The organism is Rhizobium sp. Leaf453, assembly GCF_001425605.1.
In the GTDB taxonomy this organism is placed as follows: Bacteria; Pseudomonadota; Alphaproteobacteria; order Rhizobiales; family Rhizobiaceae; genus Pararhizobium.
This window is the reverse complement of record NZ_LMRG01000027.1, coordinates 180515-295857: the sequence shown is the minus strand read 5'-3', so window position 1 is coordinate 295857 and position 115343 is coordinate 180515. Positions and strand designations below refer to the sequence as shown.

Below are 115343 nucleotides of genomic sequence, written 5' to 3'. Positions count from 1 at the left end.
TTTGCCGTGAAGCATGCCCCGGCCGCAAAGGCCAGAGCAATTGATCAAACAATGAAAATCACAGCCGCTCGACACACATGGCAACGCCCATGCCGCCACCGATGCAAAGTGTCGCCAGGCCCTTGGACACGCCGCGACGCTTCATTTCGAACAGCAGCGTGTTGAGCACCCGGGCGCCGGAGGCGCCGATCGGATGGCCGATGGCGATGGCGCCGCCATTGACGTTGACGATCGACGTATCCCAGCCGAGATCCTTGTTGACGGCGCAGGCCTGCGCAGCAAAGGCTTCGTTGGCCTCGACGAGTTCGACATCCGCAACCGACCAGCCGGCCTTTTCCAGCGCCTTGCGCGATGCCGGGATCGGGCCGGTGCCCATGATCTGCGGATCGACGCCGGCCGTGGCCCAGGACACAATGCGCGCGAGCGGCTGAATGCCACGGCGACCGGCCTCGGCCTCACTCATCAAAAGGGTCGCAGCCGCACCGTCATTGAGACCGGAAGCGTTGCCGGCGGTGACCGTGCCTTCCTTGTCGAAGGCCGGACGCAGCTTGGTCATCTGGTCGAGGGTCGCGCCGTGACGGATGTATTCGTCCTGATCGACGGTGACGTCGCCCTTGCGGCCCTTGACGATGAAAGGGATGATTTCGTCAGCGAACCGGCCGGCCTTCTGCGCGGCCTCGGCCTTGTTCTGCGAACCGAGCGCGAACTGATCCTGGTCGTCACGCGACAGCTGCCATTTCTTGGCGATGTTTTCGGCCGTCGTTCCCATGTGATAGCCGTAGAAGGCGTCGGTCAGGCCATCCTTGATCATGGTATCGACCATCTTGAAGTCGCCCATCTTCACGCCACCGCGCAAGTGCGCGCAATGCGGGGCCATCGACATCGATTCCATGCCGCCGGCAACGATGATCTTCGCATCGCCGGTTGCAATCTGCTGCATGCCGAGTGCCACGGCGCGCAGGCCGGAACCGCAGAGCTGGTTCATGCCCCAGGCGGTGGCTTCCTGCGGAATGCCGGCCTTCATCGCAGCCTGGCGGGCCGGATTCTGGCCCTCACCGGCGGACAAAACCTGACCGAGGATAACCTCGTCCACTTCGGCCGGCTCGACGCCGGCACGATCCAGAACGCCCTTGATGACGGCGGCACCGAGTTCGTGCGCGGGTGTTGTGGCAAACGAGCCGTTGAACGAACCGACGGCGGTGCGGCCCGCGCTGGCGATGACGATGGAGGGGGTGCTCATCCGATGTTTCCTCGTTCTTTTCTTCGCAATTGCTAAAGACTGGCAAAGGTCATCGCGCAAGTCAAACGCGATAATGTGACACATCGCACCGCGTGGCTGTCACAACCTGGACAAGGGCGAAATCTCGCACCTGCGTCGCCGCATTGCACAAAGAGATTGTCAGAACCGGATTTTTACGGATACTCTGAAAAACACAATAAAGACGGGAGCATGGGGAGGAGACCCAGATGGCTAAACACGACGGTCAGATCGTAATCAAGAAATACGCCAACCGACGGCTCTACAATACCGGAACAAGCACATACGTTACCCTCGACGATCTCGCGGTCATGGTGAAAAAGGGAGAGGAATTCACCGTTCAGGACGCGAAATCAGGCGAGGACATCACCCATTCGGTGCTGACCCAGATCATTTTCGAGCAGGAATCCAAGACCGGCAACACGCTTCTGCCGATCTCCTTCCTGCGCCAGCTGATCTCGTTCTACGGTGACCAGATGCAGATGGTCGTGCCGAGCTATCTCGAGCATTCGATGCAGGCCTTCACCGACCAGCAGGTGACGATGCGCGAGCAGATCAACAAGGCCTTCGGGGATACGCCGCTCGGCAAGAACCTCGCCGTGCCGCTGCAACTGGTGGAGGAACAGGTCAAGCGCAACACCGAGATGTTCCATCAGGCGATGCAGATGTTCTCCCCCTTCATGGCCGCGACACCTGCTGCCAAGGAGCCGCGCAAGGCGGAAGCCAAGGACATCGACGAGTTGAAGGAACAGCTGCGTGCGCTGCAGACGAAGCTCGAAAATCTGGGGTGAAACGCGACCGCGAATAACGGAACGCCCTCTTCTCCCCAGCGGGGAGAAGTGCCGAACGAAGTGAGGCGATGAGGGGGCGACGGCGTAAGCCGGCGCGAGCGGCATATCCTGCAGGCGGCCTTCGGCCCCCTCATCCGGCGCTATGCGCCACCTTCTCCCCGCTGTGGAGAAGAGAAAAACGCTCAAAGCCCGATCGACACATCCCGTCCGGCCGTGCGCATCGACACGGAGAAGCCGGCGATAACGTCGATGAAGGAAATCGTCATCAGGATGAAGAAGACGTGGGTCGCGGCATTGGCGACCAGCAGGAATTCCACCAGGAAGACGATGAACAGCACCATCGACAGAAGGTGATCCATCAGCGCCTTGGAACTGATGCGGGTGGCTTTCAGGATCTCGACGAAAAGCAGGAGCAGAGCAATGACGATCATCAGATCGCCGACGCTCATCGTCCAGACGGCACCCGAGAGCATGGTCATCGACAGGATCGTGTTTTCGAAAACCGCGACCCCGCCGCTTCCCAGGATGCCGACCATTCCCAGATTGTAGAGAATGAACGGCAGGATCAGCAATGGAATGGCAGCAATCATCAGAACGGGCTCCCGATTTGCGCGCCGGCATTCGGCGGGCTTTGTCTCTGTCTACATTATCGTTCCGGTCAAGAAAATGACCGTGGGAACGACATAGGGCAGCGTTTGCGCAAGGCGACCGGAAGGTCGCACGTCATCAATAGCCCAGACAACAGAAAAGGGCCGGCGAAAGCCAGCCCTTCAAATATCAAGCCTAACGGCAACGCTGATTAAGCGGAAGCCTTCGGGGTCAGAACCTGGCGGCCGCGGTACATGCCGGTCTTTAGGTCGATGTGGTGCGGGCGACGCAGTTCGCCGGAGTTCTTGTCCTCGACATAGGTCGGGGTCTTCAGCGCGTCAGCGGAGCGGCGCATACCGCGCTTGGACGGGCTCGTTTTTCTTTTCGGTACAGCCATTTCATACTCCACTTATCGGGCAAAACTCTGTTTCTCGGCCAGACCGTTGGCCGGGACAAACAGATGTCAATCTCGGAATTTGCCGGGCTTATACATGCCCCACAGGCGTTTGACCAGTCCCTCCCGGCATTTTTTCGAGTCAGCCGGTCGCGAGAGGAATCAGGCCTCGTCCTCGGGCACCACCCACGTCTCGGCCAGGGCGGCCTCCTGCCATTTCTGGAAGGCCGGATGAGTCTTGATCGCATCCATATATTCGAGCGAGCCGGGATTGCGGGTGAGGTCGTAGACCTCGAAGCGATTGACCACGGGTGCGAACATGGCGTCGGCAGCGGTAAAGCGGCCGAACAGGAACGGGCCGCCGGAGCGGGCAACCGCCTCGCGCCAGATCGTTTCGATCCGCTCGACATTATCAGCGACAGCCTTCGATACCTCAATCCCGCGCTTTTCCCGGCGCATATTCATCGGGCAGGCATTGCGCAGGGTCTGGAAGCCGGACAGCATTTCCATGGAATAGCTGCGTGCCACCGCGCGCTCCGCCGGATCCTCGGGCCAGAGCCCGGCCTTGGGAAACAATTCGGCGGCATATTCGATGATCGCCAGCGATTCCCAGACGCGGACATCGCCGTGATGCAGGACCGGAACGCGGCCGGTCGGCGAGATATCCCTGAATTTCGGATTGCCGTTTTCGAAATCGAAGGGAATGACGACATCCTCGAACGGGATCCCGCAGGCTTCCAGCGCGATCCACGGCCGCAGCGACCAGGACGAATAATTCTTGTTACCGACATAGAGCGTGAGTTTTGTCACCAGTCTTCCTCCGTCCTTCGAGAAGCGAGGCCCTGCTATAGATGACACCGATCTCTTGCCGCCAATGAAAAGACCTGATCTCAATCATAAAGGCATTTGATATATTCGCCGGACCGGCCGGCGCGGCGCTCGATCAAGGATGCCAGACGCCTCAGGCCACGGCCGGGCTTGCCGGCATTGCGCTCGATCGGATTGGGCAGCGAGACCGCAAGAAGGGCGGCCTGCCGGCGCGTCAGCTTGGCGGCGGAGACGCCGAAATGATGCTGGGCGGCGGCCTCCGCGCCATAGATGCCCGGCCCCCACTCGGCGACATTGAGATAGAGTTCCATCATCCGGCGCTTGGTCCAGACGAAATCCGCGACGAGCGCCAGCGGCAGCTCCATTGCCTTCCTGAGGAACGAGCGGCCGTTCCATAAAAACAGGTTCTTGGCGGTCTGCATCGGAATGGTCGAGGCGCCGCGTGTCGATTCCCCCTCGAGCGCGTCGTTGACGACGCCGCGCATCTGCACCCAGTCTACCCCGGCATGCATGCAGAACTGGCCGTCTTCCGACATCATCACCGACTGGACGAGATTGGGCGATATCTGGTCAAAGGAGACCCATTGCCGGTCGTAACCGCGCAGCAGCACGAGATCCCGCAGCATCAGCGTCGAGATCGGATGGATGAAGCTTGGAAAATAGAGAAGGATGAGGACGTAAGGGAGAAGGACCAGGCCAATCACCCACAGGAGCAGCCTGCGCCAGCGCTGGCGGAGCGCCTGCATCCACCCGTTCAAACGGCTACCGCGCGAGCCGGTCGATGGCACGTCGTCCTCCCCACGCGTTTCCGGTACGATGTCCAAACTCTTAAAGCGCCCGCCTGAATGATCCCAGATTTCTCTTAGAGCAAGAACGGCTGGAATTGAACGTCTTTTCGCAAATTGTACCCGGTACTGGCGTTGAAGATGGGTGAACGCCATTCCAGAGGCAAAATCCAATTGCCAGAACGCGCGCTGTCATGCCAAAGAGCCCGGCATGAGCGATCAGTCCACATCCTTCGAAGCCCGCCTGAAGGCCCGCGCCAAAGCCGTGGAAACCTGTCTTTCCGGCATTCTCGGCGAAACCATCCAGCCCGACGAGATTGCCCGCCCCGCCCCGCTGCTTGCCGCCATGCGCCACGGCCTGCTCAACGGCGGAAAGCGGCTGCGCCCCTTTCTCGTGATGGAAAGTACGGCCCTTCTCGGCGGCGATCCAGAGGCAGCGCTTCGGATCGCGGCGGCGCTGGAATGCGTTCACAGCTATTCTCTGGTGCATGACGACCTGCCGGCCATGGACGACGACGATCTCAGGCGCGGCCAACCGACCGTGCATATTGCTCATGGCGAGGCGAACGCGATCCTCGCTGGCGACAGCCTGCTGACGCTTGCCTTCGATATCATCGCAGCACCGGAAACCAAGCTGCTGGACCGGCAGAAGACCGAACTGGTGCTGGCGCTGGCACGCGCTTCCGGCATCGGCGGCATGGCCGGCGGCCAGGCGCTGGATCTGGCGGCGGAAGGCTGCGTGCTGGACGAGGCCGAGATCACCACGCTGCAAGCGATGAAGACCGGTGCGCTGATCCGCTTTGCCTGCGAAGCCGGCGCGATCATCGCCGCTAGCAGCGTCGGCGAACGCCGCCTGATGCGCCAATACGGCGAAACCATCGGCCTCGCCTTCCAGCTCGCCGACGACCTGCTCGACCTGACGGCGGATGCCGAAACCATGGGCAAGGCCACCGGCAAGGACGCCGCCCGCGGCAAGGGCACCCTGGTTTCGCTGCGGGGGCAGGATTGGGCGGAGACACGGCTGGCGGCTCTGGTGGCCGATGCTGCGGCTCTGCTGGAGCCATTCGGCGAGCGCGCGAATATACTCACCGAAACGGCCGGCTTCATCGCCTATCGCAGCCATTGAAAGATGGTGGTATAAATTTCATTTCATTCAGCGTTGGCAGGTATGGGGTGTTAAAAACATTTTCCGAGCAAGACATGGAAAGCCTTCTCGCGGCGTATCTCAAGGAGCATCCCGATGCCCTTGAGCGGATGCATTTTGTCATGCTGCATCCCTTTCGAGATGATGATGATGAAATGTCACGCAGCGCGCGAGAAATTCACCATGTCGCAAAACGAATGAAATTCTTTCAGGACTACGTCGCCAGAAATCCCTATGATTCCACGATACTGATCAATAACCCCACGCCCAGATCCAAACTGTATTTAGACTTTGTTCATTACGTCGCGGCGCTGCTTGGGCCTATCGGAAGCTACGAGATATTCAAATAGACTTGGATGATATCCCAAACGCCAATCGGCTGAATATTGTCACCGCAACAAGAATTGGCGTTCTCTTTCCGCACAGCTTCATCATGATGGCACTCTGCCGCACATGATCATGTGCGCCTCGGAGACTTCTGCGCATGTCCACCCTCCTACCCTACCTGCCGCAACTGATGGTCGCCTGGGGTGCCTATATCATCGCCACGGCCTCGCCCGGGCCGGCGATCGTAGCAATCATCTCGACCTCGATCAGCCGGGGCCGCGCCGGCGGGCTGGCGCTGGCGGCGGGGGTGCTGACAGGATCCTATACCTGGGCGATGCTGGCTGCCGCCGGGCTTTCGGCCTTGATCCGCAGCTATGGCAATGCTCTGTTCGTGCTGAAGATCGCCGGCGGGCTCTACCTGCTCTGGCTGGCCTTCAAGGCGCTGAAGGCGGCGATGCGCAAGGAGATTGAAAACGACACGCCGCTTGACCGGCAGCCGCCGTCGCTGCGTCGCCTCTATCTCAAGGGGCTCGGCATCCACCTGACCAATCCGAAGGCGATCTTTTCCTGGCTGACGCTGGTTTCGCTCGGCACGCCGCAGGACGCGCCGCATGTCATGCCCATCCTGATCGGCGGATGCATGCTGCTCGGCATCGTCATCTTCATGGGCTTCGCGCTGCTGTTTTCGATCGAGCCGATCCATCGCGGCTATAAAAGAGCGCGACGCGGCATCGAGGCCGCCATGGCCGGCTTCTTCGCCTTTGCGGGTTTCAAGCTGCTGACGGCGCGGATTTAGCCTTATTCAGCCGCCACCTGGCCCTGGCCGAAGCGCTTCTCGATATATTCGCCCACCAGCGTCTCGAAATCACCGGCGATATTGGTGCCGCGCAGCGTCATCGTCTTCTTGCCATCGACATAGACGGGCGCGATCGGCAGCTCGCCCGTGCCCGGCAATGAAATGCCGATATCGGCATGCTTGCTTTCGCCGGGGCCATTGACGATACAGCCCATGACCGCAACCTTCAGGCCTTCGACACCCGGATACTTTTCGCGCCAGACCGGCATGTTGCGGCGGATATCGCCCTCGATCTTCTGCGCCAGTTCCTGGAACACGGTCGAGGTGGTCCGGCCGCAGCCCGGACAGGCCGCAACAACCGGAATGAACTGGCGGAAACCCATGACCTGCAGCAATTCCTGCGCCACCTGCACCTCGCGGGTGCGGTCGCCGCCGGGCTCCGGCGTCAGCGAGATGCGGATCGTATCGCCGATGCCCTGCTGCATCAGGATGCCGAGCGAAGCGGCGGAGGAGACGATGCCCTTGGAGCCCATGCCGGCCTCGGTGAGGCCGAGATGCAGCGCGTGGTTCGAGCGGGCCGACAGCATGGAATAGCAGGCGATCAGGTCTTGCACGTTCGACACCTTGGCCGACAGGATGATGCGATTGCGCGGCAGGCCGATTTCCTCGGCGAGTTCCGCTGAAATCAGCGCCGACTGGACGATGGTTTCGCGCATGACCTGCTGCGCCGTCAGCGGGAAGCCCTTCGCCTGGTTGTCGTCCATCAGCTTGGTCAAGAGTTCCTGATCGAGCGAGCCCCAGTTGACGCCGATGCGCACCGGCTTGTCGAACTGAATGGCGCGCTCGATGATCTCGGCGAACTGCTTGTCCTTCTTCGCCTTGAAGCCGACATTGCCGGGATTGATGCGGTATTTCGCCAGCGCCTCTGCGCAGGCCGGATGATCGGCGAGCAGCTTGTGGCCAATATAGTGGAAGTCGCCGATCAGCGGCACATCGAGGCCGAGACGCTCGAGCCGTTCCCGGATCTTCGGCACGGCGGCAGCGCTTTCGTCGCGATCAACGGTGATGCGCACCAGTTCTGAGCCGGCCCGATGGAGAGCCGCGACCTGCGCCACCGTCGCATCGACATCGGCCGTATCGGTATTGGTCATCGACTGGACGACAACCGGCGCCGATCCTCCGACGATCACGCCGCCGACATCGACGGCGACGGACGCCCGGCGTGGCTGGGGTTCGTAATCGAAGGACGAAGACATGGACGCCTCTTGGAAAGATGGTGCGGCAACTTGCTTTCAGGTGGATGACGAAAGCCGAGATGTCAACGGCAAGATCACGGCTTGACGGCGAATTGATGGCCTCCGGGAACCTTGGGCCGCGCGAGGCGGCCGGCCTGCGATCAATGGCCGCCCTTGTGGTCGGCGTGAACAGCGTGATGCGACAGGAGCAGCACGACGATGAACAGGATGGGGATGCAGGCGAAGATAATCGAAAAGCCGGTATGCTCACCGACAAAACCGATCAGCGACGGCGCAAACAGCATGCCGGAATAGCCCATAGTGGTCACGACAGAGAGACCGATACCCGGCGCCAGCCCAGGTATATTGCCGGCGGCCGAAAAGGCGATCGGCACCATGTTGGAAATACCTATGCCGGCAAGCGCGAAGCCAAGAATGGCCAGCGGCGCATTCGGCGCAAGTCCTGCGAGAACGAGGCCGACCAGCGCCGTCAGAGTGCAGATCCGCAGCGTCTTGACGCCGCCGAACCGGTCGCGAACGTGATCTCCGGCGAAACGCATGATCGCCATTGTCGCCGAGAAGGCGGCAAAGCCGAAGCCGGACAGTGCGACCGATGCACCAAGTTCGTTGCGCAGGTACAGCGCGCCCCAGTCCAGCACCGAACCCTCCGGCACCATCGAGAACAGGGCGACAAGACCGATCAGCCAGGGTAGCGGCGTCATCGGCAGGCGCAACTTTTCCTTCGCCGTATCCGGATGCGGCTGATCATGCAGCATCATCGGCCAGGCAATCGCGACCAGCGAGAAACAGACGGTCGTCACGAAAATCGCGTGCGGCAAAACACCGAAATTCGCCATGAGTACACCGCCGATGGCGGCGCCGAACAGCCCGCCGAGGCTCCAATAGGCATGGCAGGACGACATGATGGCGCGGCGCATTGTCTTTTCGACCTCGACCGCATTGGCATTCATCGCCACGTCCATGGCACCGACGAAACCACCGAGCAGGAACATGGCGGCGATGGCGACCCAGACATTGGGCACCAGCGTCAGAAGCAGGAGCAGCGGAGACAGGGCGACAGCCGTGACTTTGACCACCCTCTGCGATCCGAGCTTAGCAATAAAGCCGCCGGCAATCGGCATCAGCACCAGCGAACCGATGCCGAAGCAGAGGATCAAGAGGCCAAGCACGCTTTCACCGATCCCGAGCTTCTCCTTGAACTCGGGAATCTTCGGCGCCCAGCTGCCGGTGACGAAGCCATTCATCAGGAACATCAGCGAAACCGCGAGCCTCATCTTCGGCATGTAGCCTTGCGGCGCCTTTGCCCGCTGCGGCTGGGAAGTCTGGTGGTCCATAATCTGTTCCTGTTGCGATCCGGTGGCGGATCAAGCTTTGGTCTCAGTGAAGGTTCCGGCGGATCGGCGATCATCACCGATCTCCCACCGTGCGACGCGGACATCTTCGTCATGTGACGCCCGCTTCACGATCGACACCAATCCGGCCGGCCTCGAATCGAGGCTGTTAACAACAGTATTTCCGCCTGCATATTAGCTAATCGTGTATAACCAAGTATAAATCGGTATAAACACGCATAGCTGCCTTTTTCGGAATTTCAATCGATTTATACTCGCGGCACCAAAAATTGTGCTGAAAGAATTGGCATGACGCCTTGAATTTGGCCACGCTGTGCCAAATTTGCGTCGAATCGGGTCCGAAATGAGAAAAACCTTCCGCTCTTGCGCCGCACAAATGATGTTTTGTGCGCTGCCATCTGGCGGGCCATATGCGACTCTTCCCTCACGCCGGCAGACGGGCCGGATCAAAAAGATGGAAAAGAAAATGAAACTGCTTCCCACACTTCTCGCCGCTGCCGCTTTCGCCCAGCTGGTTTCTTTCAGTTCGGCCTTCGCGGGTGAAAACCTCGACGCCATCAAGGCCGCAGGCGCGCTGAAGATCGGCACGGAGGGCACCTACGCCCCGTTCACCTATCATGACGAGAGCGGCAAGCTTGTCGGCTTCGATGTCGAGATCGGCGAGGCCGTCGCCCAGAAGCTGGGTGTCAAGGCCGAGTTCCTCGAAGGCAAGTGGGACGGCCTGATCGCGGGCCTCGACGCCAACCGCTACGACACGGTGATCAACCAGGTCGGCATCACCGATGCCCGCAAGCAGAAGTACGACTTCTCGGAGCCTTACATCGCCTCGAAGGCGGTGCTGATCGTCAAGACAGACAATGCCGATATCAAGGACTTCCCGGACCTCAAGGGCAAGAAGGCCGCCCAGTCGCTGACGAGCAATTTCGGCAAGCTGGCGCAGGATTCCGGTGCTGAACTCGTCGGCACCGACGGTTTCGACCAGTCGATCCAGCTCGTCCTGACCGGTCGCGCCGACGCGACGATCAATGACAGCCTGTCCTTCCTCGACTTCAAGAAGAAGAAGGCCGACGCTCCGGTGAAGATCGCCGCCGAACAGGCCAATGCCGATTATTCCGGTATCATCATCCGCAAGGGCGAGCCGGAACTGCTGGAAGCGATCAACAAGGCGTTGGCCGATATCAAGGCGGACGGCACTTATGACGCTATTTCGCAGAAATATTTCGGCGCAGACGTTTCGAAGTAAGGGTAACCATCCCCATAGGCTTTCCCTGCCGGTCCACGGCGGGGAAAGCGAAATCATTGGCGGGCGCGAGAGACCGGATGACGGGAGCAACGGGCCGATCGCCCGTATCCACCTCGCCAGTATAATTTCCGCCCCGCCAAAAAACCTTCACCTTCGCGGCGGTCCCGTCCGCACAGATGGCAGTGCCGACGGTCGTTTTGCCGGGCAAACTCGCGCTGCAGCGGCTTCCGCCCGGCTTGGTAAATTCGAAAGTCGTGGCCTGCTGCGTCACAGTCAGCGAACCGGTGGTGTGAACGGTCTCGTCCCAACCGATGATGAGGTCGACGCTTTCATCGCGGCTGGATGGAGCTCTCGGTCGGGTTGTGCTGCAGGCGGCGAGCCCGACACCGAGAAGCAGAATGGTCATTGCTGAAAAAATACGCGTGATCGCCACGATCTCGTTACCCCGATTTGAACCGGCGCATCGAACGCGCTAGATCCCACGAAATCCCTTGTAAGAAGCCATCCGCTTCTCGACAATGGCCCCTACCTTCCAGCTGACCCAAGGAACGCCCGTGCCCCCCTGGCTTCAACTCATGCTCGATTCGCTCCAACCACTTCTCTGGGCCGGGCTGATCTTCACCATTCCACTGACGCTGCTCTCGTTTACGCTGGGACTGATGCTCGGACTTCTGACCGCGGTCGTCCGGCTGTTCGGACCAAGGCCGCTGGTCGCCGTGGCACGGTTCTATGTCTGGGTCATTCGCGGCACGCCGCTGCTCGTCCAGCTCTTCGTGATCTTCTACGGCCTGCCGAGCCTCGGCATCCTGCTCGATGCCTTCCCGGCGGCGCTGATCGGCTTCACGCTCAATATCGGCGCCTATACATCGGAAATCATCCGCGCCGTGATTTCCTCGGTTCCGCGCGGCCAGTGGGAGGCCGCCTATTCGATCGGCATGAGCTGGAGCCAGGCGATGCGCCGGACCATCCTGCCGCAGGCCGCGCGCGTCGCCGTTCCGCCGCTTTCCAACACATTCATCTCGCTGGTGAAGGATACGTCGCTTGCCGCCGCCATCACCGTGCCGGAACTGTTCCAAACCGCACAGCGCATCGTCGCCACAACCTATGAACCGCTGATCCTCTACATCGAGGCGGCCCTGCTTTATCTGGCGCTGAGTTCGGTGCTCTCGGCGCTTCAGGTGCGGCTGGAGAAACGTTTCGCCCGCTATGGCGGCTTCCTGGAGGCACGCACATGATCGAGCTTACCCATATCGTCAAGCAGTTCGGCGACAATGTCGTGCTGAAGGACATCAGCGTCGCCATCGCCGAGGGAACTGTCACCGCATTGGTTGGCCCCTCCGGCGGCGGCAAGAGCACGCTGCTGCGCTGTGTCAACCTGCTGGAAACGCCAACATCCGGCACGATCAAGCTGGGTGACGAACAGATCGTCTTTTCGCCGGGCAAGAAGACCGGCTGGGACGCGATCCAGCGGCTGCGCCGCCAGACCGGCATGGTGTTCCAGAATTTCCAGCTCTTCCCGCACCAGACGGCGATCGAGAACGTCATGGAAGGCCTCGTCACCGTGCTGAAATGGCCAAAGGACAAAGCCCGTGCGCGGGCGCAGGAACTGCTGCAGAAGGTCGGCATGGCCCACAAGGCAGACGCCTGGCCGGCCACACTCTCCGGCGGCCAGCAGCAGCGCGTCGCCATCGCCCGTGCCCTTGCCCCTTCGCCCCGCGTCCTGCTTTGCGACGAGCCGACCTCGGCGCTCGACCCGGAACTGGCCGAGGAAGTCGTCGAGGTCCTGAACCGTCTGGCGGCCGAGGGCACGACGATGATCATGGCGACCCACGACCTGCGGCTGGCATCCAAGGTCGCCGATCAGGTCCTGTTCCTCGACGGCGGGCTTATCGTCGAAAGCGGCGCGCCGAAAAGCATCTTCCAGACGCCGGAGCGGGAGCGCACGAAGAAGTTCATCTCCTCGCTCAGCGCCGGCAACAATTACGATATCTGAGCGGAATTCCGGTCAGCCGAGGTTCGGCCAGGTATCGGACAGCCGGTATCCCTGCTGCCAGGGATCGGCCGGATCGAGCATCAGCTGCGCCGTATGCGTCACCCAGGCCCGCCCCGAAATGACGGGGCGGATTGCTGGGGTGCCGGCCACCTCGGTGGTCGATTCGATGTGGCAGTGAAATTCAGAATCGATGATCGAGCGCCCGACGAACTTTTCGCCGATGCCGATCTGGCCGCGTGCATGCATGACGGCAAGCCGGGCCGAGCATGCGGTCCCCGTCGGCGAGCGATCGATCTTGCCGGGGCGGATGGCAACGGCATTGCGGCCGGTCAGCACGCCGTTTTCCCGCACGATCGGCGCGGCGAACTGGCAGAAGGAAATATGATCCCAATCGGGATTGGCGGGATGAACGAAGCCAAGCTGCGCATTTGCCGCCGCCGTGATCTTCATGCCCGTCGCGGCAAGATCGCGCGCTTCATCTGCGGCAAGAGAAAAACCGAGTTTGTGCGCATCGACCATGACAAAACTGTCGCCGCCATAGGCGGTATCGACGGTCAGCGTACCAAGTCCTTCCACTTCAAGCTTCGCGTCGAGCTTTGCAGCGAAAGAAGCGACGTTGCGGACATGAATGCGTTCCGCCTTGCCATTGGCGCAGTCGGCCCGGACCTCGATGACACCACCCGGCGCCTCCAGCACCATTTCCGTGACCGGCTCCAGCATCGGGATGATGCCGGTATCGAGCAACACGGTGGATACGCAGATCGAGTTGGAGCCGGACATGGGTGGCGTATCGGCAGGCTCCATGATGATGAAGCCCATCTGCGCACGCGGATCCTTGGGCGGCACCAGCAGGTTCACATGGCGAAAGACACCGCCGCGCGGTTCGTTGAGCACGAAATTGCGCAGTGTTTCATCCTGGGCGATGAAACGGGATTGCGCCCAGAGCGTGTCGCCCGGCGGCGGCAGGACACCGCCGACGATGACGTCACCTACCTCACCCTCGGCATGAACGCCAACCACATGAACGATCTTGCTGCTGCGCATTGCTGTTTCCTTACGATGGAATAGGCGCACCTTAGGCCGACGCTGCAAAAGGTGGAATCAAAAAGACCACCGGATGGGCATCATCCGGTGGTCTCTTATACCTTGAACGGAAATCGCTTACGCGCCGTAGACGATCAACAGGTCCTTGGCGTCGATCTGGTCACCGGTACGAACCAGGACTTCGGCGATCGTGCCGTCTTTTTCCGCGTGCAGCGCGGTTTCCATCTTCATGGCTTCGATCGACAGCAGGACGTCGCCGGACTTGACCGTTTGGCCGGCCGAGACCGCGACCGTGGAGATGACGCCCGGCATCGGCGCACCGAGATGGGCGGCATTGCCGAGATCGGCCTTGCGGCGAACGGCCGAGGAAGCCGCCCGGTTGCGATCGGGAACCTTGATCAGGCGCGGTTGGCCATTGAGTTCGAAGAACACCTTGACCATGGCCTGTTCGTCCGGCTCGCTCGTCGCCTGATGCAGGATGACCAGCGAGACGCCCTTTTCCAGCCCTGGCGACAGCTCTTCCCCGGCAGACAGGCCGTAGAAATAAGCGGGCGTCGGCAGGACCGAGACCGGGCCATAGGTATCGGCGGCCAGCGCGTAGTCGGTGAAGACCTTCGGGTACATCAGGTAGGAGGCGAACTCGAAGTCGGAAACCTCGCGCTCCAGCTTGGTCTCGATTGCCTTGCGCTCCGCATCGAGATCGGCCGGTGGCAGGAGGGAGCCGGGTACGGCGGTATAGGGCTTTTCGCCCTTCAAGGCCTTCGCCTGCAGCGCCTTCGGCCATCCGCCCGGAGGCTGACCGAGATCACCCTTCAGCATCGAGACGACCGATTCCGGGAAGGATACGTCCTTGGCCGGGTTCTCGACATCGGCCACCGTCAGGTCCTGGGAAACCATCATCAGCGCCATGTCGCCGACCACCTTGGAGGACGGCGTCACCTTGACGATATCGCCGAACATCTGGTTGGCATCGGCATAGGCCTGGGCCACCTGGTGCCAGCGGGTCTCAAGTCCCAGCGAACGGGCCTGCTCCTTGAGGTTGGTGAACTGGCCGCCCGGCATTTCGTGCAGGTAGACTTCGGATGCCGGTCCCTTGAGATCGCTTTCGAAGGCAGCGTATTGGTTGCGCACCGCTTCCCAGTAGAAGGAGATGCGGCGGATCCATTCGGGATCGAGACCCGGATCACGCTCGGAGCCCTTGAGCGCCTCGACGATCGAGCCGAGGCACGGCTGCGACGTGTTGCCGGAGAAGGCATCCATGGCTGCATCGACCACATCGACGCCGGCATCGACGGCCGCCAGCACCGTCGCCGCCGAAATGCCGGACGTGTCGTGCGTGTGGAAATGGATCGGCAGGTCCGTCGCCTCGCGCAGCGCCTTGAACAGCACCTTGGCGGCAGCGGGCTTCAACAAGCCGGCCATATCCTTGACAGCGATCATGTGGGCACCGGCCTTTTCCAGGTCGGCGGCCAGCGCAGTGTAGTATTTCAGGTCATATTTCGGGCGAGCCGAGTTGAGGATGTCACCGGTATAGCAGATCGTCGCTTCGCAGATCTTGTTTTCCTCAGCGACGGCATCCATCGACACGCGCATGTTGTCGACCCAGTTCAGGCAGTCGAACACGCGGAAGACGTCGATGCCGCCCTTGGCAGCTTGGCGGACGAAGTATTTCACGACATTGTCGGGATAGTTCTTGTAACCGACGCCGTTGGCGCCACGCAGCAGCATCTGCAAGAGCAGGTTCGGCGCGTCCTCGCGGATCCGTGCGAGGCGTTCCCACGGATCTTCCGTCAGGAAGCGCATGGAGACGTCGAAGGTCGCGCCACCCCAGCATTCCAGCGAGAAGAGGTTCGGCAGCGCCTTGGCATAGGTGCCGGCGACGCGGGCGATATCATAGGTGCGCACGCGCGTCGCCAGCAACGATTGGTGACCGTCGCGCATGGTCGTGTCCGTCATCAGGACTTGGCTTTGGGCGCGCACCCATTCGGCGAACTTCTTCGGGCCGAGTTCGTCGAGCTTCTGCTTGGTACCGGGCTTAATCGGCGCATCGATATACGGAACGATCGGCTTGGCCGCATCGACATTCGGCTTCGGACGGCCCTTGGCTTCCGGATGACCGTTGACCGTGACATCGGCAAGGTAGGTCAGGAGCTTGGTGGCACGATCCGCACGCTTGACCTGCTGGAACAGTTCCGGCGTCGTGTCGATGAAGCGGGTGGTGTAGCTGTTATCCTTGAACTTCGGATGGGCGATGATCGCCTCGAGGAAGGTCAGGTTGGTCGCCACACCGCGGATACGGAATTCGCGCAGCGCGCGGTCCATACGGGCAATGGTTTCCTGCGGGTTCGGCGACCAGGCGGTGACCTTCACCAGCAGCGGATCGTAATAGCGGGTGATGACCGCGCCTGGATAGGCCGTGCCGCCATCGAGACGGATGCCGAAGCCCGAGGCCGAGCGATAGCCGGTGATGCGGCCATAGTCGGGAATGAAGTTCTGCTCCGGATCTTCCGTGGTGATACGGCACTGCAGGGCATGACCGTTGAGGCGGATGTCCTCCTGCTTCGGAACACCCGATTCCGGCGTGCCGATGGCAGCACCTTCGAGGATGTGGATCTGCGCCTTGACGATGTCGATGCCGGTCACGACCTCGGTGACGGTGTGCTCGACCTGAATGCGCGGATTGACTTCGATGAAGTAGAATTTGCCACTGTCCATATCCATCAGATATTCGACCGTGCCGGCGCCGATATAGTTGGTCGCCTCGGCAATCCGGGTCGAATAGCCAGCCAGTTCCTGCCGCTGCGCCTCGGTGAGGTAAGGCGCCGGCGCACGTTCGACGACCTTCTGGTTGCGGCGCTGCACCGAGCAATCGCGCTCGAACAGGTGAACGACATTGCCATGGGTATCGCCAAGCACCTGGCTTTCGACGTGGCGGGCACGCTCAACCAGCTTTTCCAGATAGACTTCGTCCTTGCCGAAGGCGGCTTTCGCTTCACGCTTTGCTTCGGTGACTTCGCGGATCAGGTCCTTCGGATCGCGAATGGCGCGCATGCCGCGACCGCCGCCGCCCCAGGAGGCCTTGAGCATGACGGGATAGCCGATCTCGTCGGCGAGGCGGCGGATTTCAGCCTCGTCCTCGGGCAGCGGTTCGGTGGCCGGAACGACCGGGACGCCGATTTCGATCGCCAAGTTGCGGGCGGCGACCTTGTTGCCAAGGCGGCGCATTGTGTCGCCCTTAGGGCCGATGAAGATGATACCGGCCTCATGACAGGCGTCGACGAATTCCGGGCTTTCCGACAGAAGTCCGTAACCCGGATGGATCGCGTCGGCACCCGAGAGCTTGGCGACGCGGATCACTTCCTCGATCGACAGATAGCTTTCGATCGGGCCAAGATCACGAGCCAGATGCGGGCCGCGGCCGATCTGATAACTCTCGTCCGCCTTGAACCGGTGCAGCGCGAGCTTGTCCTCCTCCGCCCATATCGCAACCGTTTTGATCCCCAGTTCGTTTGCCGCGCGAAACACGCGAATGGCAATTTCGGACCGATTGGCGACAAGGATTTTGGAAATGGGCAAGTCGAACTCCTCAAGACTTGAAACGCGGAAATGCTGCACCGCGAAAAGCACTATTAGCGCGTCGTCACAAGAAGTTCAATTTCAGTTTAAGCCATAACGCAACCTTGTTGCGTCAGTTGATCAGACCCAGCCGGAACGACAGCGCAACGACGTGATGCCGGTTCTTGGCCTTCAGCTTTTCCTGGATGCCGTTCATGTACCAATCGACCGTATGATTGGAGATATCGAGGATCTTGCTGATCTCATTGGAAGTCATGCCATCGGCGAGATAATTCAGCGCCTCCATTTCGCGCCGTGTCATCTGCACATCGACGGTCGAGATCATTTCGGCGAGCACCGCCGGATCGGTCAGTTCCAAAAGACGCCAGAACAGCTTCTTGGCGATGCCGTCGAACAGGCTCATCTCGACTGGCGAGAGATCAACGACACGACCGCCGACCGTCATGTTGCCGAGCAGGCCGCGACGTCCGTGAACCGGGAAGATGTAGCCGTCATAAAGGCCGTGGTTGCGCGCCTCCACCATCATGCGCTCCATACGCTTGCGGTGCGGGTCGGAGCGGAAGGCGACCGCCGTGTCGCGCCAGCGGAAGCCACGCTGCGCATGGCCGAGATAGCGGATCGTCGGATCGATGATGACGTATTTCTTGCGGATGTAGATTTGCGGCCAGCCATCCGGCCACCGGCCTGCAAGCAAGAGGCTCAGCGGATTTTCATCGGGCTTGGGCTGACGAACGATGCCGTAGTAATCGAAGCCGTACCGGTCCAGCAACCGCTCGAATTCCTGGACGATCTCGTCCCTGCTCTTCATTTCGTCGATGAGAGCCAGAAACTGCACCAGCAGCGTGATATTCATAAAATCCCCTCGATAAAAATCGGCCCGCGAGCTCAAATAAAACTGCTGCGACGCAACATGAATGGCTTGTTCAGCACCCATTCATGTTGCAGTCGCGATAATCCCCACCGTCACTCATGAAACCACCTATCGCTGCATCGGCGCTGAACCGCAAGATGTAAAAAATAGCAGACTATGGATATGTGCCGGAGCGGCGGTTCGCTGCGCTGGGCAACTTACCACAGACAACCCCGCACGCTCGACATCAAAGTTCGATCGAAAGCATGCGGGGGTGGACCATGAAGACGCGAGACGAAGTGGAAACGGCAAGGGTTTTTTCTGGGGCAATCCAGATGCGGTCATGAAGGCCGGCTCAACGCAAAGACCGCTTCTTCTTGGAAATCATGCCGCGATGCGAATGCCTGTTGCTTTTCATTGCACCGCAAACCAGCTGCCCAAGAGGGATAAGACAGTGTCATTGTTCCAGATCTATGCAAGAGCGCTTCAGTATCTTGCCGTTCACAAGCTTCGCGTCTCCGCGATCGTCATTGCCAACATCGTTCTGGCCGTGATCACGATTGCAGAGCCAATCCTGTTCGGACGCATCATCGACGCGATCTCTTCCAAGCAAGGCGTCACGCCGATGCTTCTGATGTGGGCAGGCCTTGGCGCCTTCAATACCGTCGCTTTCGTTCTGGTTGCCCGTGAGGCTGACCGGCTGGCGCATACCCGCCGATCGACCCTGATCACCGAGGCTTTCGGCCGTATTATTTCCATGCCGCTGTCCTGGCACACCCAGCGCGGTACCTCGAACGCGCTGCATACGCTGCTGCGCGCCTGCGAAACACTGTTCGGCCTCTGGCTCGAATTCATGCGCCAGCATCTGGCGACCGCCGTCGCGCTGACGCTGCTGATTCCGACCGCGTTTGCCATGGATGTCCGTCTGTCGCTCGTTCTCGTCGTGCTCGGCGTGCTCTACGTTATCATCGGCAAGATCGTCATGACGCGCACCAAGGAAGGTCAGGCTTCGGTCGAGGATCACTATCACACCGTTTTCTCGCATGTGTCGGATTCCATCAGCAACGTTTCGGTCGTCCATAGCTACAACCGCATCGAAGCTGAGACCCGCGAGCTGAAGAACTTCACCCAGAAGCTGATCTCCGCCCAGCTGCCGGTCCTGGACTGGTGGGCGCTGGCCAGCGCGCTGAACCGCATGGCTTCGACCATCTCGATGATGGCTATCCTCGTCATCGGCACGTACCTCGTCCAGAAGGGCGAACTGGGCGTCGGCGACGTCATTGCCTTCATCGGCTTTGCCAACCTGCTGATCGGTCGTCTCGACCAGATGAAGGCCTTCGTCACGCAGATTTTCGAAGCCCGCGCCAAGCTGGAAGACTTCTTCGTGCTGGAAGACTCGGTCCGTGAACGCGAAGAGCCTGCCGATGCCGGCGAACTCAACCATGTCCGTGGCGAGGTCGAATTCCGCGACGTGTCCTTCAACTTTGCCAATTCGAACGAAGGCCTTCGCGATGTCAACTTCATCGCCAAGGCCGGCCAGACGATCGCCATCGTCGGCCCGACCGGCGCCGGCAAGACAACACTCGTCAACTTGCTGCAGCGCGTCCATGAGCCGGCCGGCGGCAAGATCCTGGTCGATGGCGTCGATATCTCGACGGTAACCCGCAAGTCGCTGCGTCGCTCAATCGCCACCGTGTTCCAGGATGCAGGCCTGCTCAACCGCTCGATCTGCGACAACATTCGCCTGGGTCGCGAGGATGCGTCGCTGGTCGAAGTCATGGCCGCCGCCGAAGCTGCCGCTGCCGCCGACTTCATCGAAGGGCGCCAGAGCGGTTACGACACGCGCGTCGGCGAACGGGGCAACCGTCTGTCCGGTGGCGAGCGTCAGCGTATCGCCATTGCCCGGGCGATCCTGAAGAACGCCCCGATCCTGGTGCTCGACGAAGCGACCAGCGCGCTGGACGTCGAGACGGAAAACCGGGTGAAGGTCGCGATCGATAACCTGCGCAAGGATCGCACCACCTTTATCATCGCCCACCGCCTTTCGACGGTGCGCGAGGCGGACCTGGTGATCTTCATGGATCAGGGCAAGATCGTCGAAATGGGCGGCTTTAACGAGCTCAGCCAGAGCAATGGCCGCTTCGCTGCCCTGCTGCGCGCCAGCGGCATCCTGACGGACGACGATGTCCGCAAGAGCCACGCTGCCGCCTGATCGGTCAGCTTATTCCCCTAACTTCACGATCCCCGCGGTTCTGCCGCGGGGATTTTTGTATTTGCCCGATGATGGTGCACACCGGGTTGCGGCGACCGGGGCAACCCGGCTTTCCATCAGATGCTGGCACGGCGATCACCTCGTCGCGGCCTGCGGCCAGCTGCAAAAAGACCAGCAGGCGGTCGGTATCAGGCTGCAGCAGCTTCCGGCCGTGACAATCCGCTGATCCAGTCGAGATAGCGGGCATAGGCGAAGTGCAGAGCGATCCCCAGAACGACGAACAGGGATCCCCAGACAGGATCGCGCCCCGTCACGAACAACAAGACTTGCCCAACCATGGCGAGGATCGTTCCGAAGATGAAGACGGGCAGGGAATGGCGGCCGATCATGACCAGCGGATGATCGATCCTGAGACGCGTCAAGCGGCTGAAGATCGGGAAGACGGCCAGGAGATAGGCGAGTGCCAGGACATGCAGCAACCGGGTCGATGACAGGAACGTCTTGTCGAAACCGGTCAGAACGGCGGGCAGCCCGTAGGAGAAATCGATGTTCCACCAGGACAGCACCACCCAGAAGAAGGACAATGTCACATAGCCGCCAGCGAGGAGAACGAGTACCGGATGACGCGGCAGGGAGTGGCCGGCGCGCGACCGCATCATGCAGATCACGCCGATGACGAACAGGAACTGCCATGACCAGGGATTGAGGAACCAATAGCCCTCGTCGAGGAAATTGATCGGCACGATCATGAAGATACCGGCAGCAAGCCAGAGTGCCGCCGACGCTATGAACAGCAGAAACGGACTGCGCGCATAGAGCCAGAGCACGGCCGGGAGGATCAGGAAGACCACCGCATACATCGACAGGATATTGTTGTAGCCGAGCTGGTGTCCGAGCAGGACCATGGCAACGATGCCCTGTTCGGTGTGATCGACCAGCGGCTTGATGTTGATCTCGCTGATCAGGTCCTGCCGTCCGAAATAAAGCGCGCCGCCGGCGAAGATCGCCAGCGTGACGATGCTCGTCATGATATGCGCGACATAGAGCGTGAAGGCCCTTCGCCAGATCTTCAGGCTGACGGCAAGGCGGCGGCCGATGACGAATTTCCGCCCATAGGCGAGACCGGCCGACAGCCCTGAAATCAGTACGAAGGCCTCGGCGGAATCGGAAAAGCCGAAATTCTTCGTCGTCAGGAATTCAAGATATTGTCCCGGCACATGATTGATGAAGATCGTGATGAGGCAAAGCGCGCGGTACACGTCGAGCCGTGTATCGCGTTCCGGGGGTATGGTTGAAGCGGTGGCCGCGCGCCCGTCAGCGGCAGGCGCGGGAAAGTCCAGTTTTTGCAGCATTCAGTCTTGTCTCGTCCGGGTTCAGTGCCCCTGCCCCCATCGACGCGATGTGTCCGCCTGCGGTCAAAACAAAACCGGCCTTGCGCCTTCTGGTGCAAAGCCGGTTTTCGCGTTCATGACGCGCCGGCAGCTACAACAAAACGCCTTCATGCGCGTTTTTTGTGACAGTATTATTGACGCTCACGACGGGCTCATCGCTTTCCGCATTTTTGCTCACGGAAATCGCATAGGCCTTGCCGTCAACGTTCAGCGTCGCCGAGAATCCGGTCCAGCTCTTCGGCAGGACGGGCCGGATAATCAGTCTGTCACCCTGACGGCGGATGCCGAGAATGCCTTCCACGGCAGCACGGTAAAGCCAGGCTGCGGAGCCAGTGTACCAGGTCCAGCCGCCACGTCCCGTCAGTTCGCCATGACCATAGACGTCGGCCGCCACGACATAGGGCTCGACCCGGTAATGATCGGCGCTGTCGCGATCGCTCGAGTGATTGACCGGGTTCAGCATCTGGAAGGCGCGCCAAGCGTCTTCGGTGCGGTTCTGGGCAGCAAGCGCCAGCACCACCCAAGTGGCCGCATGGGTGTACTGCCCGCCATTTTCGCGGACGCCGGGCGGATAGCCCTTGATATAACCCGGATCCTGCGCGGTGCCGGACAGCGGCGGCGTGAACAGCCGGATGATCTGGTGATCGCCGTCGGCAAGTTCGGACAGCACCGCATCCATGGCCTGCGCCGAGCGGGCGGGATCGCCTTCGCCGGACAGGACACTCCAGGACTGGGCAATCGAATCGATCCGGCATTCCGTGGCATCGGCGGTGCCAAGCGGCGTGCCGTTGTCATAGTAGCCGCGACGATAATGCGCGCCATCCCAGCCGGCCGTCTCCAGCGCCTGCTTGAGCACCGGAAGATGCGCTTCCCACGCCTCGACCCGCTTCGTATCGCCGCGTTCGCGGGCGATGACGAGGAAAGAGCGCAACGTGGTCGCAAGGAACCAGCCGAGCCAGACACTCGTACCCTTCCCTTCGATACCGACGCGGTTCATACCGTCGTTCCAGTCGCCGCCAAGGATCAGCGGCAGGCCGTTCTCGCCCTTGCGGGCAATGGCGAGGTCCAGCGCGATGGCGCAATGCTCGTAGAGGCTCGCGCGCCGTTCGGACACGGTTGGCTGGAAGAAGCTGTCATGCTGACCGTGTTCCAGCGGAGCGCCTTCGATGAAGGCGATTTGTTCGTCGAGAATGTCCTTCTTGCCGGTGACCGAGTAATAATATTGCACGGCATGGCCAAGCCAGACGACGTCGTCGGAAATCAGCGTGCGGACACCGGCGCCGGTGCCCGGCAACCACCAGTGAAGGACATCGCCTTCCGGGAACTGCCGCGCCGCTGCATTCAGGATTTGCGCCCGGGCAAGCTCCGGACGGTGGATAAGGAAGGCCAGCGTGTCCTGCAACTGGTCACGAAAGCCGAAGGCGCCACTGGCCTGATAGAAGGCCGAACGTGCCAGAATACGGCAACCGAGGCTCTGATAGGGCAGCCAGGCATTGACCATGTTGTTGAACGCCTTGTCGGGCGTATCGATCTGGAGAATGCCGGTGAAGTCCTGCCAATAGCTGCGGGAAGCCTCCAAGGCCGCGTCGAACGTCGTCTGACGTGCGGTTTCCAGATGTTCCAGCGCCTGGGCGGCATTGTCGGAATCGCCGATATAGAAGGTCAGGTCACGGCTCTCGCCGGCCTTGAGGTTCACATCGAGCACGACAGCGGCACAGGGGTCGCCATCGGCATCGAGCGAGCCCGACAGGGCGCCACCATCGATCACGGCCTGCGGCGCGTAGATGCTGCCGACCTTGCCAAGGAATTCACGTCGGCTGGAGGTGAAGCCATCAGGCTTTTCGCTCGCCGCCAGGAACGCGGTCCGTCCGGCATAATCGATGCTATAGGGATTGCTCGCCAGAACGGCACCGCTCGCCTCGTCATGATGCGAGAGAATGAACGGCGTGGTCTTGGCCCGGTTGTTGCCGAGCAGCCATTCGGCATAGCCATAAACCTTGAGGCTGCGCGCCTCGCCGGACGTGTTCTTCAGCCGAAGCTGCAGATATTTGACCGGCGCCTGGCGGTGAACCGTCTGGCTGACCTCGATCTCGATCTTGTCCTGCACGCTGCGGAAGACGGAATAGCCGAGCCCGTGGCGGGTTTCGAAGACGACCGACTTGCGGCGCGACAGAGCGGCATAGGGGGTAAGCACCGCCCCGCTGTCCATGTCGCGAACGAAGATCGCTTCGCCCGGACGATTGGTCACGGGATCGTTGGTCCAGGACGTCAGCTGATAGTCACGCGAGTTCTTGCCCCAGGTGAAGGCGGCACCCTCGGCGGCCACATGGAAGCCGAATGTCTCGTTGGAAATGACGTTGATCCACGGCTGCGGCGTTGCTTCGCCCCCGCGCAGGCGCGTCACATATTCGCGGCCATCCGGCGCAAAGCCGCCATAGCCGTTCCAGAACTCCAGCCCATCGCCGTTGATCTCGGCGGCGGCAACCGCGCTGTCCTCGCCGATCACGGCGAGCAGCGGCGCGACCTGCACATCCTCTTCCTTTTCCGGCTTGGTCAGCAGGTTTTCGGCGCGGGCGATCTGGTCGGAAATCTTGCCGTTGCGGGCATGGAAGACCGCGCGCGAGGCCGACAGCAGCGCCGCCCAGGTCTGCGGTTCCATGATATCCCGGCGAACCGCGAAAATGTGCTGGCGCGGACCATCCGCGAGACCACGCAGGCGGAGGTTTTCCGCCATGGCATCCAGCGTGTGCTGCATGTCCTGTGCGTAGGATGCGGCACGCTCGTTGACGATGACGAGATCGGCGGTGACGCCGCGCGAACGCAGATATTCCTGCGCCTTCAAGGCTTCACGGGCGATGCTGAGGTCGATGTCATCGTTGATGCGGACGGTGAAGATCGGGAAATCACCCGAAATCGCCAGCGGCCAGAGCGCCGATTGCGGCGCAAGGCCGGCCTGCACCGTCGACGAATCGGCACGCAATTGCATGTCCGGATAGACGAGATAGCGACCCAGCGTCTGGAAGTTTGCCGCTTCCTGCGAGGTGACGCCGACATGGCGCATCTGCACCTGCGAACGGGTCCATGCGTGGATCATTTCGTGGTTGAAGCTGTCCGGGTGACGATAGCGGTCGACCGCACGGTCGATGGCATCGCGATCGGGTGCCGCGATGGTCCAGAAGATCACATGAACCTTCTTGCCGGCCGGCACACGGACGACACGGCGCAGCGAAACGATCGGATCGAGCGTGTAGCCGTCGGAGCCCGAAAGCTTGGCGTCACTGTCGAAAGCCTGCGCCTCGGCGAGCGTACGGCCAACACCGATGAAGCGGCGGCGATCCGTCTCGGCCTCGGTGTGCCGGGTGCTGGCGGCATTATCGACGATCAGATGCGCGACCCGCATATCCGGATCGCTCGGGCTGCGCTTGTTGCGCGTGACGTGGATCACATCACCCTTCGCATCCACCTCCGTCTGCACGAACATCTTGGCGAACATCGGATGGGCACTGTCGGTATCGTCCGTTGTCAAAACCGGCTCGGCATAGGACGTGACTTCGATGAAGCGGTCTTCCGTGCCGGTGTTAAGCAGGATCACGCGGCGGCCTTCCGCATCATGCTCGGTGGCGACGATGCATTCGACTTCACTGGTGAGGTCGCCGACGGTCTTGATGAATTCGGCCTTGTCGTCGCCAAAGCGCGTCGTCGCCTTTTCACCGGCGGCGCGGCGTGGCTCGGCCGTTGCCGACCACCAGTCGCCGGTTGTCGTATCCCGCAGAAAGATGAAGGTGCCTGAGCGGTCCTCGGTCGCGTCTGCCTTCCAGCGGGCAACGGTCTGGCCGTTCCAGCGGGAATAGCCGGAGCCTGTCGCCGTCAGCATGATCGAGTAATGACCGTTCGACAGGAACACCGTCTCGCGATCCTTGGCGAGCGGATTGGTCAGCACGCGGACTTCGGGGCGCAGCAGGTCTTCCTGGCCCTTGCCGAGCGATTCCGGCTCCTTCTTGGTGTTGATGATCGGGATGTCGCGCGGCGCCTTTTCCTGCAGCAGCAGTTCGGCCGCTTCGATGACCGGATCGGCATGGAACCACTCGCGCAACCGTCCATTGAAGACGACGTTGGCGACGGCCGCGATCGACATGCCGTGATGGTGGGCATAGTAGTTGCGCACGACCGCGCAGGTCTTGCCTTCCGGCACGCGGGTCGGGGTGAAATCGACGGCATCGTGGAAGCCGTAGACACCGAGCGCACCGAGAGCGCGCAGGCGCTCCAGATTGGCGATCGCCGCCTTCGGATCGTACATGGAGGCAAGGATCGACGCATAGGGCGCGATGACGGCGTTCTGGCCGAGACCGCGCTTGAGGCCCAGCGTCGGAACCCCGAAATTGGTGTACTGGTAGGTCAGTTCGTGGTCGCGGGCATTGAAGGCCGCTTCCGAAATGCCCCATGGCGTGCCGAGACGGCGGCCGTGATTCATCTGTTCCTTGACGATCAGATTGTTGGTCTGGTTGAGAATACCGCCCTGACGCTCCTGCATGACCAGCGGCGGCATCAGATATTCGAACATCGAGCCAGACCACGAAATCAGCGCACCGCGCGCACCGATCGGCACGATCGGACGGCCAAGCTTGTACCAGTGCTCGGTCGGCAGGTCGCCCTTGGCGATGGCGAACAGGCTGGTGAGGCGGGCTTCGGATGCCAGAAGGTCGTAGCAGGCCTCGTCGAGTTCGTTGGTGTTGACGCGGTAACCGATCGACAGCAGGCGCCGTTCCGGACGGAACAGGAAGCTGAAATCCATCGTGAACGCGATATCGCGCGCCCGGTCACGCAGCACCACCAGACGCTGGCGCAACGCTTCGATGGCGCTGAGGTCAAAGACGCTGTCGGCGATATGGGACTCGCAGGTGTTGACGAGCATGGTCGCCCATTTCGTCACTTCGCCGCTCTGGGCGCTCTTGACCTCGTGATCGAGATTGAGCGTCAGCTTGTGAATGTCACGCGCCAACACTGCCAGGTTGATCACCCGGATGGAGGCAAATTCATGCTCGCGCTTGACGGCGGCCAGTGCGTTCTGGAAGCCGACGATCCGCTCTTCCATCAGGCGGCGCAGCGGCCGCACGGTCTTGCGGTCATCCGGCAGATCCGCCAGCACTTCCGACAGGATGGAGGCGACGTCGCCGATACCGTCGAGATTGCCCTGCACATGCGCGGAAGGTGCTTCGGCCCATTCGCGGCACATGGACGAGACAGCGATCAGATGGCCGGCGAGGTTGCCGCTGTCCACGGCGGAGACGTATTTCGGCTCCATCGTTTCCAGCGTGTCGGTCTTGTACCAATTGTAGAGATGACCGCGGAATTTCGGCATGCCGTCGATAGTTCCGATGGTTTCCTCCAGACGGCGAACCGCCTCTTCGAAACCGATCCAGCCGAAATCACGGGCCGACATCACCGAGAGCAGGTAAACGCCGATATTGGTCGGCGATGTCCGCTCGGCGAGAATCGGATGCGGAATTTCCTGGAAATTGTCCGGCGGCAGGAAGTGCTGCTTGGCGGTGACGAAATCGTCGAAATAGACCCATGTGCGGCGGGCGATCTTGCGCAGTTCATCCACGACATCGTCCGGCACGACCAACTGGTCTTCCGTCTCCGCCGACTGGCTGACGAACCAGGCAATGGCAGGCGACAGGGCCCAGAGCAGCGCGAAGGGGATGCCGATGAAGGGCAGACCGGTATCCGAAATCGCCGCAAGCGCCAGCGAAACCGCCGACAGGACCGGCACCATCCACATCGAACGGTAATAATCCCAGACAGTGCCGCCAGACGAACTGTGAACCTGAGCGGCCGTGCGCCACTCCAGCATCAGCTTGCCGGAAACGAAGGTGCGGTAGATGGAGCGGCAGATGGCATCCGCCATCATCGCGGCGGAATGGGCGATGAAGACGATCCGCAGGACGACTTGCGCGTTCGCCGCCTGAATTTCCGACAGCACGGCATGCAGATGGGCGCGCGCGACGATGTCGTTGCGGCGCGGCATGATGCCGGAGATCAGTGACATCGTCGGCGCGACGAACAGCGAGAAGATCAGCACGAACTGCCAGATCAGCGCCTGCGTCGGCTCCATGTAGTACCAGCCCATTACCGAGGCGATCAGCCAGGCAACCGGGATCAGCGAACGGCGCAGGTTATCGTACATTTTCCAGCGGCCGAGCATGCTGACGCCGTTGGAGAGGTTGAACAGGTACGGCAGCAGTTGCCAGTCGCCACGCGCCCAGCGATGCTGGCGCGACATTTCGACCTCGTAGCGGATCGGGAAATCCTCGACCAGTTCGACGTCGCTGACCAGTGCGCAATGGACCAGCGAACCTTCGAGAAGATCGTGACTGAGAACTGAGTTTTCTTCGATCCGGCCCTTCAAGGCCGCTTCGAAGGCATCGACGTGGTAGAGGCCCTTGCCGGTAAACGTGCCTTCGCCGGCGATGTCCTGGTAAACGTCGGAGACGGTGAAGACATAGGGGTCGATACCGCGGTTGACCGAGAAGATGCGCTGGAACATCGAGGCATCGCTGCCGGTCGTCAGCGACGGCGTGACGCGCGGCTGCAGGATGCCGTAACCGGCGGTGACCTTCTGGGTGGCGGGATCGACGACCGGGCGGTTGATCGGGTGATAGAGCTTGCCGACCAGCTTGGTCACGGCATCGCGCATCAGGCGGGTGTCGGAATCCAGCGTCATGACATACTGGACATTATCAGGCACGGTGTTGGCTCCGGCGAGGAAGCTCGTATCGCTGTCGCCACGCAGCAGCAGGTTCAGCTCATGCAGCTTGCCGCGCTTGCGTTCCCAGCCCATCCATGCGCCTTCGGCCTCGTTGTAGAGGCGGCGGCGATGCAGGAGGTAGAAGCGCGTGCGGCCGTCATGGGCATAACGCGCGCTCAAGGTCTCGATCTCGCGCTTGGCATATTCGAGCACGTCGAGGTCGGCAGCGGTCTGTTCTTCCCTTGAATCGGTCCAGTCGCTCAAAAGTGCGAAGTAGATCTCGCCCTTCGGATTGGCAAGATAATGGACCTCGAGATTGCGCACCAGTTCATCGACATGATCGCGCTTTGAAATCAGACAGGGTACGACGACGAGTGTGCGCGCATCCTGCGGAATGCCTTCGAGGAATTCGTAACCGACGAGCCGTGTCGGCGTGACGAACAGCGTGACCAGCGTGTTGAAGAAGCCCGCAGCACCCTCCGACGCCGGCAGGGCGAACAGGAGCAGCATGATCAGCTTGGCGCCCGTCGGAATTTCCATCGGGCTGACGAAAATATAGACCGCGATCATCGCCAGGATGGTGAGCACGATATTCGGGCCGGCAATGGCCAGCCAATCGAGCTTGCGGCCGACGCGAATGATGTTCTGCAGGAGCGAGGGGCGATAATCGAGCCTGGCTTCCAGCAGGCGGCGCTGCTTGCCGACGAGGAAACTGCCGACATTCGGCTCATGCGGCGCGGTTTCCGTGTCTGCAGGAGCGGTTGCCTGCTCCTTGACCATATCAAGCGCGATATGGGTAACCTGCAGTTCGGTATAGTCGGAACGCCGGGCGAGACGTTCGATCGTGTTGCGGTATTTGTTTCGCGAACCGAAATCAAGCGAGGAATAATCCGAACCCTCACGCAGCGCATCGTCGAGCTTGCTGACGCTTTCGAACCACACGGCCCAGTCATTGTCGTCGATTTCACGCAGGCTGCGGATGATGTTGCTCATCGTCGCATTGCCGGACGACAGACGGTTCTGTTCCGCGACCAACGCTTCCTCGACATGAGAACCGCGCTTTTCGAGCTGGTCTTCGAGCCATGTTATCACGAAGCTCGATGTCTGCGACCCGTCGCGCAGACGATAGAGCAACTGGGCGACGAAGGTATTGTCGGCACAGAGCGGCTGGGCTTCGGCGAGAACAGACTGAAACTTGTCCGGCTCGCCGAGGCGGACGATCTGGTCGGCCACGTCATTGGCCTTGTTGCGCATGTTGCGCGAACGATCGACGCGGATGGCAATGCGGCGAAGGTTTTCGATCAGGACGAAGCGAAGAATGGACGGCAGCGCCCAGAGTTCGCCGATCTTGAAGGTCTCGTGCCGCTGGAAGCCCTCGACCATCGCCGTCAGGCTTTCGCGCGAAACGGTGCTGTGGGTATGGGCGACATAGAGCCAGGCAAGCGCCATCGTCGTCGGGATCGTCGTGCCCTGGACCGAAAGCGTCGGCAGCTGGCGATAGAACTTGCGCGGGAAATCGCGCCGGACTTCCTGGATGGATTCCTCGACCAGATAGTGATTGTCCAGCAGCCATTCGGCGGCGGGCGTAATCGATGCGCCGGCCTCGACGTCGGTCGCCGTCACCTTGTAGACGCGAAAGATTTCGTGTTCGTTTTCACGATGCCGCGGACGGAATTCGAAGGGAAAGAAACCCGGAAGACTGGAAACGCCATCGCGGGCGAGAGCCGCACCGCATTCACGAAGCTCGTCGATGGTAAAATAGGTCGCGCGGATCGAATCGTTATAATCGATCGGCTTGGTCTCGGCTTCGCGCGCGGGCGTATTCGGCGTGTTCTGAAGGGGCATGGGTACGGGTTCTGAATCCAAGCGGTGTTGAGGGGTCCGGCCGTTGTCATCTGGCCGGATGGGCTGCTGCCCTGATGTCTGGCTCTGCGCCACCATTGCCCTAAAGGCCCGTCACTGCTTTGCCGGGGACCATCTGGGTTCCCGCACACGGGAAACCAACGGCATCGGCATTGCCCGAACGGGCGGTGGAAAGAATGAAGGCGGCAGTCGCTTCGGTGTCAGGGCTGCGTGATGCAGGAAATAGGCATTTTTTAGCCGTAGAGCCAACAGCTTGCAAGGAGCGCGATCTGCCATGGACGCGAAATCGCACGCGTTGCGCGAAAGAAAGACCGGGTGGAACCGATCTCTCCACGGCAGGCGTGGGGAGAATGTTCAAAACTGCTTCTTTTATGCTGCTCATCCGGCCGAAAACGCGTGGCGGCGCAAAAAGTTCCACCGATGATGGTAGCCAGCTTTTCCGGCGACAAGCTCAGCCGACCTGCTTGACGATCCAGGCCTGGAATGCCTGGCTCACAGGGTTTTCAAGTTTGCCTTCCGGCACGACGAGATAATAGCTGTTTTCCGTCTGCATCGGCCGGTCGAAGACGACGCGTAACTGGTCGCTCGACAGCTCCTGCTCGATCAGATAGCGCGGCAGGAGCGCAAAACCGAGACCGACGACGGCCGCCTCGATCACCATGGAAAACTGGTCGAAGCGGTTGCCGCGATAGGCCGACTTCATCTCGCCACCATTGCTCTCGAACCACTGTGCCCACATTTTCGGACGGGTGGCGAGATGCAGCAGCGGCTTGTGTTCGAGCTCGCCCGGTTCCGTCATCGGATTGAGGGCCAGAAGCTCGGGGCTCGCCACCGGCACGATAATCTCGCTGCAGAGATAGCTGCAGGTCGCATGCGCCCAGACCGGCTGGCCGTAATGGATGGCAAGATCGAAATTCTGCTCCTCGAAATCGAAGGGCTGTGAACGCGAGGCGATATTAATGACCGTGCCCGGATGATCCTTCAGGAAATCCGGAAGGCGCGGCGTCAGCCACCGGCTGCCGAAGGTCGGCAGGGAGGCGATCGACAGGGTCGATTCCGACCGGGCAGAAGCCATGGCCCGGACCATCAGCTCCTCTGACTGGGTAAGCAGGCGGCGCACCTCGGGCAGGAATTTCTGCCCTGCATCGGATAGGATGACCCTTTGGCGGACCCGCTCGAACAGGAGCACACCGATCTGGCCTTCAAGATCCTTGATCTGTCGGGAGACCGCACTCTGTGTCAGGTTCAGTTCGGCCGCCGCCTGGGTGAAACTGCCATGGCGCGCGGCGCATTCGAACGCCTGCAGCGTGGTGACGTCCGGGATCAGTCTTCTGCTCAACTTCATTCCCGCCTCGCATGATCATAGTCACAACGGTCGCAATCAATCCCCATTCGACCCCTATATGATACGAAATAAGAATGATCGACCCATCCATTCCATACTGCGAGGCACGCTGCCGTGAAAGAGAATAGTTTCGTTTCCACCGACGATATCCGGATTGCCTTCTCGGCAGCGATGTCGGCCATGTACCGGACCGAAGTGCCGGCCTACGGAACGCTGATGGAACTGGTCGGCAAGGTGAATGCCGAGACGCTGGCTGCCGATCCCGACCTGCAGGCCCGCCTGGAAGACACCGATACGCTGGAGCGCATTTCCGAGGAGCGTCACGGCGCAATCCGGCTCGGCACACCGACCGAACTGTCGATGATGCGCCGGGTCTTCGCCGTCATGGGCATGTTCCCAGTCGGCTATTACGACCTGTCAACCGCCGGCGTCCCTGTTCATTCGACAGCCTTCCGCCCGGTCGGCGATGCCGCCCTGAAGAAGAACCCGTTCCGCGTCTTCACTTCGCTGCTGCGTCTCGACCTGATCGCCGACGAGACCCTGCGCGATGAAGCGGAGAAAATTCTGTCTCAGCGCCGGATCTTCACCGAGGGCGCGGTCGCGTTGACCGAAAAGGCCGAAAAGCAGGGCGGCCTCGACAAGGCCGATGCCGAGCGTTTCGTCGCCGAGGCGCTGGAAACCTTCCGCTGGCATGACAAGGCCAATGTCAGCCCAGACATGTATCATCGCCTGCACGACGCGCACCGGCTGATCGCCGACGTCGTCTCGTTCAAGGGGCCACACATCAACCACCTGACGCCGCGCACGCTTGATATCGACGCCGTGCAGGCCCGCATGCCGGACTACGGCATTGCCCCGAAGGCAACCATCGAAGGCCCGCCGACGCGCAAATGTGCCATCCTGCTGCGCCAGACCTCGTTCAAGGCCTTGGAAGAGCCCGTCTCCTTCCAGGCGGAAGACGGCAGCTGGCAGGAAGGCTCGCACACCGCCCGCTTCGGCGAGATCGAACAGCGCGGCATCGCGCTGACCCCGAAGGGCCGCGCGCTCTATGACGATCTTCTGAACGCATCGCGCAAGATCGTTCGCCCGGCCGCTGACGGCTCGAATGCGGCGGAATATGAACAGGCGCTGTCCGACGCCTTCAAGCCATTCCCCGACACGTGGGCCGGCATCCGCGCCGAAGGTCTCGGCTATTTCGCCTATTCGCTGACCACCAAGGGCCGCAAGGCAAAGGCTAATGCCTCGGCCAGCCTCAACAGCCTGATCGCCGACGGCCTCGTCCAGTTCGATCCGATCGTCTACGAGGATTTCCTGCCCGTCAGCGCCGCCGGCATCTTCCAGTCCAATCTCGGCGACAATGCCGCACAGGACTTCGTGGCAAGCCCCAACCAGCAGCGCTTCGAGATCGACCTCGACGCGACGGTACTCAACGAGTTCGATCACTATGCCGGTATCGAGCAGGCTTCGATCGCCGATGTCAGGCAGATGCTTTCATCCGCTGAAGCGGCGGAGTAAAGCTTAAGGCAATGATCGACCAGAGTCAGATTGCAGCGCTGAGAGCCATTCTCGGAGACAAGGGTCTTGTCGCCGGGGACGCGGACATGGCTACCTATCAGACCGGTGCGCGCTATGACGAAGGCCGCGCCGCGATCGTGCTGCGCCCCCAGACGACGGAAGAAGTCTCGGCCGCCGTTGCCTGGTGCGTACGGAACGGAATCGCGCTCATCCCGCAGTCCGGCAATACCGGCCTCGTCTCTGGCTCGACGCCGGATGCGACGGCGACGCAGGCGGTGCTGAGCCTCGACCGGATGACGCAGCGCTTCGAACTCGATCTCGACAACCGGTCGCTCACCGTCGATGCCGGCTTCCGGCTTTCGGACGTGAACCAGAGACTCGAAAAACACGGACTGTTCTTTCCAATCGATCTCGGCGCCGATCCGCGTCTCGGCGGCATGCTGGCCACCAATACCGGCGGCTCGCGCTTCCTGAAATATGGTGACGTGCGCCGCAACACGCTGGGCATCAAGGTGGTTCTGGCCGACGAGGCCGGCACCGTGCTCGACCTGACGTCGGAGCTTCGCAAGAACAATACCGGCATCGACTGGAAGCATGCCTTCATCGGCACCTCCGGCGCCTTCGGCATCATCACCGAATGTGTGCTGAACCTTGAGGCCCTGCCGAAGCAGGTGGCGACCGCCTATCTGGTGCCGTCGAGCGGCGCCCATGTCATGCCGCTGCTAAGGGCCATGGAAGACCGCCTCGGCGCCTATCTTTCCGCTTTCGAGGGCATTTCCAGAAATTCGATTGTCGCCGCGCTCGATCATGTCCCGTCGCTGAAGAACCCTTTCCAAGGCGGCAATGTGCCTGACTATGTGATCCTCGCCGAAATCTCCCGCACCTGGGCGCCGCGCGAGGGCGAACAGTCGCTGGACGCCGTTCTGGAAACAGTGCTTGCCGAAATCTGGGAAACCGAGGACGCGCCGCTCGCCGACGCCTTTGTCGGTCCGGCTCATGAAATGTGGGCCTTGCGGCATGCGCTGTCGGAAGGTGTCAAGCATTCGGGAAAACTGATCGCGTTTGATCTTTCCTTCCGCAGAGGTGATATCATGGCCTTCTGCGACCGGATGAAGGCTGAAATGCCGGAAGTCTTTCCGGACGTGACGATCTGCGATTTCGGCCATATCGGCGATGGCGGCGTGCATTTCAATCTGGTGGTGCCGAAGGACAGCGCCTCGGCATCGGACAAGGCTTTCGAACAGCGCCTGCGCGACTGGGTATTCGCCATCGCGGTTCAGGATTTCAACGGCAGTTTCAGTGCCGAACATGCCATCGGCCGCAAGAACCAGGCCTATTACGACCTCTATACGCAACAGAAGATCAAGGACTTGGCCCAGGGCCTCAAAGCTATCACCTCGCCGGGAGCCCTCGGCACGGTGCGCTTCGGATAGTCCTTTCAGACAAGAAACGGGAGTTTGCTCAGATGAACATTGCAACGAAGACGGTGAATGTCGTTCAGGAAACCGCTGCCCTCTTGGAAAAGCTCGGCGTTTCCAAGGACCTTTACACGGGCGGCGACATGGCATCGTTTTCGCCGGTCACCGGCGAACAGATCGCCAGCCTGAAAACGGTTTCGGCTGCTGAAGCTGCCGCGAAGATCGAAAAGGCCGATGCGGCGTTCCGCGCCTGGCGTCTGGTTCCGGCGCCGAAGCGCGGCGAACTGATCCGCCTGCTCGGCGAGGAACTGCGCGCCCACAAGGCCGACCTCGGCCGCCTCGTCTCGATCGAAGCCGGCAAGATCCCGTCGGAAGGCCTCGGCGAAGTGCAGGAAATGATCGACATCTGCGATTTCGCGGTCGGCCTCTCCCGCCAGCTTTACGGCCTCACCATCGCCACCGAGCGCCCCGGCCACCGCATGATGGAAACCTGGCATCCGCTCGGCGTCATCGGCGTCATCTCCGCCTTCAACTTCCCGGTTGCCGTGTGGTCCTGGAACACCGCGCTGGCGCTCGTCTGCGGCAACGCCGTCGTCTGGAAGCCGTCCGAAAAGACCCCGCTCACCGCGCTTGCATCGCAGGCTATCCTTGAAAAGGCGCTCGCCCGCTTCGGCGATGCGCCGGAAGGCCTGACCGCCGTTCTGATCGGCGACCGCACCATCGGTGAAGTCATGGTCGACCATCCGAAGGTTCCACTCGTATCGGCGACCGGCTCGACCCGGATGGGCCGCGATGTCGGTCCGCGCCTTGCCAAGCGCTTTGCCCGCGCCATCCTCGAACTCGGCGGCAACAATGGCGGCATCGTCTGCCCGTCGGCCGATCTCGACATGGCACTGCGCGCAATTGCGTTTGGTGCTATGGGCACCGCCGGCCAGCGCTGCACGACGCTGCGCCGCCTGTTCGTCCATGACAGTGTCTACGATCAGCTGGTTCCGCGTCTGAAGAAGGCCTATCAGAGCGTTTCGGTCGGAAACCCGCTGGAATCCACTGCACTGGTCGGCCCGCTGGTCGACAAGCTCGCCTTCGACGCGATGCAGAAGGCATTGTCGGAAGCCAAGGCACATGGCGGCTCGATCACCGGTGGCGATCGCGTCGATCTCGGCCACGCCAACAGCTACTATGTGAAGCCCGCACTCGTCGAAATGCCGAAGCAGGACGGCCCGGTGACCGAAGAAACCTTCGCCCCGATCCTCTATGTCATGAAGTATTCGGACTTCGACGCCGCCGTTGCCGATCACAATGCGGTTGGCGCCGGCCTGTCGTCCTCGATCTTCACGCTCGACCTGCAGGAAGCCGAGCGCTTCCTCTCGCCGGATGGTTCGGACTGCGGCATCGCCAACGTCAACATCGGCACGTCAGGCGCTGAAATCGGCGGCGCGTTCGGCGGCGAGAAGGAAACCGGCGGCGGCCGCGAATCCGGTTCCGACGCCTGGAAGGCCTACATGCGCCGTGCCACCAACACGATCAACTATTCGAAGGCCCTGCCGCTGGCACAGGGCGTCTCGTTTGACATCGAATAAGATCGAAAGGCACCGGTCATGACTATCAGCACCAAGATCGAGGAGGCGGGCTTTGTGCCCGCCTCGCGGATTTCCACGATCGGCGTCTCGCAGATCCTGAAAATCGGCGCCAAGGCTCAAGCTATGAAGCGCGAGGGCAAGCCGGTGATCATTCTCGGCGCCGGCGAGCCGGATTTCGACACACCGGACCATATCAAGCAGGCCGCATGGGAAGCCATCCAGAAGGGCCAGACCAAATACACCGCTCTCGACGGCACGCCGGAACTCAAGGCCGCGATCCAGGCCAAGTTTTCCCGCGAAAACGGCGTTTCCTATGCGCTGGACGAGATCACGGTTGCGACCGGCGCCAAGCAGATCCTCTTCAACGCGCTGATGGCGACGCTGAACCGCGGCGATGAAGTGATCATTCCGACGCCCTACTGGACCTCCTATTCGGATATCGTTGAGATCGCCGAGGGCAAGCCGGTGCTGATCGAATGCGATGCTTCCGCCGGTTTCCGACTGAAGGCCAAACAGCTGGAAGCGGCGATCACGCCGAAAACCCGCTGGGTCATGCTGAATTCGCCGTCCAACCCCTCGGGCGCCGCCTACAGCGCAGAAGACTATCGCCCGCTGCTCGACGTACTTCTCCGGTATCCGCATGTCTGGCTGCTGGTCGACGACATGTACGAGCACATTGTCTACGCCGACTTCAAATTCGTCACCCCGGCAGCCCTGGAGCCGGCGCTGAAGAACCGGACGCTCACCGTGAACGGTGTGTCGAAAGCCTATGCCATGACCGGCTGGCGCATCGGCTATGCCGGTGGCCCGCGTGACCTGATCAAGGCCATGGCGGTGGTGCAGAGCCAGTCGACATCCTGCCCGTCCTCGGTCAGCCAGGCGGCCTCCGTCGCAGCGCTGAACGGTCCTCAGGAGTTCCTGAAGGAGCGCACCGCCAGCTTCCAGCGTCGCCGTGACCTAGTGGTCTCCGCCCTCAACGCCATTGAAGGTCTGGATTGCCGCGTGCCGGAAGGTGCGTTCTACACCTTCTCCGGCTGTGCCGGCATTCTCGGCAAGACGACACCCGGCGGCAAGCGCATCGAGACCGACAGCGACTTCTGCGCCTATCTGCTCGACGATGCCAATGTTGCCGTCGTCCCCGGTTCGGCTTTCGGCCTGTCGCCGTTCTTCCGCATCTCCTATGCGACCTCGGAAACCGAACTGCGCGACGCGCTGCAGCGGATCACCACAGCCTGCGCCGACTTGCGCTGATCATACACGTATTGCTGGTGCATTTATGCGACCCCGCCGTTTCAACGGCGGGGTTTTTCATGTCGAAAGCGTTTTGCACCGCCGGATTTTACTGCTATCCGATAGCCCGACACACGGCCTGCCGCGCGTTGCGCCTCGCCTGACGGAAATGAAGCATGTTTTTCAATCTGCGGCAGTCCACACAGATCGTTGAGAAGCTGAGGAAACAAAGCTTCGAGCCAGCGCATGCCGATTTCTACAAGGGAAAACCGGGCGCGTCGCTGCAACTGATGCTTCAGGCCCGCCATGACTTCCTGTCTGTGTGGCGCAAGAAAGATTATACCGACCGCGTCACGTCGATGAAGCTCCTGGGGCGGCAACTCGTCATCGTCAATTCTCCGGATGCGATCCGCTACGTGGTGGCCAAACGCCACGAGAATTTCGAGCGCAAGACGCCGCAGATGCGGCGTGCACTGGAATTCCTGCTGGGTGACGGCCTCTTCATTTCCGATGGCGAGACTTGGAAGCAGCGCCGCCCGCTGGTCAACGACATCGTTCACAAGAACCGTCTGCCGATGTTCGGCAAGATCATGGAAAACACCGCTACGGAACTGGCGGAGCGCTGGAGCGCCATGCCGGAAGGCGCCACGGTCAATGCACTCTACGAAATGGCCGGGTTGACGGCGGAGATCATTGCGCGCAGCGTTTTCGGCAACGATATCGGCGAAGAGGGCGCACAGGCTGTCACCGAGGGTTTCGAGAGTTATCAGTCGCTGATCGATTCCATCAACATCGGCTACTTCCTCGGTTTCGACGAGGGCCTGCCGGTTCTGCGCACACCAAAGCTGCGCCGTTCTGTGTCACGCATCCACGGCATTATCGACACGGTGGTCGAGGATCATCTCGCCGGGCGCGGCGATGACAATTCCATGGTCGAGCTCCTGGTTCGCCGCCAGCAGCGAAACCCGGAGCTGAAGCTCGACGTCGTGGCGCTGCGCAACGAGGCCGCGACCATCTTCATGGCCGGCCATGAGACGACGGCGGCCACGCTGACATGGACATGGTATCTCCTCTCGCGCGCCCAATGGGTTGAGGCGGCCATCCACGAAGAGATCGACCGTGTCTGCGGCAACCGTGTGCCGACCCTTGACGACATTCCCCAACTCGAATGGTGCCGCGCGGTAATCGAGGAAACTCTGCGGCTCTATCCGCCGGTGCCGATCCTGGCACGCCAGGCAAAGGAAACCGACCGGATTGGCGATATCGACGTGAAGCCGGCCTCCCTTATCCTGATCGTGCCCTGGCTCCTGCACCGGACGGAAGCGTTCTTTCAGGACGCCCACCTGTTCAAGCCGGAGCGCTTCATGAACGGTGGCAAGGCCATCCCCTACAGCTATATACCTTTTGCCAGCGGTCCCCGTGTCTGCCCGGGACTTCAGTTCGGTCTCAACGAGGCGATCCTCTGCCTCGCCATCCTGGCCCAGCGCTTCCGGGTCAGGGTCGCGGAAGGCGCCAAGGTCGAGCCGCAATGCCGCCTGACGCTCCGGCCGCGCGGCGGATTGCCGGTGACACTGCATCGGCGTGACAGGGCGTGAGCCGATGACGGAGCGCCCGAAGCAGACGGCGGCAATCAAGAGGCAGGCATGGGTCTACAGCCCGCCAGCCGCGCCACCGCTGACCGATCTGTTCGCCGGCCGCGACCGGCGGCAGAAGGCGTTCCGCTATCATGTCAGCGGCAATCTCGAGAACCTGTTCGATCTCACCGTCCATTTCGGCCTGAAGGCCATGCCGTCCGAATGGTGTTCGGCCGCCGGCGCCTGGCTCGGCACCTTCGCCATTCCGCGCTGGTACGGCAAGGGCGTCAAGAAGGCCCGCAACAACCTCAGGCACCTTCTGCCGGATGCAACAGAAGAACAGCGGGAAGACATCCTCAAGCGAAGCTGGCGCAACCAGGGCCGCATCATGACGGAGTTCTCCATCGTCCGGCGGCTGGCCGCATCGCCCGATCGCGTCACCTGGCATGGCATGGAAAACTTCGTCGAGGCCCACAAGCGTGGCCCGGTGATTGTTGCCTGCCTGCATCTCGGCAATTGGGAACTGCTGGCGCCCAAGCTCGTCTGGCTGGGCCTCGCACCCTCCGCCAATTACACGCCACCGGCCGGCCGCGCCCAGGCCTGGATTGCCCGACGCGTGCGGCTGAAGGTGGGGTACGGCCTGCTGCCGCCCGGCAAGGACGGCATACGCCCTGCGATCAACATCCTGAAGGACGGCGGCGTCATTTCGGTGTTCTGCGACGAAGGGTTTGCCGGAAAGATCCGCGGCCCCTTTTTCGGCCGCAAGCCGCATCTGGAGGGCAATCTCGCGGTCGTAGCGCGGCTGGCGCGACTGACCGGCGCCACCATCTGCCCCTGTTATGTGCTGCGCAAGGAAGGCGCCCGGTTCGAGGCCTTTGCCCTCCAACCCGTCACCCTGCCGGAGCGGGAGCCTGCGGCCGGCATTGTCGACGATGTCGTCCTGCTCAATTCCATCATCGAGCCGATCGTCCGCGCCAATCTCGACCAGTGGTACTTTCTCGACAACGCGCTGTGATGCGCGATGACGTTCAGCCCTGAACGGCTTCCGATGACATGCCCTGCAATCCGGCGACAAGGGTCGCGAACCGCATACCCGCCACGTCGAGCGGACCGCTATTGTCGATCGTGGTCACATCCGGTTCCTCGAAGATGTCCGGCACCTGCCGCTGCAGGCGGTTGAGGATATCCTGCTCGCTCTCGCGGCCACGCGCGACAAGCCGGCTTGCCAGAACCTGCGGCGAAGCGGTGATGTTGACCACCGCGACGCGCGGAAACACTTGCCGGAACTGCCCTAGCGCCGCGCGGCTGCCATTGGCGATCAGGATGCGCCCGGCGCGGACCCGATCCAGCGCCTGTCGTGGAATGCCGTATTTCAATCCATGCGCCTGCCAGGCGACGGCGAAATCTTCGGCGGCAAGACGCGTGTCGAAATCCTCACCCGAAACGCTCTCGTGATCCTCGCCTCCGGCATCCGATGGACGGGTGATGACCCGGCGAACGAAATCGATATCGTCGTGCCCCTCGAAATGTCGCGCTACGAAGCCGATGACGCTATCCTTGCCGGCACCGCTCGGGCCGACGACGACGACGATCGCGCCCGGCTGGTCCGTCGTCCGACCCAGCATCAGGCGACCCGCCGGCCTTCGCGCCAGACGGAGCGAACGACGGGAATGCCTTCCTCGCGCTGGACGCGGACGATATCGGCGCGCAGGCCAACCGCGATCCGGCCGCGATCATCGAGTCCGACCGTGCGGGCCGGCGTCGCGGTAACCATGGCAAGCGCCTGTGGCAGGCTGATGGCCTCCACATCGTCCGCCAGCAGGAAGGGAGCGTGAATCAGACTGAACGGCACGTAGTCGGAGGACAGAACGTCGAGCACGCCGCGCTTGGCGAGATCGCGGGCAGCGATGTTGCCGGAATGCGACTTGCCGCGAACGATATTCGGAGCCCCCATGAGCACGCTGAGACCGGCCGCATGCGAGGCTTCGGCCGCCTCGAAGCTGGTCGGGAATTCCGCAAGCTTGATACCGAAACCGACGGATTCCTCGACATGGGCAAGCGTCGCGTCGTCATGGCTGGCAATGGTGATGCCGCGCTCCGCGCAAGCCTTGGCGATCTCGGTGCGGTGCGGGCCGGCATATTTGGCCGACAGCGCCTGCTGGCGCTCGCAGAACGCGGCAAAGGCCTCATCGGAGAGCCCGCGCTTGGTCTTGTAGTAAAGCGTGTACTGCTCCATCGTCTGGAACTGGCGCTGGCCCGGCGCGTGGTCCATCAGCGAGACGAGACCGACCAGCGGATCGTCCTCGAACTCGACGAAATGGGCGAGAACGTTGTCGGTCGAGACCTCGCAACGCAGATGAATGCGGTGGTCAGCGCGCAGACGATTTTCCTTGGAGGCCAAGGCCAGCGCATCCGCCATTTCACGCATTTCGCCCTGCTCGAAGCCGCCATCCTCATCCGAGCCCATACGCAGGCAGTCGAAGACAGTGGTGATGCCGGAGGTGACCACCTGCGCATCATGCGCCTGGATCGCCGCCATCTTCAGCCAGCGCACGCCGGGGCGGGGCGAATAATGGGCCTCAAGATGGTCGGTATGCAGTTCGATCAGGCCCGGAATCAGGAAGTCACCTTCAAAATCCTCGCCGGTGACTGTGGCGCCTTCCGAAATGTCGGCAATCTTGCCGTCGCGGATCTGCACCGAACCGTGGAGGACCCTGTCCTCGAGCACGATACGGGCATTGGAAAGAACGGTTTCAGCGGTCATGTCAGGCGATCTTTCGTTTGGACGTGCCGCCAAGCGGCAAAAGCGAGTGGACAGTGAAGGGAGCGCCGCGCGCGGGCTCGACAAACAAGGCGAGTGTGGAGACATCCATCGGCTGGCCGATGAAGGGCGCGAATTCCTGCTCCAGAAGGGCTTTCATCGCGGCCTGCCGCTCGACAGGAACCTGGCCGGTCAGCGTCATGTGAAAGCGGAAGCTCTCGAAGACATAGGGGTAGCCCCAGTCGAACAGATTGCTGCGCATCTGCGTGCTCAACGTTTCCGGCTTGCGGCGCGCAATATCGGCCTCGGACAAAGGTGCCCGGAAGCGCGAGAAATGCCGCACAGTGGCATCCGCAAATGCCTGCAGATCGGGACAAGTCGTTGCGGGTACCAGCGCGAAGAACGGGCCTAGCTGCCCAAGAACCATCTCCGGAATGCGGAACGCAACAAAACTCTCGCTGAAGGCTTCGAACGCGTCGAGTAGTTCTGATTCGCTGACACCAGGGGCAAGTTCGAATGGCGCCTTCAGCGTTCCATGAAATCCGTAGCGGCGGGGATCGGCGGTGAGCGCGGTGAGTTCCGCGGCGCTGAAGTCACCCTGCGGCTCAAGGTCTCGGGTCTCTCCCGTGAACGGGTTTGCGCCCAGCCAGCGCTCTGCCGCGGCGGTCAGCGGCGAGTCCTGGTCGGGTGATATATAAAATGCGTAGCGCACTGGTCATTCCCTGCAGAGATGTCACGGGAGCGATGATCGGACGGTGCCGATGTGACGCCGTCGCTACCCCCTTTTCATGACATTATCGTGATGAATGGCGGAGATCCGCCCCCATTTTTCAATGTGTTTTCTGGCCCATGAGACGCGAACGCAGGGCGTTGGAAACACTGTCGAAGATGAACACGACGATGAGAATCAGGATAACCATGTAGGCGACGTTTTCCCAGTCGGAATTCGTCCGCATCGCTTCCCACAGCTTCAAACCGATACCGCCGGCGCCGACCGCGCCGATGATGGTGGCCGAGCGGGTGTTGGATTCCCAGAAATAGAGCGCCTGGCTGGCAAAGACCGGCAGGACCTGCGGCAGCACGCCGAAACGCTGTACGGCGAGCGGCGCGGCGCCGACCGACTTGACGCCTTCGCGCTGCTTGTCGTCGATATTCTCCAGCGCCTCGGCATAGAGCTTTCCGAGCGTGCCGGTATCGGTGAAAAAAATCGCCGACATGCCGGCGAGCGGTCCGGGGCCGAAGGCGCGCGTGAAGAACAGCGCCCAGATCAGCATGTCGACGGAGCGCAGGAAATCGAACAGCCGCTTCGTCACTTGGTTAAGAACGCCGTTGCGGGTGATGTTGCGGGCTGCCAGAAAGCAGAGCGGGAAGGCGATGACCGAAGCAAACAGCGTTCCGACGAAGGCCATGACGATGGTCTGCAAGAGCTTCGTCCAGACATCGAGATGCTGCCATTCGGAATTGTAGAGAATGTTATCCCAGGCGAGTGCCAGGTTGGACAGGGCAGGATCGATGCGGTCGCCCGTGGTGATCAGGCTCATGACCTCACCGAAGGACTTGTTGAAGAAGGGCGAGTTGGTATCGAAGATGAAATTGGCCCAGCCTGGGAAGCGGTTGTGAATGCTGACCTTCTCGACATCGACTTCGGCCCAGCCAGTCATGCCGAAAGCAAGCTGAATCTTTTCGCCAGGCCGCTTCTGCGTCGCCCATGCCGGCAGCGCACCTTCAGGCTCCACACCCTTGGCCGGATCGAGCCGCATCAGGAATGTCTGGCCGTCATAAACGGCTGTCACCTTGCCATCGACAACTTCGATGCTGGCCGCCCCGCCAAAGCGGACGGTCGCGCGGCTGACGACTTCCTCTGTGCGGGTCTCCGTTGCGGCGGCGGCCTCGGTGCCCGAACCGGCAACGGCGGCATTCGGCGCCATGAAGCTGAAGGCGGATTTCTTCGCCTGCGGCTGTTGCTGCGCGGCGGCCGGCGCATCGACAGAGCGCTCCATCATCTTGGTCTCGATCGTCACCCAGTCCGGCTTGGCATCGGGGCCGAGCGGTGAGAAACGCGGATAGACGACCTGCATCGCGCCGTCCTTGGCAATCCTGATATCGGGACGCACCTCGTAGGAGACCCAATCGGCGAGATAGCTGCCGGCAATGCCCCAATTGGCGTTGGTGAGGACCTGTCCGATCGAGAAGAACCACCAGCTGTAGATCATGTAGAGCGCGATGCCGGCGATGATCAGCACGGAACGGACGCGCTTGCTTGCGGAACCCTTCAGGAGCTGAGGGTGGCGAGCGGCGATGGCTTCCATCTCGGCGGCGCTCATCAGGGTGCTTGTGGTCATGATCGGCCCCTTACTGCGCGAGCTGGAAGGCTTGATCGCCGACGAGGCGACGGCGAAGCCATGCGGAAAACTGATCGACGGCGATGATCGTCGTGAACAGGAGAATGATGATGGCGAGCGTCTTTGCCTCATGGCCCTGACTGATCGACAGACGCAAGGGCTCACCGATACCGCCGCCGCCGACGGCACCGATGATCGTCGAAGCGCGCACGTTGATTTCGAGACGCAGCAGGAAATAACTCATGAAATTCGGCAGGACCTGCGGCACGATGCCGAACCAGACGCGCTCGATCCAGTTGCCACCGGCGGCCTTGAGGCCCTCATCCGGTCGCATATCGGCGTTCTCGACAACCTCGAAGAACAGCTTGCCGAGCGCGCCGACCGTGTGGATCGATACCGCAATCATGGCCGGGATCGGCCCAAGCGAGAGGATGGCCAAAAAGAAGCCGGCGATCACAACTTCCGGAAAGGCGCGCAGGATTTCCATGAAGCGCCTGGCGATGCCGCGCACCCAGGGGTTCGGCATCATGTTGCGCGCCGCGAAAAAGCAAAGGATGAAGCCGAAGAACATGCCGAAGATGGTGGAGAAGATTGCAATATTCAGCGTTTCCAACATCTTGTAGAAATATTCGGGCACGTAGATCGTGTCCGTCAGATAGACCCGGCCCTCGGGATAATTGTATTTCAGGCTGCCATCGTCGTAGGGTGACGGCAGGTCGAACAATGCGCGCCCGATTTCCGCACCGTCGCGCGGCACGAGGTCACCGACGAAATCGAAGAAATAGGGAAGCCGGTCGAAGAACTTGCCGGCATTGGTGGCATTGGCGAACCAGAGCGAGCCGGACAGTGCCACGGCAAGAAGCGCAAGGCCCAGAAACGTATACGTGCGGCGGCGGAGATTGAGCTCCTGCCAGTGGCGTTCGACCACTGCTCCATTGTCGCTCAGGGTCGGGGAAAGCGCTGAGATGGCCATGGAAGCTCCGGCACGGGGTGGCCTCGATGGACATCCTGTCCCGAGGCCCGTTCAGACGAGAAAACGCTGGCCAGGATCGCCGGCCAGCGCTTTTGATTCAGACGACATCAGCCGCCAATCGTTGCCTTGCGGGCGTCGATGATCGGCTTGTAGAAGTCGGCGTTGACTTCGACGAAGCCCTTGTAGTCGCCGCCTTCGACAGCTGCGAAGCAGGCTGCGTCGGTCTTCGGCAGGTCAAGCATGAACTGCTTGAACTTGGCCTTCACGTCAGCGCTGAGCGAGGAACGGACCACCGTCGGGCCGTTCGGGATCAGCGGCGAGCGCCACAGCTCGACCAGGTCGTTCATGTCGAGGATGCCCTTGTCGACCATCTTGCGCAGGTTGCCGGAGGTGTAGCCTTCCTTGAACTCGCCAATGCCCGAACCGAAGGTCGTGCCGGCATCGAACGTGCCCTTCAGGACTTCGAGAACGAGGTTTTCATGACCGCCGCCGAAACCGGTTTCAGCGAAGAATTCCTTGACCGGCATGCCGATCGTTTCCGGCAGGGTGACGCTCGGGATCAGGTAGCCCGAGGTCGAGTCCGGGTCGGCGAAACCGAGTTTCTTGCCCTTCAGGTCTTCGATCTTGGTGAAGCCCTTGTCCTTGCGGGCAACCATGATCGAGTAGTAGCCGGTCGAACCGTCGGTCTGCTCGGTCGTCAGGATCGGCTCGACGGCGTCGGCCTTGGCGAGATAGATCTTGGCATAGCCGGAAGCGCCGAGTTCGGCAAAATCGAGCGTGCCGCCGAGCAGGCCCTGGATGACGCCGTCATAGTCTGCGGCCGGGAAGAAGGAAACCTTCTCGACGTTCAGGGCGGTCTTCAGGTGATCGCCGAGGCACTGGAAGTTGCGCAGACGGTCGGCTTCGTTCTCGCCGCCGATGATGCCGACGCGGAATTCCTTGAGGTCTTCGGCCTGAACCTGGCCCATCAGGCCGAGGAGCGCAACGGCGCCCAAAAGTGCTTTCTTCAACATGGGTCTTCTCCTGTTATCCGGATTTAGCCGGCTCACATTCGGTTAAAACATCTGCCCTTGACGCGGGCTCTCGATCCCGGACGCCTTTTAAAGGCCGGCCAGTGCCAGCGGCTGAAGGCCGGCGGATTTCGTATTGTCCTGCGCGGCAGGAATATTGATGCTGGTGGAGGTCATCGACTCGTCGAGATCGGCGCCCGAACCATAGATTTCCGCGACGGCGGCGGCCGTCAGGTCCTGCGGCTGACCGTCGAAAACGACACGGCCATGCGCCATGCCGATGATGCGCTCGCAGTAATTGCGCGCCGTATCCAGCGTATGCAGGTTGGTGACGACGGTAATGCCATCGCGCTCGTTGATGTCGCGCAGCGCATCCATGACGATCTTGGCGTTCAGCGGGTCGAGCGAGGCGATCGGCTCATCGGCGAGCAGCATCTTCGGCTGCTGCATCAAGGCCCGCGCGATCGCAACGCGCTGCTGCTGGCCGCCCGAAAGCGTGCCGGCCGGCTGCAGCGCCGTCTGCTCGATACCGAGCCGCTCCAGCGCGCCGATTGCCATGATCCGCTCTTCGCGGGTGAACATGTTGAGGATGCTGAGAACCGTGGAGCGATGATTGAGACGTCCGAGCAGGACGTTGGTCAGCACGTCGAGGCGCGGCACCAGGTTGAATTGCTGGAAGATCATGGCGCAATCGCGCTGCCAGCTGCGCAGGGGCGCGCCGCGCAGTGACGAGACTTCGAGATCGCCGAAATGAATGGAGCCTGACGAGACGTCGTTGAGGCGGTTTATCATCCGCAGCAGCGTCGATTTGCCGGCGCCGGAACGACCGATAATGCCGACCATCTGGCCCTGCGGGATGTCGAAGGTAACGGAATCGACGGCAATCTTCTTGCCGAACTGACGCGTTACATTCTTCAGCTGAAACATGGGCAGTCGTCCTCTGGCAGCCGCACCGGTCATCGGTACGAGACATGCCTTAAAGCTGCTTGATGAAGGGGGAATGTCAGATTGGTGTCGTTTTTGTTACAGTCCACAATCCCCGCTGGCGCGGGGATTGCAGTGGCATTTCATCAGGCATTGTGACGCACGAGGAAGGCGTCCGCATCGAGCATTCGGAAGTCGTCGAGCGCATCGCGCAGCTTGGCGTGATCCCAGTCCCACCAGGCGAGCTTTTCAAAACGCGCAACAATATCGGCGCCGAAACGCTCGCGGATCAGCCTGGCGGGGACGCCGCCGACGATCGTGTAGGGCGCGACATCCTTCGAGACGACGGCACCCGCCCCGATCACCGCGCCATTGCCGACGGTGACCCCCGGCAAGACCGTCGCACCGTGACCGATCCAGACATCATGCCCAATGAAGACGCGATTTTTGCGACGCCAGGCGAAGAAGTCCTGCTCCATGTCCGCATCCGGCCAGTAATTGGAGGCTCGGTAGGTGAAGTGATGCAATGTCGCGCGCCAGGTCGGATGGTTGGTCGCGTTGATTCGAACCGAAGCGGCAAAGTTGGCGAATTTGCCGACCGTCGCGCACCAGATCGAGCCGTCACGCTCGATATAGGAATAATCACCGAACTCGACCTCATCGAGGCGGCAGCGATCGCCGATTTCCGTGTAACGGCCAAGCACCGACTGATTGACGGTCGCGGTCGGGTGGATCGTCGGTTCTTCCGTCAGTTTCTGGCTCATGCGGCAGCCTTTCGCGGCGAAAATGCGGAGACGTCGAGAATGCGGTCGGCCACGGCGTCGCGCACTTCCTCGTCGTGGAAGATGCCGAGCAGGGCGACGCCTTCGGCCTTCTTGGCGGCGATCATGCCGACCACGACACGGCGGTTCACTGCGTCGAGTGAAGCGGTGGGTTCATCGAGCAGAAGAATGGCGTGATCGGTGATGAAGCCGCGGGCAATGTTGACGCGCTGCTGCTCTCCGCCGGAAAAAGTGGCCGGCGGCAGCTGCCAGAGTTCGCGCGGCAGATTGAGCTTCGCCAGAAGATCGGACGCTCTTTCGCGGGCCTCAGCCTGCGCCACGCCGCGCGCCAGAAGCGGTTCGGCGACGACATCGAGGGCCGAGACGCGCGGTACGGCACGCAGGAACTGGCTGACATAACCCAATGTATCGCGCCGCACCTCCATCACCGCGCGCGGCGCCGCATGGGCGAGATCGACGAGGTGCCCCTGATGCTCGATCAGGATCTGGCCGCTGTCGACGGCGTAATTGCCGTAGAGCATCTTCAGGATCGAGCTTTTGCCGACGCCGGACGGGCCACCGAGCACGACGCATTCGCCCTTCTTTACGGAGAAAGAGACGCCGGAAACGACCGGCAAAGTGATGCCATCGCGCAGATGCATGGTGAAGCTCTTGAAGACTTCGGAAACGACGAGTGGCGTCGGCATAATCACACCTGCAAAATCGAGGACACGAGAAGCTGGGTATAGGGCTCGCGGGGATCGTCGAGCACCCGGTCGGTCAGGCCCTGCTCGATCACCAGACCGTCCTTCATCACCATCATCCGGTGCGACAGGAGACGCGCGACGGCGAGGTCGTGGGTGACGATAATGGCCGACAGCCCGAGGTCGTGCACGAGACCGCGCACCAGATCGAGAAGTCGCGCCTGGACCGAAACATCGAGGCCGCCGGTCGGCTCGTCCATGAAGACCAGACGCGGCGAGGTCACCAGATTGCGGGCGATCTGCAGACGCTGGCGCATGCCGCCGGAAAAGGCGCGCGGCTGGTCGTCGATCCGGTCTTCATCGATCTCGACACGGGCCAACCAGTCGGCTGCGGTGGCGCGAATATTACCGTAATGCCGGTCGCCGACCGCCATCAGCCGCTCGCCGACATTGGCACCGGCCGAGACCGTCATGCGCAATCCGTCCGCCGGATTCTGGTGGACGAAGCCCCAGTCCGTCCTCATCAGGAACCGCCGCTCGGCCTCGCCCATGCGGGCGAGATCCCGGTACTGGCCATCGCGCATATGATACTCGACGATCCCGGAACTCGGCATGAGCCGCGTGGACAGGCAGGACAGGAGCGTCGTCTTGCCCGACCCGGATTCTCCGACGATCGCCAGGACTTCACCGGGCCAGAGCTCGAACGAGACATTCCGGCAACCGATGCGGCTGCCATAGAATTTCGAGACATCGTTGACTTTGAGAAGGGGGGTGTCGGTCATGATGGATATCCCATGCTGAGCGGGAGGTGCTGTTCTGGGCGGATGGTTGCGGCACACTCCCTCTTCTCCCCAGCGGGGAGAAGTGCCGAGCGGATGCGAGGCGATGAGGTGGGCGTAGGCGAAGCCGGAGCCAGAGGAAGGTGGCCTTCGGCCCCCCTCATCCGGCGCTTCGCGCCACCTTCTCCCCGCTGGGGAGAAGAGGAGAACTGCGCCAGCCGCAATGCCGATTGATCTACCAAGCTCACTCCGCCGCCTCCTGCCGGGCCAGCATTTCGCCGGCATGGCCATGCTCGCGGCGGTCCTCGCAATGGTCGGTATCGGAGCAGACGAACATGCGACCGCCCTTGTCATCCAGAACCACCTCGTCGAGATAGACGTGCTCCGCACCGCAAAGCGCGCAGGGCTTGTCGAAATGCTGGATTTCGAACGGGTGATCCTCGAAATCGAGGCTGACGACGTCGGTGTAGGGCGGAACGGCATAGATGCGCTTTTCGCGGCCGGCACCGAACAGCTGCAGCGCTTCCGAGCGGTGCATTTTCGGATTGTCGAATTTCGGAGTCGGCGACGGGTCCATCACGTAGCGGCCCTCGACCTTGACTGGATAGGCATAGGTCGTGGCGATATGACCGTTGCGGGCGATATCCTCGTAAAGCTTCACATGCATAAGGCCGTATTCCTCCAGCGCATGCATCTTGCGGGTCTCGGTCTCGCGCGGCTCGAGGAATCGCAGCGGCTCGGGGATCGGCACCTGGTAGACCAGCGTCTGTCCGGCGCTCAGCGTTTCCTCGGGAATGCGGTGGCGGGTCTGGATGATCGTCGCCTCGCGCGTCTTCGTCGTCACCGCCACATTGGCGACCTTCTGGAAGAAGGCGCGGATGGACACGGCATTGGTCGTATCATCGGCACCCTGGTCGATGACCTTCAGCACGTCATTCGGGCCGAGGATCGCCGCCGTTACCTGCACGCCGCCGGTGCCCCAGCCATAGGGCATCGGCATTTCACGCGAGGCGAAAGGAACCTGATAGCCGGGTATCGAAATGGCTTTCAGGATGGCGCGGCGGATCATCCGCTTGGTCTGTTCGTCGAGATAGGCGAAGTTGTATGTGGCAAGATCGGCCATGATCGATTACCTTGTGAACCGGAAGACGGACATGGGAGAGGCGATATGGAGCCCGGTACCATCAGCTTTGGCGTCGTGATGTTGATGATCCTGGCGCCTGTTATGCTGACGCTGGCAGTCGCCGGCCATAATGCCGGCAAGAGGCGCAATGCCCGTTCCGCTGCATCTGGCGGCGGTGAAACCGGTGTGATCTTCGACGTCGGGGGCCATTGCGGCAGTGATTCCAGTGGTGGCGATTGCGGCGGCGGGGGTGACGGAGGTGGCGGCAGCGATTGATCCGCCCCACTGTGACGAAATCATCATTCTGCCGCCTCGTGCATTCGCGCATAGGCTTCCAGCCGCTCGTCCAGCGTACCGGAATGCAGCTCGAACAGATGATTGTCGGCGTCGTGGAAATAGATCGACCTACCCTCGCCCTCGATGCGCGGCCGTGGCGGCATGACATCGAGACCAAGGGAGACAATGCGCTCCAGGTAGATGTCGATATCCTCGTCGCGGATCTTGAAGGCGACGTGGTTGTAGGTGCGCTGGTTCAGGCTTTCCCCTTCCATGATGGCGATCCAGAGGTCGCCGATCATGAAGAATTTTTCCGGCGCATGTGAAAACGGCTTGTCACCGCTGTCATAGACTTCCCTGGCGCCGAAGACGGTTTCGAGAATTTCGCTCATCCGGTCGAGATCGCGGACGACGAAGGTCATGTGGGAGATGTCCTCGATCATTCCGCCGCCTCCCGCATCGTGCCCGTCTTCTCCGCCTCAGCGCGAGTCTCATATTCGGCGCGCATGCGGCGCACGAGATCGAGTTCCGCCTGAAAGTCGACATAGTGCGGCAGCTTCAGATGCTCGACGAAGCCGGTCGCCTGGACGTTGTCGGAATGGGAAATCACGAATTCCTCATCCTGCGCCGGCGCGACGATATCCTCGCCGAATTCCTTCGCCCGCAGGGCGCGATCGACCAGCGACATGGCCATGGCCTTGCGCTCGCTCTGGCCGAAGACGAGGCCGTAACCCCGTGTGAACTGCGGCGGCGTCTTGGTCGAGCCCTGGAACTGGTTGACCATCTGGCATTCGGTCACCTGGATACGGCCGAGCGAGACGGCAAAGCCGAGTTCGGGAATATCCATCTCGACCTCGACCGTGCCGATACGGACCTCGCCAACAAAGGGATGGGTGCGGGCATAGCCGCGCTGTGTCGAATAGGCGAGCGCCAGCAGGAAACCCTCGTCGCCCCGCGCCAAAGCCTGCAGGCGCAGGTCGCGGTTCAGCGGAAATTCAAGCGGCTCGCGCGTCAGATCGCCCGGCACGTGGTCCTGCGGCATCTGGCCATCGCCCTCGATCAGTCCTTCGCCCGACAGGATGTCGGAGACGCGCATCATCGAGCCCTCGTCGACCGGACGGCGCAGCGGTTCGGCGACGGGCTCATCCGTTAGCAGCGACGGGTCGAGCAGGCGATGGGTATAGTCGAACGTAGGCCCAAGCAACTGGCCGCCCGGCAGATCCTTGTAGGTCGCCGAGACGCGGCGTTCGATCTTCATGGCGGCGGTATCGACCGGCACGGACATGCCGAAGCGCGGCAGTGTCGTGCGATAGGCACGCAGGATGAAGATCGCCTCGATCATGTCGCCACGCGCCTGCCGCACGGCCAGCGCGGCCAGTTCGCGATCGTAGAGCGAGGCCTCGGCCATGACGCGATCGACCGCAAGTCCGAGCTGGGCGACGATCTGGTCGATCGAAATCGCCGGCAGCGACCGGTCGCCACGGCGGCGGTCGGCGAGAAGCTGGTGCGCATTGGCGATGGCGGCTTCGCCTCCCTTGACGGCAACATACATGGTCAGACCTCCCGACGGCGAAGTTTGGTGGTGCGCGGCAGGCACACGATATCGGTGCCCGCCACGAGGATCAGATCGACGCCGCGCGGGAAAATCGCCCGGTTTTCATCCCACAGCGTCAGGAAGATGTCGGGCAGGCCGACCGGGGCGATGGTGACCTCGTCACGAATGCCGGGGCCTGTCGCAGTAAAGGCCAGACCACCCTGCAGCGCGGCGATTTCCAGGACCAGTGTCGCCGAGCGATCCGGATATTCCTGGGTGCCGAGTGCGAACTGGTCGAAGCCGGGCACCAACCCACCTGCCTCGACGAAGACGAATCGCGCTTCCGGCCGGACATCCGTCAACGGCGCGCCGGTATGGAAGGACAGCCAGGCGGGAACGGTCGATGCAGCAAGCGCCGCGCTCAGCCAGACAGGTGTTCCATCGTCGCAGAGCGTCAGCGCGATCGCACCCGCACCCGCGCCGAGCGGAGCCGGAGGAGCCGCGGCCGCACCGAGCGACAGGATCGTGCCCGGCCGGGCCATGGCGTCCATCAGCGCCTTGAATACGGATTGGGACTGGAACACCGGATCGGCGAAAGCGCCGGCATAGATGCCGGTCGCGGCACGCTGTTGCTCGCTTTGGATAGCCATCAATTGTCTCCCCGCACCATGGTGAAGAAATCGACCCGCGTCGCCGCCGTTTGTTCGGCCTGCAGGCGATCTTCGACTTCGATCCGCCCCTCGATGGCCTCGACCATCCGCAGGACGGTCTGCCGATGCTCCGGCCGCTGCTGGAGTGCATCGAAGATGGCGGCAAGGCGTGCCTTTTCCCGATCGTTGCCAAGCAACTGCCCATGGCCGACTTCACCCGAAGCCAGGCGCACCGCGGCACGGCTGACGGTCGCTTCGCCCAGATTGAAGGCATCGCCGCCACCGCCGACGCGGCCGCGTACCATGATCAGCCCCGTTTCGGGACCACGCACGGGATGCACCTCCGGCTTCGGCTCGACGGCCTGCCAACCGGCCTGCAGCTCGGCAGCAGTGGCACGCGCCAGAAGGCCCATGGTCCGTTTGCGCTGATCCGCAGAGGCGTCTCGTTTTTCTCTGATCGCGTCCATTGCTTTCCGTCCGAAATGTCTATTAATATAGACAACCATACATCTGATAACCCACTTCTAGAACTTGAACATGACGGGCCTGTGACATGAATTCGAAAAAAGCCGTCGAGCGGCAGACCGGGGTTGCCCTCTGGCGGCAGATTGCCGACCTGATCCGGCTTGCGATCAGCAATGGCGAATACGACAAGACCGGCATGGTTCCGCCCGAGATGATGCTGGCAGGCCAGTTCGGCGTCAACCGCCATACGGTGAGGAGCGCGCTGGCGGCCTTGGCCGAGGAAGGTCTTGTCCAAGCCATCCAGGGGCGCGGCACCATGGTCCGGCGCAAGGAACGCCTGAGCTTTCCAATCTCCCGCCGCACCCGCTTTTCACAGGGTCTGAGCGACCAGACACGCGACCTCGAAGCGAGATTGCTGGCGCATGCCGTCGTGCCCGCGACCGGGGAAATCGCGACCGGGCTGGGCATTCCCCCCGGCATGCCATGCATAGAGGTGGAAGCGCTCAGCAGTGCCGATGGACGGCCGGTCTCCTGCTCCACCAGCTATTTTCCGCAGGCGCGGTTTCCGGGCATGGCCCAGCATTTTGCGCAACTGGGCTCGATCACCAAGGCCTTCGCGGCCGAGGGGCTCGCCGACTATGTGCGCGTATCGACGGAACTCGTCGCCCGGCATGCCGATGCCAACGAGCTGTCATTACTCAGGCTGTCGCCCGGCGCCATCGTTATCGAGGCGACGGCGATCAATGCCGATCCGGACGGCGTTCCGGTGCAATTTGCCCGCACCCGCTTTGCCGCCGATCGCGTCAAGCTGAAGATCGAGACCTAAGCGCAACAAAAAGGGCGCGATGCCGAAGCACGCGCCCTTCAGTGTGCTGACAAAGTCATCTTTCCGCGATTTCGGACGTTATTTGGGACGTCTGAAGCCACCATCCTCTCAGTCATTCCTGTGCTCGTCACAGGAATCCAGTCAGCCCAAGTCCTTGGCCTGAAAGAGTCTTTTGACCCGACAGACGTCGGGTCACTGGATCCCCGCCACGAGGGCGAGGATGAGGGATAGTGGGGTTGCCGCATTCTCAAACAATCGGCTTGTGAGTTTGTCAGCAGTCTGAAGGGCGCGATGCCGAAGCACGCGCCCTCGCATCGAGATCGCTTCAACGATCAGACGTCGGCGATGAAAGTCTGCTTCTGCGTGCCGAGGCCCTCGATGCCGAGTTCGACGACATCGCCGGCCTTTAGATATTGCGGCGGGTTGAAGCCCATGCCGACGCCGGGCGGCGTGCCGGTCGAGATGACATCACCGGGATGCAGCGTCATGAACTGGCTGAGATAGCTGACGACATGCGCGACACCGTAGACCATCGTCTTCGACGAGCCGTTCTGCTTGCTGACGCCATTGACCGTCAGCCACATCTTCAGGTTCTGCGGATCGGCGACTTCATCCTTCGTCACCAGCCAGGGGCCGGTCGGGCCAAACGTGTCGCAGGACTTGCCCTTGGTCCACTGGCCGGCGCGCTTCGTCTGGAAATCGCGCTCGGAGACGTCGTTGATGACGCAGTAGCCTGCGACATGATCGAGCGCATCGGCTTGCGACACATACTTGGCCTTCTTGCCGATGACGACGCCGAGTTCGACTTCCCAGTCGGTGGCTTCCGAACCGCGCGGGATCAGCACGTCGTCGTTCGGGCCGACGATGGCCGAAGTCGCCTTCATGAAGATGACGGGTTCCGGCGGAACGGTCGCGCCGGTTTCGGCGGCGTGGTCGGCATAGTTGAGGCCGATGCAGATGAACTTGCCGGTTCCGGCAACACATGCGCCAAGGCGCGGTGAACCTCCGACAACCGGCAGGCCGTCGATATCGAGACCATCCGCCCAGCCTATGTCGCTGATCGCCGCACCGCCGACATCGGCGATCACGCCGCTCAGATCCCGGATCTGGCCATCCGAGCCGAGAACGCCCGGCTTTTCCGAGCCGATCGGCCCATACCGCAGAAGTTTCATGTTTCTCTTCCCTCAAACGCAATGATGATGCGCACTGACAAATCAAAGGCAGGCGGCATTGTAAAGCGCTTTACCGGTCAAATCATATTCACAGGTGGATAAATCTTGCATGAGTGAACATATTTTGCCGCTTTCGTCGGATCGGAAGGCGGCTTCGCCCATTTGCAAGCGTCCCACAGGGGCAAGATGTGGCGGGGAACGAAACCCCCGCGACATGCAATGGTCAAGCAGCCTTGGCGTAGGCCTTTGCCATGTCCGGCAGGCGCATGACGCGGATCTTCGAGGCCTGTCCGGCAGCGTTGAAGGCGATGAAACGCTCCTTGCAGACTTCGACCATGCGCGCCGTCGCCGGCTTCAGGTAGTTGCGCGGATCGAAATTATCGGGATGCTGCAGGTGGTGCTTGCGGATTTCGCCGGTGAAGGCCAGACGCAGGTCAGTGTCGATATTGACCTTGCGGACACCGAGCGGGATGGCCTTCTGGATCTCGTGTACCGGAACGCCCCAGGTCTGCTTCATCTTGCCGCCGAATTCGTTGAACAGGTCCTGCAAGTCCTGCGGCACCGAGGACGAGCCATGCATGACCATATGGGTGTTCGGTAGGCGCTTGTGGATCCTGGCGATCGTGTCGATCGACAGGATTTCGCCATCCGGGGCGCGAGTGAACTTATAGGCGCCGTGGCTGGTGCCGATGGCGACGGCGAGCGCATCGACGCCGGTCTTCTCGACGAAATCGAAGGCCTGTTCCGGATCGGTCAGCAGTTCGTCCCGCGACAGTTTGCCTTCGAAGCCATGGCCGTCTTCCTTCTCGCCAGCGCCCGTTTCCAGGTTGCCGAGACAGCCAAGCTCGCCTTCGACGGAGACACCGGCCGCGTGGGCGATCTTCACCACTTCGGCGGTGACGCCGACATTGTATTCATAGGAGGCGATCGATTTTCCGTCGGCCAACAGCGAACCGTCCATCATGACGGAGGTAAAGCCGTTGGTAATCGCCGAGATGCAGGTCGACGGCTGGTCGCCATGGTCGAGATGCAGGCAGACCGGGATATGCGGATATTCTTCCGCCGCACCAAGGATTAGGTGGCGCAGGAACGCATCGCCGGCATAGGCGCGGGCACCACGGCTCGCCTGCAGGATGACCGGGGAATCCGTCGCATCGGCGGCGCGCATGACAGCCTGGATATATTCAAGATTGTTCACATTGAAGGCAGGCAGGGCGTAATTGTGTTCAGCCGCATGGTCCAGCAACTGACGCAAGGTGATCAATGCCATTCAAGAAGTCTCCCGTTTCTTGCGCCGCCCTTATGCGGCAGCCACCGTTATTCTCCGATTGAGCAGAACTGCTCGCCGCAAACGCCAACCGGTCTTTTGACCAGCCCTCCTGGGGAATGCGGGACGGATTTGTCCGCACCTTAATTGATGATCCACGTTTGGCAACTGCCGCTAAAATGCAAACACCCTCGGTTTGTTACCGGTAACGTTACAGATCGGCCGCTGTGGACAAACTTTCATGCATTTTTTCTCAGAAAAAGTTCGAAACAGCTTTCGGTTGAAAGCAGAGCATCATGCACGAAAGGTTTGGAGAATGCAGGCGCCAAAGCTTGAAGGGTCTGCCGAGAACGATCCTTTCCGCCCGCCTGAACCAAAAGAATGCATATTACGTAAGGTGCTGGAAATCATTCCCAATCTTGCGCCACGCTCCGTGATGGCCGGGTGACGGATATAGCCTGACCACCGCAAACGGGTCGAAAAGCGACACGATTGAAATGCAACCGCGACGCTATAGTTACCTGCCGGTTATGCATGCAGCGGCCCTCACGGTATGACAAAGAGCCTTGCCTTTGCCCGAAAATTGGCATTCTCTCGCCGCTTCACAACCTAAAAGAGGGGAAGGAGAACAAAATGACATTGGCAAAATTCAACCTCCGTACAGCCATACTGCTGGGATCGATTCTCATCGGCGCAAGCCCGGCGCTGGCCGAAACCGTCCTGCACCGCGGCAATGCCGGCGAACCGCAGACGCTCGACCAGGCCCACACCTCCATCAACATCGAAGAGTTCATCCTCAAGGACCTCTACGAAGGCCTGACCATCTATGACGCCTCCGGCAAGATCGTGCCCGGCACCGCCGAAAGCTGGGACCTGTCCGATGATGGTCTCGTCTATACCTTCAAGCTGCGCGCCGACGCCAAGTGGTCGGACGGTTCGCCGGTTACGGCGGAAGACTTCGCCTTCTCGCTGAAGCGCGTCGAAGATCCGAAGACTGCCGCCGGCTACGCCAACATCCTCTTCCCGATCAAGAACGCCGAAAAGGTCAACAAGGGCGAAGTTCCGCTTGACCAACTGGGTGTGAAAGCCGTCGATGAGAAGACGCTGGAAATCACGCTCGAGCGTCCGACCCCCTTCTTCCTCGAACTGCTCGCCCACCAGACCGCCCTGCCGGTCTCCAAGGCCAGCGTCGAAAAGAATGGCGCCGATTTCGTCAAGCCAGGCGTGATGGTGTCGAACGGCGCCTACAAGCTCGTCGCCCACACGCCCAACGATACGCTGACGACGGAAAAGAACCCGTCCTACTGGGATGCCGCCAACGTCAAGATCGACAAGGTCATCTTCTACCCGATCGACGACCAGGCCGCTTCGGTCCGCCGCTTCGAAGCCAAGGAAATGGACCTCGCCTATAACTTCTCGGCCGACCAGATCGACCGCCTGAAGAAAGCCTATGGCGAACAGGTCCATGTGTCTTCGGCACTCGCGACCTATTACTACGCTTTCGACACCCGCCAGGAGCCCTATAGCGACGTTCGCGTCCGCCGCGCGCTCTCCATGGCCGTCGACCGCGACTTCCTGGCCAAGGACATCTACTCGGGCTCGCAGCTGCCATCCTATTCGATGGTGCCGTTCGGCATGGCCGGTTATGAGCCGGGCAAGGCCGATTTCGCAGACATGTCACAGCTCGATCGCGAGGATGAAGCCCTCAAGCTGATGAAGGAAGCCGGTTACGGTGAAGGCGGCAAGCCGCTGAAGATCGAAATCCGCTACAATACCAACCCGAACCACGAGCGCGTCGCCACCGCCGTCGCCGACATGTGGAAGAACACCTTCGGCGCGGAAGTGTCGCTGGTGAACCTCGACGTATCCTCGCACTACGCCTACCTGCAGGAAGGCGGCAAGTTCAACGTCGCCCGCGCCGGCTGGACAGCCGACTATGCAGACGCTGAAAACTTCCTGGCGCTGAGCGTTGGTTCGAACAAAACCTTCAACTACGGCCACTTCGAAAACGCCGAGTTCGACGGCCTGATGAAGAAGTCCTACGAGGAAATCGATCCGACCAAGCGTGCGAAGATCCTCCACGACGCCGAAACACTGCTGATGAAGGAACAGCCGATCGCGCCGTTCCTCAGCCAGGCTGAACTCTGGCTGGTCTCGGACCGCGTCAAGGGCTGGCAGGACAATGCTGCCAACCAGCACCTGAGCAAGTTCCTCAGCATCGCCGAATAACGGCACTTTGACGCGCGGCGACCGCTGGTTGCCGCGCGTCCCGGCCAGAGAGAAAAACCATGATCTCCTTTGTCCTGCGTCGCCTGGCGAGCGCCGTGCCGACCCTGTTCATCGTCGTCACGATCTCCTTCTTCCTGATGCGGTTCGCCCCCGGCGGTCCGTTCAACCTGGAACGTCCGCTGCCACCGCAGACCATGGCCAACCTGATGGCCACCTATCACCTCGACCAGCCGCTCTGGAACCAGTACGTCGCCTATATCGGCAACGCTGTAACGGGCGATTTCGGTCCGAGCTACATCTACAAGGACAACACCGTCGCCGAACTGATCGGCAAGGGCCTGCCCTATTCGATGGAACTCGGCTTCTATGCGCTGATGCTGGCGCTGATCGGCGGCGTGCTGACCGGCACGATCGCGGCGCTCCGGCAAAACAGCGCGCTCGATTTCGCGATCATGTCGATCTCGACCATCGGCGTCACCGTGCCGAACTTCGTCGTCGGCCCGGTGCTGACGCTGATCTTCGCCATCACGCTGGCCTGGGTTCCGGCCGGAAGCTGGGGCGATGGCTCGTTGCGCTTCCTGATCCTGCCGATGATCGCGCTGGCCCTGCCGCAACTGGCGGTCTTTGCCCGGCTGACGCGCGGCTCGATGATCGAGGCGCTGCACACCGATCATATCCGCACCGCCCGGGCCTACGGCCTGCCGGCCCGCACCGTCGTCATCACCCACGCCATGCGCGCGGCGATGCTGCCGGTCGTGTCCTATCTCGCCCCGTGCGCGGCAGCCCTTCTCACCGGCTCCGCCGTCGTCGAAACGATCTTCACCATTCCAGGTGTTGGCCGTTATTTCGTGCTGGGCGCCATCAACCGCGATTACACGCTGGTCATGGGCACGGTCGTGCTCGTCGCCATCTTCGTCATCGTCTTCAATCTTCTGGTCGACATTCTCTACGGCCTTCTCGATCCGAGGGTTCGCCATGACTGATATCCTCACCCCCGCCGCCCTGCCGCCCGAAACGCAGAGCCGCAGCCTGTTCCAGCTTGCTGCCATGCGCTTCCGCCGCAACCGCGCCGCCATGGCGGGCTGTGTCGTGCTGGCGCTGATCGCCATGTTCTCGTTCCTTGGCCCCTATTTCATCAGCCACAGTTATGACCAGGTCTTTCCGTCCTATGTGACCATCCCGCCGAGCCTCGAGGCACGGCCGGATGCATCGAGCCTGCAGGACGTCATGCAAGGCGTTGCCGGGCGCGCCCGCGTCGATCTCAAGGAATTTGCGGTCGAGGGCCAGACCTTCACGGCGACCGTCACCTCCGACAAGCCGATCGATCCGCGCGCCACCCGCTATTTCGACCGGGCCAACGAATTCGACGCGACGCAGGTCGTCGCGACCGAGGATGACGGCAAGACGCTCAAGCTCACCGGCAGCGTTTCGCGCGAATATTTCCTGTTCGGCACCGACAGCAACGGCCGTGATCTGATGGCCCGCGTCATGCTCGGCGGCCAGATCTCGATCGCAGTCGGCCTGCTCGCCAGCCTTGTTTCGCTTAGCATCGGCGTGCTCTACGGCGCGACGTCGGGCTATATCGGCGGACGCATCGACAATGTCATGATGCGCTTCGTCGAAATCCTCTATTCGCTGCCCTTCGTCTTCCTCGTCGTCGTGCTGGTGGTCTTCTTCGGCCGATCCTTCATCCTGATCTTCCTCGTCATCGGCGCGGTCGAATGGCTGGACATGGCGCGCATCGTGCGCGGCCAGACGCTGGCGCTGAAACGGCGGGAATTCATCGGCGCGGCACAGGCGCTCGGCCTGACGGACTGGCAAATCATCCGCCGCCACATCATTCCCAACACGATCGGCCCCGTCGTCGTCTTCGTCACCGTCGTCGTGCCGAAAGTGATCCTGCTCGAAAGCTTCCTTTCCTTTCTCGGCCTCGGCGTCCAGGCGCCGCTGACAAGCTGGGGCGCGCTGATCGCCGAAGGGGCGAACAATATCCAGTCCGCCCCCTGGCTTCTGATCTTCCCGGCGATCTTCTTCGTCCTCACCCTCTTCTCGCTGAACTTCGCCGGCGACGGCCTGCGCGATGCGCTCGACCCGAAGGACCGCTGACATGACCGATAAACGGGAAACAATTCTCGCCGTCCGCGACCTCAAGGTCACCTTCACGACGCCGGACGGAGACGTGCAGGCGGTCAAGGGCATCGATCTCGATATCAAGGCCGGCGAAACGCTGGCAGTGGTGGGAGAATCCGGCTCCGGCAAAAGCCAGACGATGATGGGCATCATGGGCCTGTTGGCGAAGAACGGTAAGGTCACCGGCTCGGCCAAATATCGCGGCCAGGAACTCATCGGCCTGCCGATGAAGGGGCTGAACACCGTGCGCGGCGCCAAGATCACCATGATCTTCCAGGAGCCGATGACCTCGCTCGATCCGCTCTACACGATCGGCCGGCAGATCGCCGAACCGATCGTCCATCACCGCGGCGGCTCGTTCAAGCAAGCCCGCGCCCGCGTGCTGGAACTCCTGGAACTGGTCGGCATCCCCGATCCCGCGCGGCGTATCGACAGTTATCCGCACGAAATGTCCGGTGGCCAGCGCCAGCGCGTCATGATCGCCATGGCGCTCGCCAACGATCCCGACATCCTGATCGCCGACGAACCGACGACCGCGCTTGACGTGACCATCCAGGCGCAGATTCTCGATCTCCTGAACAAGCTGCAGGCCAAGTTCGGCATGGCGGTCGTCCTGATCACCCACGATCTCGGCATCGTCAAGCATTTCGCCAGCCGCGTCGCGGTGATGCGCCGGGGCGAAGTCGTCGAGACCGGTTCGACAGCCGACATCTTCGAGCGCCCGCAGGCGGACTACACCAAGATGCTGCTGGCGGCCGAGCCGCATGGACGAAAGCTGTCGCCCGCCGATACCGCCCCGATCATTCTTGAGGGCGCGAACGTCGCGGTCGATTACGTCACTGGCGGCGGCCTTTTCGGTTCTTCGGCTGGCGTCTTCCGGGCTGTCGATGGCGTGTCGATACGACTGAAGGAAGGCCAGACAATCGGTATCGTCGGCGAATCCGGCTCCGGTAAATCGACGCTTGGCCGCGCGCTGCTGCGGCTGGTGCCGAGCAGCGGGCGTTACCAGTTCGGGGCGACCAATATTTCCGACTTCGGGCGCTCGGCCATGCGGCCGCTGCGCCGGCAGCTGCAGCTGGTCTTCCAGGATCCCTACGGGTCGCTTTCTCCGCGTCAAACCGTCGGCGAGATCATCACCGAAGGGCTTTATGTCCACGAGCCGCAGCTCAGCCGCGCCGATCGTGACAAGCGCGCCATCGAGGCCTTGAAGGAAGTCGGGCTCGATCCGGCGGCGCGCAACCGCTATCCGCACGAGTTCTCAGGCGGCCAGCGCCAGCGCATCGCCATCGCCCGCGCAATCATCCTGAAACCCCGCGTCGTCATTCTCGACGAGCCGACATCGGCGCTCGACCGCTCTGTGCAGGGCCAGGTCATCGACCTCCTGCGCACATTGCAGAAGGCCCACGGCCTCTCCTACATCTTCATCAGCCACGACCTGTCGGTCATCAAGGCCATGTCCGACTATGTCGTGGTCATGAAGAACGGCAAGATCGTCGAGGAAGGCGAGACGGACGCCATCTTCGAATCTCCGCGCGAGACCTATACGAAGACGCTGATGAGCGCGGCGTTCACGGCGTAGCGCCTCGAGTGCTTGCCCGCCCCATCAGGCGGGCCGCATCCGCGCAAAGCGTCCGGGCCGCTCTCCGACATGGCGGCTGAAGGCCGTGCTGAAGGCACTGGCCGATTTGTAGCCGACACGCTCGGCGATATCGGCAATGTCGAATTCACCGCGACGGAGCATGTCCTTGGCGAGCGCCATCCGCCAGGATATGAGATAATCCATCGGCGACTGACCGACGGCACGGCTGAACCGGTCGAAGAAGGACGAGCGGGACAGGGCTGCCTTCCTTGCAAGCTCGGCTATAGTCCAGGCGCGTGCGGGATCCCCATGAATCTGCCGCATCACCTCCGCCAGTCTTGCATCGCCGAGACCGCGCAAAAGGCCCGGCGGCGCGTCGTCGCCTTCGCCCCAGCGCAGTGCTTCAACGAGGAGGATTTCAACCAGGCGGGACAGAACGAGATCCCGCCCCGATCGGCGTTCGCTTGTTTCCTCGCCGACGAACTGCACGAGGGCCGAAAGCCGTTTGGCGCCGCGCGCATGGATCATCGCCGGCAGCATCGATACCAGCAGATCCCTGTCGGGTGAATCGAAGACGAAATATCCGCCCAGCAACCGGACGTCAGGCTCGCCTTCCTGCGCCCCATGCCGCACTTCCTCCGTCGCGGCCGGCGCCACTTTTGGATCGATGAATGTAGGTTCCACCGGCTCGAACCCCGACATGGTGAAGCCCGGCGTCGCCGGCAGCAATATGAAATCGCCGGCTTCCAATGTCACCACCGGCTGGCCATCCACGGCAAGGCGGCAGCTGCCCGCGATCACCGTGCAGAAACTCGGCTCGCCGAAATCGGAATAGCGCACAGCCCAGCGCCCGGCACCGCTGATCCCCTTTGAGAACACCGTTCGAGGCCGCAGTAATGTGATGACTTCCGAGAGAGGATCGCTCATATTTGGACGATAGCGCACTAAATATGGACTTTCAATTATAGAAAGTCCGACATGGTCGCTCTATTCTCGGGCGGTATCCAATAAGAGAGAAACATCCATGAAAACCGTCCTCATCACCGGCTGCTCGTCAGGCTATGGCCTTGAGACCGCCCGTCATTTCCATACAAAGGGCTGGAATGTCATCGCGACGATGCGCACGCCCCGAGCCGACATCCTCCCTGCCTCGGATCGTTTGCGTGTTCTGGCGCTCGATGTCACCGACCCCAACAGCATAACCGCTGCGATCGAAGCGAGCGGTGCGATCGACGTCCTCGTCAACAATGCCGGCATCGGCATGTTCGGCGCGCTTGAGGCAACGCCGATGACGACCATTCGTGACGTGTTCGAGACGAACACATTCGGCGTCATGGCCATGACGCAGGCCGTAATCCCGCAGTTCCGCGCTCGCCGGTCGGGGATGGTTGTGAACGTAACCTCAAGCGCAACGCTGAAGCCAATGCCACTGGTATCCGTCTACACGGCCAGCAAGATGGCGATCGAAGGATTTACCGCGTCGCTCGCCCACGAACTCCAGACGTTTGATGTCCAGGTCAAGCTGGTGCAACCGGGCTACGGACCCTCGACTCGCTTTTCGGAAAATACCGGACCAAGGCTGGCCGGGCTGATCCCGGAAGCCTATGCCCCGTTTGCACAGAAGATATTCGCCGATATGACGCAACCCGGCGAGGTGACCGTCGCGAGCGATGTGGCCGAAACTGTATGGCTGGCAGCAAATGACACGACAGGGCAACTGCGTTTCCCGGCCGGCCCGGACGCTGAGGCCTTGGCTCGGATGGGCTGAGCGAGGCGCGATTTCTTGCAGATAAACGCAGGTCAGACGACTTCCGTGACTTCGCTGCGCTGCTTCTTCAACTGCTGTTCGCGGAAGAAGATGAACAGGCCGGACGCAACGATCAGACCCGCGCCGATGATCACCGTCCAGCGCGGCGTATCGCCGAAGAAGATCCAGCCGAAGACGACGGCCCAGAAGAGCAGCGTATATTGCAACGGCACGACGGTGGCGGCATCCGCAAGCTTCAGCGACCGGCTGACGAGGACATGGGCGAGCATGGCGACAATGCCGAGCAGGCTGAGGCAGAGCACACCGGTCATGTCCATCGGTGCCCAGCCGGCCGGATTGGCGCCGACGCCGACCAGCGAGAAGATCAGCGCGCCCATCAACTGCCAGAAGATCAGCGTCGTATCCGGCGTCGAGCGCAGGGTGCGGCCGAGAAGCAGCGCGAAGGCGAAGGCGGCGCTGCCGGCGAGCGCGATCAGCGCCGGCAGGGAAAAACTTTTGCTCGATGGCTCCAGAGCCAGCAGCACGCCGGCAAAGCCGATGAGGATCGCCGTCCAGCGCCGCCAGCCGACCTTTTCCCCCAGCAGGAAGGGCGATGCCGCCGCCACATAGATCGGCGCAGCCAGCCAGTAGGTCATGGCATCGGCGAGCGGCATATAGGCAACAGCGAAATAGAAGGCGGATGCATCCATGGCAAACAGCAGAGAGCGCAGGGCATGCAGCCACGGACGATCGACCTTGATGAGATTGCGCCAGCCGAGCTTCATGAAGAACGGCACCAGCACGATCAGCGCCGCGACGCTGCGGATCGTCATCAACTGGCTGACCGAATAGGTCGAGACTAGCCATTTGCCCATGACGTCGTTCAGCGAGAACATCAGCATGCCGAGCAGCATGAACAGCACGCCGGTGCGGGCGGCGTTCGTGGGATAGAAGATAGGGGCGGCTTGCACGGTCATGATATCGGGGTTCCGGCGACAATGGCTGCCAGTCGCACATTCGCTCGCCGTTATCCATCCCCGAAAACTGATGGGTCGATCAGCAATCGGAATGCCATTCCGCTTTTTCTAAATCCTTGATTTTGTGTGCATTGCAGCATTGATAGAATTCTTCTATCAATGCATGCGGTCAACGCGATTGATCAATAAGGGAAATTCGATCAAAACCTTGTTGGGACGGACAATTTCCCTCCTGTTTCTTCTATCGCGAAAAACAAGGTCACTTACCTATGGGCAAGACCGTTTTCATCGGCAAGCGATCCAATGCGGCTGGCGGCTGGGGCGCCCTGAAAAGCTGCGGCAAGCGGCTGTTGGAAAGCGGCTCGCCCATTTCCGGCGCACGCACGCTGCTGAAGGCCAACCAGCCGGATGGCTTCGATTGCCCGGGTTGCGCCTGGGGTGACCCGGCCCACGGCTCCTCCTTCGAATTCTGCGAAAACGGCGTCAAGGCCGTGGCATGGGAAGCGACCGACAGGCGCACGCCGCCGGACTTCTTTGCATCCCATACCGTGGCCGAACTCCAGTCCTGGAGCGATTACGAGCTGGAGCAGCAGGGCCGGCTGACGCATCCGATGCGCTATGATCGCCCGACCGATACCTATGTCCGCGTCAGCTGGGACGCCGCCTTTGCCGAGATCGGCGCGATCCTCAACAGTTTCGACACGCCGGATTGGGCCGAGTTCTACACCTCCGGCCGCGCCTCCAACGAGGCGGCCTTTCTGTACCAGTTGTTCGTCCGGCTCTACGGCACCAACAATTTTCCCGATTGCTCCAACATGTGCCACGAGGCGAGCGGCATCGGCATGAAACAGGCCGTCGGCGTCGGCAAAGGCACGGTACTGCTCGAAGATTTCGAAAAGGCGGATGCCATCTTCGTCATCGGCCAGAACCCCGGTACCAACCATCCACGCATGCTCGGCGATCTGCGCCGCGCCGCCCAGCGCGGGGCGCGCATTGCTGTGTTCAATCCGGTGCGAGAGCGTGGGCTGGAGCGCTTTGCCGATCCGCAGGACAAGCTCGAAATGATCCGAGGCGGCTCGACCGAGATCGCCAGCGATTATTTCCAGCCGCGCCTGGGTGGCGACATGGCAGCCATGCGCGGGATGTCGAAGGCGGTCTTCGCGGCGGATGATGCGGCGCTTGCGGCCGGCCTGCCTTCCGTGCTCGACCACGCCTTCCTCAACCAGCACACGGCGGATTTCGAAGCATATCGCGCCGCCGTCGATGCCACATCCTGGGAAGAGATCGAGGACCAGTCCGGCCTGACGCGGCTGGAAATCGAACGCGCCGCCGGCATCTATCTCGGCGCCGAGCGGGTGATCTGCACCTGGGCAATGGGCGTGACCCAGCACCGCCATTCCGTCATCACCATCCGCGAGATCGCCAATTTCATGATGCTGCGCGGCAATATCGGCAAGCCCGGCGCCGGCCTCTGCCCGGTGCGCGGCCATTCCAACGTGCAGGGCGACCGCACCGTCGGCATCAACGAAAAGGCACCGGCAGCTTTCCTCGATGCGCTGGAAAAGGAATTCGATTTCAAGTCGCCCCGGCATGAAGGCCACAATGTGCTCGCCGCGATCGGCGCCATGCTCGACGGCTCCGCCCGCGCCTTCATCGGCCTCGGCGGCAATTTCGCCCGCGCCACGCCTGACAGCCCGTTGATCGCCAAGGCGCTGGGGCAGCAAGCCCTGACCGTCAATGTCGCCACCAAGCTCAACCATTCGCATCTGATGCCCGGCGACGTCTCGTTCATCCTGCCCTGCCTTGGCCGCACCGAGATCGACCGCAATTCAAGGGGCGTCAACCAGATCGTCACCGTCGAGGATTCGATGAGCATGGTCCACGGCTCCGGCGGCATCAACAAGCCGGCCTCGCCGGAACTGCGTTCGGAAGTGGCAATCATTGCCGGCATCGCCGCTGCCACAGTCGGTTCCACTAAGGTTAACTGGGCCGCCCTTGCCGATGACTACGACCTGATTCGCGATCACATTTCCCGCGTCATTCCCGGCTTTGAGGATTTCAACCAGCGTGTCCGCAAGCCGCGCGGCTTCCACCTGCGCAATGCCGCCGCCAACCGCGAATGGGATACGCCGAGCGGCCGCGCGACCTTCTGGACAGGGCCTCTTCCCACGGCAACCGAACATCAGGTCGCACGCGGCCAGAACGGCGTCTTCGTGCTGCAGACATTCCGCTCGCATGACCAGTACAACACGACGATCTACGGCATGGATGACCGCTACCGGGGCGTATACGGCGAACGCAACGTCGTCTTCATCAATCCGGATGACCTCGCCGACCTCGGCGCCGAAGCCGGTGACCGGGCCGATGTCCTCGGCCGGCATGACGATGGCGTCTCGCGCATCGCCAGCGACTTCCGCTTCGTGCCCTACGATATTCCGCGCGGCTGCGTCGCCGGCTATTATCCTGAACTGAACGTGCTGGTGCCGCTTTCCACCGCCGGCGACCAGAGTGATACACCGACATCGAAATCGGTGCTGGTCTCGTTCCGGAAGAAGCCGGCCACCGCTGAAGCCGCATGAGCGAAACAGTCACTCAGCAAGACGATTTCATGGCTCTGGTGGCGGCAATCCAGGATCTGGATGACAGCCTCTCCCCGCTCGCAGCCGCCCTGACCGCGGCCACAGCGCTCGGCATCGCCCGCGACAGCCGCACCTTTGCCAGGCTTTTCGACATCGAGCACGCGCTCGTCCTGCGCGAGATCAACCTCGCCAGCGGAGTGGACAATCCACTTAAAATCGTGAGCCGGGACGCGCGAACCCAGCGAACACATCTGCAGCTTACCGTAAAAGGCGAGAGTTTGACGAGATCGGTCCTTGACCTTGGCTCCGACTTGTCTAAATAAGCATCAACTTCGCAGTGAAGGGCATTTCTATACGCCTGCGAAGCCAACCTGATACCGGGCCCCTCTGGCGAGAGTTTTACGGCGCTCTCGTGATGTCGGTATCACCCGCAAATAAGCCGGCGGAATTCGTCCAATGACACTCCACCTCATGCGTTCTTCGCATGCCTATTCTGGCATGCGGGATTTCTTCGCCTATTCCACTCCCTTCTCCAGCCTTGGCGGATCGGAGGTGCGGCCATGACGCCCGCTTCCCAGACATCGACCCTCGGTTATTTCAAATGGGCCTTCATCGTCACGGCCGCCGGTCTTGCGCTTGGCGCCTGGCTCGGCTGGTCGGCAACCGGCACCCTCGGCGGCATGGCATCCGTCTTCTTCATCTGTACTGTTCTTGCCGTCCTTGAAATCTCGCTCTCCTTCGATAATGCCATCGTCAATGCCAACAAGCTCAAGGAAATGACGCCGGTCTGGCAGCACCGCTTCCTGACCTGGGGCATCATCATCGCCGTCTTCGGCATGCGTATCGTTTTCCCGCTGTTGATCGTCGTCATCGCCGCGAACATCGGGCCGATCGAGGCGATCGTGCTGGCTGCGGCCCGTCCGGAAGAATATGCCCGGATCATGAACGACGCCCATCTTCCAATCGCAGCCTTTGGCGGCACCTTCCTGATGATGGTCGGTCTGAAGTTCTTCTTCGACCATGAAAAGGACGTGCACTGGATCAAGGTTCTGGAACAGACCATGTCGCGCTTCGCGACCGTGAAGGGCGTCGAGATCGCCTTCGTGCTGATCCTGATCCTGGTCTTCTCGTCCTTCCTGGAAGGTGCGGAAGCCACGACATTCGTGTATTGCTCCATCTACGGTCTCGTCACCTTCCTGGTGGTCGAGGTGATCGGCGGCCTGCTCGATGCCTCGCAAAAGACGATGAACGCAGCTGCCCGCGGCGGTCTCGGTGCCTTCATCTATCTGGAAGTGCTCGATGCCAGCTTCTCCTTCGACGGCGTGATCGGCGCCTTCGCCTTGACCCAGAACCTGTTCATCATCGCCATCGGCCTCGGTATCGGCGCCATGTATGTGCGCTCGATGACCATCATGCTGGTGGAAAAGGGCACGCTCGCCGAATACCGCTATCTGGAGCATGGCGCGTTCTACGCGATCCTGATCCTGTCGGTAGTCATGTACTGCCAGACGCTGGTGCATATTCCGGAAGTCATCACCGGCCTCGGCGGCGCCGCACTGATCGGCATCTCGCTCTGGTCGTCGATCCGGCACAACCGAATGCACAGACACGCAGAGGCATAAGCTTCAAGCAGCCAGCAAAAAGCCCGCCAATCGCAGGATTGGCGGGCTTCTTTATGTCTAGCGAATTGCAAGGCCAGTCCAGAAAGACCGGCGATGCCGTTAGCGCTTCACGGAATGAAAGTTGGCCGGGTTGATCCCGAGCGTGTAGAGGTCGCGGTCCAGCGGACGGCGGTTGCCTTCGACTGCTGCGGCAGCGGCCGTGGCCGCGCCGAAAATGGCGAAGGCGTCACCGAAAAAGCCTCGGGCAGATTTACGGGCACTCATCTCTTTGCTCACTTTCCTGTGTTGGTTGCATCGTTATTCGATGACAGGAATATGAGCTTCACCACCCCCGTTTACAACGCACAGGAATTCATCCCAGCCATGCAAATAGAGAAGGCCCGGTCGGCGCCCACCGACCGGGCCTTCTCCAAAGCGTTTCCCGTTGAGGAAACGCTCTACTGACGGTCTTGGGAGGAACGTCGTCAGTCTTCGCTTGCCGCCAGTTGCGACAGAACCTGGCCGCGGCCTCGGGCACGCAGGATGAGCGGTACGATCAAGGCAAGGGCGGCGATGAACAGCAGCACGGCAGCGACGGGCGAGGTGAACAGCACCGACGGATCGCCCTGGCTGATCGCCAGTGCCCGGCGCAACTGCTGTTCGGCAAGCGGCCCCAGAATCAGGCCGACGACGACAGGCGCGATCGGGTAGCCGAAGATGCGCATGACATAGCCGAGCAGACCGAAGGCGAGCAGCATGCCGAGTTCGAATACCGACGGGTTGGCGCCGATAGTGCCGAGCGTTGCAAACAGCAGGATGCCGGCATAGAGCCAGGGCTTGGGGATCGTCAAAAGCTTCACCCAGAGGCCAACCAGCGGCAGGTTCAGCACCAGCAGCATAAAGTTGGCGATCAGCAGCGAGGCGATCAGGCCCCAGACCAACTGCGGATTGGTGGCAAACAGCAGCGGGCCGGGTTGCAGGCCATATTGCTGGAAACCGGCCAGCATGATCGCCGCCGTCGCCGTCGTCGGCAGGCCAAGCGTCAGCAGCGGCACCAGCGTACCGGCCGCCGAGGCATTGTTGGCCGCTTCCGGACCTGCAACGCCTTCGATCGCACCGTTGCCAAACTCTTCCGGATGCTTGGTCAGGCGTTTTTCGGTCGCATAGGACAGGAACGTGCCGATTTCCGCGCCGCCGGCGGGCATCGCGCCGATCGGAAAACCGATCGCCGTGCCGCGCAGCCAGGCTTTCCACGAACGGCCCCAGTCCTGCGCCGTCATCCAGACGGAACCCTTGACGGCCTCGACCTTGTCCGGTCCCTGATCGCCCTGCGCCGCAATGTAGAGCGATTCACCGATAGCGAACACGGCAACGGCAAGCGTCGTCACCTCGACACCATCGAGCAGGTCGGGAATACCGAAGCTCATGCGCGCTTGCCCGGTCAGCTGATCGATGCCGATGATGGCCAGCGCAAAGCCGATGAACAGCGAGGTCAGGCCCCGCAGCGTCGAATCGCCGAAGGCCGAAGAGACGGTGACGAAGGCCAGCACCATCAGCGCGAAATATTCGCGCGGCCCGAACACCAGCGCCAGCTTGACGACGAAGGGCGCGATGAACGCCAGCGCCAGCGTGGCGATGAGGCCGGCGACGAAGGAGCCGATGGCCGCCGTCGCGAGCGCCGGGCCACCGCGCCCCGCACGAGCCATCTTGTTACCCTCGAGCGCGGTGACGATCGAGGAGCTTTCGCCCGGCGTGTTCAGCAGGATGGACGTCGTCGAGCCGCCATACATGCCGCCGTAATAGATGCCGGCAAACATGATCAGCGAGCCGCCCGGATCGAGCTTGTAGGTTACCGGCAGCAGCAGCGCCACCGTCAACGCCGGACCAATGCCCGGCAGGACGCCGACGGCCGTACCGAGCGTCACGCCGATCAGTGCATAGAGCAGGTTCATCGGTTGGGCGGCGATGAGGATGCCCTGAAACAGGAAATCGAATGTGGTCATGTCAGGGCCTTACCAAAACAGGTGTTCGAGCGGACCGGCGGGCAGGGACAGCTGCAGCAGGCCTGCGAAGATCAGCCAGACGACAAGACAGAGCGCCACACCGATCGGGATCGTGAACCAGAGCTTGCGCTTGCCGAAACCGGCGGCGGTCAGGGCAAACAGAAGGCCCGTGGCGATCGAGAAACCGAGCGGCTTCAACAGCAACATCTGCGCGGCCAAGCCGCCGACGATCCAGGCGACCGGGCCGACCTGCTGACGTTCGCGCACCGGAAAATCACCCCGCAGCGCCTCGAAAACCGTCCATGCCGCCAAAAGCAGCAGACCGCTGGCGATGACGAAGGGAATGGTGGCCGGACCGATGCCGGAATAGCTGGCGATCTTGGCGAGCCGCGACGTATCCCAGAAGATCACGCCGGCGAGCGCAGCCAGGAAAACGGCAATGGCAAGCGCCGCCCGGTCAGGGCGGCGCTTTTCCGTCGATGGGGTGTGACCCTGGCTCATTGAACGAGACCGATGTCCTTGAGGACCGTTTCAGTGGCCGAGACATCCTTGGCCAGCTGTTCCTTCAAGGCATCGCCGGCGAGATAGGTGTCGGCCCAGCCCTTGGTCTTCAGGGTTTCCTGCCAGCCGGCCGACTTGACCAGCTTCTCGATATCAGCCGAGACGGCCGCCGTCTGCTCCGGCGTCAGGCCGGGGGCTGCCGCAACCATGCGCCAGTTCTGGACGACCACGTCGAGGCCACCTTCCTTGATGGTCGGGGCATCGATACCGGCAATGCGCTCCGCGCTGGACACCGCGAGAAGACGCAGCGTACCGGACTTGATCTGCGATTCGAATTCGCCGTAACCGGAAATACCGGCCGTGACCTGGCTGCCGAGAATGGCGGCAAGCGCTTCACCACCGCCGGAGAAGGCGATGTAGTTGATCTTGGTCGGATCGACACCGGCAGCCTTGGCGATCAGGCCGACAGCGATATGATCGGTACCACCGGCCGAGCCGCCGCCCCAGGACACCGCGCCCGGATCCTTCTTCAGCGCCTCGACGAGATCGCCGAAACTCTTCAGCGGCGAATCGGCGGGCACGACGATGGCTTCATATTCGCCGGTCAGGCGGGCGATTGGGGTGACGTCGTTGAGCGAGACCGGCGACTTGTTGGTCAGGATGGCGCCGACCATGACGTAACCGCCGACGATCAGGGCGTTGGCATTGCCGGCCGACTGGCTGGCGAACTGGGCAAGACCGATCGTGCCGCCGGCGCCCGGTACGTTCTGGACCTGCACATTGCCGGAAATGCCTTCCGACTGCATGACGCTCTGGATCGAGCGCGCCGTCTGGTCCCAGCCGCCGCCCGGATTGGCCGGAGCGATGATGGTGTAATCGGCGGCGAAGGCCGGCAGGGCGAGAGCACCGGCGAGAATGGTTGCCAGGAAAAACTGTTTCAAGAGAAGTCCTCCGTCAGGCGCGCTCTTCTTGGCGCGCATTGTTCATCTTTGCGAACGGGGGGACAATTCACGGACAGATCGGACGCGGCCGCCTCAAGGGGCTCACCGTTGCGCCGGGTCTGATGAAACTCCTCCCATACGCCTCGATCGTCCGCCTCCACGGACGATGAAGAACCACAAGGCACCACAGCAAGCTGTCATTTACCTGACATCAGCTGAAACCTTGCCGGATTAATGTTCCTTAATTTTCACGTCCCGTCTACCGGCAAGCAGAAACTTCCATCGGAAGCCGAACCGGCTACTGCAGACGCAGGACCTCGTTCCAGCGCGCGATCAACCGCGCGCGCTTGACCTGATCAAGATAGACCATCAGTCCGGGGCTGACCGGAACCGGCCGCAATTGCGCGCCCAGCATCTCGCGCAAGGTGTTCGCCGTATTGGCGCCGGCCACGTCAGGACTGACCGCCGGAATCTGCAGTTCCCGCGCCATGATCGTCTGGCCTTCCGTCGACATGAAGAATTCCAGATAACGCCGCCCGAGATCGGGCGACGCCGCCGCCTGCGGCACAAGACCGATTCGCGACATGACGACGGTATAGTCGCGCGGCAACACGATGCCGACATCGGGATGACGCGCCGCCCAATCGGCGGCATAGGAACCGAGAATGTTGTAGCCCAGCACGAAACGTCCATCCGAGACCCGTTCGAGAATGGCCGAACTCGTGGAGTACAACTTGACGCCCGCCGCCCCCATTTCCTGAATCACCGACCAGATATCGCCGAACTGTTCCTGGTCGCGCGCCATGAACAGGAAGCCGACACCGGAGCGCTCGATATCGTAGGTGCCGATCTTGCCATAGACGGCACTGCCCTGCCGCTTCAGGTAGTCGACGAATTCCGCCCGCGTCGAGGGCGGCTTTTCCGTCGTGAAGCTCGGTTTGTGATAAACGAACACGGCCGGCTCGAAGGTCAGGGCATAGGCGGTGTTCCGCCAGTTCGCCCAAGACGGCCAGCGGCCCGACATTGGCAGATCGCTGCGCTGGGCATAACCGTCATTGCTGAGCTTCACCTGCAGGTCCATGGCGGAGGAAAAGGCAAAATCCGCCGTCCTCTCACCCGCATCGGTTTCCTTGACGATCCGGTCGTAGATCTCACCCGTCAGCATATCCTCGTAGCGCACCGCCACATCCGGATTGGCCGCCTGGAATCCGGCGATCATCGGCTTGGCCAAGGGCTCGTCGAGTGAGGAATAGACGACGACGGTCTGCGCAGACGCATTGCCCGACAGCGCCGGAAACACGACCGGCTGGGCCATGGCCGGAAAGGCGAAAAGACCGAGAAAGACAGGAAGAAACCGCATGACACCATCTTGCAGCAGCAAGCGCGCCCGCACAAGGTACCGGTCTTTGGACAGCGCCCCGCCGCCGATAGGTCCGCGCAGGTTTCGCGCCCTAGGTTGCGCCCGCCGGGGATGATCACGCGGCCACCATGAATTCGCTCTGCAACTCGGATGAACCGGAGGCGGTGATCAGCAATAACGGGATTTTTCCATGGTTACGCCCCTCCAGTCCGTTCGCCTGCAATCGGCGCAGTTCCTGCTGAAAGCGCTGAAGGAAACCGAGCAGCAAACCGAGACCAGCAATACCCGGACGGCCCTGCTGCAGCGCTATGGCGTCGATACGTCAAGCTCCTCGTCGCAGACGCTGTCCGCCCTGCTCTCCTCACTGTCTCCGGCAACGACTGAAACGGAAGAACCGGTCATTTCCAACGACATCACAACGGCCTCGTTCATGGCCGGCCTGAAGAAATCGCTGGAGGAGATGGCGGAGACGGCCGGAACGAGCGCACAGGGCAAATCCATGCTGGCGGCACTGGAAGCCGGGACACTCACCGTCACCGATCCGCTGAGCGGCGTTACCATCAAGGCTTGGGATCCCGACAGCGCCGACGAAAAGAACACCGACAGCAAGACAGGCACCGAAATCGAGACATCCGGTTGGAGCGAATTCCTCAAGGCGCATCTGTCACGCGGGGCTGACGCCGCCTTCGTCAAGACGACCGAGGGCAGTTATGTCGACAAGACGACCGGCGACAATGCCTATTTCGGCACCGTCGGCTCCGAATATGTCTATCTGACCTGGCCACAGGCAGAGACCACGGCCTGATCGGGCCGTTCGGGCACGATAAAGCCTTGAATCGCTGAACCAATCCCGGAAAATCCGGCTTCCGTTTCTCGCCCCATGCAATACTATAACCAAAGGGAGAACACGGGATTGCGCATTCTTTTGGTCGAAGACAATCTGGCGCTGTCGCAGGGACTGTCGGCGATCCTGCGCGGCAGCGGCTATGCCGTGGATATCGTCTCCGACGGCGCCTCGGCCGATGCGGTGACCTCGACCGAAACCTTCGATCTCGTCATCCTGGACCTGACACTGCCGGAGATGGATGGTCTCGATGTGCTGCGCTCGATGCGGGCGCGGCAGAACAAGGCCGCCGTGCTCATCCTGACGGCACGCGGCACGCAGGAAGAAAAGATCAAGGGACTGGATCTCGGCGCCGACGACTACATGATCAAGCCCTTCGATGTCAGCGAATTCGAGGCGCGCGTCCGCGTGCTCCTGCGCCGGCAGGCGGGCCTGCGATCCTCGCTCATAAGCTACGGCAATGTCTCCCTCGATCTGAATTCCCGGACTTTTTCCGCCGATGGCGTGACCGTCGATATCCCGGCGCGCGAACTGGGGCTTCTGGAAATCCTGTTCATGCGCGCCGGCAAGGTGGTCGCCAAGGAGGCGATCATTCAGTCGTTGACAGCCTTCGACGACGATCTCAGCGCCAATGCCATCGAGCAATATGTTAGCCGGCTACGCAAGCGCTTAGCACCGCATGGCCTGACAGTGCGTACGGCGCGCGGCATCGGCTACTATCTCGACAAGACGGCGGGCGGTTGATGGTTGCCGCCGCCTATTCGCTGCGCCGCCGGCTGCTCGCCTGGCTTCTGATCTCCACGGCAGTGATCGGCGCGCTTGCGCTGATCGACACCTATCGCGAGGCGGTGAAAACGGCCAATGTCGTCTCCGACCGAGTGCTGGCAGGTTCGGCTTTGGCCATCGCCGAGCGCGTCGTGGTGGCCGAGGATGGGTCGCTGGAAGTCGATATTCCCTATGTGGCGCTGGAAATGTTGACGTCAGCGGCACAGGACCGGGTATTCTACCGTGTCGACGGCCCGCCTGGCCAGTTCATCACCGGCTACCAGAACCTGCCCTCGATCGCCGACATGAATGGCCAGTCAGCCGTTTATGCCGACGCGCAGTTTCGTGGCGAGCCGATCCGGGTTGCAGCACTCGAACGATCTGCCTCGACCGGCATCAACTCCGTGCCTTTCGTCGTCACCGTCGCCGAAACCACGATTGCCCGGCGGCAATTGACACAGGCCATCTTGCTGCGCTCGGCTTTCCGTCTGGGCATGATGATCCTAGGCGCTGCGGTCATCGTCTGGATCGCGGTCACCTTCTCGTTGCGTCCGCTCTACAAGCTGGGCGACGCGATCGCCGAGCGCAATCCGGACGATCTGCATCCGATCGACCAGCAGGTGCCTAGCGAAGTCCAGGGCCTCGTCGACACGGTCAACTCTTTCATGGTCCGGCTGCAATCGGCGCTCGACGCGCTGCGCCATTTCACCGGCAATGCCAGCCACCAGATGCGCACGCCGCTGGCAATCATCCGCACACAGCTTGCGCTCTCCGCCCGCGCCACCACTCTTGAAGAGGCACAAAGCGCCGCCCGCAAGGGCGATGAGGCCGTCGCGCATGCCGAACGCATTCTGGCGCAACTGCTATTGATGGCGAAAATCGATGCCGCCGGTTCAACCGAACCACAACCGTTGGCGACCATCGACCTGACGGCCTTGGCGCAGGAACTGACGGGGGATCACGTGCCGGGCGCCCGCGACGCCGGCATCGACCTCGGTTTCGAAGGCGAAGGCACAGCGCTCATCCGGGCGGAACCGCTGCTGATCGGCGAATTGCTGCGCAACCTGATCGAGAACGCGATCGCCTATGCGGGCAAGGGTGCGGAGGTGACGGTCCGTGTCACCGCGCAGCCAACAGGGATCCAGCTCGACGTCGAAGACAACGGGCCGGGCATCCCGCCGGACAGCCGGCAGGTCGCACGCCAGCGTTTCGCGCGCGGCGGACGCGGCGAAGCACCGGGAATGGGGTTGGGCCTTCCGATCGTCGAAGAAATCGCCGGATTGTTCGGCGGACATCTCACGCTGGGCGAAGGGCCGGATGGCAGGGGCTTGAAAGCTTCCGTGACATTCCCGGCCGCTATGGCTGCCCAGGATTGATCGAGATTCAGTTCAGGCTGAGTCGAAAATGGTGATTTTTCGTGACCCGGAGCGCAGCGTACTGAACGTACGTGAGCACCGGAAGCGCGGAAAAGCGCCATTTGCAGACCGGCATGGGCTGAATGGCGATTGATCCTAGCGGTTGCGACCTGTCATGAGAGAGGTCGTTTCACGGGTCTGAACGAGAAGGATCGCGTTCCAGATCATCTGGACAAAGCCGCGATCAGACGGGCTCGACAGCTTGCGCTGCGAAAACATGATAAGCTCCATAGGATTGTTTGCGAGCGTCAGATAGCACTTCCCGTTTTACTTTGGAAGTAGCGATAGCAACAAATCAGCTCTGCGCGGCAAGCATGGCAAATGCAACACATTTCTATTTGCTTTATTGATCATTAACGACAGTAAAATGCACGATATATTTCGGAATAATTTCCGGCTATTCCTCTTTGGATTCAGCGGCTTGATCCGAGTGCGGCCGGCGGCGGAATGTGACGGCTCCCAAGCCCCTTTTGCCTTTGGTCAAATGGCTTTTCGCCCATGCTCATGCCATGGTGCCGGGAAAACGGACTGGAGAAAATCATGACGGAAACATTCAGGGCGCTTGTCATCGACGATCAGGACGGCAAGCCCGTCGCCGCCTTCCGGCAATTGTCGCTGGCCGACCTGCCCGATCACGATATTCTGGTCGAAGTCCGGTTCTCGACCCTGAACTACAAGGACGGACTGGCCATTTCCGGCGCCGGGCGCATCGCCCGGCGCCTGCCAATGGTCGCCGGCGTCGATCTCGCCGGCATCGTCGTCGAATCCCGGCATCCCGACTGGAAGCCCGGCGACAAGGTCATCGTCAACGGCTGGAACATGTCAGAGACCGAATGGGGCGGCTATACGCGCTTCCAGCGACTGAAGCCAGAATGGCTGACGCGTCTGCCGGACGCTTTCAGCCTGGAGGACAGCATGGCGATCGGCACCGCAGGCTATACGGCGGCGCTGTGCATCGATGCGCTGGAAGCCTGGGGAAAGATCAGGAGTGATTCACGTGAAATCCTGGTGACCGGTGCGGCTGGCGGCGTCGGCTCCATGGCCGTCTCGCTGCTTGCGGCGCGTGGATACAAGGTCACGGCCTCGACAGGCCGGCCGGAAACTCGCGATTATCTGGCCTCGCTCGGCGCCACCGGCTTCGTCCACCGCGCCGAACTGGCGGCGAAGGGCGGCGCGTTGCAGAAGGAACGCTGGGCCGGCGCCGTCGATTCAGTCGGCTCCACCACGCTTGCAAACGTGCTGGCGCAGACGGTCCAGAGCGGCGCTGTCGCCGCCTGTGGCCTTGCCGGCGGAGCCGACCTGCCGGCCACCGTGATGCCGCATATCCTGCGCGGCGTCGCGCTTCTCGGCATCAATTCGGTAACAGCGCCGCACTCTGAACGCGAACGCGCCTGGGCCATCCTCGCCGAAAGCCTCGACCGCCAGCACCTGGCGGCAATGACATCCGTCGAGCCACTGTCCAACCTGCCGCAACTGGCACAGGATATCGTCGCCGGAAAAATCCGCGGCCGCGTCGTCATCGATGTCGCCAAGTAGGCATGGGGAAGAAGGCGCATGACCGACCAGCCCATGCCCTCTCCGGTCGCCGAGGTTTTCACGCGCTTTCCCGAGCCGGTCAGGGCGCGGCTACTGGAAGTTCGCGACCTGATCTTCACTGTTGCAGACGAAACCGAGGGCGTCGGTCCGCTGACCGAGACCCTCAAATGGGGAGAGCCGGCCTATCTGACGGAGAAAAGCGGCAGTGGAACGACGATAAGGCTCGGGATTTCAAAGGCGGCACCCGAAGATTGCGCCGTGTTCGTCAACTGCCAGACGACGCTGATTGCCACATTTCGCGCCCATTTTGCCGATGATTTTGCCTTCGAGGGGCAGCGCGCGTTGATCGTTCCGGCCGATAGCAGCCTGAGCCGGGAGCCGCTCGCGCTCTGTCTGCGAGCCGCATTGACTTATCATCGGCAGAAGCCGGCAGCAAAAATCAGATCGGCATGACCGCGCTGTTCACGCTTCCATGCCGACAGCCGTGAAGAGATTTCACGCCTACTTCATCGTATAGACATCAACAGTGAAGTACTTGTCGTTGATCGCCTTGTAGGTGCCATCGGCGCGGATTTCGGCCAGCGCCTTGTTCAGCTTCTCGCGCAGGTCGTTGTCTTCCTGGCGCACGGCAATACCGACGCCGTCGCCGACAAATTTCCTGTCGGTGATCGGCTGGCCGATCAGTTCGCAGCACTTGCCGTCGTCGTTCTTGGTGACCCAATCGAGCATTGGCAGCATATCGCCGACTTCCAGATCGAGGCGGCCGTTAACCATGTCGAGATTGGCCTCGTCCTGCGTCGGATAAAGCTTGATCTCGGCATCGGGATAAACGGCCGCGATATATTCGGCCTGCGTCGTGCCCGACTGGGCGCCGATCACCTTGCCTTTCATCGCCTCATTGGTGAATTCTGTAATGCCCGCGCCCTTGGCCGCGACATGGGTCATGGCGGCGAGATAATAGGGATCGGTGAAGGACACCTGCTTCTTTCGTTCCTCGGTGATGAACATCGAGGCAATGATCAGGTCGTATTTCTTGGCGATGAGGCCGGGGATGATGCCGTCCCAATCCTGCGCCACGACCTCGCATTCGGCCTGTATTTTCGCGCAGAGCGCAAGGCCGATCTCGACATCGAAGCCACCGATCTTGCCGGCGCTGTCGATGAAGTTGAAAGGAGGATAGGCCCCTTCCGTGCCGATCCGCAGTTTTTCGGCGGCGCCCGCCGTCGTCGTTGCTGCTAACATGCCGGCGCAGGCAAGAGCCAACGCGATCATCGTTTTTCTCATGTCAGTTCCCCTGTTGCGCGCCGTTTGCCGCCGCTTTCGCAAATCCTAGGATGGAACCGCGCATAAACGAAATAGATAGAGGCAATAGCCGGTATTGATGTGATTGATCAGCGAACGCCTGACAGAGGATAACCGCTCAGAATGTCGGCGGCGTGTTGATCCATAAAAGCACGGTCTCGCCGTCGTGCCTATTCGACCAGGCGTGGTGGCGGCGGCTCTCAAAATAGAGGGAATCGCCGGGGTGAAGGTCGTGGAACTGCTCGGAATCAAGCACGAACTCGACCCGGCCGGACAGGACATAGACGAATTCCTCGCCCTCATGCTTGTAGGCGCCTTCGCTGGAGGCGCCGGGTTCCAGAACGAAACGGTGGCAATCCATCTGGTTGCGGCCTTCGGCAAGAAGCTGGACGGTGACGCCCGGCGTCGTTCGCGGCCAGGCGCGCCATTCGCCGGCCCGCACCAGTGCACGAACCTCCGGCTCATCCTCGCCGGAAAGGCTGGAAACAGTCGTTCCGAAATATTCGGCGAGATTGTGCAGCACCGCCACGGAGACGCCCTGCGAGGTCCGCTCCAGCGTCGAGAGGACAGAGGCGGCAATACCCACATCGCCGGCGATCTGCTCCAGCGTCTTGCCCGCCGCATGGCGCAGGCTCCTGAGCTTGCGGCCGACCTGTGAGATCGGAGTGACGTCGGTGGCAGGCGAATTCGAATCGTCGGGCTCGCCGGCCTCGGCTTCCAACGCTTCACGAATGGCTGCGGGATTAAGGCCGCGTTCGGCCCGGAACCAGGAAATCCGCTTCAGCTGCGCAACATCGCCTTCGCTGTATTGCCGGTGGCCTGTGGCGGAGCGTTCCGGCACGACAAGTCCCTGTGTCTCCCAGAGCCTCAGGGTCGAAGCCGATACGCCGGCGAGCCTCGCCGCCTCGGCGACCTTGTATCGAACAGCCGCAGCATCGCTCATCGGAGGCCACACGAAAGGATCATGTCATCAATGTTCCAGGTCGCGGAAGAGATCCTCGCCGGTATCGCGGCGGCGCGTATTGCGCTCGATCGCCGGCGCAAGCTCAACTTCCGGAACCTTCAGTTCGAAGGGCAGGCGCTTTTCCTCGGCGATGCGCAGCATCAGCAGGCGGATGGCATCGGAGACGGACAGGCCCATGGCATCAAGGGCGGCGATGGCTTTCTGCTTTGTGGTGGAATCAATGCGGGCACGGATAATGGCATCTGCGGTCATTGCATCATTCTCCTGATGTCTACGCGTTACAACTGTGCGGGAGAAACCACGAAGGCCCATCGGGGCGTCAGCCGCAAAATCCAGCATGTTCGAAGTATCAAAAAATATGCATTCGGTGCTCAAGGCATCAACGTAGCCACACATTGCCGCGGTACACAAGAAAAAGCATCACAAAGGCTGCACTTCCGATCACTATAATTAATTTGCAAACCTACAGAAAAAATATAGGATTTGCAAAATTCAATTCCCTCGCTCATCAGGATGATAGCCGTGACCACTTTGACCGATCGCAAGAACGCAGCCATTTCCCGTGGCGTGGGCATGACCACGCAAATTTATGCGGACCGGGCCGAGAACGCCGAAATCTGGGACAAGGACGGCAATCGCTACATCGATTTTGCCGCCGGCATCGCGGTCGTCAACACCGGCCATCGCCATCCGCGCGTCATCGAGGCCGTCAAGGCGCAGCTCGATCGCTTCACCCATACCTGCCACCAGGTCGTTCCCTATGAGAACTATGTCGAGCTCGCCGAGCGCCTGAACGCCATCGTTCCCGGCAATTTTGAAAAGAAGACGATCTTCGTGACCACCGGTGCCGAAGCTGTCGAAAATGCCGTCAAGATCGCCCGCGCCGCCACTGGCCGCCAGGCCGTCGTCGCCTTCTCCGGCGGCTTCCATGGCCGCACTTTCATGGGCATGGCACTGACCGGCAAGGTCGTGCCCTACAAGGTCGGTTTCGGCGCCATGCCGGGCGACGTCTTCCACGCACCCTTCCCGGTCGAAATGCACGGCACGACCGTCGAACAGTCGCTGAGTGTCCTGAAAAAACTCTTCGCCGCCGATGTCGATCCGAACCGCGTCGCGGCGATCATCATCGAGCCTGTGCAGGGCGAAGGCGGCTTCTATCCGGTTCCGGTCAACTTCATGAAGGCAATCCGAGAAATCTGCGACCAGCACGGCATCCTGCTGATCGCCGATGAAGTGCAGACCGGCTTTGCCCGCACCGGCAAGCTGTTCGCCATGGAACATTACGGCGTCACTGCCGATCTGACCACCATGGCCAAGGGCCTTGGCGGCGGCTTCCCGATCGCCGCCGTCACCGGCCGCAAGGAAATCATGGATGCGCCCGGCCCGGGCGGTCTCGGCGGCACCTATGCCGGCAGCCCGATCGGCGTTGCGGCGGCGCACGCCGTTCTCGATGTCATCAAGGACGAGGATCTCTGCAACCGCGCCGAACAGCTCGGTAGCCGCCTGAAGCAGCGCCTTGCGTCGATCGCCGAAAAGGCCCCCGAAATCGTCGACATCCGTGGCCCCGGCTTCATGAATGCGGTCGAGTTCAACGACGTCTCGACCAATCTGCCGAGCGCCGACTTCGCCAACAAGGTGCGCCTGAAGGCGCTCGACAAGGGCCTGATCCTGCTGACCTGCGGCGTTCACGGCAATGTCATCCGTTTCCTCGCGCCGATCACTATCCAGGACGGCATCTTCGCCGAGGCGCTCGACATTCTCGAAGCGTCGATCCTCGAAGCCCGCGCCTGAAACGTGAAATGACGAGCAGTCCATCGGCGGAAACCCGCCGATGGACGTGATAACGGCGATCCGATAGATCGAGGCCGTCATCGGCACCGCAAAGCCAAACCGTTCGCGCATGAAAGCCCGATAGCCCAAACAGGATGTCGCGGCAGAGAGGATCACCCATGATCTTTACCGCTCACCTGACAAGGCACGTGAAGGAAGCCGGGCTGCTGGGGCTTGAGAATGCCGACATTGCCGAAGGCACGAACACTTTCGCAGTCTGCAATCCCTCGACAGGTGAATTGCTCGCAACGCTGCCCGATATGGGCGTGCAGGAAACCCGAACAGCGATCGATGCGGCGAGCAACGCACAAGTTGCTTGGGCCGCTCTTCCGGCCAAGGATCGCAGCGCGATCCTGCGCCGCTGGCACGATCTGATCCTCACCCATATCGACGACCTTTCGGCCATCCTGACCGCAGAAATGGGCAAGCCGCTCGGCGAATCCCGATCCGAGCTGCAGCATGCCGCAGCCTATATCGAGTGGTATGCGGAGGAGGCCAAGCGCGTATACGGCGAGACGATCCCCTCGCCATCCGTCGATAGGCGCATGCTGGTGATCAAGCAGCCGGTCGGCGTCGTCGGCACGATCACGCCCTGGAACTTCCCGGCCTCGATGGTGGCGCGCAAGATTTCACCGGCGCTTGCCGTCGGCTGCGCGGTCATTCTCAAACCGGCCGAACAGACACCGTTGATCGCGCTGGCCATGCATGCGCTCGCCCGTCGGGCTGGCCTGCCCGAGGGCGTACTCAGCCTCATCCTCGCCTCCGAGGGCGATGCCGTGGGCCGCGAACTCTGCGGCAACCCGAAGGTTCGCAAGATCAGCTTCACCGGCTCGACGGAGGTCGGCCGCATCCTGATGCGGCAGTGTTCCGATCAGATCAAGAAGGTGAGCCTTGAGCTTGGCGGCAGCGCGCCTTTCATCGTCTTCGACTGCGCCGATATCGACGCTGCCGTCGATGGCGCGATCCAGGCGAAATTCCGCAATGCAGGCCAGACCTGCACCTCGGCCAACCGCTTCTACGTCCAGAGTGGTGTTTACGACGAATTTGCCCGCAAGCTTGCGGAAGAGACGAAAAAGCTCGTCGTCGGCGACGGCTTTTCGCCGGCTGTCACGGTCGGACCGCTCATCGACGAACGGGCGCTCCAGAAGGTCGAGGCCCATGTTGCCGATGCCGTCTACAAGGGTGCGACACTGCTGTGCGGCGGCGAAAAGCTGGGCGGTGCCGGTGCCTTCTACTCGCCCGCAGTCCTGTCTGACGTGCATCGGCACATGCAGGTCGCGTGCGACGAAACCTTCGGCCCCGTGGCCCCGATCATCCGCTTCGAAAGGATCGAGGATGTGATCACCGAGGCAAACGACACAATCTACGGCCTTGCCGCCTATTTCTACGCGACCGAACTCAAGAAGGTCTGGCGTGTCGCCGAAGCGCTGGAATACGGCATGATCGGCATCAATACCGGCCGCATGTCCTCCGAAGCCGCCCCCTTCGGCGGCCTCAAGCAATCCGGCATCGGCCGCGAAGGCTCCCGCCACGGGGCGGAGGACTATCTGGAAATGAAGTATTTGTGCATGGGGAATATTTGAGCGGGCCTACTGAGCCTTCGTCCCCATCCCGATCTCTGCCAAGACTTCATCCGTATGCTCCCCGAGCCTTGGAGAACCGCGCTCCAGGGCCAGTTTCGCATCCGAGAACGCGACCGGCGTGCGAACGCCCGGTGCCGTTCCCGAGGCTGAGCCGGTATGCGGCGTATCAACCCGCATGCCGCGATACAGGATCTGCGGGTCGGAGAAAACATCCGCCACCGAGTTGATCGGACCGCCGGGCACGCCCGCCTCTTCCAGCTTGGCCAACAAATCGTCGCGCTCGAATTTTGCCGTCTCGCCCGAAAGTGCCGGCGTCAGCGTCTCGCGGTGTTTCACCCGGAGTGCGTTGGTCTGATAGAGCGCGTCGGATGCCAGATCATCGCGGCCAAGCAATTGGCAGAACTTGACAAACTGCCGGTCATTTCCAACAGCCACGATCAGATGGCCATCGGCGACGGGAAACACCTGATAGGGCGCGATGTTCGGATGCGCATTGCCAAGACGGCGCGGTGATTTTCCCGAGACGAGGAAGTTCAGCGCCTGATTGGCAAGAACGCCGGTCATGCTGTCGAACAGCGCCATGTCGACATGCTGCCCCCTGCCGGTGCGCTCCCGCTGGGCAAGTGCTGCCTGCACGCCGATCACGCCGTAAAGCCCGGTGAAGATATCGGCGAAGGCGACGCCGATCTTCTGCGGCTCGCCTTCCGGATCGCCGGTCAGGTCCATGATGCCGCTCATGCCCTGGATGATATAGTCATAGCCGGCGCGGTGGGCATAGGGACCGTCCTGCCCGAAACCGGTGACCGAGCAATAGATCAGCCGCGGATTGACCTGCTTCAGGCTGTCATAGTCGAGGCCGTACTTCTTCAGCCCACCGACCTTGAAGTTTTCGAGCAACACGTCCGACTGCGCGGCCAGCCGGCGAACGGCTTCCTGCCCCTCCGGCGTGGTAAAATCGAGCACCACGGAGCGTTTGCCGCGATTGCAGGCTTGGAAATAGGCGGCGTCCAGTTGCTCGCCGTCTTCGCCCTCGATGAAGGGCGGACCCCAGGTGCGGGTGTCATCGCCCTGCGGGCTTTCGACCTTGATCACGTCGGCGCCGAGATCGGCGAGCGTCTGGCCGATCCAAGGACCGGCGAGGATGCGGGCAAGCTCGAGAACCTTCAGGCCCTGCAGCGGCGTTTCCATGCCCTGACCGCGCTCAGAAGAAGGCCTGCAGCCCGGTTTGGGCGCGGCCGAGGATCAGGGCGTGAACGTCATGAGTGCCTTCATAGGTGTTGACCGTTTCGAGATTCACCATGTGGCGCATGACCTGGTAATCCTCGGAAATGCCGTTGCCGCCATGCATGTCACGAGCGGCGCGGGCGATATCGAGCGCCTTGCCGCAATTGTTGCGCTTGACGATCGAGATCATTTCCGGCGCCATGCGGCCGGCGTCCATCAACTGACCGACACGCAACGAGGCCTGCAGGCCAAGGGTGATTTCCGTCTGCATGTCGGCGAGCTTCTTCTGGAACAGCTGCGTCTGCGCCAGCGGCTTGCCAAACTGCTTGCGATCGAGCCCATATTGGCGCGCTGCATGCCAGCAAAACTCGGCCGAACCCAAGACGCCCCAGGAAATACCATAGCGCGCGCGGTTGAGGCAGCCGAACGGCCCTTTCAGGCCTTCGACATTCGGAAGCAGCGCATCTTCACCGACCTCGACATTGTCGAGCACGATTTCGCCGGTGATCGAGGCGCGCAGCGACAGCTTGCCGCCGATCTTCGGCGCCGAAAGCCCCTTCATGCCCTTTTCCAGCACGAAGCCGCGGATCGCATTGCCATGCGCCTCGGACTTCGCCCAGACAACGAAGACATCGGCGATCGGTGCGTTGGAGATCCACATCTTCGAGCCGGACAGGCGATAACCGCTTTCCGTCTTCACCGCGCGTGTCTTCATGCCGCCGGGATCGGAACCGGCATCCGGTTCAGTCAGGCCAAAACAGCCGATAAATTCGCCGCTGATCAGCTTCGGCAGATATTTCTGCTTTTGCTCTTCAGAGCCATAGGCATGGATGGGATAGATCACCAGCGAGGACTGCACGCTCATCATCGATCGATAACCCGAATCGACCCGCTCCACTTCGCGGGCGACAAGGCCATAAGCCACATACGAGGCCCCGACGCCGCCATAGGTCTCTTCCACGGTCACGCCGAGCAGGCCGAGTTCACCCATTTCACGGAAGATCGAGGGATCGGAAGTCTCGTTGCGATAGGCGTCGATGACGCGCGGCTGCAGCTTGTCCTGCGCATAGGCGCGGGCGCTGTCGCGGATCATCCGCTCATCCTCGGAAAGCTGATCCTCGAGCAGGAAAGCATCGTCCCACTGGAATTCCTGTCTTTGAACCATGGCGTCCTCCCGTCGCTTTCCTTCTTGTGCCCGTTATGGCAAGCCGGACGAAGCGATACAAACGAAAATGCGGCACTGCCTCATGCATTCCGGGAATGGAAGGCGGCAGCCCGGCAGCGAACGGAAAACGGCATGGCTCATCTCGACAGGGCACGCGCGGCGCGGATGATGCAGGCAGCGGGGCTGGATGCCCTCCTGCTTCTGTCACCGGAAAGCTTTACCTATGCCACCGGCGCCCCCGCCGGGGTTGCGACCATGTGGCGGCGCGCTGGCGCGGTCGCCGCCATCGTTCCCGCCGATCCCGCCAAGGATGCCGCAGCCGTCGTCACCGACCTGTTCGAAGCCGCCTTTCACGCCACAAGCACCATCACCGATATCCGCATCAACCCGATCTGGGTCGAGACCGGCGACATCCGCGGATTGGAAGCCGCATCGCCGGAAGAACTCATCCAGACGGCTTGGTCGCGCCAAGGACGCCCGGCCGGATTCCAACGTCCCGAAACCTTCGATGCCATCCATGGCTTCGCCCTGGCGGCATCGCTGCTGCGCGACCGCGGGCTGGACACAGGCCGGATCGGTGTCGAACTCGACAGTCTTTCGGTTACCGACTTCCAGCTGCTGACATCCGCCTTGCCCGGCGCCACGCTTATCGACGCGACCGATCTTGTCCGCCGGTTGAAGATGATCAAGTCGCCGGCCGAAATCGGCCATCTGCGCACTGCAGTGGAACTTGCCGAGGCTGGCATCGTCGCACTACGGCAAGAAATCGCCATTGGTGTCAGCCGCGATACGCTCGCTGCTGCCTGGGAAGCAGGTGCACGGGCCGAAGCGGCGCGGCGCAATGTCGGCAATCTCACCGGCGTTTGGGAGTATGTCTCCGTCGGCCAGAACCCGTGGACACGTGGCGGCGTCGTTCAGCCCGGCGACCTGATCAAGGTCGATGTCGGCTGCCTCATAGCAGGCTATACATCCGATACCGGCCGCACCTTCGTCTGCGGCGCTCCCTCCCCGCTCCAAAGCCGGTTGTTCGATGCATTGCAGGCGGCCTATGACGCCGGTATCGCCATGATCCAGCCCGGCATCGCGATGCGTGAGGTTCACCGCATCACCAGTGAGGCGATGGCGAAGGCAGGCTTCCCCGGTTATACGCGCGGCCATTTCGGTCATGGACTGGGCGCCGGTCTCGGCAGCGAGGAATGGCCGTTCCTGTCGCGCCAGTCCGATGTGATCATCGAACCCGGCATGGTGCTCGCCTTCGAGACCCCCTGGTATGTCGATGGCGTCGGCGGCATGATCATCGAGAACCAGCTGCAGGTCACCCCGGACGGTCACGAAGTGATGAACCGGCTGCCCTCCGGTCTTGTCTGCCTCTGAGGACGCGGTCCATGCCCGACAATCGCCTCGAACGCTTTGCCCATAATCTTGACTGGAACCTGCTGCGCACCTTCGTCGTGCTTGTCGAGGAAGGCAGCATCACGGCAGCAGCGAACCGGCTTCTGTTGCAGCAACCGGCTGTCAGCATGGCGCTGAAGCGGCTGGAACAGACCGTCGGCCAGAAGCTGATCGACCGCCGGCCCGGCCGCTTCGACCTGACGGAAGCCGGTGAAAAGCTGCACCGCCAGTGCCGCGATATCTTCGCCGCCGTCGTCCGCCTGCCGAATGCACTGGAAAGCGCGGGCGAAGACGTGACCGGCCATGTCAGCATCCATTCGGTCAGCCATGCCCACAATCCGGCCTGGGATCGCAAGCTCGAAAACTTCTTCCGCCTGCATCCGAAGGCGACCATCAGCATCACCATCGAAACCACCGTCAGCGTCATCAGCGCTGTCGAGCGCAACATCGCGACCATGGGCCTGTGCGACGGCAATATTCCCGATGCCCTGACGAAGGCATTCCATATCCGCGAACAATATGGCCTCTATTGCGGCCGAGGCCATCGCCTCTATGGCGTGAAAGGCGCAGCGCTCAACGATCTGCGCGGCGATCCCTACATTGCCTTCATTGCCGATGTGCTCGGCGGCCAGCACATGAATGCCATTACCGCCGTCGCGCCATGGGTTCCTTCGGCCAGCAGGTGCGCGCCGTCTCCTGCAATGTCGAGGAAGTGCTGCGGCTGATCGCGGGCAATATCGGCATCGGCATGGTGCCGGATCATCTCGCAGTCCCCGGCTTGGCCGCTGGCGACCTCTGGCAGCTGCCGCCCTATGACCTGTTGCCGACCACCGACGTTTTCCGCATCTCCAACCCGAACGCGATCCTCAATCCCGCCGAAGCAGCGTTTCTCCGGCACGTCGAAGACACAGAGCCGCTGGATCACAGCAACAGCCATCAATCCGGCTTATAGTCCACTTCGAGACTATAAATTTGAACGCAGCTCAGCTTGTCTCTACGGTCGCACGCAAACACCGTGAAGGGCAGGACGACATGCAGACATTCGACGTGGCGATCATCGGCGGCGGCATTGGCGGCCTGTCGCTGGCCTATTTTCTCGGGGTCGATCGCTCGACCGTCGTACTGGAGCGCGAGACGGCGCTCGGCTATCACAGCACCGGGCGCTCCGCCGCCGAATTCGTCCTGCGCTACAACAGTCCGGAGATTTGCCGGCTTGGCGCGATCGCCAAGACATTCTTCGACAGCCCGCCGGACGGCTTTTCTGAGACCCCGCTCCTGAAACAACGCGGCGGCATCATGATCGCGACAACGGAAAAGGCCGATCGGCTGGACGCATTCTTTCACGCCGAGCGCGCCTTCACGCCGGATCTTGAACAATTGGATGCTGACGCCCTCATGGAACGCCTGCCGATCCTGAAGCCCGGCTATGCGGTCGCTGGCTTTCACGATCCCAATTTTTGGGACATCGAGGTGGAGAGCTTGCTGCAAGGCTATGTACGCAGCGCTCGGCGCAACGGCGTGGAGATCCGCGAAGGCCGCGCCGTTCTCTCCGCTCGCCACGATGGCAGCGCCTGGACGATCGAGACACCATCCGGCACCATCCGCGCCAAGACCGTCGTCAACGCCGCCGGCGGCTGGGCGGACCAGACCGCGGCGCTGTTCGGCGTCAAGCCGCTCGGCATCGTCCCGCATCGCCGCACCGCGATCCTCGTCGATCCACCCGAAGGCATCGACCTTTCAACCATGCCGGAGATCAACGAGCTCGACGAGGATTTCTACATGAAGCCGGATGCGGGACGACTGCTTGCCTGCCCCGCCGACGCGACACCCTGTGAACCCGGCGATGTGCAGCCGGAGGAGCTCGATATCGCCTGGGCCGCCCATTACGTCGAGGAGGCGACGACCATTCCCGTCCGCCGCATTGCCAAAAGCTGGGCCGGCATGCGCAGCTTCGCTCCCGACAATCTGCCGGTCATCGGCATGGCGCGCGATAATCCACATTTCTTCTGGCTGGCTGGCCAAGGCGGTTTCGGCATCCTGACCTCGCCCTCGCTAGGGCGCCTGGCGGCGGGAATTTTGACCGGCGAACCGGAGCCCGAGGATTTCACGGTGCAGTCGCTCGATAAGCAGGTTTTCAGCCCGCTGCGATTCCCCGGCTAACGTCGCCAATCCCCGCCTTTCGGGCAAAGTCTGCGGCGGCGGCGAGATCCGAGCGGAACCGCGCCGTCTCCTCAGCCCGCCGCTCTGCATCAGGAATGCGCAACAGATAGGACGGATGCACCGTCACCAGCAGCGTCTGCCCCTCGCCGAACGGCAGCATCCGGCCACGTAAATCCGAAAGCCTCTGGCGGCTGTCCGTCAGGGCGGCGAGCGCTGTTGCCCCCATCGCCACCACCAGCTTCGGCTTGATCAGGTCGAGTTCCAGCTTCAGCCACCATTTGCATTGCTGCACCTCGCCCATATTCGGCTTCTGGTGGATGCGTCGCTTGCCGCGCGGCTCGTATTTGAAATGCTTGACCGCATTGGTGACATAGGCGCGCGAGCGGTCGAGCCCGACCTCGCCCGCGACCGTATCGAACAGCTTTCCCGCCGGGCCGACGAAGGGGCGACCGGCCAGGTCTTCCTGATCGCCCGGCTGCTCGCCGACGATCATCGTCCCGGCATCGGCCGGACCTTCGCCGAACACGGTCTGGGTTGCCTTGCAATGGAGCGCGCAACGGGTGCAGGTGCGCGCCTCCTCGCGCAGTTCCTCCAGCGTTCCGGCAGTGGGCCGAGGCGCCTCCGGCACCGTGCGGGCAGCGGCCTGCAGGCGCTCGTGAAACAGCGGTGCATCCCTTGCCGCCCGCTCGGCCATGGCGATGACGCTCGCCTCGGCGCTGGCGATCATGCCGGGAATAAGTTCTGCTTCCGGCAGATTTTTCCAATATTTCTTCGGCATCTCCGTCTGCATCATCTTCACCTTCAGGCGGGCTGGATTGAAGATGTTGGAGAAATAGGTGCGCCAGAGCATGTCCGTGTCATCAGTCAGCATCGGATTGTCCGCCGGCTCTGTCGATGTCGTCAGGCTAATGCCGTCCCAGGCGGCCGTTCCCTTCGGCGTGGCGATGACCCAGTCCATGTCGGTGAAGCGGCGCTGGAAGAAGGGGGCCGCCCGCGCAACGATGTGATGATCCGGCTCAAACCAGGCCAAAAACTGCCTGCGCAAGGTGCCGCCGTCGATCTCCTTGAAACGGACGAAGGCCGTCATCTTGTGACAGTCGCGCCGCACGGATTTTTCCATCGCATGCAATTGAGCGACATCGGCATCCGAACGGATTTCCAAGAGCGCCCGCTCCTCCTGCAGCCGAAAGAGCACGCGATAGAGAAGCTGGAACCGCGCGGGATCGCTGTGGCAGATCGCGGCCTCCGCCAGCGGCAGGAATGCCTGCGGAACCGTCAACCCTGATTGCGGCACATTATCCGCCTCTGCATCCGACAACGCTTCCGGTGTCGGGCCGAAGAGGTCCCTCGCAGCATCCTCACGACAGCGCCAATCGATCTCCTGCGGCGGAACACGCGCCTGCAGAAGCGCCCGCGCTGCGTTGCGCCACTCGGTAAAATCTCCCTTCCCCTCCAGCATGACCGTTCGCATCACAATAAAGCCAGTTGTTCCGGCTTCGGCTCGAACATGGACCTGAGGTCGGAGCGGTCGATCAGCCGGTGCGGCGACCACCCGTCCGCCACGAGGAACGACTGCACCTTCTTCACCGAGACATGCAGCCGCGCCAGATCCTCCAGCCGCAGCCGCCGATGGCGCCGGGCCGACAGGATGCCTTTCACCGCCTTCGTACCCAGCCCCGGCACGCGGAGCAGCATTTCACGTTCCGCCGTATTGATATCGACCGGGAATCGATGGCGGTTGGCGAGCGCCCAGGCGAGTTTCGGGTCGAGCTTCAGGTCGAGCATGCCGTCCGGCTGGCTTTCGGTGATCTCCTCGATGCCGAAACCGTAGAAGCGGTAGAGCCAATCGGCCTGATACAGCCGGTGTTCGCGCATTAGCGGCGGCTTGATCAGCGGCAGGTTTCGCGAGGCATCCGGGATCGGGCTGAAGGCGGAATAATACACACGGCGCAGATCGTAGCTGCCATAGAGCCGGGCGCTGGTGCCGAGAATGACCCGATCATTGGCCTGATCCGCCCCGACGATCACCTGCGTACTCTGCCCGGCCGGCACGAAGCGCTTGCGCCGCTTGGTCTGCAGGGTCGGATCGTTCGCCGCCTCGATCTTCAATCGCAATTCGCCCATCGAGCGGCGAATATTCGCCGGCTGTTTCTCCGGCGCCAGCCGATTGAGGCCGGTATCGGTCGGCAGCTCGATATTGATCGACATGCGGTCGGCATAGAGCCCGGCCTCCTCGATCAGCAAAGGCGAGGCCTCAGGGATCGACTTCAGGTGGATATAGCCGCGGAAATTATGGGTGACCCGCAGTTCCCGGGCGATGCGGACCATTTCCTCCATCGTGTAATCCGACGAGCGGATGATACCGGAGGACAGAAACAGCCCCTCGATATAGTTGCGGCGATAAAATTCCAGCGTCAGCCAGACCACTTCCTCGACACTGAACCGGGCGCGCTCGACATTGCTGGACGACCGGTTGATGCAGTACGCGCAGTCGTAGATGCAGAAATTCGTCATCAGGATTTTCAGGAGCGATATGCAGCGTCCGTCCGGCGCATAGGCATGGCAGATGCCGGAACCTTCCGTTGATCCCAACCCGCCGGACTTGGAGGAATCCCGTTTCACCGTTCCGCTGGAGGCACAGGACGCATCGTATTTGGCAGCATCCGACAGGATGGCCAACCTTTCATTCAGCGACTTCTTCATAATTGTTCATGATATGTTCTTATTGCCTTCCAGTCAACGCCGCAGAGAGCAGAAAGATCGGAACGATTGCCGGACGCACCCGTTGTAAGCCCGAACCCTCCCAAGTTTACAGCAGGAGATGGCATCATGCCCTTCATCGACAAATCCAAAATCCTCATCCTCGCGACCCATGGCTATGAGCGCTCGGAACTGCGCGTGCCGCTGGAAGAGCTGAAGAAGCGCGGTGCCAGCGTCAAGGTCGCCTCGATCGAGAAGGAGCCGATCAAGAGCTGGGACAAGAAGGACTGGGGCGATACGGTTGATGTCGATCTGCTCGCCAGGGATGTCAAGCTCGATGATTTCGATGCGCTGGTTCTGCCCGGCGGCCAAATGAACCCCGATATCCTGCGCCATGACGACGACGCCATGCGCGTCGTCCGTGACTTCGTTAAATCCGGCAAGGTCGTCGCCGCCATCTGCCACGCACCGTGGCTTCTGATCGAGGCCGATGCCGTGAAGGGCCGCAAGATGACCTCCTATGTCTCGATCAAGACTGACATGAAGAATGCCGGCGCGCTCTGGTCGGACGAAGCCGTCGTCACTGACAAGGGCATTATCACTTCCCGTAATCCGGGTGACCTGACGCCCTTCGTCAACAAGATTATCGAGGAAGTCGAGGAAGGCCGCCACGAACAGCGCGCCGCCTGATCCCTATCAACAGACAAAGGAAACAGCGATGACCGATATTTCCAAGACCAAAACCGACCCGTTGCAGCAGTTGTGGGATGTTCTCGAACACGTCCATGCCGGCATGCTGGGCGTCGAGGAATCCGGCCAGCACATGCAGCCGATGGCGCCCTTCGTCGAAAAGGAAACCAATTCGATCTGGTTCTACACCCGCACCGACAGCGATCTGGTCTCTGCCGTGCGCACCGGCGATCGCGCCCATTTCTGCGTGATCAGCAAGGACCATGACTACCATGCCTGCCTGGCTGGTGCGATCGATGAGGTCAAGTCGCGCGAGCACATCGACAAATACTGGTCGGCACCGGTCGCTGCCTGGTTCGAAGGCGGCAAGGACGATCCGGCTCTCACCATGCTGCAATTGAAACTCGACGACGTGTCAATCTGGGCTTCGACCAACAGTTCGTTGCGGTTTGGCTGGGAGATCGCCAAGGCCAATCTCACCGGCAAGGAGCCGGATCTTGGCTACCATACCCAGCTCTCGCTTCCGCACTGACCTCATCAGTGCAGACTGGGCGCCTCGTCCGTACCTCACGGGCGGGGCGTTTTCGTGCCAGCCGGCTGATGGTTAACAAAAACTCAATAAGGCACAATTTTGATAGACTATTGACAGCGTCGCCGATTGTGTCACGATTGTGTCCAAGACCGGCAAACAGGTCATTGGCTCAACTTCGGAGAACGGCATGTTTTATCACGGTGGAATGACGCTCGGTTACCTCACACCCCCGCCGAAGGCGGAAAAGCCGGTGCGGCTGGACATCGCGGCCCGCAAGGCCAAGGAAGAGGCTATCGCGATCGAGCAGGAGCGCGATCAGCAAGCCAGCCAGACCTTCATCACCCCCTGGCATCTGTTTTACTGAAGCTTATCCGGCAGCCGCGTCCCCAGAGGTCCGGCTGCCGGTCGCAATGCTGGAATACATTCCCGTCGTGCGGAATTCCGTCGGGCTCGCGCCGAAATAGCGGCGGAACACCTTGGCGAAATAGTTCGGGTCTTCGAACCCGGACATGATCGAAACTTCCTTCACCGACAGATTGGCCGCCTTGGTCAGGAGCTTTGTCGCCCGCTGCAACCGCTTGCGCAGCACGAACTCGGCCGGCGGCATGCCCTCGCTGGCGGCGAAGACGCGCGAAAAGTGCGCCCGGCTGAGACCGGAAACCTCCGCCAGCCTTTCAACCGGCAGCGGCTGTTCCAGATGCGCATTGATATGATCGATCACGTGCTGCATCGTCCGGTATTCCTGGCTGAAGACCGGATGGGAGCCGAACACATCGTCATAGAGCACCATCGCCGCCTCATAGGCGAGAGCAGAGGCACTGCCCGGTGCGTCGGCACCACCGGTGATCAGCCGTAAACTGCAATCGGCCAGCCGCTCGATCGTTTCCGGCTTCAGATTGAGGATGGGACCGGTGGTCGCGAGGATCGCCTTGTGGATGCGCAGGGCCTCCTCACCGTTCATCGAGATCCAGAAAAACTCCCACCGCCCGTTCTGCTCCAGCCAGTAGCGGTGATTGTGCGGGACGAGCACCAGTAGCGTATCTCCTGCCCTGACCCTGTAATTGCGGCTCTCGTAACGCAGGTTGCCGGCACCCGCGATCGTGTGCTGCAACACCGTGAACGGCGTCTGGCCACGCTTTCTTCCGTCCCAGTCATAACTCGCATCGGTTCGGATTTCATAGCCGGTACTGGTCGGCATGGTGTGCAGGCTGTGGCGTCCGCGCGGCAGCGAAACCGTCCGCATCACCGGTCCATTCTCGATCAGGCGTTTCAGCACAGAATTACCCATGAAAGCACAATACCTCTCTGGCGACATCCGACATTATACGCATAATGCCTCTCAACAAAGCAAGATGCCCTTCAATATGGGAAAACAAACGGGGTTGGAGCGGCATCGACAGGGAGTAGCGGGAAAGCACACGTATCAAAATGCGCCATTTCCCGCGCATTGATTTTACCCTGTCCGTTTTTCCCGGCCCAACGACCAGAGACGAGGACAGCATGAGCAGCTTCAAGATAGCCATTATTGGCGCCGGCAGTGTCGGTTTCACCAAGAAACTCTTTACCGATATTCTCTGCGTGCCGGAGTTCCGCGACGTCGAGTTCGCGCTCACCGACCTCAGCGAGCACAATCTCGGCATGATCAAGTCGATCCTCGACAAGATCGTCGAATCCAACAACCTCCCCGCCAAGGTCACAGCTTCGACCGATCGGCGCGAAGCGATCAAGGGCGCCCGCTACATCATCTCCTGCGTGCGCGTTGGCGGTCTGGCTGCCTACGCCGATGACATCCGCATCCCGCTGAAATACGGTGTAGACCAGTGTGTTGGCGACACGATCTGCGCCGGCGGCATTCTCTACGGCCAGCGAAACATCCCGGTCATCCTCGATTTCTGCAAGGACATCCGCGAACTGGCAGAGCCCGGTGCGAAATTCCTCAACTATGCCAATCCGATGGCTATGAACACCTGGGCGGCGATCGAATACGGCAAGGTCGACACGATCGGTCTCTGCCATGGCGTCCAGCACGGGGCCGAACAGATTGCCGAAATCCTCGGCGCGAAGGATGGCGAACTCGACTACATCTGCTCCGGCATTAACCACCAGACCTGGTTCGTCGATGTCCGCGTCAAGGGCCGCAAGATTGGCAAGGACGAACTTGTTGCCGCCTTCGAGGCACACCCTGTTTTCTCGCAGCAGGAAAAGCTGCGCATCGACGTTCTCAAGCGCTTCGGCGTCTATTCCACCGAAAGCAACGGCCATCTGTCGGAATACCTGCCCTGGTATCGCAAGCGGCCGGAGGAAATTACCCGCTGGATCGACATGTCCGACTGGATCCACGGCGAAACCGGCGGTTACCTGCGCTACTCCACCGAGACCCGCAACTGGTTCGAAACCGAGTTTCCGCAGTTCCTGGAAGATGCCGGCAAGCCGATCGATCCGGCCCGCCGTTCCAACGAGCATGCGAGCCATATTCTGGAAGCGCTGGAAACCGGACGCATCTATCGCGGTCACTTCAACGTCAAGAACAATGGCGTCATCACCAACCTGCCGGCAGATGCGATCATCGAATCGCCCGGCTTCGTCGATCGCTTCGGCATCAACATGGTCGCCGGCATCACCCTGCCGGAAGCCTGCGCCGCCACCTGCATTTCCTCGATCAACGTCCAGCGTATGTCGGTCCATGCCGCCGTTACCGGCGATATCGACCTCCTGAAGCTCGCCGTGCTGCATGATCCGCTGGTCGGCGCCATCTGCACGCCGGAAGAGGTCTGGCAGATGGTCGATGAAATGGTTGTGGCCCAGGCCGAGTGGCTGCCGCAATACGCCCATGCGATCCCGGCCGCCAAGGAACGCCTGGCGAAATCGACGGTCAAGACCCGCGACTGGAAGGGCGTTGCCCGCCGCGAGGTTCGCTCGATCGATGAACTGCGCGCCGAAAAGGAAGCGACGAAGCTCAAGGCCGCAAGCTGAGCTTTACGAGATCACGGATCCGGTTCGGCGAAGGAGCGCCGCGGATCCGCAGAGGCGGGCACTGCCGTGTCCGCCTCTTGAGGTGTATTGTCGTCACGGGTTGGCGATAAGGGAGGAGCAGCCGTCCCATCTCGGTTCGGCGCGACGTATGAGGGAGAGAAAACGATGAAAATCAACCGCCATATGAAGCTGGGGGCCGCGCTGATGTTCGGCGTGTCCGCCTTCGCATTGAATGCCTGGGCTTCCGAGCCGACCGTCGTGCCCGAACAGCCGCCATTCCCGGCACAGGGCAAGATCACCTATGTGCCCCGCGATTCGATCGTGGAGTTCAAGGCGCTGCCGGAATATCACGAGCCGGAATGGGTCACCGAGAAATTCGTCAAGACCGGCAAGCTGCCGCCCGTGACCGAGCGCCTGCCGAAGGAGCCGATGGTCTTCAAGACCGGCAACATGCCCGACGGCGTCGGCGTCTATGGCGATACGATGCGCCATGTCATCGGCGGCCGCCCGGAAGGCTGGAACTATTCCGCCGGCCAGACCCAGGGCTGGGGCGGCATCGACATCGGCATTTCCGAGTGCCTGACGCGCACCGCGCCCCTCTATCAGGTCGAAGCCAAGGACGTCGAGCCGCTGCCAAACCTGGCTAAGAGCTGGGAATGGTCAGAGGACGGCCACAAGCTGACCATGCACTTGATCGAAGGCGCCAAGTGGTCGGATGGCGTTCCCTTTTCCTCCGAAGACGTGATGTTCCACTGGGACGACAATATCGTCGATCCGAACGTCACGCCGCTGAACGGCGCTTCGCCGGAAACCTTCGGTGAAGGCACGACGCTTAAGGCGATCGACGCCAACACGGTGGAATGGACCTTCAAGGAAGCCTTCCCGCGCCAGTATCTCTACTCGATGGCTTACGGCACCTTCTGCCCCGGCCCGGCGCATATCCTGAAGACCAAGCATCCGAAATACGCCAAGGAATTCACCTACGACCAGTACAAGAACGGCTTTGCGCCGGAATACATGAACATTCCGGCTATGGGCGCTTGGGTGCCGGTCGAATATCGTCCGGACGATATCATCGTTCTGCGCCGCAATCCCTATTACTGGAAGGTCGACGAAAACGGCAACCAGCTGCCCTACCTGAACGAGCTGCACTACAAGCTGTCGACTTGGGCCGACCGCGACGTGCAGACGATCGCCGGTTCCGGTGACTTCTCCAACCTGGAGCAGCCGGAAAACTTCGTCGAATCGCTGAAGCGTGCTGCACAGGACACAGCTCCGGCCCGTCTCGCCTTCGGCGCCCGCCTGATCGGCTACAATCTGCACCTGAACTTCTCGGCCAATGGCTGGGGTGAGCCCGATGAACGCGGCAAGGCCGTGCGCGATCTCAACCGCAATCTCGACTTCCGCAAGGCCGTCTCGATGGCGCTCGACCGCAAGAAGATCGGCGATTCGCTCGTCAAGGGTCCGTTTACCGCCATTTATCCGGGCGGCCTCTCCTCGGGCACGAGCTTCTACGACCGTCAGTCAACCGTCTACTATCCGTTCGATCTCGATGGTGCCAAGGCGCTGCTCGAAAAGGCCGGCCTGAAGGACACCGACGGCAACGGCTTCGTCAACTTCCCGGCCGAGACGCTGGGTGGCCAGGATGTCCAGGTGGTGCTGCTCGCCAGCTCCGACTACACGACCGACCGCAACCTTGCGGAAGGTGTGATCGGCCAGATGGAACAGCTCGGCATCAAGGTCGTCTTGAACTCCATGGACGGCACCAAGCGTGACGCGGCGCGCGACGCCGGACGCTTCGACTGGATGGTGCTGCGCAACGGTTCAGAAATCGCCTCGGTGGTGCAGAACACGCCGCAGCTCGCCGCGACCGGCCCGCGCACCAGCTGGCACCATCGTGGTGGCACCGACGGCACGCTCGACCTGATGCCCTTCGAGCAGGAGATGGTCTCGCTGGTCAACAAGTTCGTCACCTCCAACGATGTGAACGAGCGCGCCGACCTGATGAAGCAGTACCAGAAGGTCTCGACCGAAAACATCGATGCCATCGGCCTGACCGAATATCCGGGCGCCCTGATGATCAACAAGCGCTTCTCGAACATCCCGGTCGGTGCGCCGATCTACATGTTCAACTGGGCTGAAGACACGATCATCCGCGAACGCGTCTTCGTCGCCGCCGACAAGCAGACCGATTACGAACTGTTCAAGGATCAGCTCCCCGGCAAGCCCGGTGAGAAGGGCCTGTCGAACTGATCCGACCGATCTGCACTTCCCTCCGGCCGTTCCCTTAAGACGGCCGGAGACGGACACCCCGAAACACACAAGAGAACCTAACAGCCATGTTCCGATTTCTACTTGTGCGCATAGCGTCCGCCATACCCGTTCTTTTCGTGCTGAGCGTCGTGACCTTCGCGATCATTCAGGCGCCGCCGGGGGACTATAGCGACTACATCCGTTCCCAGGCGATCAACCAGGGTGGCGCCAGCTTCGAGCAGGCCGACGCCCAGGCCCAGGCCTACAAGATCGCCAACGGCCTCGATAAGCCGCTTCCCGTTCAATATATCAACTGGATCACCGGCATCCTCACCCGCGGTGATTTCGGCCACAGCCTCTATTATAACAAGCCCGTCGCCGAAGTGGTTGGCGAACGCCTGCCGCGAACGCTCGCCTTGGCGCTCGTCTGCCATATCCTCGCTTCGGTCATCGGTATCACCTTCGGCGTTCTCGCCGCCACGCGGCAATACACTTGGGTCGATAGCCTTTTGTCCGGCATTTCCTTTCTCGGCATGACGGTGCCGCGCTTCCTGATGGCGCTGATCATCGTCTATGTGCTGGTGTTCCATTTCAATGTCAGCGAGATCAACAGCTTCAACTCCGCCAAATATGGCGGCGCGCCTTGGTCCTGGGACAAGTTCGTCGACCTCTTGAAACATGTCTGGCCGGTCATCGCCATCGCCACCTTCGGCGGCCTCGCCTACAATATGCGGGTGATGCGCGGTAATCTGCTGGATACGCTGAACGCCCAATATGTCGAGACTGCCCGCGCCAAGGGCCTCTCCGAAAGCGCCGTGATCATGCGCCATGCGGTGCCCAACGCGCTGCATCCGCTCATCATGTATCAGGGCGTCGTCCTGCCCTACATGCTGACCGGCGAGATCGAGACCGCCATCATCTTCGCGCTGCCGACCGTCGGCCCGGCCATCGTCGGCTCCATGTGGGTGGGTGACGTCTATGTCACCGCAACCTTCATTCTGGTCCTGTCGGCAACCCTGATCGTCGGCAACATCATCGCCGACATGCTTCTGGCGATGCTCGATCCCCGCGTCCGCCTGGGTGGAGGAGCACACGCATGAAAGCCGATGTTCAAACCGTTTCCACCGTTCCGGTTCCCGCCCCGCATCATGGCAACGAGACCTATCTGGCGCTCGTCTGGCGGCGCCTGCGCACCTCCTGGACCGGCATGGCTGGGCTGATCCTCGTCTGCCTGCTGATGCTGATGACGATCTTCGCCGAGTTCTTCTCGCCGGTGGATCCGAAGCTGACCGGCGTCGGCTTCGCCCCGCCGCAGACGATCAGCATCACCGACCAGGAAGGCAATTTCGTCTGGCCGCGCGTCTACAAGATCGGCGAAGGCACCGAGCTCGACCCGATCACCTTCCAGCCGATCGTCGGGCCGGACTATGCCAATCCGCTCAATCTCGGCTTCTTCGTCAAGGGTTTCAAGTACAACCTCTTCGGCCTGATCCCGACCGAACGGCATTTCTTCGGCGCGACCGACGGCACGCCGGTCAATTTCCTCGGCACCGACAAGTTCGGCCGTGACGTGCTGTCGCGCATCTTCTACGGCTCCCGCGTCTCGCTGATGATCGCGCTCACCGTGGTCTTCATCGTCACCGTCGTCGGCACCACGGTGGGCATGGTCTCGGGCTATTTCGGCGGCCGCTTCGATGCCTGGATGCAGCGTTTCGTCGAACTGGTCCTGGCCTTCCCGCAACTGCCGCTCTACCTGGCGCTCACCTCGCTCATTCCGGTGACGGCGCCGACCAATGTCTTCCTCGCCTTCGTCATCTTCGTCATGTCCGCACTCGGCTGGGCACAGATGTCACGCGAAGTGCGCGGCAAGACGCTGGCGCTCGCCCGCATCGATTATGTCCGCGCGGCCATGGCGATCGGCGCCACCGACCGGCGCATCATCTTCCAGCACATCTTCCCGAATGTCATGAGCCACGTCATCGTCGCCGTGACGCTGGCGATCCCGAATGTGGTGCTGCTCGAATCCTTCCTCGGCTTCCTCGGCTTCGCGGTGAAGCCGCCGCTGATGTCCTGGGGGTTGATGCTGCAGGATACCGCCACCTATTCCGTCATCGGATCCTATCCCTGGATCCTTTCCCCCGTGGCCTTCGTGCTGATCACCGTCTTTGCGTTCAATGCGCTCGGCGATGGCCTGCGCGACGCCGTCGACCCATACTGAGGAGGCGACCATGGCACTCGTGGATATCAGCACACTCGCTCCCGAACAGCGGCACGACCATGCCGCCGCCGTCGGCAAGCCCATCATCGATGCCCGCCATGTCGGAGTGAAGTTCAAGGTCGAGCATGGCACGGTCGATGCGGTGAAGGACGTCTCTTTCCAGCTCTACCGTGGCGAAACGATCGCCGTCGTCGGCGAATCCGGCTCAGGAAAGTCGGTAACCGCCCGCACCGTCATGGGCCTGCTCACCAAGCGCGCCAGGGTGTCGGATCGCTCCAGCATCGAATATGACGGCAAGAATGTCCTGAAGTTTTCCGACCGCCAGCGCCGGGCGCTGCGCGGCAACCGGATCTCGATGATCTTCCAGGAGCCGATGAGCTCGCTGAACCCGGTCTACACGATCGGTACCCAGATCATCGAGGCGATCCGCGTGCACCAGAAGATGAGCCGGGCACAGGCGACGCAGCGGACGCTGGAATTGCTGCGCCAGGTGCAGATCCCCGACCCGGAAACCCGCCTTAACCAGTATCCGCACCAGCTTTCGGGCGGCCAGCGCCAGCGCATCATGATCGCCATGGCGCTTGCCAACAATCCGGACGTACTGATCGCCGACGAGCCGACGACGGCGCTCGACGTCACCGTCCAGGCGCAGATCCTCAACCTGATCCGCGACCTGCAGAAGACAATCGGCATGGCGGTGATCCTGATCACCCACGATCTCACCGTCGTGCGCCAGTTTTCCGACTACGTTTATGTCATGCAGAACGGCGAGGTGAAGGAGCACAACACCACGACGGCGCTGTTCCAGGACCCGCAGCATCCCTATACCCGCCACCTGCTCAATTCCGAGCCGAAGGGCATGGCAAACCCCATGCCGGTCGATTCCGCCGCCATCCTCGAGGGACGCAGCGTGCGCGTGTCCTTCATGCTGAAGACAGGCGGCTTCTTCCGCCCGCAACTGAAGGAACTGGTCGCGGTCGACAGCCTCAGCCTCAAGCTCCACCGGCATGAAACGCTCGGCCTCGTCGGTGAATCCGGCTCGGGCAAGACCACGTTCGGCCAGGCACTGGTCAAGCTGCTGGCGGCAGACAGCGGCGAGATCCTGTTCGACGGCTTGCCCATCCAAGGCAAGAGCCGCGAGGAAATGCGGCCGCTACGATCGCGCATGCAGATCGTCTTCCAGGATCCGTTCTCCTCGCTCAACCCGCGCATGTCGGTCGGCCAGATCATCGAGGAAGGCCTTGTTGTCAACAAGCTCGGAGCCACCCGCAACGAGCGGCTGGAGCGGGTGAAGGAAGCGTTGAACAGCGCCGGCCTGCCCAACAATATCCTGTCGCGCTTCCCGCACGAATTTTCCGGCGGCCAGCGCCAGCGCATCGCCATTGCCCGGGCGGTCGCGCTCGAGCCCGAATTCATTCTGCTCGACGAGCCCACCTCGGCGCTCGATCTCTCCGTGCAGGCCCAGATCATCGAACTGCTGCGAAAGCTGCAGGACGAGAAAGGACTGAGCTATCTCTTCATCTCCCACGATCTGAAAGTCGTGCGCGCGCTCTGCCACCGTGTGGTGGTGATGCAGCACGGCAAGATCGTCGAAGAAGGCCCGGTCGAAGACGTTCTCACCCATCCCAAGACCGCCTACACCGAACGGCTCGTCCGCGCCGCCTTCGACGTAGCCGCCTAACCGACAGACAGAGGCATATCATGACGAGACAACCCAAGATCACCTTCATCGGCGCCGGCTCGACCGTCTTCATGAAGAACATCATCGGCGACGTGCTGCAGCGTCCGGCACTCTCAGGCGCCAAGATCGCGCTGATGGACATCAACCCGCAGCGGCTGGAGGAGAGCGAGGTCGTCGTCCGCAAGCTGATCTCGACGCTCGGCGTCAAGGCGACGATCGAGCTGCATTCCAACCAGAAAAAGGCGCTCGAAGGCGCAAACTTCGTCGTCGTGGCCTTCCAGATCGGTGGTTACGAGCCCTGCACCGTCACCGACTTCGAAGTGCCGAAGAAATACGGCCTTCGCCAGACCATCGCCGATACGCTCGGCGTCGGCGGCATCATGCGCGGCCTGCGCACCGTGCCGCATCTCTGGTCAATCTGCGAGGACATGATGCAGGTCTGCCCGGAGGCGATCCTGCTTCAATACGTTAACCCGATGGCGATCAACACCTGGGCGATCTCGGAAAAGTATCCGCTCATCAAGCAGGTCGGTCTCTGCCACTCGGTGCAGGGCACGGCGATGGAACTGGCCGCCGATCTCGACATCCCTTATGAGGAAATCCGCTATCGTTCGGCCGGCATCAACCACATGGCCTTCTACCTGAAGTTCGAGCATCGCCAGCCCGACGGCTCCTACCGCGATCTCTATCCGGATCTGGTGCGCGGCTACCGCGAAGGCCGGGCGCCGAAGCCGACATGGAACCCGCGCTGCCCCAACAAGGTGCGCTACGAGATGCTCACCCGTCTCGGCTATTTCGTCACCGAAAGCTCGGAACATTTCGCCGAATACACGCCCTATTTCATCAAGGAAGGCCGCGAGGACCTGATCGAGAAGTTTGGCATCCCGCTCGACGAATATCCCAAGCGCTGCATCGAGCAGGTCGAGCGCTGGAAGGGACAGGCCGCCGCCTTCCGCTCCGCCGAAAAGATCGAGGTCAAGCAGTCGAAGGAATACGCGTCCTCCATCATGAATTCGGTCTGGACCGGCGAACCGTCGGTCATCTACGGCAACCAGCGCAACAACGGCTGCATCACCTCGCTGCCGGACAATTGCGCCGCAGAAGTGCCGTGCCTGGTCGATGAAAACGGCATCCAGCCGACCTTCATCGGCGACCTGCCGCCGCAGCTCACCGCGCTGATCCGCACCAATATCAACGTGCAGGAACTGACAGTCGCGGCGATGATGACCGAGAACCGCGAGCATCTCTACCATGCCGCGATGATGGATCCGCACACGGCCGCCGAACTCGACCTCGACCAGATCTGGTCGCTGACCGACGACCTGCTCGCCGCGCACGGCACCTGGATCCCGGAATGGGCTCGCGTGGCCAAGAAAGTTCAAGCCGCATAACGTCTCCCTCCCCGTTATGCGACAGGAAGCCCCGGAACAACAATTCCGGGGTTTTCCTTTGTCCGCGAGTATGATCGAAAGGACGGGACGCACCATCCTTCAGGAGAATCCGATGCCCGCCAGTTCCGCCTCGCTTGCCCAACAGCTGTCGGACGCCGACAAGGCCGGAAAGCGCCTGACCTCCGCCGCGCTGACGGAACCCGCGACACCGACCGAAGCCTTTGCCGTGCAGCGCGAGACATTGGCGCTGAACAACTGGCTGACCGGTGGCTACAAGGTGGCGATCCGGCCGGATGGCAGCTCGGTCTCGGCGCCGATGGCGCATATCACCCATGTCAGCGGCTCCGGCACCGCCGGTTTCGAGCGCCCGGCCGTTGACGCGCTGGAAGTGGAAATCTGCTTCGTGCTCGGCAAGGATTTGCCACTCGCAGGCGACACGCCCTACACACGCGAAACACTGCTCGACCATGTCGCTGGCATCTATTCCGGCATCGAGTTTCTGGGACACCGGCTCGATGACGGCAGTAAGTCGCCCGCCCTGCTCTTCCTCGCCGACCGGCTCGGCAATGCCGGCTATGTGCGCGGCCAGGAACTCCCGGCCAAGCTGATCGAACCCGGCCAGTCCTATCCGCTGACTATTACCGTCAATGGCGACACCGTTTTCGAAGGCCCCGGCAAGCACCCCAACGACGACCCCGTCGCCGCCTTCCTGCTGTTTGCCAACACGCTGACCGAGACGGTCGCCAAGGGCCGAATCATCACCACAGGCAGCCTCTGCGGCGCCATCCCCACCCCACCCCGCGCCGCCATCGCCATCAGCGGGTTTACGACCCTGGCTGTCACGGCTATCTCGACGCGGGAGGTGTGACGCACAAACGCCGCCGGCCCGAAGATCGGCGGCAGTTCACGGCCGATCAACGCTGCCCATAAACCGCGACAGCATCGACACCGGCCGGCAGGAAGGCCGGGCAGGACGAATCGGTGGCGGCGCGCCAGACGGCTTCGGCAACATCGATCGCCTGTGTGATCTCGGATGACGGCTGTTCCGCCCAACCGGCAAACACGCTCTGCACCAGATCGGCATAGGCATCCGGAAAACCGCCGGCAGCAGCGATCCGGCTGCGCGCATTGTCGCCAAACCGCGTATCCGGCGCGCGGCCCGGCAGCACGACTTTCACGCGGATGTTGAAGGGTTCGAGTTCCAGCGCCAGAACCTCGGAAAACGCATTCACGGCCGACTTGCTGGCGGTATAGACGGAAAGCAGATGAAGCGGCTTCACCGTGACGGTGGACGTGACATTGATGACGATGCCGTCCTTGCGCTCCCGGAACTGCGGCAGGACGGCCTGCGTCATCGCCATGGTGCCGATCGTGTTGGTTTCGAAAACATCGCGTGCCGTTTCCATCGGCGTGCCTTCGAGCGCGTTGAGAAAGCCGACGCCGGCATTGTTGACCAGTACGTCGATCGGCCCGGCCGCCATAACGGCATCGCGGATGCTGGCCGTATCGGTGACATCCAGCGCCAGCACCCGCAGCCGGTCCGATTGCGGCAGGACGTCGGGGTTCGGCGTGCGCATGGTGGCGACGACGTTCCAATTATGATCGAGGAAATATTTCGCGATTTCCAGGCCGAAGCCGGACGAGCATCCGGTGATGAGAACGGTTTTCAAGGCAGGATCCTTTCGGCCATTTTTCGATGACGGGACAATAGACGCCGCGATCCGTACTCTCTACATTTCAAAGTCCGTAAAACATCTGCAAGAGTCCGGTTATGGTCGATCCGCTCGCTGAAGTCGTCACCCTGTTGCAGCCCAGCGCGCCGATGGCGAAGACGGTCAGCGCCGCAGGCTGCTGGCGTGTGCGGCGGTCGGAAACGGGCAGACCGTTCTACAATGTTGTCCTGCAGGGATCATGCAGCCTGACCGCGAACGGAATGGAACCGGCGCGGCTCGAGGCGGGCGATTTCGTGCTCATCCCGGCCGCCCATGACTTTACGGTCTCCAGCCACATCACCGATGGTGCCGGGGATTACGACCCGCTGCATGTCACCATGGTCGAAGGCGGTGTCCGGCTTGGCGATCCCCACAAAGAACCGGATGTCCGCATGCTGGTCGGGCATTTCAGCTTCGGCTCGCCGGATGCCGCTCTGCTCGTCTCTCTTCTTCCGGAATTGATCCATGTCGGCGGCGAACAGCGGCTGTCGACCATCGTCCAGCTTGTGGTGGAAGAGACGAGGGCAAGACGGCCCGCCCGCGAGGTCATCCTCGCGCGCCTTCTCGAAGTCCTGCTGATCGAGGCGCTTCGCTCCACGGCGGGGACAGGCGCCTCGCCGGGCCTGCTGCGCGGCCTTGCCGACGGACGTCTCGCCGCCGCCATCCGCCGCATGCATGAAGAGCCGACACGCCCCTGGACGGTGGTCGAACTGGCGAAGGAGGCGTCACTTTCGCGCTCTGCCTTCTTCGACCGCTTCAGCCGCGCCATGGGTGTCGCCCCGATGGAATATCTCCTGTCCTGGCGCATGGCGCTGGCAAAGAACCTGCTGCGCCGCAAGGAAACCGGCATTGCCGAAATCGCCGAACGCGTCGGCTACAGTTCCGCCAGCACCTTCAGCGTCGCCTTCACCCGCTTCGTCGGCCTTCCGCCGACGCATTATGCGCGGGAGGCGGGAGAGGCGGTGTAGGGAAACGCCCCTCAGAGTGGAGGCTCCTCACATTCCGAAGGTCACTGTCTGGCTCCCGCGCGTCTGCGCGGCGAAAGGAATCAACCACTCAACCATGCAAAGAGTCTTTTGGCGCGAAGGACTTCGCGCCGCTGGATCCCGGATCAAGTCCGGGATGACGGAGTGTGAGGGTACGTTCGGCGCGACACAAAAACCGGGGGCCAACAAACACCGCTCCCTACCGCAACCACACCCCATAATCCGGCACCAACAAATGCAGCGGCGCCTCATCCTCCTCGATGCCGGAAAAGCGGGCGACGGCCGGGTCTTCGAAGATATTGTCGGTATTGTCGTCGTTGACGGTCGAGACCTCGGCGACGAAGACGTCGGCGCCGTCGCCCCAGAAGGCGTGCCAGTCTCCCGGCATCAGGGTGACGCTTTCGCCGGGGGAAAGGCGCAACTTGTGGCCGGGTTCCAGAGCCCGCCAGATGCCGTCCGTCGCCACCCGCACGCCCTTGCTGCGGTCGCAGATCCCGTCGCTGTCGCCGAACAGCTCGATCACCAGCGTGCCGCCGCCGCGATTGATGATGTCTTCGGCCTTCAGCAGATGCCGGTGCATCGGCGTCATCTGATCCTTGCGGGCGATCATCGCCTTTTCGGCATAGAGCATGCCGCGTCCCCGTTGCAGGTCGGCGAAACGGCCATTGCGCACGGTGAACAGGAAAAGACCGGTGCGCTCGAAGTCGCCGAGGCCGAAATCGGTGATATCCCAGCCGAGCGCCGCCCCGGTAATACCGTCAATCTCTTGCCTGCGCGCCCGCATCTCCTCCGGCGACCAGCGCGAAAACGGCGGCAGGATATAGCCGAAGGAACGCATGAAGGCCTCGCCTTCGCGCATGATGGCATTGATGGCCGAACGTTTCATTGCTGTGGTCATGATCGCCTCCTAGCGTACCCCGATACCGGCGGTGAGGCCGCCGTCGATGCGGTGGTCCGAGCCAGTGATGAAGCCCGCCTTGTCGGAAGCAAGGAAGGCTGCCAATGCCGCCACCTCCTCCGGCTCGCCGATCCGCCCCAGCGGATGGGCGGCACCGAAGCGCTGGAAGACGCTGTCGATATCGGCGTCTTCCCCCTCGAAAGTCCGGGCGGCCAGTTCGAGGATCGGCGTGCGGACGGAGCCGGGGCTGATCGAGACGACCCGGATGCGGTCCGCGGCAAAGTCCAGCGCCATCGCCCGCGTCAGCGCATGAATGGCGCCCTTGGAGGCGACATAGGCGGAAACACCGCTCTGGCAGGCATGGCCCTGCACGCTCGACAGGTTGACGATGGCGCCGCCGCCGCGCTTTCGCATTTCCGGCACGCCATATTCCGCCGTCAGATGGATCGAGCCGACATTGACGGCGAGGCAATGCATGAACGTCTCGAACCGCGTCGATTCAGCCGTGCCATAGGGATGCACCGCCGCCGCATTGACGATGATATCGAGACCGCCATGTTGCGCGATCGCCGCTTCCATGCCGGCGCGCACGCTGTCCGGCACCGAAACATCCGTATGAAAGACGGCAAGCCGCAGGCCCTCTTGTGCGCCCAGCGCTTCCAGTTCGGTATTGGCGGCACGGTCGATACCGAGTACCGCAACCGACGCACCGCCGCGAGCGAGATGCAGCGCCACGGCACGTCCGATGCCGGTCGTTCCGGTCACTACCGCGACCTTGCCTGCAAATTCACTCATCACCGGTCTCCCTCATTTTCAGGCATCATTTCAGGCCGTGCTTCCCGTCAACAGGCGGAATGAATTCCAGCCCGGCATCCAGATGCCGGTTCATGTGAAAGGCAAAGGCGATCCGGTCGCGGTTGCGCAGCGCCTGGATGATATCGGCATGTTCCGCCGTCACCCCATCGCGGACCAGCCGCTGCGATTTCCCCGCCAGCATCAGCCGGCTGATCACAGGCTTCAGCATGCCATAGGTCTCCGACAGCGTCCGGTTTCCGGCCGCATCCACCATCGCTTTGTGGAATTGATAATCGAGCTCCGAGGCTTCCTCCGGCGTTGCCGCCTCGCTGATGCCGGCATTGAGCGCCTCCATCTCACCCAACACCGTCTCATCGATGCGCTCGGCCAGAAGATCGAACAGGTTCATTTCGGTGAGCCGTCGATAACCCTGAATGTCGCGGAAGGCATCGACGGAAATATCCATGGCGAAGGAGAAGAGGTCGCGCATCGCCGATTGATGCTGGTCGGTCAGCACCGCCCCAACCTTCTGGCGCGATTCCGCGACACCATAGGCCTTCAGCGTGCGAAAAGCCTCGCGCACCGTGTTGCGGCTGGCGTCGAACATCACGGCCAGTTCAGCCTCGCTTGGCAGCACATCGCCCACGGTCAGGCCGCGTTCGCGGATCAACCCGCGAATGCGCGCGACCATCTCATCGACCGCCGATGCGCGATTGCTGTCTTCCGGCGCAGTTCTCATCGTCATCCTCTGCCTGACGAGTACAATATGACCGACATAATCGCGCAATCAACAGGATTATCTTGTTATTTCGCAAAATTACAGCTTAATTGTCCAACATTATAACCGGAGATACAATCATGCTCGAAAGCTGGCGCTGGTTCGGACCGCAGGATCCGGTCACCCTTTCAGATGCGCGCCAGGCGGGCGCCCATGGCGTGGTCACGGCCCTCCACCACATCTATGATGGCCGCATCTGGACATCGGAGGATGTTGCCGAGCGCATGGCGCTGGTGCGCAAGGCCGGCATGATATGGGCTGTCTGCGAGTCCATCCCGATCAATTCGGCAATCAAGCGGCGCGACGGCGAATGGCGGCGTTATCTTGATGCCTGGAAGCAGAGCCTCGTCAATCTCGGCAAGGGTGGCGTGCCCGTCGTCTGCTACAATTTCATGCCCGTGGTCGATTGGACCCGCACCAACCTGATGTATCCGACCGAGGCCGGCGGTTATGCGCTGCGCTTCGACATGATCGACTTCATCGCCTACGACGTTTTCGTGTTGAAACGGCGCGCAGCAAAAGAAAGCTATGATCCTGATGTCGTCGAGACGGCCCGAAAGCGTCTCGCCGACATGAGCGAGGCCGAGATTCTGACTCTCGAAAAGAACATCATCGCCGGTCTCCCCGGCGGAGAAGACAGCCATAGCCGCGAGAAGATCCGCGCCGAGATAGCGTCGTTCGACGACATCTCGCCTGCCGACATGCGCGCCAACCTGATTGAGTTCCTCAAGGAAGTGGTACCGGTGGCGGCGGAAAACGGCGTGCGACTCGCCATCCATCCCGATGATCCGCCGTTTTCGCTGTTCGGGCTTCCGCGCGTCGTCTCGACGGAAGATGACGTCCAGACGCTGCTGGGTGCTGTTGATGAGCCGGCGAACGGCCTGACACTCTGCGCCGGCTCCTACGGTTCGCGTGATGGCAATGACGTGGTCTCGATGGCCGAACGCTTCGCCGATCGCGTTCACTTCGTCCACCTGCGCAATGTCAGTAAAGAGCCGGACGGCTCGTTCACCGAATCCGAGCATCTGGGCGGCGACGTCAACATGGTGTCGCTGATCTCGGTGTTGCGGGCAGAGGAACGGCGGCGGGTGAAGGCTGGACGCACGGACAGCGTCATGCCGATGCGGCCCGATCACGGCCATCTGCTGATCGACGACCAGAAAAAGAAGGTCAATCCCGGCTATTCCTGCATCGGCCGCCTCAAGGGATTGGCCGAACTGCGCGGCGTCATCGCTGCCGTTGATCAACTGACCTGAAGGATGATCAGACGTAGGCGACCAGCATGAAGGATGTCGCCAAGATGAGGATCAGGCTCGGGACCGCCCACATCAGCACCATATAGGCCTGTTCCTGCACGTAGGGGCCGAACATCCGGCTCACGAGATTGAACCGGGCAAACAGAATATTGATGAACAGGGCCGGGGCCAGCGTCAAATAATTTAGCGCAAACAGGCGGTTGACCGTATTGTCACCGCTCGAGAGCACCACATAGGTGCTGTAGACGGTGAAATTCAGCGCAATCACGGCAAACAGGCCGCCGATGATGATGTTGACCATTTCATGGGTATCGACCTGGAAAACACCGTCTTCCATGTGGTTCAGCCAGATCGCCAGCAGCGGAATGAGCAGCGAGGCGAAGAGCGGAATGAAGATCGACGCCACGACGACGCCGGGCTGCCGGGTCACGTCCAGCGAAGCGATCACCTGCGCATGCGTGCTGTTATACCAGCCCGGTTGCGGAATGCTGCGCAGATCGACAAGGCCGATGCTCCAGCCGGGAAGCTCCGCATTGGCCGAAGGGCGGCTGTAATCGATATCGGACTGATCGAACCGCAGCGCCACTTCCGCAACCGTCAGCCCCGCGACCGCCATATTGATGGTCAGACGCTGCCGGTCGAACGGGAACCGCGCGACATCCACATCGACGCTGAAATCGGCGGTCACGCGGTGCAGGAGTTCAACGCGACCGCTCGGATAGATACGAAGCCCATAGTCCGATAGTGCCGCCTCGCCGCTCTGGTTGGCCAGCACGACCGGCGGCACCCAGATCGCCTTCATCCGCTCCTCGGCAGCGCTGTCGCGCAGCGTCTCGGGCGGTGAACTGGCGGCGGCACCGGTTTTCGCAAGTCGCTTGTCCGTCCAGCGCAGACGGATATCCACCGTGGCGCGGAAAGTTCCGGCATTTTCATCAAAGCCTTCCAGCTTCAGGAAGGAGGCACCGGCCTGGACAATAAGAGGCAAGCCGCTGTCACGCGGCAGGTCAGGCGCGGCCATGGCCGGTGCCGACATGCTGGAGACAGCGAGAATGATGCAACCGAGAACGATTAGGAAAAAGCGGAAGACACCTCTCATGACGTCTTGTCCGACTCGCTGCGGCGCGCCCTCACCTTGTCGTAGAGGGCGACGAAGGGCTGCATCTCGCTCGGAAAGGTTTCGGCCCCTTCGATCGGCGTCAACGGCTCTCCGGCGCTGACCGCGTCGAAACGTTCGCCGAGCACCTGCAGAGGTCTCAGAAGAAAGCCGCGCAGCACGACGATGACGAAACCGGCAAGCGTCAGGATGGCGACCAGCGTGATCACGACCTGCCAGATCAACGACCGGTTCACAGCGGCCCGCGAAGCACTGAAATCCATCGTCGCGGCAATGACGCCGAGCGGCGTTCCGGACGCACTGTTGACCGGCAGCAGCAGGACCCCGCGCACCAGGCCCTGCGCCTCGCGGACATAACGGACGGGTTCGTTGACGACCGCAATATCCTGGGCGCCGGCCAGTTGCGCGATCAGTTGCGCATTCGTGGCTTCGAAACGGATGAAGCGGCCGACCCGGTTTTCCTCGCCCATACGCTCGGGATCCACGCCCTGTGCATATTGCTTGAGGACCGGCTCTTCGATGAACAATCCGAGATCGATTCCATAGGCCGTTTTCAGCGCGGCCATCAGCGGCCCATAATCTATACCCAACTCGACACTGCCGATGTGCTTTCCGGCAGCATCGAAAACAGGCGAAACGCCGAAAATCGCCGGACCGCTGCGCGCGACAGCAGCGCCCTTCATCGGCACGCGTTCACGGTTGACGGCAACGACCAGCGGACGGAAGGCCGTCAGGTCATCACCGAAGGTCGCCGGATCGTGCAGCCGTAGGAAGGATGTCGCCGGCGGCGTGTGGAACTGGACCTGATCGACGCCGTGCCGCGCCTTCTGGTTGGCAAACATGCGCGACAGCTCGGCCTCCAGCCCTGCCCTGTCTCCCGCGCCAAGCAACCGTTGCACAGTCGGCAGATCGGCGAGCAATTCTGCGCGGGCCAGCGCCTTGTTTTCCGCCTCCCGGATCGCCGTCTCGACGATCGCTCCCATCGTCCGGAACTGGTCCGCCTCGACGGCATCCGTCATGCCCGAAAACAGACGGTTGGAAATGGTGGCGGCACCGGCCACGACAAGAACGATCGCGACAATGATCGCGATAGGTGCGCTGCGCCGAAATCTCATCCTCATCCACCTGTCAGAAATCCCCTCGAAATCTTTTACAATGCCGTATTTCCAGCCGACAGGGAGGAAAATGAGTTATTTTTGGGGTGATGGCCGTGGCAGCGGCGAAGCGTGATACGAAAGATAGGTCAAGCTGCAGCCGTCTCTCCAGGCAGGGCTCGAAAGCAGACCCGGCAATGATCCGGAGATCGCCGCCGGGTCTGGTCGTGATAGACGATTAAAGGATGAAGTCGCCTGCGACCAGCGTTACGGCGCCATCCACATGGATAGAGAAATCGGCAGTCTTGTCACCGTTTGTGTCGCCGTAGATGTAGGTGTCGCTTTCAGCCTTCACGAAACGCAGTTCGCCGTCCTTGCCGGTGAATGCGGCCGTACCCTTGAAGCTGAAGGCCTGGTTGCCGGATGTGTCGCTCACCGCATCGATGGCCGACAGATCGATCCGATCGCCCGCCGCATGGCTGAAATCGAAGATCGTATCCCGCCCGGCCTCTGCTACCGTCGAATCTACCAGCGCCTTGAAGACGAAGGTATCGGTGCCGCCCTGACCGTAAAGCCTGTCCGCACCGCCGCCGCCCGTCAAAACGTCATTGCCGGAACCGGACATCAATATGTTGGATGCGGAGCTGCCGGTCAGCGTGTCAGCGAAGGAGGTGCCGGTCAGGTTCTCGATCGACGAATAGCTGTCGCCCTCGGCGTCGCCGCTATTGACGGACGCATCCACGAGGTTTGCGACCACGCCGGCCGCAGCTCCTGCATAGGAGGCCGTGTCCGAGCCGGACCCGCCCTTCAGCGCATCGGCGCCGCCACCGCCGGTCAGCGTATCATTGCCATCGCCCCCCGAAAGCACATTGGCCGAAGAATTGCCGAACAGCTTGTCCGCAAAGGCGGAGCCGGCCAGGTTCTCGATCGACGAATAGCTGTCACCCTTGGCATCGCCGCTATTGACGGACACATCCGCGAGGCTTCCGGTAAGGCCCTGGGCTGCGCCCGAATAAGAGGCCGTATCCGTTCCCGCGCCACCCGAAAGCCTGTCCCCACCTGCGCCGCCGGACAGGGTATCGTTACCATCGCCACCGGAAATCGCGTTGACACTCGCATTGCCGAGCAACTGGTCGCCAAAGGTGGAACCAATCAGGTTTTCGATCGACGTATAGACGTCGCCGAATGCATCGCCGCTATTGGCCGTGGCATCGGCAAGGTTCGCGATCAATCCCGCGGCCGCACCGGCGTAGGAAGCGGTGTCGTCGCCTGCTCCGCCCTGCAACTGATCGGCTCCCGCTCCACCCGTGAGGCGATCGTTTCCATCCCGGCCGGAAAGCACGTTAGCGCCCGCATCCCCCGCCAGGAGATCGGCGACTTCGCTGCCGGTGACATTCTCGAAGCTGTAAAACTGATCGCCCTGAGCGTCGCCGCCCGAAGCCGTGCCCTTGGCGAGATCGATCGTCACGCCGAGATCCGACGTCCTGTAGTCGAGCGTATCGATATTGCCCCCACCGTCGAGATGATCGCCCCCGGCGCCGCCGCGAACGAGATCATTTCCGTTATTGCCCTTCAATACATTGTAAGTTCCGTTGCCGATCAGGACATCGTCATAGCCGGAGCCGATGACATTCTCGATAAAGCCGTAGACATCGCCCGCTGCGCCCTGCGAACCGAGACCGGCCTGCAGGTCCACCGTGACCTTGTCTTGGGCGGTATTATACCTGACGAGATCCTCGCCGGCCCCGCCATTGATCACGTCCTTGCCGAGGCCTGC

Annotated in this window: 101 protein-coding genes (1 of these 101 cut by a window edge); 48 read left to right on the top strand and 53 right to left on the bottom strand. The window is 61.7% G+C overall.

What is annotated here, in order from left to right; all coding sequences use genetic code 11:
• Window positions 1-58 precede the first annotated feature (58 nt).
• The gene (locus tag ASG68_RS24610; RefSeq protein ID WP_062586344.1) at window positions 59-1240 is read right to left on the bottom strand and encodes an acetyl-CoA C-acetyltransferase; all 1182 of its coding nucleotides are present in this window, start codon (window positions 1238-1240) and stop codon (window positions 59-61) included.
• A 227-nt stretch (window positions 1241-1467) separates the two neighbouring features.
• Between ASG68_RS24610 and phaR the strand changes: the two genes are divergently transcribed.
• Complete coding sequence (gene phaR / locus ASG68_RS24605; protein WP_062586342.1) at window positions 1468-2049, top strand: polyhydroxyalkanoate synthesis repressor PhaR; 582 nt, start codon at window positions 1468-1470, stop codon at window positions 2047-2049.
• 182 nt (window positions 2050-2231) lie between these two features.
• Here phaR and ASG68_RS24600 read toward each other — a convergent pair whose 3' ends face one another.
• The 4 genes from ASG68_RS24600 to mtgA form a co-directional block, all read right to left on the bottom strand.
• Window positions 2232-2639, bottom strand: a complete 408-nt coding sequence (locus tag ASG68_RS24600) for a hypothetical protein (protein WP_062601730.1) — start codon at window positions 2637-2639, stop codon at window positions 2232-2234.
• Window positions 2640-2848: 209 nt separating this feature from the next.
• The gene (gene rpmF, locus ASG68_RS24595) at window positions 2849-3034 is read right to left on the bottom strand and encodes a 50S ribosomal protein L32 (RefSeq protein ID WP_060502645.1); all 186 of its coding nucleotides are present in this window, start codon (window positions 3032-3034) and stop codon (window positions 2849-2851) included.
• 159 nt (window positions 3035-3193) lie between these two features.
• Window positions 3194-3841: a glutathione S-transferase family protein gene (locus ASG68_RS24590; protein WP_062586338.1), complete on the bottom strand. Its 648-nt coding sequence runs from the start codon at window positions 3839-3841 to the stop codon at window positions 3194-3196.
• An 80-nt stretch (window positions 3842-3921) separates the two neighbouring features.
• Window positions 3922-4605, bottom strand: coding sequence for a monofunctional biosynthetic peptidoglycan transglycosylase (gene mtgA, locus ASG68_RS24585; RefSeq protein WP_200943193.1), 684 nt, complete (start codon window positions 4603-4605; stop codon window positions 3922-3924).
• A 250-nt stretch (window positions 4606-4855) separates the two neighbouring features.
• On the opposite strand from mtgA, the gene ASG68_RS24580 reads away from it, so the two are divergent.
• From ASG68_RS24580 to ASG68_RS24570, 3 genes are all read left to right on the top strand, one after another.
• The gene (locus ASG68_RS24580) at window positions 4856-5770 is read left to right on the top strand and encodes a polyprenyl synthetase family protein (protein WP_062586336.1); all 915 of its coding nucleotides are present in this window, start codon (window positions 4856-4858) and stop codon (window positions 5768-5770) included.
• 74 nt (window positions 5771-5844) lie between these two features.
• Window positions 5845-6138 carry a hypothetical protein gene (locus tag ASG68_RS24575; protein WP_156373603.1) on the top strand — a complete coding sequence of 98 codons (294 nt, stop codon included), beginning with the start codon at window positions 5845-5847 and terminating at the stop codon, window positions 6136-6138.
• 134 nt (window positions 6139-6272) lie between these two features.
• Window positions 6273-6911, top strand: coding sequence for a LysE family translocator (locus ASG68_RS24570; RefSeq protein ID WP_062586331.1), 639 nt, complete (start codon window positions 6273-6275; stop codon window positions 6909-6911).
• A gap of 2 nt (window positions 6912-6913) precedes the next feature.
• Here ASG68_RS24570 and ispG read toward each other — a convergent pair whose 3' ends face one another.
• Together ispG and ASG68_RS24560 are read right to left on the bottom strand one after the other, a co-directional pair.
• Window positions 6914-8167 (bottom strand): flavodoxin-dependent (E)-4-hydroxy-3-methylbut-2-enyl-diphosphate synthase, encoded by a 1254-nt coding sequence (gene ispG, locus ASG68_RS24565; RefSeq protein ID WP_062586324.1) that lies wholly within the window; start codon window positions 8165-8167, stop codon window positions 6914-6916.
• Between the two features lie 140 nt (window positions 8168-8307).
• Complete coding sequence (locus tag ASG68_RS24560; RefSeq protein ID WP_062586322.1) at window positions 8308-9501, bottom strand: MFS transporter; 1194 nt, start codon at window positions 9499-9501, stop codon at window positions 8308-8310.
• 484 nt (window positions 9502-9985) lie between these two features.
• On the opposite strand from ASG68_RS24560, the gene ASG68_RS24555 reads away from it, so the two are divergent.
• The gene (locus ASG68_RS24555; protein WP_062586320.1) at window positions 9986-10762 is read left to right on the top strand and encodes an amino acid ABC transporter substrate-binding protein; all 777 of its coding nucleotides are present in this window, start codon (window positions 9986-9988) and stop codon (window positions 10760-10762) included.
• Here the strand turns inward: ASG68_RS24555 and ASG68_RS24550 are convergent.
• Complete coding sequence (locus tag ASG68_RS24550; protein WP_156373602.1) at window positions 10722-11195, bottom strand: hypothetical protein; 474 nt, start codon at window positions 11193-11195, stop codon at window positions 10722-10724. The two genes, ASG68_RS24555 and ASG68_RS24550, sit on opposite strands and share 41 nt — an antisense overlap.
• A gap of 121 nt (window positions 11196-11316) precedes the next feature.
• On the opposite strand from ASG68_RS24550, the gene ASG68_RS24545 reads away from it, so the two are divergent.
• Window positions 11317-11997, top strand: coding sequence for an amino acid ABC transporter permease (locus ASG68_RS24545; protein ID WP_062586541.1), 681 nt, complete (start codon window positions 11317-11319; stop codon window positions 11995-11997).
• Window positions 11994-12755 carry an amino acid ABC transporter ATP-binding protein gene (locus tag ASG68_RS24540; RefSeq protein WP_062586307.1) on the top strand — a complete coding sequence of 254 codons (762 nt, stop codon included), beginning with the start codon at window positions 11994-11996 and terminating at the stop codon, window positions 12753-12755. The genes ASG68_RS24545 and ASG68_RS24540 overlap by 4 nt, the downstream gene beginning before the upstream one ends.
• A gap of 12 nt (window positions 12756-12767) precedes the next feature.
• Here the strand turns inward: ASG68_RS24540 and ASG68_RS24535 are convergent, their stop codons facing one another.
• From ASG68_RS24535 to ASG68_RS24525, 3 genes are all read right to left on the bottom strand, one after another.
• Entirely contained in the window at window positions 12768-13799 is a 1032-nt protein-coding gene (locus tag ASG68_RS24535; protein WP_062586304.1) for a trans-3-hydroxy-L-proline dehydratase, read from the bottom strand.
• Between the two features lie 117 nt (window positions 13800-13916).
• Complete coding sequence (gene pyc, locus ASG68_RS24530) at window positions 13917-17375, bottom strand: pyruvate carboxylase (RefSeq protein ID WP_062586539.1); 3459 nt, start codon at window positions 17373-17375, stop codon at window positions 13917-13919.
• 112 nt (window positions 17376-17487) lie between these two features.
• Window positions 17488-18228, bottom strand: coding sequence for a LuxR family transcriptional regulator (locus ASG68_RS24525; RefSeq protein ID WP_062586537.1), 741 nt, complete (start codon window positions 18226-18228; stop codon window positions 17488-17490).
• 451 nt (window positions 18229-18679) lie between these two features.
• Between ASG68_RS24525 and ASG68_RS24520 the strand changes: the two genes are divergently transcribed.
• Entirely contained in the window at window positions 18680-20437 is a 1758-nt protein-coding gene (locus tag ASG68_RS24520; protein ID WP_062586534.1) for a glucan ABC transporter ATP-binding protein/ permease, read from the top strand.
• A gap of 188 nt (window positions 20438-20625) precedes the next feature.
• Here ASG68_RS24520 and ASG68_RS24515 read toward each other — a convergent pair whose 3' ends face one another.
• The 3 genes from ASG68_RS24515 to ASG68_RS24505 form a co-directional block, all read right to left on the bottom strand.
• Window positions 20626-21789, bottom strand: a complete 1164-nt coding sequence (locus ASG68_RS24515) for an OpgC family protein (protein ID WP_062586302.1) — start codon at window positions 21787-21789, stop codon at window positions 20626-20628.
• A 130-nt stretch (window positions 21790-21919) separates the two neighbouring features.
• Entirely contained in the window at window positions 21920-30421 is an 8502-nt protein-coding gene (locus ASG68_RS24510; RefSeq protein WP_413814041.1) for a GH36-type glycosyl hydrolase domain-containing protein, read from the bottom strand.
• Between the two features lie 469 nt (window positions 30422-30890).
• Complete coding sequence (locus tag ASG68_RS24505) at window positions 30891-31784, bottom strand: LysR family transcriptional regulator (RefSeq protein ID WP_062586298.1); 894 nt, start codon at window positions 31782-31784, stop codon at window positions 30891-30893.
• 114 nt (window positions 31785-31898) lie between these two features.
• On the opposite strand from ASG68_RS24505, the gene ASG68_RS24500 reads away from it, so the two are divergent.
• The 6 genes from ASG68_RS24500 (at window position 31899) to ASG68_RS24475 (ending at window position 40116) form a co-directional block, all read left to right on the top strand.
• Window positions 31899-33299 carry a VOC family protein gene (locus ASG68_RS24500; RefSeq protein WP_082477871.1) on the top strand — a complete coding sequence of 467 codons (1401 nt, stop codon included), beginning with the start codon at window positions 31899-31901 and terminating at the stop codon, window positions 33297-33299.
• An 11-nt stretch (window positions 33300-33310) separates the two neighbouring features.
• Entirely contained in the window at window positions 33311-34732 is a 1422-nt protein-coding gene (locus tag ASG68_RS24495; protein ID WP_062586297.1) for an FAD-binding oxidoreductase, read from the top strand.
• A gap of 32 nt (window positions 34733-34764) precedes the next feature.
• Complete coding sequence (locus ASG68_RS24490; protein ID WP_062586294.1) at window positions 34765-36297, top strand: aldehyde dehydrogenase family protein; 1533 nt, start codon at window positions 34765-34767, stop codon at window positions 36295-36297.
• An 18-nt stretch (window positions 36298-36315) separates the two neighbouring features.
• Entirely contained in the window at window positions 36316-37548 is a 1233-nt protein-coding gene (locus ASG68_RS24485) for a pyridoxal phosphate-dependent aminotransferase (protein WP_062586292.1), read from the top strand.
• A 155-nt stretch (window positions 37549-37703) separates the two neighbouring features.
• Window positions 37704-39122 (top strand): cytochrome P450, encoded by a 1419-nt coding sequence (locus tag ASG68_RS24480; RefSeq protein ID WP_062586291.1) that lies wholly within the window; start codon window positions 37704-37706, stop codon window positions 39120-39122.
• 4 nt (window positions 39123-39126) lie between these two features.
• Window positions 39127-40116, top strand: coding sequence for a lysophospholipid acyltransferase family protein (locus ASG68_RS24475; protein WP_062586289.1), 990 nt, complete (start codon window positions 39127-39129; stop codon window positions 40114-40116).
• Window positions 40117-40129: 13 nt separating this feature from the next.
• Here the strand turns inward: ASG68_RS24475 and phnN are convergent, their stop codons facing one another.
• The 11 genes from phnN to ASG68_RS24420 all read right to left on the bottom strand — a co-directional run bounded on the left by phnN (window position 40130) and on the right by ASG68_RS24420 (window position 50478).
• Entirely contained in the window at window positions 40130-40726 is a 597-nt protein-coding gene (phnN, locus tag ASG68_RS24470; RefSeq protein WP_062586287.1) for a phosphonate metabolism protein/1,5-bisphosphokinase (PRPP-forming) PhnN, read from the bottom strand.
• Window positions 40726-41865, bottom strand: a complete 1140-nt coding sequence (locus ASG68_RS24465; RefSeq protein ID WP_062586285.1) for an alpha-D-ribose 1-methylphosphonate 5-triphosphate diphosphatase — start codon at window positions 41863-41865, stop codon at window positions 40726-40728. Before ASG68_RS24465 ends, phnN begins: the two co-directional genes overlap by 1 nt.
• Before the next feature lies 1 nt (window position 41866).
• Window positions 41867-42574 carry a DUF1045 domain-containing protein gene (locus tag ASG68_RS24460; protein WP_062586282.1) on the bottom strand — a complete coding sequence of 236 codons (708 nt, stop codon included), beginning with the start codon at window positions 42572-42574 and terminating at the stop codon, window positions 41867-41869.
• Window positions 42575-42692: 118 nt separating this feature from the next.
• Window positions 42693-44204 carry a phosphonate ABC transporter, permease protein PhnE gene (gene phnE / locus ASG68_RS24455; RefSeq protein ID WP_062586279.1) on the bottom strand — a complete coding sequence of 504 codons (1512 nt, stop codon included), beginning with the start codon at window positions 44202-44204 and terminating at the stop codon, window positions 42693-42695.
• 10 nt (window positions 44205-44214) lie between these two features.
• Complete coding sequence (phnE, locus tag ASG68_RS24450) at window positions 44215-45177, bottom strand: phosphonate ABC transporter, permease protein PhnE (protein WP_062601728.1); 963 nt, start codon at window positions 45175-45177, stop codon at window positions 44215-44217.
• A 107-nt stretch (window positions 45178-45284) separates the two neighbouring features.
• Window positions 45285-46190 carry a phosphonate ABC transporter substrate-binding protein gene (gene phnD, locus ASG68_RS24445; protein ID WP_062586274.1) on the bottom strand — a complete coding sequence of 302 codons (906 nt, stop codon included), beginning with the start codon at window positions 46188-46190 and terminating at the stop codon, window positions 45285-45287.
• A gap of 87 nt (window positions 46191-46277) precedes the next feature.
• On the bottom strand, window positions 46278-47114 hold the full coding sequence (gene phnC, locus ASG68_RS24440; protein WP_062586273.1) for a phosphonate ABC transporter ATP-binding protein: 837 nt from the start codon (window positions 47112-47114) through the stop codon (window positions 46278-46280).
• Between the two features lie 143 nt (window positions 47115-47257).
• Window positions 47258-47875, bottom strand: coding sequence for a DapH/DapD/GlmU-related protein (locus ASG68_RS24435; RefSeq protein ID WP_062586270.1), 618 nt, complete (start codon window positions 47873-47875; stop codon window positions 47258-47260).
• Window positions 47872-48579, bottom strand: a complete 708-nt coding sequence (gene phnL / locus ASG68_RS24430; RefSeq protein WP_062586268.1) for a phosphonate C-P lyase system protein PhnL — start codon at window positions 48577-48579, stop codon at window positions 47872-47874. Before phnL ends, ASG68_RS24435 begins: the two co-directional genes overlap by 4 nt.
• Before the next feature lie 2 nt (window positions 48580-48581).
• The gene (gene phnK / locus ASG68_RS24425; RefSeq protein ID WP_062586266.1) at window positions 48582-49358 is read right to left on the bottom strand and encodes a phosphonate C-P lyase system protein PhnK; all 777 of its coding nucleotides are present in this window, start codon (window positions 49356-49358) and stop codon (window positions 48582-48584) included.
• 241 nt (window positions 49359-49599) lie between these two features.
• Window positions 49600-50478, bottom strand: coding sequence for an alpha-D-ribose 1-methylphosphonate 5-phosphate C-P-lyase PhnJ (locus tag ASG68_RS24420; RefSeq protein WP_062586264.1), 879 nt, complete (start codon window positions 50476-50478; stop codon window positions 49600-49602).
• A gap of 45 nt (window positions 50479-50523) precedes the next feature.
• On the opposite strand from ASG68_RS24420, the gene ASG68_RS24415 reads away from it, so the two are divergent.
• Window positions 50524-50754, top strand: a complete 231-nt coding sequence (locus ASG68_RS24415; protein WP_062586261.1) for a hypothetical protein — start codon at window positions 50524-50526, stop codon at window positions 50752-50754.
• Window positions 50755-50777: 23 nt separating this feature from the next.
• Here the strand turns inward: ASG68_RS24415 and fosX are convergent, their stop codons facing one another.
• From fosX to phnG, 4 genes are read right to left on the bottom strand one after another with little or no spacing between them, the layout of a single operon-like run.
• Window positions 50778-51197: a FosX/FosE/FosI family fosfomycin resistance hydrolase gene (fosX, locus tag ASG68_RS24410; protein WP_062586260.1), complete on the bottom strand. Its 420-nt coding sequence runs from the start codon at window positions 51195-51197 to the stop codon at window positions 50778-50780.
• Window positions 51194-52306, bottom strand: coding sequence for a carbon-phosphorus lyase complex subunit PhnI (locus ASG68_RS24405; protein WP_062586259.1), 1113 nt, complete (start codon window positions 52304-52306; stop codon window positions 51194-51196). Before ASG68_RS24405 ends, fosX begins: the two co-directional genes overlap by 4 nt.
• A 2-nt stretch (window positions 52307-52308) precedes the next feature.
• On the bottom strand, window positions 52309-52938 hold the full coding sequence (phnH, locus tag ASG68_RS24400) for a phosphonate C-P lyase system protein PhnH (protein WP_062586258.1): 630 nt from the start codon (window positions 52936-52938) through the stop codon (window positions 52309-52311).
• Complete coding sequence (phnG, locus tag ASG68_RS24395) at window positions 52938-53405, bottom strand: phosphonate C-P lyase system protein PhnG (protein ID WP_062586257.1); 468 nt, start codon at window positions 53403-53405, stop codon at window positions 52938-52940. Before phnG ends, phnH begins: the two co-directional genes overlap by 1 nt.
• A gap of 86 nt (window positions 53406-53491) precedes the next feature.
• Between phnG and phnF the strand changes: the two genes are divergently transcribed.
• A complete protein-coding gene (phnF, locus tag ASG68_RS24390; protein ID WP_062586255.1) occupies window positions 53492-54229 on the top strand; it encodes a phosphonate metabolism transcriptional regulator PhnF in 738 nt (245 codons plus the stop codon).
• A gap of 332 nt (window positions 54230-54561) precedes the next feature.
• Here phnF and ASG68_RS24385 read toward each other — a convergent pair whose 3' ends face one another.
• Window positions 54562-55401 (bottom strand): fumarylacetoacetate hydrolase family protein, encoded by an 840-nt coding sequence (locus ASG68_RS24385; RefSeq protein ID WP_062586253.1) that lies wholly within the window; start codon window positions 55399-55401, stop codon window positions 54562-54564.
• A 223-nt stretch (window positions 55402-55624) separates the two neighbouring features.
• Entirely contained in the window at window positions 55625-56671 is a 1047-nt protein-coding gene (fba, locus tag ASG68_RS24380) for a class II fructose-bisphosphate aldolase (protein WP_062586251.1), read from the bottom strand.
• Window positions 56672-57301: 630 nt separating this feature from the next.
• Between fba and ASG68_RS24375 the strand changes: the two genes are divergently transcribed.
• Genes ASG68_RS24375 through ASG68_RS24360 form a run of 4 tightly spaced genes read left to right on the top strand, consistent with a single transcriptional unit; the run spans window position 57302 to window position 62606 of the window.
• Window positions 57302-58897 (top strand): peptide ABC transporter substrate-binding protein, encoded by a 1596-nt coding sequence (locus ASG68_RS24375; protein ID WP_062586248.1) that lies wholly within the window; start codon window positions 57302-57304, stop codon window positions 58895-58897.
• Window positions 58898-58956: 59 nt separating this feature from the next.
• On the top strand, window positions 58957-59880 hold the full coding sequence (gene oppB / locus ASG68_RS24370) for an oligopeptide ABC transporter permease OppB (protein ID WP_062586246.1): 924 nt from the start codon (window positions 58957-58959) through the stop codon (window positions 59878-59880).
• Window positions 59873-61003: an ABC transporter permease gene (locus ASG68_RS24365; RefSeq protein ID WP_062586244.1), complete on the top strand. Its 1131-nt coding sequence runs from the start codon at window positions 59873-59875 to the stop codon at window positions 61001-61003. The genes oppB and ASG68_RS24365 overlap by 8 nt, the downstream gene beginning before the upstream one ends.
• Window position 61004: 1 nt before the next feature.
• Window positions 61005-62606 (top strand): ABC transporter ATP-binding protein, encoded by a 1602-nt coding sequence (locus ASG68_RS24360; protein WP_062586242.1) that lies wholly within the window; start codon window positions 61005-61007, stop codon window positions 62604-62606.
• A 24-nt stretch (window positions 62607-62630) separates the two neighbouring features.
• Here the strand turns inward: ASG68_RS24360 and ASG68_RS24355 are convergent, their stop codons facing one another.
• Entirely contained in the window at window positions 62631-63533 is a 903-nt protein-coding gene (locus ASG68_RS24355) for an AraC family transcriptional regulator (RefSeq protein WP_062586240.1), read from the bottom strand.
• 97 nt (window positions 63534-63630) lie between these two features.
• Here ASG68_RS24355 and ASG68_RS24350 point away from each other — a divergent pair, with 97 nt between their 5' ends.
• Window positions 63631-64374, top strand: coding sequence for an SDR family oxidoreductase (locus tag ASG68_RS24350; RefSeq protein ID WP_062586238.1), 744 nt, complete (start codon window positions 63631-63633; stop codon window positions 64372-64374).
• Between the two features lie 32 nt (window positions 64375-64406).
• Here ASG68_RS24350 and ASG68_RS24345 read toward each other — a convergent pair whose 3' ends face one another.
• Complete coding sequence (locus ASG68_RS24345; RefSeq protein ID WP_062586236.1) at window positions 64407-65330, bottom strand: DMT family transporter; 924 nt, start codon at window positions 65328-65330, stop codon at window positions 64407-64409.
• Between the two features lie 269 nt (window positions 65331-65599).
• Between ASG68_RS24345 and ASG68_RS24340 the strand changes: the two genes are divergently transcribed.
• The 4 genes from ASG68_RS24340 to ASG68_RS31765 all read left to right on the top strand — a co-directional run bounded on the left by ASG68_RS24340 (window position 65600) and on the right by ASG68_RS31765 (window position 69975).
• Window positions 65600-67909 carry an FdhF/YdeP family oxidoreductase gene (locus ASG68_RS24340; protein WP_062586234.1) on the top strand — a complete coding sequence of 770 codons (2310 nt, stop codon included), beginning with the start codon at window positions 65600-65602 and terminating at the stop codon, window positions 67907-67909.
• Window positions 67906-68232, top strand: coding sequence for a hypothetical protein (locus tag ASG68_RS24335; RefSeq protein ID WP_156373600.1), 327 nt, complete (start codon window positions 67906-67908; stop codon window positions 68230-68232). The genes ASG68_RS24340 and ASG68_RS24335 overlap by 4 nt, the downstream gene beginning before the upstream one ends.
• A gap of 237 nt (window positions 68233-68469) precedes the next feature.
• Window positions 68470-69531: a DUF475 domain-containing protein gene (locus ASG68_RS24330; protein ID WP_062586232.1), complete on the top strand. Its 1062-nt coding sequence runs from the start codon at window positions 68470-68472 to the stop codon at window positions 69529-69531.
• Between the two features lie 93 nt (window positions 69532-69624).
• Window positions 69625-69975: a hypothetical protein gene (locus ASG68_RS31765; protein ID WP_162243528.1), complete on the top strand. Its 351-nt coding sequence runs from the start codon at window positions 69625-69627 to the stop codon at window positions 69973-69975.
• Window positions 69976-69995: 20 nt separating this feature from the next.
• Here the strand turns inward: ASG68_RS31765 and ASG68_RS24325 are convergent, their stop codons facing one another.
• The 4 genes from ASG68_RS24325 to ASG68_RS24310 form a co-directional block, all read right to left on the bottom strand.
• The gene (locus tag ASG68_RS24325) at window positions 69996-71513 is read right to left on the bottom strand and encodes a tripartite tricarboxylate transporter permease (RefSeq protein ID WP_062586230.1); all 1518 of its coding nucleotides are present in this window, start codon (window positions 71511-71513) and stop codon (window positions 69996-69998) included.
• Between the two features lie 9 nt (window positions 71514-71522).
• On the bottom strand, window positions 71523-72014 hold the full coding sequence (locus ASG68_RS24320; RefSeq protein ID WP_062586227.1) for a tripartite tricarboxylate transporter TctB family protein: 492 nt from the start codon (window positions 72012-72014) through the stop codon (window positions 71523-71525).
• Entirely contained in the window at window positions 72011-72955 is a 945-nt protein-coding gene (locus tag ASG68_RS24315) for a Bug family tripartite tricarboxylate transporter substrate binding protein (protein ID WP_062610234.1), read from the bottom strand. Before ASG68_RS24315 ends, ASG68_RS24320 begins: the two co-directional genes overlap by 4 nt.
• Window positions 72956-73253: 298 nt before the next feature.
• Window positions 73254-74315 carry an ABC transporter substrate-binding protein gene (locus ASG68_RS24310; protein WP_062586225.1) on the bottom strand — a complete coding sequence of 354 codons (1062 nt, stop codon included), beginning with the start codon at window positions 74313-74315 and terminating at the stop codon, window positions 73254-73256.
• A 190-nt stretch (window positions 74316-74505) separates the two neighbouring features.
• Between ASG68_RS24310 and ASG68_RS24305 the strand changes: the two genes are divergently transcribed.
• From ASG68_RS24305 to ASG68_RS24295, 3 genes are all read left to right on the top strand, one after another.
• A complete protein-coding gene (locus ASG68_RS24305) occupies window positions 74506-75120 on the top strand; it encodes a hypothetical protein (RefSeq protein ID WP_062586222.1) in 615 nt (204 codons plus the stop codon).
• Window positions 75121-75228: 108 nt separating this feature from the next.
• Entirely contained in the window at window positions 75229-75903 is a 675-nt protein-coding gene (locus ASG68_RS24300; RefSeq protein WP_062586219.1) for a response regulator, read from the top strand.
• A complete protein-coding gene (locus ASG68_RS24295; RefSeq protein WP_062586217.1) occupies window positions 75903-77300 on the top strand; it encodes a sensor histidine kinase in 1398 nt (465 codons plus the stop codon). Before ASG68_RS24300 ends, ASG68_RS24295 begins: the two co-directional genes overlap by 1 nt.
• A gap of 135 nt (window positions 77301-77435) precedes the next feature.
• On the opposite strand, the gene ASG68_RS32815 is transcribed toward ASG68_RS24295, so the two are convergent.
• Complete coding sequence (locus ASG68_RS32815; protein WP_274534236.1) at window positions 77436-77558, bottom strand: hypothetical protein; 123 nt, start codon at window positions 77556-77558, stop codon at window positions 77436-77438.
• 321 nt (window positions 77559-77879) lie between these two features.
• Here ASG68_RS32815 and ASG68_RS24290 point away from each other — a divergent pair, with 321 nt between their 5' ends.
• Entirely contained in the window at window positions 77880-78875 is a 996-nt protein-coding gene (locus ASG68_RS24290) for an MDR family oxidoreductase (RefSeq protein ID WP_062601724.1), read from the top strand.
• Between the two features lie 18 nt (window positions 78876-78893).
• On the top strand, window positions 78894-79328 hold the full coding sequence (locus tag ASG68_RS24285) for a DUF1801 domain-containing protein (protein ID WP_062586213.1): 435 nt from the start codon (window positions 78894-78896) through the stop codon (window positions 79326-79328).
• Between the two features lie 48 nt (window positions 79329-79376).
• Here ASG68_RS24285 and ASG68_RS24280 read toward each other — a convergent pair whose 3' ends face one another.
• From ASG68_RS24280 to ASG68_RS24270, 3 genes are all read right to left on the bottom strand, one after another.
• The gene (locus ASG68_RS24280; RefSeq protein WP_062586211.1) at window positions 79377-80159 is read right to left on the bottom strand and encodes an ABC transporter substrate-binding protein; all 783 of its coding nucleotides are present in this window, start codon (window positions 80157-80159) and stop codon (window positions 79377-79379) included.
• A gap of 136 nt (window positions 80160-80295) precedes the next feature.
• A complete protein-coding gene (locus ASG68_RS24275) occupies window positions 80296-81120 on the bottom strand; it encodes a MerR family transcriptional regulator (RefSeq protein WP_062586209.1) in 825 nt (274 codons plus the stop codon).
• Between the two features lie 27 nt (window positions 81121-81147).
• Window positions 81148-81393: a type II toxin-antitoxin system RelB/DinJ family antitoxin gene (locus tag ASG68_RS24270; RefSeq protein ID WP_062586206.1), complete on the bottom strand. Its 246-nt coding sequence runs from the start codon at window positions 81391-81393 to the stop codon at window positions 81148-81150.
• Between the two features lie 270 nt (window positions 81394-81663).
• Between ASG68_RS24270 and ASG68_RS24265 the strand changes: the two genes are divergently transcribed.
• Both ASG68_RS24265 and ASG68_RS24260 read left to right on the top strand, forming a co-directional pair.
• Window positions 81664-82932 carry a 4-aminobutyrate--2-oxoglutarate transaminase gene (locus ASG68_RS24265; protein WP_156384916.1) on the top strand — a complete coding sequence of 423 codons (1269 nt, stop codon included), beginning with the start codon at window positions 81664-81666 and terminating at the stop codon, window positions 82930-82932.
• 158 nt (window positions 82933-83090) lie between these two features.
• Entirely contained in the window at window positions 83091-84554 is a 1464-nt protein-coding gene (locus tag ASG68_RS24260) for an NAD-dependent succinate-semialdehyde dehydrogenase (protein WP_062586201.1), read from the top strand.
• Window positions 84555-84560: 6 nt separating this feature from the next.
• On the opposite strand, the gene ASG68_RS24255 is transcribed toward ASG68_RS24260, so the two are convergent.
• Both ASG68_RS24255 and ASG68_RS24250 read right to left on the bottom strand, forming a co-directional pair.
• A complete protein-coding gene (locus ASG68_RS24255; RefSeq protein WP_062586198.1) occupies window positions 84561-85742 on the bottom strand; it encodes a CaiB/BaiF CoA transferase family protein in 1182 nt (393 codons plus the stop codon).
• Between the two features lie 13 nt (window positions 85743-85755).
• On the bottom strand, window positions 85756-86943 hold the full coding sequence (locus ASG68_RS24250; RefSeq protein WP_062586196.1) for an acyl-CoA dehydrogenase: 1188 nt from the start codon (window positions 86941-86943) through the stop codon (window positions 85756-85758).
• 132 nt (window positions 86944-87075) lie between these two features.
• Between ASG68_RS24250 and ASG68_RS24245 the strand changes: the two genes are divergently transcribed.
• The 4 genes from ASG68_RS24245 (at window position 87076) to ASG68_RS24235 (ending at window position 90495) form a co-directional block, all read left to right on the top strand.
• Window positions 87076-88317, top strand: coding sequence for a M24 family metallopeptidase (locus tag ASG68_RS24245; RefSeq protein WP_062586195.1), 1242 nt, complete (start codon window positions 87076-87078; stop codon window positions 88315-88317).
• Window positions 88318-88328: 11 nt separating this feature from the next.
• The gene (locus ASG68_RS24240; protein ID WP_244484322.1) at window positions 88329-89060 is read left to right on the top strand and encodes a LysR family transcriptional regulator; all 732 of its coding nucleotides are present in this window, start codon (window positions 88329-88331) and stop codon (window positions 89058-89060) included.
• Entirely contained in the window at window positions 88997-89287 is a 291-nt protein-coding gene (locus ASG68_RS32590) for a substrate-binding domain-containing protein (protein WP_244484321.1), read from the top strand. Before ASG68_RS24240 ends, ASG68_RS32590 begins: the two co-directional genes overlap by 64 nt.
• Window positions 89288-89367: 80 nt before the next feature.
• Complete coding sequence (locus ASG68_RS24235; RefSeq protein WP_062586193.1) at window positions 89368-90495, top strand: NAD(P)/FAD-dependent oxidoreductase; 1128 nt, start codon at window positions 89368-89370, stop codon at window positions 90493-90495.
• Here ASG68_RS24235 and ASG68_RS24230 read toward each other — a convergent pair.
• Both ASG68_RS24230 and ASG68_RS24225 read right to left on the bottom strand, forming a co-directional pair.
• Window positions 90470-91966, bottom strand: a complete 1497-nt coding sequence (locus ASG68_RS24230; RefSeq protein WP_082477869.1) for a UdgX family uracil-DNA binding protein — start codon at window positions 91964-91966, stop codon at window positions 90470-90472. The genes ASG68_RS24235 and ASG68_RS24230 overlap by 26 nt on opposite strands.
• Window positions 91966-93198, bottom strand: a complete 1233-nt coding sequence (locus tag ASG68_RS24225) for a putative DNA modification/repair radical SAM protein (protein ID WP_062601722.1) — start codon at window positions 93196-93198, stop codon at window positions 91966-91968. Before ASG68_RS24225 ends, ASG68_RS24230 begins: the two co-directional genes overlap by 1 nt.
• Window positions 93199-93324: 126 nt before the next feature.
• Between ASG68_RS24225 and ASG68_RS24220 the strand changes: the two genes are divergently transcribed.
• The 3 genes from ASG68_RS24220 to ASG68_RS31945 all read left to right on the top strand — a co-directional run bounded on the left by ASG68_RS24220 (window position 93325) and on the right by ASG68_RS31945 (window position 94781).
• A complete protein-coding gene (locus tag ASG68_RS24220) occupies window positions 93325-93885 on the top strand; it encodes a type 1 glutamine amidotransferase domain-containing protein (protein WP_062586188.1) in 561 nt (186 codons plus the stop codon).
• 28 nt (window positions 93886-93913) lie between these two features.
• On the top strand, window positions 93914-94417 hold the full coding sequence (locus tag ASG68_RS24215) for a pyridoxamine 5'-phosphate oxidase family protein (protein ID WP_062586186.1): 504 nt from the start codon (window positions 93914-93916) through the stop codon (window positions 94415-94417).
• 187 nt (window positions 94418-94604) lie between these two features.
• On the top strand, window positions 94605-94781 hold the full coding sequence (locus ASG68_RS31945) for a hypothetical protein (RefSeq protein WP_164491886.1): 177 nt from the start codon (window positions 94605-94607) through the stop codon (window positions 94779-94781).
• Window positions 94782-94784: 3 nt separating this feature from the next.
• On the opposite strand, the gene ASG68_RS24210 is transcribed toward ASG68_RS31945, so the two are convergent.
• Complete coding sequence (locus tag ASG68_RS24210; RefSeq protein WP_062586183.1) at window positions 94785-95705, bottom strand: AraC family transcriptional regulator; 921 nt, start codon at window positions 95703-95705, stop codon at window positions 94785-94787.
• 212 nt (window positions 95706-95917) lie between these two features.
• Here ASG68_RS24210 and ASG68_RS24205 point away from each other — a divergent pair, with 212 nt between their 5' ends.
• The 7 genes from ASG68_RS24205 (at window position 95918) to ASG68_RS24175 (ending at window position 105801) form a co-directional block, all read left to right on the top strand.
• Entirely contained in the window at window positions 95918-97390 is a 1473-nt protein-coding gene (locus tag ASG68_RS24205; RefSeq protein WP_062586528.1) for an alpha-glucosidase/alpha-galactosidase, read from the top strand.
• Window positions 97391-97555: 165 nt separating this feature from the next.
• On the top strand, window positions 97556-99643 hold the full coding sequence (locus ASG68_RS24200; protein ID WP_062586181.1) for an ABC transporter substrate-binding protein: 2088 nt from the start codon (window positions 97556-97558) through the stop codon (window positions 99641-99643).
• A gap of 86 nt (window positions 99644-99729) precedes the next feature.
• Window positions 99730-100743, top strand: coding sequence for an ABC transporter permease (locus ASG68_RS24195; protein ID WP_062586179.1), 1014 nt, complete (start codon window positions 99730-99732; stop codon window positions 100741-100743).
• Window positions 100740-101861, top strand: a complete 1122-nt coding sequence (locus ASG68_RS24190; protein WP_062586176.1) for an ABC transporter permease — start codon at window positions 100740-100742, stop codon at window positions 101859-101861. Before ASG68_RS24195 ends, ASG68_RS24190 begins: the two co-directional genes overlap by 4 nt.
• 10 nt (window positions 101862-101871) lie before the next feature.
• The gene (locus ASG68_RS24185; RefSeq protein WP_062586526.1) at window positions 101872-103542 is read left to right on the top strand and encodes an ABC transporter ATP-binding protein; all 1671 of its coding nucleotides are present in this window, start codon (window positions 101872-101874) and stop codon (window positions 103540-103542) included.
• A 20-nt stretch (window positions 103543-103562) separates the two neighbouring features.
• Window positions 103563-104933 carry an alpha-glucosidase/alpha-galactosidase gene (locus ASG68_RS24180; RefSeq protein ID WP_062586174.1) on the top strand — a complete coding sequence of 457 codons (1371 nt, stop codon included), beginning with the start codon at window positions 103563-103565 and terminating at the stop codon, window positions 104931-104933.
• Window positions 104934-105045: 112 nt separating this feature from the next.
• Window positions 105046-105801 carry a hypothetical protein gene (locus tag ASG68_RS24175; RefSeq protein ID WP_156373599.1) on the top strand — a complete coding sequence of 252 codons (756 nt, stop codon included), beginning with the start codon at window positions 105046-105048 and terminating at the stop codon, window positions 105799-105801.
• A 46-nt stretch (window positions 105802-105847) separates the two neighbouring features.
• On the opposite strand, the gene ASG68_RS24170 is transcribed toward ASG68_RS24175, so the two are convergent.
• Entirely contained in the window at window positions 105848-106603 is a 756-nt protein-coding gene (locus tag ASG68_RS24170; protein WP_062586169.1) for an SDR family oxidoreductase, read from the bottom strand.
• 101 nt (window positions 106604-106704) lie between these two features.
• On the opposite strand from ASG68_RS24170, the gene ASG68_RS24165 reads away from it, so the two are divergent.
• Entirely contained in the window at window positions 106705-107613 is a 909-nt protein-coding gene (locus tag ASG68_RS24165) for an AraC family transcriptional regulator (protein ID WP_062586167.1), read from the top strand.
• Window positions 107614-107830: 217 nt separating this feature from the next.
• On the opposite strand, the gene ASG68_RS24160 is transcribed toward ASG68_RS24165, so the two are convergent.
• Genes ASG68_RS24160 through ASG68_RS24150 form a run of 3 tightly spaced genes read right to left on the bottom strand, consistent with a single transcriptional unit; the run spans window position 107831 to window position 110063 of the window.
• Window positions 107831-108517 carry a D-lyxose/D-mannose family sugar isomerase gene (locus tag ASG68_RS24160; RefSeq protein WP_062586524.1) on the bottom strand — a complete coding sequence of 229 codons (687 nt, stop codon included), beginning with the start codon at window positions 108515-108517 and terminating at the stop codon, window positions 107831-107833.
• Window positions 108518-108538: 21 nt separating this feature from the next.
• Complete coding sequence (locus ASG68_RS24155) at window positions 108539-109324, bottom strand: SDR family NAD(P)-dependent oxidoreductase (protein ID WP_062586164.1); 786 nt, start codon at window positions 109322-109324, stop codon at window positions 108539-108541.
• A 25-nt stretch (window positions 109325-109349) separates the two neighbouring features.
• Window positions 109350-110063, bottom strand: a complete 714-nt coding sequence (locus ASG68_RS24150) for a FadR/GntR family transcriptional regulator (protein WP_062586163.1) — start codon at window positions 110061-110063, stop codon at window positions 109350-109352.
• Window positions 110064-110182: 119 nt separating this feature from the next.
• On the opposite strand from ASG68_RS24150, the gene uxuA reads away from it, so the two are divergent.
• On the top strand, window positions 110183-111358 hold the full coding sequence (gene uxuA / locus ASG68_RS24145; protein ID WP_062586161.1) for a mannonate dehydratase: 1176 nt from the start codon (window positions 110183-110185) through the stop codon (window positions 111356-111358).
• A 7-nt stretch (window positions 111359-111365) separates the two neighbouring features.
• Here the strand turns inward: uxuA and ASG68_RS24140 are convergent, their stop codons facing one another.
• From ASG68_RS24140 to ASG68_RS24130, 3 genes are all read right to left on the bottom strand, one after another.
• Window positions 111366-112454 (bottom strand): hypothetical protein, encoded by a 1089-nt coding sequence (locus tag ASG68_RS24140; RefSeq protein WP_062610230.1) that lies wholly within the window; start codon window positions 112452-112454, stop codon window positions 111366-111368.
• The gene (locus ASG68_RS24135) at window positions 112451-113587 is read right to left on the bottom strand and encodes a cache domain-containing protein (protein ID WP_062586156.1); all 1137 of its coding nucleotides are present in this window, start codon (window positions 113585-113587) and stop codon (window positions 112451-112453) included. The genes ASG68_RS24140 and ASG68_RS24135 overlap by 4 nt, the downstream gene beginning before the upstream one ends.
• A 217-nt stretch (window positions 113588-113804) precedes the next feature.
• Window positions 113805-115343: the 3' portion of a calcium-binding protein gene (locus ASG68_RS24130; RefSeq protein WP_062586154.1), read on the bottom strand. The gene runs 408 nt beyond the window's last position; only the last 1539 of its 1947 coding nucleotides appear in the window; its start codon lies beyond the right edge, outside the window; it ends in the stop codon at window positions 113805-113807.

Excerpts from the sequence above, each read along its gene's own strand:
- ASG68_RS24610 (WP_062586344.1), bottom strand. The coding sequence starts at position 1,240 with ATGAGCACCCCCTCCATCGTCATCGCCAGCGCGGGCCGCACCGCCGTC.
- phaR (WP_062586342.1), top strand. The coding sequence starts at position 1,468 with ATGGCTAAACACGACGGTCAGATCGTAATCAAGAAATACGCCAACCGA.
- ASG68_RS24600 (WP_062601730.1), bottom strand. The coding sequence starts at position 2,639 with ATGATTGCTGCCATTCCATTGCTGATCCTGCCGTTCATTCTCTACAAT.
- rpmF (WP_060502645.1), bottom strand. The coding sequence starts at position 3,034 with ATGGCTGTACCGAAAAGAAAAACGAGCCCGTCCAAGCGCGGTATGCGC.
- mtgA (WP_200943193.1), bottom strand. The coding sequence starts at position 4,605 with ATGCAGGCGCTCCGCCAGCGCTGGCGCAGGCTGCTCCTGTGGGTGATT.
- ASG68_RS24580 (WP_062586336.1), top strand. The coding sequence starts at position 4,856 with ATGAGCGATCAGTCCACATCCTTCGAAGCCCGCCTGAAGGCCCGCGCC.
- ASG68_RS24575 (WP_156373603.1), top strand. The coding sequence starts at position 5,845 with ATGGAAAGCCTTCTCGCGGCGTATCTCAAGGAGCATCCCGATGCCCTT.
- ASG68_RS24570 (WP_062586331.1), top strand. The coding sequence starts at position 6,273 with ATGTCCACCCTCCTACCCTACCTGCCGCAACTGATGGTCGCCTGGGGT.
- ispG (WP_062586324.1), bottom strand. The coding sequence starts at position 8,167 with ATGTCTTCGTCCTTCGATTACGAACCCCAGCCACGCCGGGCGTCCGTC.
- ASG68_RS24560 (WP_062586322.1), bottom strand. The coding sequence starts at position 9,501 with ATGGACCACCAGACTTCCCAGCCGCAGCGGGCAAAGGCGCCGCAAGGC.
- ASG68_RS24555 (WP_062586320.1), top strand. The coding sequence starts at position 9,986 with ATGAAACTGCTTCCCACACTTCTCGCCGCTGCCGCTTTCGCCCAGCTG.
- ASG68_RS24540 (WP_062586307.1), top strand. The coding sequence starts at position 11,994 with ATGATCGAGCTTACCCATATCGTCAAGCAGTTCGGCGACAATGTCGTG.
- ASG68_RS24535 (WP_062586304.1), bottom strand. The coding sequence starts at position 13,799 with ATGCGCAGCAGCAAGATCGTTCATGTGGTTGGCGTTCATGCCGAGGGT.
- ASG68_RS24525 (WP_062586537.1), bottom strand. The coding sequence starts at position 18,228 with ATGAATATCACGCTGCTGGTGCAGTTTCTGGCTCTCATCGACGAAATG.
- ASG68_RS24515 (WP_062586302.1), bottom strand. The coding sequence starts at position 21,789 with ATGCTGCAAAAACTGGACTTTCCCGCGCCTGCCGCTGACGGGCGCGCG.
- ASG68_RS24510 (WP_413814041.1), bottom strand. The coding sequence starts at position 30,421 with ATGCCCCTTCAGAACACGCCGAATACGCCCGCGCGCGAAGCCGAGACC.
- ASG68_RS24505 (WP_062586298.1), bottom strand. The coding sequence starts at position 31,784 with ATGAAGTTGAGCAGAAGACTGATCCCGGACGTCACCACGCTGCAGGCG.
- ASG68_RS24495 (WP_062586297.1), top strand. The coding sequence starts at position 33,311 with ATGATCGACCAGAGTCAGATTGCAGCGCTGAGAGCCATTCTCGGAGAC.
- ASG68_RS24490 (WP_062586294.1), top strand. The coding sequence starts at position 34,765 with ATGAACATTGCAACGAAGACGGTGAATGTCGTTCAGGAAACCGCTGCC.
- ASG68_RS24485 (WP_062586292.1), top strand. The coding sequence starts at position 36,316 with ATGACTATCAGCACCAAGATCGAGGAGGCGGGCTTTGTGCCCGCCTCG.
- ASG68_RS24480 (WP_062586291.1), top strand. The coding sequence starts at position 37,704 with ATGTTTTTCAATCTGCGGCAGTCCACACAGATCGTTGAGAAGCTGAGG.
- ASG68_RS24475 (WP_062586289.1), top strand. The coding sequence starts at position 39,127 with ATGACGGAGCGCCCGAAGCAGACGGCGGCAATCAAGAGGCAGGCATGG.
- phnN (WP_062586287.1), bottom strand. The coding sequence starts at position 40,726 with ATGCTGGGTCGGACGACGGACCAGCCGGGCGCGATCGTCGTCGTCGTC.
- ASG68_RS24465 (WP_062586285.1), bottom strand. The coding sequence starts at position 41,865 with ATGACCGCTGAAACCGTTCTTTCCAATGCCCGTATCGTGCTCGAGGAC.
- phnE (WP_062586279.1), bottom strand. The coding sequence starts at position 44,204 with ATGACCACAAGCACCCTGATGAGCGCCGCCGAGATGGAAGCCATCGCC.
- phnE (WP_062601728.1), bottom strand. The coding sequence starts at position 45,177 with ATGGCCATCTCAGCGCTTTCCCCGACCCTGAGCGACAATGGAGCAGTG.
- phnD (WP_062586274.1), bottom strand. The coding sequence starts at position 46,190 with ATGTTGAAGAAAGCACTTTTGGGCGCCGTTGCGCTCCTCGGCCTGATG.
- phnC (WP_062586273.1), bottom strand. The coding sequence starts at position 47,114 with ATGTTTCAGCTGAAGAATGTAACGCGTCAGTTCGGCAAGAAGATTGCC.
- ASG68_RS24435 (WP_062586270.1), bottom strand. The coding sequence starts at position 47,875 with ATGAGCCAGAAACTGACGGAAGAACCGACGATCCACCCGACCGCGACC.
- phnL (WP_062586268.1), bottom strand. The coding sequence starts at position 48,579 with ATGCCGACGCCACTCGTCGTTTCCGAAGTCTTCAAGAGCTTCACCATG.
- phnK (WP_062586266.1), bottom strand. The coding sequence starts at position 49,358 with ATGACCGACACCCCCCTTCTCAAAGTCAACGATGTCTCGAAATTCTAT.
- ASG68_RS24420 (WP_062586264.1), bottom strand. The coding sequence starts at position 50,478 with ATGGCCGATCTTGCCACATACAACTTCGCCTATCTCGACGAACAGACC.
- ASG68_RS24415 (WP_062586261.1), top strand. The coding sequence starts at position 50,524 with ATGGAGCCCGGTACCATCAGCTTTGGCGTCGTGATGTTGATGATCCTG.
- fosX (WP_062586260.1), bottom strand. The coding sequence starts at position 51,197 with ATGATCGAGGACATCTCCCACATGACCTTCGTCGTCCGCGATCTCGAC.
- ASG68_RS24405 (WP_062586259.1), bottom strand. The coding sequence starts at position 52,306 with ATGTATGTTGCCGTCAAGGGAGGCGAAGCCGCCATCGCCAATGCGCAC.
- phnH (WP_062586258.1), bottom strand. The coding sequence starts at position 52,938 with ATGGCTATCCAAAGCGAGCAACAGCGTGCCGCGACCGGCATCTATGCC.
- phnG (WP_062586257.1), bottom strand. The coding sequence starts at position 53,405 with ATGGACGCGATCAGAGAAAAACGAGACGCCTCTGCGGATCAGCGCAAA.
- phnF (WP_062586255.1), top strand. The coding sequence starts at position 53,492 with ATGAATTCGAAAAAAGCCGTCGAGCGGCAGACCGGGGTTGCCCTCTGG.
- ASG68_RS24385 (WP_062586253.1), bottom strand. The coding sequence starts at position 55,401 with ATGAAACTTCTGCGGTATGGGCCGATCGGCTCGGAAAAGCCGGGCGTT.
- fba (WP_062586251.1), bottom strand. The coding sequence starts at position 56,671 with ATGGCATTGATCACCTTGCGTCAGTTGCTGGACCATGCGGCTGAACAC.
- ASG68_RS24375 (WP_062586248.1), top strand. The coding sequence starts at position 57,302 with ATGACATTGGCAAAATTCAACCTCCGTACAGCCATACTGCTGGGATCG.
- oppB (WP_062586246.1), top strand. The coding sequence starts at position 58,957 with ATGATCTCCTTTGTCCTGCGTCGCCTGGCGAGCGCCGTGCCGACCCTG.
- ASG68_RS24365 (WP_062586244.1), top strand. The coding sequence starts at position 59,873 with ATGACTGATATCCTCACCCCCGCCGCCCTGCCGCCCGAAACGCAGAGC.
- ASG68_RS24360 (WP_062586242.1), top strand. The coding sequence starts at position 61,005 with ATGACCGATAAACGGGAAACAATTCTCGCCGTCCGCGACCTCAAGGTC.
- ASG68_RS24355 (WP_062586240.1), bottom strand. The coding sequence starts at position 63,533 with ATGAGCGATCCTCTCTCGGAAGTCATCACATTACTGCGGCCTCGAACG.
- ASG68_RS24350 (WP_062586238.1), top strand. The coding sequence starts at position 63,631 with ATGAAAACCGTCCTCATCACCGGCTGCTCGTCAGGCTATGGCCTTGAG.
- ASG68_RS24345 (WP_062586236.1), bottom strand. The coding sequence starts at position 65,330 with ATGACCGTGCAAGCCGCCCCTATCTTCTATCCCACGAACGCCGCCCGC.
- ASG68_RS24340 (WP_062586234.1), top strand. The coding sequence starts at position 65,600 with ATGGGCAAGACCGTTTTCATCGGCAAGCGATCCAATGCGGCTGGCGGC.
- ASG68_RS24335 (WP_156373600.1), top strand. The coding sequence starts at position 67,906 with ATGAGCGAAACAGTCACTCAGCAAGACGATTTCATGGCTCTGGTGGCG.
- ASG68_RS24330 (WP_062586232.1), top strand. The coding sequence starts at position 68,470 with ATGACGCCCGCTTCCCAGACATCGACCCTCGGTTATTTCAAATGGGCC.
- ASG68_RS31765 (WP_162243528.1), top strand. The coding sequence starts at position 69,625 with ATGCCGTTAGCGCTTCACGGAATGAAAGTTGGCCGGGTTGATCCCGAG.
- ASG68_RS24325 (WP_062586230.1), bottom strand. The coding sequence starts at position 71,513 with ATGACCACATTCGATTTCCTGTTTCAGGGCATCCTCATCGCCGCCCAA.
- ASG68_RS24320 (WP_062586227.1), bottom strand. The coding sequence starts at position 72,014 with ATGAGCCAGGGTCACACCCCATCGACGGAAAAGCGCCGCCCTGACCGG.
- ASG68_RS24310 (WP_062586225.1), bottom strand. The coding sequence starts at position 74,315 with ATGCGGTTTCTTCCTGTCTTTCTCGGTCTTTTCGCCTTTCCGGCCATG.
- ASG68_RS24305 (WP_062586222.1), top strand. The coding sequence starts at position 74,506 with ATGGTTACGCCCCTCCAGTCCGTTCGCCTGCAATCGGCGCAGTTCCTG.
- ASG68_RS24295 (WP_062586217.1), top strand. The coding sequence starts at position 75,903 with ATGGTTGCCGCCGCCTATTCGCTGCGCCGCCGGCTGCTCGCCTGGCTT.
- ASG68_RS32815 (WP_274534236.1), bottom strand. The coding sequence starts at position 77,558 with ATGTTTTCGCAGCGCAAGCTGTCGAGCCCGTCTGATCGCGGCTTTGTC.
- ASG68_RS24290 (WP_062601724.1), top strand. The coding sequence starts at position 77,880 with ATGACGGAAACATTCAGGGCGCTTGTCATCGACGATCAGGACGGCAAG.
- ASG68_RS24285 (WP_062586213.1), top strand. The coding sequence starts at position 78,894 with ATGACCGACCAGCCCATGCCCTCTCCGGTCGCCGAGGTTTTCACGCGC.
- ASG68_RS24280 (WP_062586211.1), bottom strand. The coding sequence starts at position 80,159 with ATGAGAAAAACGATGATCGCGTTGGCTCTTGCCTGCGCCGGCATGTTA.
- ASG68_RS24275 (WP_062586209.1), bottom strand. The coding sequence starts at position 81,120 with ATGAGCGATGCTGCGGCTGTTCGATACAAGGTCGCCGAGGCGGCGAGG.
- ASG68_RS24270 (WP_062586206.1), bottom strand. The coding sequence starts at position 81,393 with ATGACCGCAGATGCCATTATCCGTGCCCGCATTGATTCCACCACAAAG.
- ASG68_RS24260 (WP_062586201.1), top strand. The coding sequence starts at position 83,091 with ATGATCTTTACCGCTCACCTGACAAGGCACGTGAAGGAAGCCGGGCTG.
- ASG68_RS24255 (WP_062586198.1), bottom strand. The coding sequence starts at position 85,742 with ATGGAAACGCCGCTGCAGGGCCTGAAGGTTCTCGAGCTTGCCCGCATC.
- ASG68_RS24250 (WP_062586196.1), bottom strand. The coding sequence starts at position 86,943 with ATGGTTCAAAGACAGGAATTCCAGTGGGACGATGCTTTCCTGCTCGAG.
- ASG68_RS24245 (WP_062586195.1), top strand. The coding sequence starts at position 87,076 with ATGGCTCATCTCGACAGGGCACGCGCGGCGCGGATGATGCAGGCAGCG.
- ASG68_RS24240 (WP_244484322.1), top strand. The coding sequence starts at position 88,329 with ATGCCCGACAATCGCCTCGAACGCTTTGCCCATAATCTTGACTGGAAC.
- ASG68_RS32590 (WP_244484321.1), top strand. The coding sequence starts at position 88,997 with ATGGGTTCCTTCGGCCAGCAGGTGCGCGCCGTCTCCTGCAATGTCGAG.
- ASG68_RS24235 (WP_062586193.1), top strand. The coding sequence starts at position 89,368 with ATGCAGACATTCGACGTGGCGATCATCGGCGGCGGCATTGGCGGCCTG.
- ASG68_RS24230 (WP_082477869.1), bottom strand. The coding sequence starts at position 91,966 with ATGCGAACGGTCATGCTGGAGGGGAAGGGAGATTTTACCGAGTGGCGC.
- ASG68_RS24225 (WP_062601722.1), bottom strand. The coding sequence starts at position 93,198 with ATGAAGAAGTCGCTGAATGAAAGGTTGGCCATCCTGTCGGATGCTGCC.
- ASG68_RS24220 (WP_062586188.1), top strand. The coding sequence starts at position 93,325 with ATGCCCTTCATCGACAAATCCAAAATCCTCATCCTCGCGACCCATGGC.
- ASG68_RS24215 (WP_062586186.1), top strand. The coding sequence starts at position 93,914 with ATGACCGATATTTCCAAGACCAAAACCGACCCGTTGCAGCAGTTGTGG.
- ASG68_RS31945 (WP_164491886.1), top strand. The coding sequence starts at position 94,605 with ATGTTTTATCACGGTGGAATGACGCTCGGTTACCTCACACCCCCGCCG.
- ASG68_RS24210 (WP_062586183.1), bottom strand. The coding sequence starts at position 95,705 with ATGGGTAATTCTGTGCTGAAACGCCTGATCGAGAATGGACCGGTGATG.
- ASG68_RS24205 (WP_062586528.1), top strand. The coding sequence starts at position 95,918 with ATGAGCAGCTTCAAGATAGCCATTATTGGCGCCGGCAGTGTCGGTTTC.
- ASG68_RS24200 (WP_062586181.1), top strand. The coding sequence starts at position 97,556 with ATGAAAATCAACCGCCATATGAAGCTGGGGGCCGCGCTGATGTTCGGC.
- ASG68_RS24195 (WP_062586179.1), top strand. The coding sequence starts at position 99,730 with ATGTTCCGATTTCTACTTGTGCGCATAGCGTCCGCCATACCCGTTCTT.
- ASG68_RS24190 (WP_062586176.1), top strand. The coding sequence starts at position 100,740 with ATGAAAGCCGATGTTCAAACCGTTTCCACCGTTCCGGTTCCCGCCCCG.
- ASG68_RS24185 (WP_062586526.1), top strand. The coding sequence starts at position 101,872 with ATGGCACTCGTGGATATCAGCACACTCGCTCCCGAACAGCGGCACGAC.
- ASG68_RS24180 (WP_062586174.1), top strand. The coding sequence starts at position 103,563 with ATGACGAGACAACCCAAGATCACCTTCATCGGCGCCGGCTCGACCGTC.
- ASG68_RS24175 (WP_156373599.1), top strand. The coding sequence starts at position 105,046 with ATGCCCGCCAGTTCCGCCTCGCTTGCCCAACAGCTGTCGGACGCCGAC.
- ASG68_RS24165 (WP_062586167.1), top strand. The coding sequence starts at position 106,705 with ATGGTCGATCCGCTCGCTGAAGTCGTCACCCTGTTGCAGCCCAGCGCG.
- ASG68_RS24160 (WP_062586524.1), bottom strand. The coding sequence starts at position 108,517 with ATGAAACGTTCGGCCATCAATGCCATCATGCGCGAAGGCGAGGCCTTC.
- ASG68_RS24155 (WP_062586164.1), bottom strand. The coding sequence starts at position 109,324 with ATGAGTGAATTTGCAGGCAAGGTCGCGGTAGTGACCGGAACGACCGGC.
- ASG68_RS24150 (WP_062586163.1), bottom strand. The coding sequence starts at position 110,063 with ATGAGAACTGCGCCGGAAGACAGCAATCGCGCATCGGCGGTCGATGAG.
- uxuA (WP_062586161.1), top strand. The coding sequence starts at position 110,183 with ATGCTCGAAAGCTGGCGCTGGTTCGGACCGCAGGATCCGGTCACCCTT.
- ASG68_RS24140 (WP_062610230.1), bottom strand. The coding sequence starts at position 112,454 with ATGAGAGGTGTCTTCCGCTTTTTCCTAATCGTTCTCGGTTGCATCATT.
- ASG68_RS24135 (WP_062586156.1), bottom strand. The coding sequence starts at position 113,587 with ATGAGATTTCGGCGCAGCGCACCTATCGCGATCATTGTCGCGATCGTT.